The following is a 112,745-nucleotide window of genomic DNA, read 5'->3' as shown; positions in this document are numbered from 1 at the left end:
ACCAACACCGTGTATGGCGTGGGCAACCCGAACGCAGACATCATGGTCATCGGTGAAGCACCGGGCCAGCAGGAAGACCTGCAGGGCGAACCCTTTGTGGGGGCAGCGGGCCAGTTACTGGACAACATGCTCAAGGCCATTGGCGAAAAACGCGGCGAGCGCGTCTACATTGCCAACGTCCTCAAATGCCGCCCGCCCAACAACCGCAACCCGCAGCCGGATGAGGTGGCGCAATGCTCGCCCTATCTGCGTCGCCAGGTGGCGCTGGTCAAACCAAAAGTGATCTTTGCAGTGGGCCGCTTTGCCATCCAGACGCTTTTGCAAACCGATGCACCGGTCAGCGCCTTGCGCGGCAAGCTCCATCACTACCAGGGTGTGCCGGTGGTAGTCAGCTATCACCCGGCGTATCTGTTGCGCAATTTGCCGGATAAAGCCAAAGCCTGGCGTGATCTGCTGCTGCTGAAATCGGTGGAAAGCGAAGCCGGCGACAAACCGGGTTGAGATCCGGGCGCTCGCCGGTCGCCCTCCTCTCCACACTGACAATCAGCCTGCCGACTTCATCCCGTGCTGCTGTCGGAACGCCTCTGCATGCGCCCGCACTTGCGGCCAGAAGGCCAGAAAATCCCCTTCAAATTCGGCGTATTTCTCTAGTAGTTCATCACCGCCGCCACCCAACGCATTAGGTTGGCTGAGGCGGTGCGCCGCCATGCCGTTGATGGCACCCGCAATGGCCTCGGGTCGGCGGTAGGAGGTCAGCCAGTCGTTGCGCGTCATGTTGGGCAGGATCTGTGCCAGCCGTGCCGGCAGGAGATCGCCGTTTTGCGCAAACAACGCGTAGGTTTCACCGGCGAAATCAGGTAGCGCACCCCGGCCAAACTTCGCCCAGTGTGCAGCCAGAAAATGATCGTAGAACATGTCAACCATGATCCCCGAATACCGCCGCCGCGCGCCGCTCACTCTGGCCCGGCTGGCCAGAAACGCCGGGTGTGCATCGGTAAAGACGTCGATACTCCGATGCAGGATGACGCCCTCAGCCACTGCCGGCGGCAATACGCCGGGCATGGGGCCTTTGACAAAATCTCCCAACAAGGCACCGAGACGATAAGCCGGATCGGGGCCCGCCAGTAAAATATGGGCTAGATAATTCATAAAGTCGCACTTTTCATCTACAACTGCCAGATCAGGTCTAACCACAGGCATATCAAGCCGCTACGCCTGCACAACCCTTGTCCAACCCGCCGGTAGCAAAACCGACAATGAACCAGCATACCGCTCCTTTTACCGAAATACCCGCCAGCAACTGGCTGTTGCACCGTTTGCTGCGCGGCGTGATGCTGGCCGGCGTGGTGTTGATCGGGCCCGTTGTGATCTACCTGTTGATGGCACTGGTGTTGGGTCTCTTATCGGTGCACCGTGCTTACCAGCCGCATAAAGGGGACATCCTGATTTATCTGGAGACCAACGGCGTACATACGGACTTGTTGCTGCCGGCGCAGAATCGCCAGGTTGACTGGACGCGCCGGTTTGCCCCCACGCAGACCCGCAGCGGGCTAGCGCCGGTCGCCACGAGTGCCATCAGCATTGGCTGGGGCGACCGGGAGTTTTATCTCAATACCCCGAACTGGGCGGACCTCAATGCCACGACCGCTTTGTACGCGCTCAGCGGGCTGGATACCACGCTTTTACATGTTTCATGGGGCGCCATGCCCGCCAGCACCAGTCCGCAACGGGTTGCCCTGCGCCTGAGCCCGCAAAATTATCTACGCCTTGCCGCGTTTATCGAGCAAAGCATCCGGCGTAATGATCAGGGCAACGCCATCTGGTTACCGGGCAAGGGTTATGGCGGCGCTGACGCTTTTTATGAAGCCACAGGTCATTATTCGGTCATCCAGACCTGTAACGAATGGGTGCGGCAAGGGCTGGATGCCGCCGGCGTCCGGGTACCGTGGTGGTCACCTTTCGACAAAGCCCTGTTCTGGCAACTGCAACACTGAGTGATCAGGCCCACCCGCAACGTGATCTCCGCGAACTTTTTCGCTGGATCACGACCAGACATCATCAAATCAGACGCTGGTTCCTGATTTGCCAGAACAACGACACCACAAGGCCGCAGCGATGACATGGATGAGACGAACACTGGCGCTGGCGCTGACGGCGCTGACCGGCAACCCGCATCGTAATTTGCATTACGATCCGGCCAAATCACATCACACGCCCACCGGGTTCCGTAACCGCTACCCGCATGGCCGCCCTTCTGGCGAGGACTTGCGCCGCTGGCGGGCGGAGCGCAAGGCCAATAATCTGCCACCACCACCTGGTGCGGATTTGTCCGCAGTGGCGCCCAATCTGGATTTCATCCACCAGCGCCAGCAAGACCCCGCAGTGACCTGGATTGGCCATAACACGCTGCTACTGCAGGTGGCCGGGCTCAATATCCTCACGGACCCCGTCTTCAGCGAACGTTGTTCGCCGGTGCAGTTTGCCGGCCCCAGGCGCCACCAGCGTCCAGGCGTTGCGCTGGCCGAACTGCCACATATCGATATCGTGCTGATCTCGCATAACCATTACGATCACCTGGACCATGCCAGCGTATCCGGCCTTTATCGTCAGGCCGGTGGGCCACCCGTGTTTGCAGTGGCGCTGGGCATGGACATCTGGATGAAGCGCAAGTTTCCGCATCTGCCGGCCGATAAACTGATCACGCTGGACTGGTGGGAAAGCGCGCAAACCGGCGATGCCACGCTGACGTTTGTGCCGGTACAACACTGGAGTGCCCGTACGCCACTGGACCGCAACGCCACGCTCTGGGGTGCCTGGGTACTGGAAGTAAACCACTTCCGGTTCTTTTTCTCCGGCGATCTGGGTTATTCCAAAGACGTCGCCGATATCGCCGAGCGCTTTGATGGCTTTGATTTCGCCGCGATCGGCATTGGGGCGTACGAACCACGCTGGTTCATGCAGAACCAGCATGTGAATCCGGCTGAATCCGTGCAGATACACCGTGAATTACGATCACGGCAATCGATGGGCATACATTGGGGCACGTTTGAGCTGACGGATGAGGCACTAGACCAGCCACCGCAAGACCTGGATGCGGCCTGTGTTGAACAAGGGCTGGCACCGGGCGAGTTTTTTGTGCTGCGTCATGGGCAAACCCGTGTTCTGGCTCCGGGCGGTGGATTGGATTCAGCCATCTGATATGACAAATGAGTATTTTGTATCAGTCCTTGCAATCGGCCATAAAGTTTGTATCAGCGCGTCCTTTTTGTCTGGTTTGATACTTGAAGATACAAACCTGGCGTGTGCGCATTTGCAGCTTTGACATAATCGGTCGCCATGGACACTCAAACCCCTTCCCGCATCCTGGTGGTCGATGACGATCAGGAAATCCGTACCCTGCTGGCCGACTATCTGGACTCGCACGGCTTCAAAACCATCATGGCTGCTGATGGCGTTGCCATGCAGAAAGTCATGGAAACCAGCAAGGTAGATCTGGTCGTGCTCGACCTGACCTTGCCGGGTGAGGACGGCCTGACGTTATGCCGCAATCTGCGTGCCAATTCGGGCGTGCCCGTGATTATCCTGACCGCACGTGGTGATCCGGTTGATCGTATTCTGGGCCTTGAAATGGGCGCGGACGATTACCTGACCAAACCGTTCGAACCACGTGAACTGGTTGCGCGTGTGCGTACCGTGTTGCGCCGGACCTGGGCGCTCCCGCCCAATCTGGATGCGCCCGACGCGACCTCCATGAAATTTGCCGGCTGGACACTTGATCTGCGCGCACGCCACCTTGTCCGCACTGATGGCGTGCTGGTCATGTTGTCTGGCGGCGAGTTCCGTCTGTTGAAAATCCTGCTGGAACACCCGCAACGCGTCCTGAACCGCGATCAGATCCTGAATATGACGCAAGGGCGGGATGCAGATCCGTTCGAGCGTTCGATCGATCTGCAGATCAGTCGTCTGCGCCAGAAGCTGGGTGATGACGCCCGTGCGCCACAGTTGATCAAGACCGTGCGCAACGAAGGCTACGTGTTGTCGACCAGCGTGGCCGTTGAGCACTGACTAGCATGAGACTGCTGCAAGCCATTTTTGGCTCGATCACCAACCGCGTTTTCATGTTGCTGGCCACCGGCATTCTGGTCGCCATCTTTGTCACCGCGGCGCTGGCCATTCGCGAAGACCGCCAGACCATGCAATCCATGCGCAACGAGCACGAAGCCGAGCGTGTGGCGCAGTTTGTGCGGCTGATGGAGTCGGTACCTGACTCGGTGCGTCCGCAGATTGCGCAATCCGGTCCGCAAGTCGGTTTGCGCGCCTCGCTGACGCCCCCGCAGCCGTTGGTCAGCCATGAGGATAGCGATCTGATCTCCTTGCTGCGCTCACGCCTGCCCAAAGGGGTGTCTGTGCGCCAGGCGGGTGCCAGTGCTGACTGCGTACACCATGGCGAAGGCATGCCCTCAGGCGGCTTGTTTCCACGCGCACCAGGTCCTGGCATGTCTGCGGACCACGGTGGCTGTCACCTGCTGGATCTCACGCTTAGCGACGGTACACCGCTTCACCTTTCACTGGGTTGGTCTTTCGGCCCGCCGCCGCCACCACCAACAGGGCCGGGACATTTCAACTTCCCGTGGCATTGGCTCGTGTTTTTTGGCCTGATTGCGATTCTGGCCTACGTAGGGGCTCGCATGGCGGTCAAGCCCCTGCGCCGCCTGACCAACCTGACGCAAGAGCTGGGCCGCAATATTGACCGTCCGCCGCTGCCTGAAAAAGGTCCTGGTGAGATCCGGGATGCGATCGCCGCAGTGAATGGATTGCAAGCGCAAATCCGCAAACATATTGAACAGCGCATGTTCATGCTGTCGGCCATTGCACATGATTTGCAGACACCGCTGACCCGCATGCGACTGCGGCTGGAGAAAGTCTCTGACGACATCCTGCGTCGGCAATTGCTGGGCGATCTGGCGGCCATGCAGCAAATGGTGCGAGAAGGTCTGGAATTTGCACGCAGCATGAACTCGGTCGAACATTTCCAGAATGTGGATATCGATTCGCTGCTGGAAACCGTCTGTGTCGATGCCACGGATACCGGCCAGGATGTCAGTTATGACGGCCATACGGGCGTCACCATCCGTGCCAGTGTGAGCTCCATTCGGCGCTGTATCGGCAATTTGATCGAGAACGCGGTCAAGTATGGTGAGTCAGCGCGCGTTTACGCTAGCGTGACCGGCCGCCAACTGGAAATCCGGGTTGCTGATAAGGGGCCAGGTGTTCCGGCACAGTATCTGGAAAGCGTGTTTGACCCGTTCTTCCGCGTTGAAAACTCACGCTCTCGCGATACAGGCGGCGTGGGGTTGGGGCTGGCCATTGCGCGCAATATCGCACAAAAGCACGGCGGTCAGTTACGATTGGAAAACGGGTCTGTTGGCGCGGTAGCCATTCTGACTTTACCGGTGGAAAAAGGGCCGACCCGTTCAGCCCAGGCCCAGTAACGACACAATAACAAGCAGCGGCCCACGAGGGCGCTGCCAACGAAACCGCACGACACAAGGTGGATCCCTGCCGCGTACGGACACGCTCGTTTTCAATTTCCGTCTGAACCACTTTTCAGGGCTTCACATCGATGTACCAGCAAGAACTGGATCTTGCCCGCGCCCGCCGGCTTTCTGCTCAATACCCGGATCACTGTTTCTACCAGGGCAATGGCAGCCGGCTGGAAGTCGCCCTCACCTTCAGCGATGGCCCGGCCGCAACGACTGCACCCTTGCTGGATTTACTGCGTCTGCATCAGATTCCGGCCACGTTTTTCTGGCAAGGCAACCTGCTAGCCAGCAATCATCAGTTATTGCGACAAATTCTGGCCGATGGTCACACCGTGGGCAGTCACACCTGGGATCATGTACGCGCCAGCAGTTTGTCCGTCACGGATTTCTGGCAAGAACAAATACAGCGTACCGACCAGGAATTCCAGCGCCTTGCCCACCTGCGCCCACGCCTGTTCCGGCCGCCCTATGCTGAACTGACGGCAGAACAGTTGCGCATGCTGGTCCGTCACGATTTCCGGATCATGGGCTGGTCAATCGACCCGCGAAACTGGGAGAACCCGGACGCGCCAGGCCGTGTGGATCAAGTCATCGAAACCGTGCTTCGACAAGTCTACCCGCAGGCCATCATCATGCTGCATGAAGGCCCGGCCAATATGCATAATGTGGTTGAGATCGTAGAGCAGCTGGTACCAGCACTCAAATCACGCGGCTACCGTTTCGTGAATGCCGACCGTCTGGCCGGCGTTCGGCCCTACGCCTGAAACACATCCGTTCAGAAGGGTTGATCACCCAGGATGGTTGCACGGTGCATGATGCGCCGGGCTGGCAAATAGTCAGCCACCGCGTAGTGTTGGGTGATGCGGTTATCCCAAAACGCGACGTCCCCTTCTTGCCAGCGCCAGCGGATGGTGAACTCTGGCCGCGCGACATGCGCAAACAAGAACGCCAGCAAGGCATCACTTTCTCGCGGGTTGAGCTCGTTGATCCGGGTGGTAAACCCTTCATTCACAAACAGTGCCGGCTGCCCCGTCTGCGGGTGCGTGCGAATCACCGGGTGGCTGAGCGGTGGATGTTTGTCGCGGCTGGATTGCCAACGTGCCAGAGCCTCAGGCGTGGCGTCATGGCGGCTTTGCGGGAACGACTTCGCAAAATCGTGCGTGGCAGTCAACCCGGTCAACAGTTGTTGCAACACCGGCGAGAGCGCGGTGAAAGCCGCCGTTCCGCTGGCCCATAAGGTATCGCCGCCTGTAGCTGGCAGCTGTTTGGCAGCAAGGATGGCCCCTAACGGTGGCGTCTGTATAAACGTGACATCGGTATGCCAATTGTCATTATCCGGCAGGTTACCGTCATGGGTATCCAGCACCAGAATTTCTGGCGTCTCCGGCACATTCGGGTAAATGGGGTGAATGTGCAGATCGCCAAAATGCCGGGCAAAGTTGCGCTGCTGCACCGGGGTTAAGGGCTGATCACGAAAGAACAGAACTTGATGCTGCAATAACGCAGCCTGAATCGCCTCAAAGACGGGTTGATCCAGCGGCTCCGCCAGACTCACGCCTTCCACCACCGCTCCTAGCGCCGGGGACAAACGCGTCACCTTCAAATTGCTCATGGTTTTTTCCACATGTCCGATTTGGATTGAGAAGGGGTCTGGCTTAGTGCCGGGCGTTCATCCATGGCGTGAGCCGCCGTTGCATCGCCCGCAAACCCAGTTCCAGCGCAAAGGCAATCACAGCAATCACCACAATCCCCAACACGACCACATCGGTCACCAGAAACTGCGCGGCAGACTGCACCATGAAGCCAAGGCCGCGCGTGGCGGCAACCAGTTCTGCGGCCACCAGCGTGGACCAGCCGGTGCCAAGACCGATGCGCACACCAGTCAAGATGTCTGGCAAGGCACCGGGCAAAATCACGTAACGTACCAACTGCCAGCGATTGGCGCCCAGCGACTGCGCCGCGCGCACCCGCGCCGGGTCTGCCGAACGCACACCGGCGGCCGTAGCAATGGCGATCGGCGCAAAAATCGCCAGATAAATCAGCAGGACCTTGGAAAGCTCGCCGATACCAAACCAGATCACAATCAGCGGCAGATACGCCAGCGGCGGGACAGGTCGGTAAAACTCGATCAACGGGTCCAGCACGGCACTGATGCGGGGAGACAGGCCTATAGCAATGCCCACCGGAACCGCGAAGGCAATGGCCGCAAACAATGCCAGCACAATGCGAGTCAAGCTGGCCGCCAGATGCTGCCAGAGCGTGGCATCAGCAAAACCATGGCTTGTGACAATCCAGAACTGGTGCGCTACCGCGACTGGCGATGGCAAAAACAATGGCTGGATGACTCCGATCGTAGTAACGCTCCACCACAGGGCGAGCAGTACGGCCACCGTGGCCACGCTGATTTGCCACGCGGTCAACTGGCGTCTGGCTGGTGCAGCAGGATGGGGCAGATCAAATCCACGTTCGAGGAGTGGATCTTTGATTGTTTGTTCCATCATGCAAACTCCCTGCCCCGCTGGGCAAACACCTGGGCCAATACGTGTTCACGCGTGGCAATGAATGCCGGGTCTGATTTGATGGCTCTGGCTGACTCCCCTGCTATGTAACGACGGCTGAAATCCAGCGCAATACGCGACACAATCCGGCCCGGGCGCGGCGACATCAAAATCAGTTCACTGGCCAGAAAAACAGCTTCTTCGATGTCATGCGTAATCAGCAAAATACGCTTGCCCGTTTGCTGCCACAGTTTGAGCACCAGTTCCTGCATCTGCTCGCGGGTAAAGGCATCCAGCGCGGCAAACGGTTCGTCCATCAACAACAATTGCGGGTTGGCGGCAAGTGCACGTGCAAGACCAACGCGCTGGCGCATGCCACCCGACAATTGCCAGATGCGGTGACTGGCAAACCCATCCAGATCAACTTCTTTGAGCACTGCCAGCGCGCGCGCCTGCCGCTCTGCGGCGGGCACACCTTGCAACTTCAGCCCCAATGCCACGTTATCGATGACATTGAGCCAGGGCAGCAACGCGTTATCCTGAAACACCACGCCACGAGAGGCCGCCGGGCCATCCACTGGCTGGCCCTCAAACAGAACCCTTCCCTGGCTAGGTCGCAAGAACCCGGCAATCAGATTCAACAATGTGGTCTTGCCGCAACCGGACGGCCCGAGGGCCACCACGAGTTCCCCCGAATTGATCTGCAGCGAAACATCGCGCAGGGCGGCATCATGACCGGTATGACCTGGGTACTGGACGCTCACGCGTTCGACAATCAGGCTTGAAGCATCGGGGTGACTCATGGCGGGGCCTCCTGTTACGCAGTCAAACTATTTCGCGGCAGTCTGGGCATACTTGCCTTCAACAAACGGCGCGTAACTGGGTTGCACACTCTCAACTTTGCCCTGTTGCTTCAGGAAGCCCGAGGTCTCGGCAATGGCTTTGGCAATCTGCGGGCCCAGCAGCTTTGACTGCTCTGCCGCATCCGGATAACCGTTTCCCTCCAGCAAACCCGCGACTTCTTCCGGCTTGGCACCCGTCAAGCGCGATACTTTCTCAATATTGGATGCGTTAGCCAGCCAGGCTTTGGGATTGGTGTTGTAGTCGGCATAAGCCTTCAGCGTCGTGCGGGCAAATGCAGCGACAAAGTCCGGGTGTTTCTCGGCAAAGTCTTTGCGGACGATCCAGGCATCAAAGGTCGGCGCACCCCACTTGGCTACTTCAGTCGAACTCACCAATACCTTGCCTGACTCTTTGGCCTTGCCTAACGCCGGGTCCCAGACATAAGCGGCATCAATGTCGCCGCGCTGCCAGGCTGCGGTGATTTCGGTCGGGCGCAGGTTCAGAATCTGCACTTTGGTCGGGTCAATTTGCCAGTGCTTGAGCGCCGCCAACAGGCTGTAATGCGTGGTCGACACAAATGGCACAGCAATTTTTTTACCGATCAGGTCCTGCGGCTTGCTGATGTTGGAGCCATTGCGCACGACCAGCGCCTCGGCCGAACCAATCTGGATGGCGATCAGAAAGGTCTGCACCGGCAAGCCGCGGCTGGCCGCAGCAGCCAGCGGGCTGGAACCCACATACCCGACTTGCACATCCCCTGACGCTACGGCGGCAATCACCTCCGCGCCACTTTCAAACTTGCGCCAGTTGATCTTGCTGTTGGTGGCTTTTTCATACAGTCCGTCAGCCTGGGCCACTTTGGCGGGCTCAACGGTTGTCTGATAAGCCACGGTCACGTCTTCGGCCTGGGCTATGGCGGCAAAGCCAGCCAGCGCCAGGGTGGGAACCAGCCATTTCAGGGTGTGCAGCGTGCTCATTGATTTCTCCTTGTGTGTGTAGGTCTGCGACAACATGTGCAGAATCTAACAAAGGGCTTTATGCACAAGAAGGAATATGAAGCTATGTTTATATATTATTTTTAAATATAAAAACCAATCGTGATATGACATTTAGTTGCGGCAATAAAAAACGGCCTTCCCGTCGGGGAAAGCCGTTTCAGTTGATCCGGTGAGTTAACCGGTAGCGCGAGGCTTAGTTGGTTGCCGTCTTGCCATACTTGGGCGAGCGTGGACCATACAGCAAACCGTTAGGTTGGCCTGCCGACAGCAAACGCCAGCTGGTAATGCCCGCAATGGCGTGGCTCTTGTCACTCAGGTTGTTGATGAGCTGGTTGACCACCGCAGTCACCAGCATGCCGATCAAACCACCACCCGAGCTGTTCTGGTTTTCTGCACTCGATGCAAATGCATGGCCAGTCCAGAGCTCTTTGCCGGTACGCAGGTCGATCAGTCTGGCATTGGCTTCCACGTTCACCACGCTATCGACCACGCGGTAACTGGCGCCGTATTGCGATACGGTAATGTAAAGGCCCGCATCCGCACCGAAGATGCTGCGCAACTTGTCGACCGGCACCGCCTGGATTTCATCTGCGGTGGTCAGACCGTTCTGTTTGAAGGTCTCATCAGCAACGGCGACCGGCACCACGTAATAGCCGGACTCCGCCAGCGGCATGGTCACGAGCGACAGCAAGCTATACGAAGCCGTGATGTCTGGCGACTTGTTGACCGGTGGCAAAACCAGAATCGAAGCCGGATGGCTTTCTCGATAAGCCGTGTAATCCATGGCCGGGCCACGGTTGGCACAACCAGTTGCCAGAATGGCCAATGCGGCAACTGCCAGAATCAGGCGCAATTGTTTGAACATCATTTCTTGGCTACCTGTTGCTGTTGTTTAAAATTGCGCAACAGGAAATCCATGTACGCAGCAGATTCCGGATAAAGCTGTTTCTCGGTGGCAAACTCACGAACCACTTCGTCACTCTTGCCCTGATGGGCGTACAACAAACCCAGTTGCGCATGCAGTCCCGGCGGGCAGGCCTTACCCTTGCCTTGCATCTGCTGCAGATCAGCCTGCAGCAGATCAATTTGCTTTTGCTCGTCCAGATTTTCACCCTTGAACCAGGTGTACAGCGAGTCTTGATAATGGCCCCAGCCGTAAATTTGTTGTGGCTGATTGGCACAACCGGTCAATGCGGCGGCAAGCACAAGGCCAGCCCACCCCATCCGGGTACGGGAAACAAAATTCATGTTGATCTCTACAAAGAAGGTTTAGTGCGCAGCCGGTTGCCAGGCACCACTGTTGATGCCGCTCACAAGGTTGTCGACGGCCTGGCGGATAGCCAGATCCAGCACCTTGCCGTTCAGTGTCGAGTCATAACTGGCCGTCCCGCCAAAACCCAGCACTTCACGGTTATCCAGCGCGTACTCACCAGCGCCCTGCGCGGAATACACCACTTCAGATGTGCGGGTATTTACGATGTTGAGCGCAACTTTGGCGTACGCCACTTGTGACTTGCCCCGGCCAAGCAGACCGAAGAGCTGCATGTCACCGGTTTCTTTGCGACCAAACTCGGTCACATCACCCGTGACGACGTAATCGGCACCCTTCAGATCTTGCGCCTTGCCCTGAATGCTGGCTTCTTGCTTGATCTCGGCCATGTTGTCGCGATCAAGCACGTTGAAGCGGCCAGTCTGCTGCAGGTGGGTGATCAGGATGGTCTTGGCCTGGCTGCCCAGACGATCAACGTTGTCAGAGAAAATACCGCGCATGTAGCTGGAGCGGTTATCAAACTTGCCCACTGCGATGGGCGAACGCGCACCATGCCAGGCCACGCTGGCAGCGGCGGTTTGCGGCACCGCGATGGAGCGGGAAGATTCAGTCGCGCAGCCTGCCAGCAGGGCAGTAGCGATCAATGCGGGGATAACAATCTTGTGGTTCATAGTGCAGGGCCCAAAACAGAAACAGACAAAACCTGCTCACGCATCCATCAACAAGAGCAATACAGAATGCGCAGAGCCTGAAAAATCAGGTAAGCATGTGTGGAGCGCGAGTATGACAGTATTTCCTAATGTATCAAGTTCAAAATATTAGAGAACACTGTTTTTAGTCAGATAATTTGCATATGCGCCACAAATTTATGCGAATCACATGTTTTTGATTTGTAAGAATTTGCGGTAAGCAAATATCAGGCAGCGACCAGGATAGCAAAACAAAAGCCCGCACTGACGAAGCAGCGCGGGCTTTGGGTTAGTCGTTGTTGCAGCGAGATCAGCTCATGCCCGAGCCAGTTGAACAGCACGTTCAACTTTCTCGAATAACCCCATTCTGTTCAGGATCAGCGTAGCAATCAGGCCGCTGGCGGCGGCAAAAGTCAGCCATACACCAGGCATCGCCTTGTTGCCCGTGGCTTGAATCAGCCACGTCGATACCGCTGGCGTGAAACCGCCAAAGATCGCCGTGGCCAGGCTGTACGCCATGGAGAACCCGGTCGTGCGGACATGCACCGGCATGATCTCGATCAGCGATACCACCATCGCACCGTTGTAGCTGGCGTAAATGAATGACAACCACAGTTCTACCAGCAACAGATGGCCAAACGACGGTGCCGTCACCAGCCAGGCCAACGCCGGGTAGGCGGTCAAAAGGCTAAGCGTGGTGAATGTCAGCAACAACACGCGACGGCCAATACGATCAGATAGCGCACCCATCACCGGCAGCCAGAACAAATTAGAGACCCCCACGCACACGGTCACGATAAGCGCATCGGTATCAGACAGATGCAGTTCGTGTTTGCCAAAGGTCGGGGTGTACGCGGTGATCATGTAGAACGACACCGTTGTCATCACCACGAGCAATGTTCCCAGAATGACAATGCCCCAATTCTTGATGATGGAGTCCAGAATTTCTTTGGGTGAAGGACGATGTTTGCGCTTCTGGAATTCTTCCGTCTCTTGCAAAGAACGACGGATGATGAACAGGAACGGCACAATCAGGCAGCCGACAATGAACGGCACGCGCCAGCCCCATTCGTCCATTTGCCCGTGCGAGAGATTGGACGCCAGCAATACACCCAGTACCGCGGCGAAGACCACGGCCACTTGCTGACTGGCCGATTGCCAGCTCACGTAAAAACCCTTGTTGCCCGGGCTGGCGATTTCGGCCAGATAAACCGAGACCCCACCCAGTTCTACCCCGGCGGAGAAGCCCTGCAACAGGCGCCCAGCCACCACCAGTAAAGGTGCGGCCAGACCAATCGTGCTGTACCCCGGCACACAGGCAATCAGCAGCGTGCCACAGGCCATGAGTGCGAGCGTCACGATCAGCCCGGCGCGACGGCCATGCCTGTCGATATATGAGCCGAGCACGATGGCACCCAGCGGTCGCATCAGGAAGCCGGCACCAAACGTAACCAACGCCAGCATCAAAGAGAGAAACTCATTCCCACTCGGGAAAAACGTTTTGGCGATGGCGCTGGCGTAATAGCCGTACACCATGAAGTCGTACATCTCAAGGAAATTGCCGCTGACCACGCGAAACACGGCACTTGCCGGCGATTGAGCCGGTCGGGTATCAGAAGTCATTGCTACTGACCTTATACGTTGATGGTCTGACTGATTATCCAGTGCTTGTAGTCGTCACGCCGTAACTACTTTCTCCAATCCAGATTTGATAAAACACTGTCAACCATATCGTAGTTGTTTGTTTATTCTGTATTTTTTAAAAACCAACCCGGCCTCATCCCGGTGTCATCCCGACCGTTTGTCCATCTTTTTCATTTATACGTTGCACGTTTATATTGTGCGCAATATTATTTTGAGCAAGAACACTGCAACAGCAAATCAACGAAAACCAAGGAGCATCATCATGACCATTCTGTATCGCACCAAAGCAACCACCCACGGCGGCCGCAACGGCCATGTTGCAACTTCTGATGGCGTATTCACCGCTGATCTGGCTTTGCCACGTGAATTGGGCGGCAGTGGCAAAACCGGCACCAACCCCGAGCAACTGTTTGCATCCGGTTATGCCGCATGTTTTGAAAGCGCCATCCTGTATGTTGCGGGTCAGGCCAAGGTCAAGCTGGGCGAAACGCAAGTCGAAGCAGAAGTGGGCATTGGCCCGCGTGAAGACGGTGGTTTCAAGCTGGAAGTGGCACTCACCGCCACCATCAAGGGCGTGGACCAGGCCACGGCCGAAGAGATCGTCGCCAAAGCCCACCAGGTGTGCCCGTACTCCCACGCGACGCGCGGTAATATCAAGGTTGACGTCACCGCGGTCGCTGCCTGACCGCCGACTGCCGCCTGACGATGGCATGGGTTGCGGCTCATGCTATCGTTACGGCGCTTGTACCTTTACGGACCACCATGTCAGACCTGCTTAAACTTGATCACCAACTGTGTTTTCCGCTTTACGCTGCCAGCAACCTGATGACCCGGTTGTACCGGCCGCTGCTGGAAGACATGGATCTGACTTACCCGCAATATCTGGTGATGCTGGCCTTGTGGGAAACCACGCCACGCAGCGTGGGGGATCTGGGCAAGCAATTATTTCTGGATACCGGGACCCTCACGCCGCTACTCAAGCGCCTGCAAACGCGCGGGCTGATCAGCCGCCAGCGCGATCCGGGCGACGAGCGTCGCGTGGTGATTGATCTGACGGATGAAGGTCGTTCGCTGAAGGAAAAGGCCGAGCAAGTGCCGCGTGGCCTGCTGTGCGCCCTGCCCCTGCCGCTGGAAGACGTCGTCGACATTCGCGATCGTCTCTCCCACTTTTTGCATTTACTGAGCAGCGCTGACCCGCGCAATCAAGGTTAGACCCGCAATGACCCCCGCCGGATTTCCATTGCCTGCGCACGACGTGGCAGGCCTCCCGCTGGACCGGGGTACGCTAGTGCGTATTGTTTCGGTTCATTCGTTCATCAGCAGGTTGTCGCAAGAAGAAGCACGACGCCTGCAAAGCCTGGTCGGACAGCTTAGAAACATTGTCGCCTTCGACAAGTTTGGTTTTGCCTGGCTGTCATTTGACCCGCACCAGCCCCAATCTGACTTTTGCGTCTTTCCACAAGAACTGGCACTGCCCTGACCTGGCAAGGGCTCAACCGTAAATATGCAGTGAAATGACCTTGGGCTTGGGCGCGAAGTACCAGATTGCAGAGAGGATTTGCAATGCCAGCAAGATACCCCAGGCGGTCAGGTGCGCCACGGCCGGGTAATGACCGTTGATCACGGGCCAGAAATCCAGCACGGCACCCACCGCCACTTGCCCCAGAAAGATCAACACAAAAATCACAAGTGTCAGACTGGTATTCACCCGGCCAATCAAGTTAAGCGGGAAATGCTCAACCAGCACGGCATAACTCAGGATACCGCAGCCGCCAAACAGCCCGTAACCGGTCCACAAGACCCAGGCCGGCACTGGAATTTGCAGCATGATCAAGGCCTGGATCAAGACAAACACCAGCATGCCAAGGCCACTGAAAGTGCGTACGCTGACGCCGCGATGCTCCAGTGACCGAGCCAGAAAACCAAAGCCGACACTCCCGATCACCATGGCGATACCCAGTATCGAAATCACGCGGCCCGCATCTTGCGCAGACAAACCATTGACGTCACGCAGCCACGGCGCCACCCACAAGGATTGCATGGTGTAAAACACCGCCTGGGTGATGGAGGAAAACGCCGCAATGCGCCAGAACACGCTACTGCGCAACACTTGCCAGGTGCCCGCCAGTTGCGTGCGGAACTCGGTACGAGTGGAGACTTCCTTGCTGGATGGCACGGCAAACCAGATCGCCAGCGCAACCACTGCTGAAAACGCGGACAAACCAAAACACACACTGCGCCAGTCTGTTTTGCTCAATACCCATAGCAGGGGCGAACCCATGGCTACGCCACCCAGGCCACCCACGGCCATGGTCAAGCCGTTAACCAGCGGCAAGCGTTTGACCTCATACCATTGCGCCAACGCTTTGAAGGCCGCGCCAAGGCAAGCCGACAAGCCCACGCCAATCAGCAGACGCCCCACCATCAAACCTGTTTTGTCGTGTGACAAACCAAAAATGGCCGACCCGGTGGCCGCCACCAAAATCAAGATGGCCGTGACCCGGCGTGAACCAAAGCGGTCGAGCAAAATACCCACTGGCAGTTGTGCGCTGGCGAAGCCCAGAAAATACAAACTCGTCAGCAAACCCAGGTCGGCGCCAGACAGGCCCATTTCATGCGTCAGGTAGGGCGCAAAACCAAGATTCACGCCACGATAGACGTAAGACACAAAATAACCGAGGGCAAACAGCACAAATACGCGCAGAGCGGCAGACATGAAACAGATCCAGCAAACATTCATCAATGGATCGTATTGTCCCGTTTATCCGCCCGCAACGCGAACGAAAGCTTTCAACGCGCATTGTGAGTAAAATTTGCTGACATGAAACCCCGTATCCCGGCCCTCCCCGCCCTGCGCGCTCTGGAAACCGCCGCCCGATTGCACAGTTTTACCCGTGCCGCGCAAGAACTGAACGTGACGCATAGCGCAGTCAGCCATCACCTGCGCGCGCTGGAAGAAGAACTAGGCACGGTGCTGTTTAATCGATCGGGCCCGCGGATGATCCCGACCCCCGCTTGTGAGCGCCTGGCGGCGGCTGTACGTAAATCACTGGAAGACCTCGCGGAAGCGCTGGATCAGGCTCGGGCTCAAGGCGCCGGTGTGACCTACCTGCAGGTGAGTGTCATGGCCGATTTTGCCAGCGCCTGGTTGATACGTCGGTTAGCTGCATTTGCTGAGCAACATCCGGATATCGAATTGATGTTGCGGATTCACTACCAGCTGGAGCCGCCCGATCCGGACAGCGTGGATATCGGCATCTGGCATCGGCGTATTAACCGGAAGGGTTACCTGTGTCGCAAATTGCTGGATGACCGGGTGATTGCTGTGGCCAGCCCTGCACTCCTGGCCCGCTATCCCGGTTATACGCTAGCTGATGTTCCGCGCATGCCCATGTTGCGCTGGACCATGCGTTCATGGCGCGACTGGCTGACGGCGGCAGGTCTGCCGCCTGATGAACCCGAACGCGGACCGGTATTTGATGACCCCGGGATCATGCTGCAGGCCGCGGTGGCTGGCCAGGGATTAGCCACCGCCCGTTGGCGGATGGCACGGCACGACCTGGAGAATGGCAATCTGGTGCAGATTGGGGATATCTCTATCCCCGCCAGCATGGAATATTTTGTGGCCTGGCGTGAAAACCATGTGCGCGAAGCCGCCATCACCCGCTTTTACCACTGGCTGAATACCCAGCTGGAAAACGATGCGCCCGCGCCTGGCGCCCCACTTAACCCGGCAACGAATTGATGGTGACCCACGGCGCCGGCTTGGAGAACGGCGTATCGGTCAGCAGCGCTTCGACGGCATCCAGAAAATGCCGACTCTTGGCGGGCATCAGGCTGCGCGCCGGCAGCAAGGCATAAATACGCAGCGGGTTCGGTTCATAACCGGGCAGCAAGGGCACCAGCCGGCCTGCATCACATTCATCTTCGCAAAAACTGCGCGCGAGCACCGTTGCGCCAAGGCCTGATACCGCCGCACGCACACGCAACCAGGCATTGGCTGTGCGCAAGCGTGGGTGTAATGGCACGACCGTGGCGTCCTCCGCACTGGAAAACGTCCACTCATTTTCATAGGGCGCGGCAATCAGCGGCCAGTGCGCCAGATCAGCCGGCGTGCGTGGCAAGCCAAGCCGCGCCACCAGTTCAGGTGAAGCAAACAGGCTGCGGGAGGTATCAAACACGCGGCGCGCCACCTGGCGGGAATCGGGCAGCGGCAACGCAGTAACAACAAAGGCAATGTCGTAGCCATCGGCCAGCGGATCAACAATGCCGGAGACAACGTCTACCTCAATCGACAATTTGGGATGGCGCAGCATCATTTCAGTGATGACGTCACCCAGTTGCATGCTGCCAAATTCGTACGTGGCGGCGATACGTAACACGCCACTCAGCGATGCGTCACCGGCATCAACGTGATCAGCAATATCTTCCAGCCGCTCGAACAACGGGCCGATTTCCTGCATCAAGCGCTCACCGTCTTCGGTCAGGCGCATGCGGCGCGTACTGCGCTCCAGCAAACGTACACCCAGGCGTTGTTCCAGTCTGGCCACCGCCATGCTGACCGTTGACTTGGGCACATCCATGCGTTCAGCCGCCCGGGTAAACCCGCCAAGCCTGGCTACGCTCACAAAGCAATGCCAGTCATTCCAGTCATTTGTTCTCATGGTTGGACAATATATCCATTATTGGGTGGTTTATCCAGGACTAGGATGGGCCTTATTATTTGCCATAACAAACAATCCAGCCCTCAAGTACAACTGTAACGAACAATAACCGCTGGTATTCATGAGTTGATTACCCCGATGAACAACGTCGCTCACGTTGAGTGCAAACAGCAAATCAACCCACTGTTCCATCATCGGGACAACACGCTGGCATATCAAGAGTGCACCAGCGCAAAAAGATCAACGCGGATCGCCCAATCTGGTGCGGGTGGCCGCTCCCGCAATGCAAGGGGATACACGAAGCTTCAGCAAGCAAGGCCGATATCAAGAACAGCAAGCGCCTGAATAACAGCAGTACCCTGCGTTTCCAGCGCCCGCAATACCGCCTGACCTAAGCGTCTTCCCCCGGTGTTGCGGGACTTTTTTTGTCCTCCAGCAGGCCGCGTACCGCACCTGACCGATCCGCAACGTACTGCTCTACCTGATTAATCAGCCAGGCAGAAAAATCCTTTAACTTGCGCGTGCCATCGGTACGCCCTGGCCAGGCCAGCCAATAACCACGATTGGGGTACGGCACCACGATATCAGTCAGTTGCACCAGTTCGCCCCGCTGCAACATCCCCGCCACCAGAGACAAACGCGTCAGCGCGATGCCCTGCCCCAGCTTGATGGCCTCGATCAACAGGTTCGAGTCATTGCAATGCAGGCCATCAGGCTCGGCTGCGTTGATCCCCGCAGCCTGAAACCAGGGCCGCCAGTTTTCAACCGAGCGCAAGATATGACTGGACTGAACGGCCTGCGGTGTTTGAGGTAAAACCCCGCCATTGAATTGGGGTGCGGCCACCGCTACCAGATGATCCATAAACAGAAATTCCTGTTTAAGATCAGGCCATTGCCCATTACCCATGCGGATGGCCAGATCCACAAGACCACCACGCAGGTCATCAACCGCCAGATTGGCCCGCAAACGCACCCGGTATTCCGGAAACTGCGTCTGGAAATCTGGCAGCCGCGGCAATAACCAGTGCGATGCAAATGCCGGGATCACCGCAATCACCAGTTCATTGGGGCGGGGGCCGGCCAGCACCCATTGCGTGGCTTCATCAATCTCCGCCAACGCATTGCGAATCTGCATTGCATAGACGCGACCTTCGTCATTGAGTGTCAGCCGCTTGCCCTGACGATGAAACAGCGCCACCCCCAGGAAGTCTTCCAGTGCGCGCAACTGATGGCTGACCGCACCGTGCGTCACACACAATTCATCTGCCGCCTGGACGACAGACCCCAAGCGGGACACAGCTTCAAAGGCCCGCAACGCGGGCAACGGTGGTGATTGGGGCATGCAGGATCACATGTTAGTTTTGTTCACATAAACATCGAAAATATATCGGTTTTTATGACGATGTGCTGAAGATATAGTGATCTCACGACACCAACAGCGACCAGAAAGGCCAGACCATGTACAGCGATACCAGACTGATCCTGCAACACGGCGCACTGATGCAACTCACCCTGCGCAAGGGCTACCGCATGACCTGTGATGAGGGTGAGGCCTGGATTACTGTAAGTGGTATTTCACGCGACTTTGTACTGGCTAGCCATGAAACACTGGATTTACCACCTGGCCGCGCCTTAATTGAGGGCTACGGCACGCTACGGGTCATTCGCACCCGGCCACTGCCATTACACCTGACCTTGTGGAGCATCATGCAGTTATCGCGTCTGGCCCGACACTTGCGGCGGCGCGCGATTTGTTCAGCTACACCAGCCACACCGTATTAACCCGACAAGGATGCTTTCCGGATGCTCACGCTTTACATCGGCAACAAAAATTATTCTTCATGGTCGCTGCGCCCCTGGCTATTGCTCACGCATCTTGGCGTCGACTTTCTGGAAGTCCCCGTCCAGGTCCGTGGCCTCGGGCCAAACGATGCGCATCGGCCATATTCAGATAACGGCCTTGTACCCGCCCTGCACGATGATGACATCCATGTGTACGAAAGCCTGGCTATCTGCGAATACGTCGCAGAGCTTTACCCGCATGCATGGCCAGCCGACAAGCACGCCCGCGCTGTAGCGCGCAGCGTGGCCAGCGAAATGCACGCCGGCTTTGGCGCCCTGCGTAATGCAATGCCTTTGAACGTGCAGGCACGTGCCAAAGGGCGCCCTCTGCCGGCGCCAGTCCAGGCCGACGTCATCCGTATCTGCCAGATCTGGGAAGACTGCCAAACCCGTTTTGGTCACGGTAAAGGACCCTATCTGTTTGGTGATTTCAGCGTCGCCGATGCAATGTTCGCCCCTGTGGTATGGCGCTTCTTTTGCTACAACGTGGCATTACCGCCAGCCGCAGCAGCTTACCGCGACTTGATGCTGGACCACCCTGGCATGCAGGCGTGGGAACGGGCAGCGCTGGCAGAAACCATTCATGTCACCTCAAGCGACGCCGCCCTGGCGCAATGGGGCGGTCCGCGTGAAGGCAATTACCTGACGCTTGAGAGCCTGTGAGCATTTTCAGTAAACACCGGCTAAATCCACGGAATCACGATGCATCTGCGCATATGAAAGGATCGAAAAAATTTTCAGTTACCCCGTTGACATGAACTGCCGTTGCCCGGCACGATAAAAAACATGACTACATTCATCGCCCTGAATCGACGCAACAACGCGGCCGCCCGAGCCTCCTCGGCCGGCCGTGGCGCGTTGCCATGGGCGAGTCGGATAGCCAGAGCGGATTAGCACCGCCAGCGCCATCACCGACAAGACCAGATCAACGGGCCGCGAGCAAATCACTCGCGGCCCGTTTCTTTTTGTACTTTGCCCACGGAGAAGACAATGACCAGCCTGTACCGCAACACGTCGTACCTGATGTCGATTACCGAACGCCCGCCCGTGATGTTTGTGCGTGGTGCCGGGTCCTACCTGTACGACGAAGCGGGTCTGGCCTATCTGGACTGGATGCAAGGCTGGGCGGTTAATTGTCTGGGACACGCGCCTGACATTGTGGTGGCGGCGCTAGCGCGGCAAGCCAGCACGCTGATCACCGCCAGCCCGGCGTTTCATAACTTGCCGGCAATTGAACTGGCCACGCTCCTGACGCGGCACAGCGCGCTGGATCAGGTGTTCTTGTGCAACACCGGGGCAGAAGCCAATGAAGGCGCGATCAAGCTGGCGCGCAAGTGGGGGCAATTACACAAGAATGGCGCGTTTGAAGTCATCAGTTTCGACAAGGCATTTCATGGCCGCACCATTGCAATGATGTCGGCGTCTGGCAAACCCGGTTGGGATACCTATTTCCCGCCACAGGTGCCGGGTTTTCCAAAGGCCCAGCTCAATGATCTGGATAGCGTCAAGGCGCTGATCGGCCCGCAAACCGTAGCCATCATGCTCGAACCCATTCAGGGCGAAGGCGGCGTGAACCCGGCATCGCTGGCGTTTATGCGTGGCCTGCGGGCACTGTGTGATGAACACAAACTCTTGCTGATTCTGGATGAAATCCAGACCGGTTGCGGCCGTACCGGTACCCTCTTCGCCTACGAACAGTATGGGATCGAACCGGACATCATGACGCTGGGCAAAGGTCTGGGGGGCGGCGTCCCGATCGCTGCGCTACTGGCCAAACAACATTGCAGCGTGTTCCAGCCTGGTGATCAAGGTGGCACATTTGCCGGAAACCCGCTGACTGCGGCGGTCGGTACGGCTGTATTGAACGCCCTGCTGGCACCTGGTTTTCTGGAAAACGTCGAATTGCGGGGCCAGCAACTGCATGATGGACTCAGCCAGATCAGCCATGATCTGGCCCTGGGTGAAGTACGCGGCGCAGGTTTGTTACTGGCGCTGGAACTGGGTGCGCACATCGGGCCGCAAGTGGTTGATGCTGCCCGGCGCAACGGCTTGTTACTGAACGCGCCCCGCCCACACAGCCTGCGGTTCATGCCTGCGCTGAACAGCACCGAACGGGAAATCCGCGATGGCCTGAGGCTATTGCGGCAGACACTGGAACACGTGCTTTGCGGCCAGGCTACCGCGCAGGTTTAAATACGTATTGGTACAAGCCGGCAGCGATGGCAAAACGGCCGGACTTACACCAGATCGCGCAGCGCCAGTTCACTTTTGAGGTAAGCGTAAAAGACTGGCGCTGCGGCCAGCCCGGCAATGCCGAACATGGTTTCCAGCATCAGCATGGCCAGCAGCAACTCCCACGCGCTAGCATGGATACGACTACCCACGATGCGCGCGTTCAGGAAGTATTCCAGCTTGTGAATGACAATCAGGAACACGAGCGACGCCACTGCAATAGGTAGCGAATGCGACAAGCTAACCACAAAGATCACGGTATTGGAGATCAAATTGCCGATCACCGGCAACAACCCCACAATGAAGGCGACCAGCACCATGGTTTTGGTCAGGGGCAAATGCACACCGCACAGTGGCAACACCACCATCAAATACAGCGCAGTAAAAAAGGTGTTAAGCGCGGAGATCCGGATTTGCGCCACCACCACCTGGCGGAATGACCGCGTGAACATGCGCGTCCGGCAACGCAAGGCAGCGGCCAGCGGCTTGCAGCTTTCTTCCGGCATGATGTCGTGGATGGCGACCAGTGCGCCAATGACCAGACCAATCAACGCATGAACAAAAACTTTGCCCGCTTGCGCACCAAACAGCCGCATTTCAGTCGAATGGGTACGCAGCCATTCCACTGTCATCTGCCGCGCTTCTTCCGCGTTATTGGGTAAGTAAGACGCCAGGCTATCGGGCAAGGTGTCTGAGGCGTCATCCAGAATCTGCGCCATTTTCTGAAACAGCGCCGACAAGCCCGTTTCGCTGCGGACAAAGGCTGATGCGGCCAGGGACAACCCCACCATCGCCGCGACGATGATGGCCGCCAGCAGCAAAGCGGCCAGCAAGCGCCCGCGAGAGCCGTTGGCCAGGCGGGATACGACGGGCGCAAAGGCATGAATCAGGATGAAGGTAATCATGCCGGCAAACAAAGCCGGGATGAGGTTGAGCGCTAGCGAAGCGAAGAGAAATGCAGCAGCAATCAACAAGGAAGCAATATCAATCTTGCTGCCGTACGGCACTTTTACGGGCTCGGACATGGATGCGATGACTCGGTTTTATGGTCGATGCAGCAAAACAGGCGGCGTGCCGCAGGGTTCATCACTGTAACCTGATGTAGCTTTAATATGGAGCAAACGGTGCACGGATCAATAGGTGATCCACGCCGCATTGTGCAACACAGGAGCTTGCATGAAACAACTTAAACAACACCTGGCACTGATCACTGCGGCCATACTGCTGCCCACTCTGAGCTTTGCCGCCCTGCCCAATGGCACAACCGCGCCGGACTTTACCACGCAGGCCTCGCTGGGCGGCAAGGTGTACAACTACAACCTGGCTGACGCACTCAAGAAAGGCCCGGTCGTGCTTTACTTCTACCCGGCCGCCTTCACAACGGGCTGCACAATCGAAGCCCATGACTTTGCCGATGCGGTAGATCAATACAAATCGTTGGGTGCCACCGTCATTGGCGTATCGGCTGACAAGATTGAAACGCTGAACAAGTTCTCTGTCTCCGAATGCCGCAGCAAGTTTCCGGTAGCCAGTGATGCCGACCAGAAAATCATGAAGTCTTACGACGCGGTACTGGCGCTCAAAACCAGCTATGCCGACCGGGTCTCTTACGTGATCACGCCAGATGGCAAGATCATCTACTCCTATCAAGCGATGAACCCGGACAAACACGTCGCCAACACCATCAAGGCGCTGCAGGACTGGAAAGCCGGCAAACCGGTGAATGTGGAAAACTGAGCCGCCAGACAAGCCCAATAATGAAAAAGCCCCACCGGATCAGGGTGGGGCTTTTGTTTTAACGCTGTTGCGATCGATACACGCCTAGCTGTTTGCGCTGCTACCAGGGGCCGCGGGCACCGTACCCGTCGACTCCACCCAGCCACCACCCAGCACCTTGTACAAGGTCACCAGATTGTTCAGGCGCGACAAGCGCAGCGTGATCAGGTTTTGCTCAGCCGTGAACAACGAGCGCTGGGCATCCAGTGCCGCCAGATAGCTGTCCACGCCTTTCACAAAACGCAACCGGGAGAGTTCATACCGGTCGCTTTCCGACTGCACCAGCGCTTGTTGCGCAGTGATCTGCTGGTCTAGCAGATTACGTGCGGCCAATGCGTCAGAGACTTCACGGAAAGCCGACTGGATAGACTTCTCATACTGCGCGACAGCGATTTTCTCGCTGGTCTTGCTGATGTCCAGATTGGCGATATTGCGGCCGGCATCAAAGATCGGCAGCGTAATCGATGGCGCAAAACTCCATGCGGTCTGACCGGCCTTGAAGAGGTTGGAGAGTTCCGCACTGGACGTACCATAACTGCCTGTCAGCGTAATCCGCGGGAAGAAATTCGCGCGGGCGGCACCAATATCGGCATTGGCAGCTTTGAGCGTGTGCTCGGCCTGCAAGATGTCCGGCCGGCGTTCCAGCAGATCGCTCGGCACCCCGGCAGGCATGTCGGTCAGCAGGTTTTCCGTCCCCAGATCTTGTGCTGCAGGCAGGTCAGCCGGCAACGGCTCACCGACCAACAGCACCAGGGCGTTTTCAGCTTGCGCACGTTGCAACTGGGCTGCAGCGGTCGACGCCTGGGCAGTATTGACCTGTGTGCGCGCTGCGGCCAGTTCGATGGCAGATGAGGCACCGACATCGAAACGCTTCTGCGTCAGATCCAGCGTGTGCTGGTAAGAGGCCATCGTGTCTTGCGAGAGCTTGAGCTGTTCTTCAGCGGCCTGGAACGTCAAATACTGGCTGGCAACCTCCGCGACCAGTGCAATCTGCGATGCACGTTGCGCTTCAGTCGTCGCAAAATAGCTTTCCAGCGCTTCGTTCTTCAGGCTTTGCACACGACCAAACAAGTCCAGCTCATACGCCGTAAAGCCCAGATTGGCCGAATACGAACCGCCGGTGAATTGCGCACCGGTGCTGGAAAGATCAGCCGGCGTATGAGCACGCGTGCCCCCCGCTGCGGCATTCACGGTCGGGAACAGATCAGCGCGCTGCACCTGGTACTGTGCGCGGGCTTTCTCAACTTGCAGCGCGGCCACGCGGTAGTCACGGTTATTCACCAGCGCCAGTTCGATCAGCTTTTGCAGGCGGGCATCGGCAAAGAAGTTGCGCCAGCCAATATCGGCTGCCAGCGTTTGCTTGTCGCCGGCAGCGGCCGGAGCACTGGCAGTGCCGTAGTCGCCACCGCTCGGGAACGCACCGTTGACCGGTGCGGCCGGGCGCTGGTAGGTCGGCGCCATGGAGCACGCCGAGAGTGCAGCGGCCATGGCCGCGGCCAGCATCAGGTTTTTATATTGCTTAACCATTGTTGTTTTCCTCGGCAGGTGCATGACCATGCAGACTGCTGTTCGGGTGCAGCGGCGCGCGGTCCTTGACCTTGAACACCTTGTGCACCACCACAAAGAAGATCGGCACGAAGAAGATCGCCAGGACGGTCGCGGTGATCATGCCACCCGCCACGCCGGTACCGATGGCGTTCTGGCTACCGGAGCCCGCGCCATTGGCAATCACCAGCGGCAGCACACCCAGAATGAACGCAATGGACGTCATCAGGATCGGGCGCAGCCGCATGCGGATGGCTTCCAGCGTCGCTTCCACGAGGCTCATGCCGTTCTCATGCAGTTCCTTGGCAAATTCCACGATCAGAATCGCGTTCTTGGCCGACAGACCGATGGTCGTCAGCAGACCCACCTGGAAGTACACGTCGTTGGAAAGGCCGCGACCGGTTGCTGCCAGCAACGCACCCACCACACCTAACGGCACCACCAGCATGACGGAGAACGGGATGGACCAGCTTTCATACAACGCGGCCAGACACAGGAACACCACCAGGATAGAGATCGCGTACAGAGCCGGCGCTTGCGAACCAGAGCGCTTTTCTTCGTACGACAAACCGGTCCACTCATAGCCGATGCCCGGAGGCAGCTTGGCGATCATGTCTTCCATGGCTTTCATGGCCTGACCGGTGGACTTGCCCGGTGCTGGCGAACCCAGCAGTTCAACCGACGACACCCCGTTGTAGCGCTCAAGCTTCGGCGAACCGTATTCCCAGTGCGCAGAGGCGAAGGCTGAGAACGGCACCATCTGGCCCTTGGCATTGCGGACGTACCAGTTATCGATATCGGACGGCAGCATGCGATACGGTGCGTCAGCCTGCACATACACCTTCTTCACACGGCCCTTGTCGATAAAGTCGTTCACATAGCTCGAACCCCAGGCGGTCGACAGCGTCTTGTTGATGTCAGACAGCGACAAACCCAGCGCAGACGCTTTTTCTTTGTCGACTTCCACCTTGTACTGCGGCGTGTCATCCATGCCGTTGGGGCGTACTGCGACCACGTCGGTGCTCTTGGCGGCCATGCCCAGCAACATGTTGCGGGCTTCCATCAGCTTGGCGTGACCGACGTTACCGCGATCCTGCAACTGCAAGTCGAAACCGGTGGCGTTACCCAGCTCCAGCACCGCAGGCGGGGCAAAGGCAAACGCGACGGCTTCCTTGAACTGCGAGAACGCACCCATGGCACGACCGGCAATGGCTCCCACCTTCTGGGATGCGCTGCCGCGTTCCTTCCAGTCTTTCAGGCGGACAAACGCAAGACCCATGTTCTGGCCACGACCGGCAAAACTGAAGCCCGCCACCGAGAACACAGATTCGACATTGTCTTTTTCATCGACGAGGAAATGGTGTTCCATTTTCTCGATCGTCTTGATGGCCTGTTCTTGCGTGGCACCCACTGGCAACTGCACTTGCGTGAACAGAATGCCCTGATCTTCGTCCGGCAAGAACGAGGTCGGCAGACGCATCATCAAGAACACCATGATGCCGATAATGACCAGATAGATCGCCAGGAAACGGCCCGAGCGGCCCAGAATGCGGCGCACGGTGGATTGGTACTTGAGGTTGCCCGCATCAAACTTGCGGTTGAACCAGCCAAAGAAACCGGTATCGACCGCGTGATGGCCTTTCTCAATGGGTTTGAGAATGGTCGCGCACAGCGCCGGGGTCAGAATCAAGGCGACCAGCACCGACAGCACCATGGACGACACAATGGTGATGGAGAACTGACGGTAAATCGCACCGGTGGAGCCACCAAAGAACGCCATCGGCACAAACACGGCAGACAGCACCAGCGCAATACCAACCAGCGCGCCTGTGATCTGGCCCATGGATTTACGCGTGGCTTCCTTGGGCGAAAGACCTTCTTCGCTCATCACCCGTTCGACGTTTTCCACCACGACAATCGCATCGTCCACCAGCAAGCCGATGGCCAGCACCATACCGAACATCGTCAGCGTGTTGATGGAGAACCCGGCCGCAGCCAGCACGCCAAACGTACCCAGCAATACCACCGGCACCGCGATCGTCGGGATCAGCGTAGCGCGGAAGTTCTGCAAGAACAGATACATCACCAGGAACACCAGCACGATGGCTTCAGCCAGCGTCTTCACCACTTCTTCGATCGAAATCTTCACGAACGGGGTGGTGTCGTACGGGTAAACCACCTTGAGCGACTGCGGGAAATACTTTTGCAGATCGTCCACTTTGGCGCGCACGGCGTCAGCGGTTTGCAGCGCGTTGGCGCCGGTAGCCAGCTTGATCGCCAGACCGGAAGCCGGCTTGCCGTTGTAGCGGGTCAGGATCGAATAGTCTTCACCGCCCAGTTCCATACGCGCTACATCACGCAGACGCACTTGCGAGCCGTCTGTATTCACCTTCAACAGAATGTTGCCAAACTCATCTGCGGTTTGCAGACGGGTTTGTGCGGTGATCGTGGCATTCAGTTGCTGGCCCGGCACGGACGGCGCGCCGCCCAACTGACCGGCGGACACCTGTACGTTCTGGGCAGAAATGGCGTTGGAGACATCCAGCACTGTCAACTGGAAGCTGGCGAGCTTGTCCGGGTTCAGCCATATACGCATGGCGTATTGGGAGCCGAACACGGTGACGTCACCCACACCTTCCACGCGGCTGATCGGGTCTTTGACGTTGGCGTTGAGGTAATCGCCAAGGTCATTGCGCGTCATGCTGCCGTCGGTAGACACAAAGCCCAGCACCATCATGAAGTTCTTGGTGGCCTTGGCAACGCGAATACCTTGTTGCTGCACTTCTTGCGGCAACAGCGGGGTAGCCAGTTGCAGCTTGTTCTGCACCTGCACCTGGGCAATGTCCGGGTTGGTGCCATTCTTGAAGGTCAGCGTGATGGAAACGGCACCCGAGGAGTCACTGGTGGACGCCATGTATTCCAGGTTGTCGATCCCGTTCATCTGTTGTTCGATGACCTGGGTGACCGTGTCTTCCACGGTCTTGGCCGATGCACCCGGGTAGGTGGCGGTAATGGCCACCGAAGGCGGTGCAATGGGCGGGTATTGCGACACAGCCAGCGTGCGGATCGACAACAAGCCGGCCAGCATGATGACAATGGCAATCACCCACGCAAAAATCGGGCGATCAATAAAAAAACGAGCCATGAGGTCTCTCCCCCGTTACTTGGCAGCAGCGGGCGCAGAAGCGTTCGCGTCGACTGTCTTGACTGCCACACCGGGCTTGATCTTTTGCAGACCGGAGACGATCACCTTGTCGCCAGCTTGCAGACCCTTGGTCACGACCCATACATTGCCAATGGCGGTATCTGCCACGACCGGACGCACTTCAACCTTGCCTTCCTGGTTCACCAGCATGACGGTAGCGTCGCCGCTGGAGGTGCGTTGCACGCCCATCTGCGGCACGGTCAGCGCGTTATCCTGTACGGCTTGCGAGAGATGTGCACGCACGTACATACCCGGCAGCAGATCATGGTTCGGGTTCGGGAACTCAGCACGCAGCGTCACCATGCCGGTGGTCTGGTCAACGGTGATATCAGAGAACAGCAGCTTGCCGGCTTGCGGGTAAGTAGAGCCGTCTTCCAGCGTCAGTTTGACCGGCACGGCCCCATCCACGCCCTTGACCTTGCCAGCCTGCAGCGAACGGCGCAGACGCAGGACTTCAGTGCTCGATTGCGTCACATCCACGTAAATCGGATCCGTCTGGGTGACGGTGGCCATCAGCGTGGCATCGCCCTGCCCGACCAGCGCACCTTCGGTCACTTGCGCCTTGCCCACACGACCGGAAATCGGGGAGGTGACGGTGGTGTAGCCCAGATTCAGGCGCGCAGTTTGCTGCGTCGCTTTCGCGGAGGCCAGATCGGCTTCCGCCTGCTTCACGGCGATCTGCGCGTTGTCGTAATCCTGCTTGCTGACGGCCTGCACCGGCGCCAGTTCGCGATAGCGCGATTCTTGCAGTTTGTTTTGGGCCAGCGTGGCATCGGCCTTGGCGACAGCGGCCGTGGCGCTATCGTATGTGGCCTGCAGCGGTGCCGGATCAATACGGAACAGTACCTGCCCCGCTTTGACATCACTGCCTTCAACAAAGGTTTGCTTGAGTACAATGCCGGCGGCACGGGCGCGTACTTCGGCCACGCGGACCGGGTTAACGCGGCCTGGCAGCTCAACCGACAGCGGCAGGTTCTGGGCTGCAATGGTCACGACGCCCACTTCTGGCGTTTGACCTGCGCCCCCAGCACCTGCGGCAGGTTTGTCGCCGCATGCACTGAGGACCGACACGGCCGCCAGCGCGGCCAGAGTCGTTAGACGTAAAGGAAACCGGTTCGTGTTTGCACGCATGAGTGCCCCCGCAACATGGAAATGATTGTTTTGAAGAAAGACAGAAGACGGACCAGGCGCCGGCAGTCAGTAACAGTCATGCTGCCATGCACATGTGCAAAACCGCCCAGACCGGACGGTTTGCTGAAATCTTGAGTAAATCGTAACATACATACATTCGCGAATGTATGTATGCCGCATAAATTAATTGTTCGGTAAAGTGTACAACACTTGATAATTTCAATGCGAATCATTTCATTCGCATCAGAAACCACAAAACACCACTGACCACCCTCCACGCACAAGGTTCGGTATGGCGCGCAAAACCAAAGAAGAAGCGGCAGAAACCCGGGAACATCTGCTGGATACCGCAGAACGCATTTTCAGCGCCAAGGGAGTGTCACGCACCTCGCTGGCGGATATCGCCGATGCAGCCGGCCTGACGCGTGGCGCCATTTACTGGCACTTCGAAAACAAGGCAGACCTCTTCAACGCCATGGCAGACCGCATCTGCCTGCCGCTGGAACAAGCGCTGGAACCTGACGAAACCGGCCATTACAGCGAGCCACTGACCCAGTTGCGTGAGGCGCTGATCAAAACCCTGGCCGACACCGATACGGATGAACGCCAGCGCCGCGGCCTGGATGTACTGATGAACAAGTGCGAGTACACCGAGGATCTGCAAGCCGTGCTGGATCGCCGTCGTGAAGCCATGCTGAACGGTACGCAACGTCGCTGCTCACTGCTACGCCAGGCGATCGAACGCGGCCAACTACCGCCTGACCTGGATGTCGCGCGTGCTGATCGTTTGCTGATAGGCGCATTGTGCGGCTTGCTGAACAACTGGTTATTCATGCCTGACAGCTTTAGCCTGAGAGACGAAGCTGCGCCTCTGATCGACGCCCTGCTGGAAACCCTGCAACTGGGCCGTGCACTGCGGCAAAACCCGGCAGACTGAACCCGCTTGATACGTTGTTAGCGCTTGCCCCAGGCACGTTCAACTTTGGCCACGCGCGCTTCAAAGTGTGCATACCAATCGCGTTTGCCCTGCTCTTGTGCGACACGGTGCTCGCCGTGGGACCGCCAGTTCGCAATGGCCTCCTGGCTTTCCCAGTAAGAGATCGTGATGCCAAAACCACTGGCGTCACGCACGCTCTCTACCCCCAGATATCCGGGTTGCTGCTGCGCCAGCTCCAGCATGCGATCCGCCGTTGCTGCATAGCCTTCCGGATCTTGATCATTGCGCTGCGAGGTGAACATCACCGCGTAATACGGTGGCTGTGGCGTATGGGCAAAACCTGAATCAGACAAAGTATTCTCCAACCCTGCTTTGTAAAAGATCGGTGCGGTTACTGGTAAACCTGTTTGATACCCAACAGTTGGTCAACCGTCACAAACTGATAACCGGCTTTTTGCAGCCATGGGATCACGGCATCAACCGCAGCAACCGTCTGGTCGCGGTGACCACCGCCATCATGCATCAATATGATGGCCTCCTCATGAATATATTGCTGGATCCAGCGCTCAATGTGGTGAGTACCAAACAGCCAGCGGTTTTTGTTCCAGTCCTGCGTGTCAATGGACCAGAGGATGGTTTTGAGGCCGTGCTGATTCAGCGCCTTGATTTCCGAATCATCGATCTTGCCGTAGGGCGGGCGGAACAACAGCGGCCGCTTGCCGATCACGCGCTGGAAAATATCCTGCGTCAGACCAATCTGCTCGTCCCACCAGAAATCTTCAGCGGTGCCGGAGATATCGGGATGCGTGAACGTGTGATTGCCCAGCGTATGCCCTTCGGCCAAGGCCCGACGGGCCACCGTGTCATATTCCTGAACATGCTTGCCGATCCAGAAAAACGTGGCGTGCACGTGATATTTCTTAAGCACATCCAGCAACGCCGGTGTGTAGGGGCTGGGGCCATCGTCAAACGTCAGCGCCACCATGCGACGGTGTGTCGGCCCCTCCAGAAATGCCACGCCGGGGTTCAGTGCAGCATGCGCATTCATGTCCTCTAACGGGGCTTGATCCCAGTCATCAATAAACGGCGTGCGCACGTACTGCCGCGCCTTGGGCGTCGTCGCGGCGACCGTTGTGGCAGCGGGCAATGGCGGGGGCAACCAGTCCAGGATTTGCCAGGCCGCGATGGTTAGCACACATGAACAAACAGCAAGAATGGCGATACGTCGGGCCTTGCGCGGCATGGTTTCGTTTCCGGATTGCACTTTATAGACAGACTTGTTGTGCTTGCAGCATGCCCCAAACAAGCCGGCGCTGCCTTCATGCCAATGGCAATACGGCAAGCCCGGCAAACAGCCACCCGCGCCAAATCACATAAGATGTTTGCCTGACGTGCCGGCATCAGACCGGCCACAGCAGACAGAGGATGCGGTATGGCACTTCCTGGCGTTCGGCCCGCAACGGGCTGGCTGTTTGTCGCACCGTTTTGCGCGGTGTTTGCGGTGTTCATCTTGTGGCCGCTGGGTTATAACGCCTGGCTCGCCTTGCATGACTATTTCCTGCAAACCGGCCACACGCAGTGGAACGGCTTTGCCAATTTTGTGATGCTGACCTGGCCTGAGCGTGAGTTTGGCCCGGCGCTCAAGAACTCCCTCATTTTCCTGGTTCTGGTACCCATGCTGCAGATTGCCGGGCTGGGCCTGGCCTTGCTGCTGCACCGCCCGTTTCCCGGCGCCGGGCTGATCCGCGCTTTGTGCTATGTACCGGTCATTATTGCCATGTCGATTGCCGCAGTGGTGTGGCGGCAAGCCTTTGCAGCAGATGGGCTGGTTAACAGTTTTCTGGCCACGTTTGGCATCATTTCTGCGCAGAACCCGCCGTTGTGGTTCAGCCGGGAAAACCTGGCACTGTACCCGGTGATCCTGTTTGCCTTCTGGAAGAACCTCGGGTTTTACATGGTGTTGTATCTGGCTGGTTTGCAAAGCGTGCCGCGCGAACAACATGAGGCCGCCATTCTGGATGGCGCGAACCGTTTCGAGCGCCTGCGCCATGTCACGCTGCCGGCGCTACAGCCGGTGATTTTGCTTTGCACATTGCTCGCGACCATCTACGCCCTTAAAGCCATGCAAGAACCGCTTTACCTCACCCGCGGTAGCGCCCACACCACCACGGCGTTGCTGTATGTGTGGAACGCGGCGTTCTACGGCCACCAGTTTGGGTACGCGGCCGCAGCGGGTTTGATCGTGACGGTTATTTGCCTGATGCTGGCCCTGTTCCAGTTCAGGCTGCTGGGAGAACACGGCCGCCTGCGCCAGGGGAATGCAACATGAGCCAGCATCGTTCTTTGCATCCCGCGACCTTGCTGCTATTGGGTAGCCGCCACGTCGGTATTGTCTTGTTTACCGTATTTGCGCTGTTTCCGTTTGTGTGGGCGGCGTCAGTTGCGTTCTCGGCAGATACCACTTACATGTGGGTGTTTCCACAAGCGTTCATCCCGCACCGGCCAAGCCTGGACTGGCTAGTGCGGGTGTTTCATGAAATCCCGCTGATGATTTATCTGCGCAATTCATTATTGATTGCCACCTTCACTACACTCGGTGTGCTTTTGCTGGCAGTGCCTTGCGGTTACGCGCTGGCGCAGATTGATTTCCCCGGGCGCCGCGCCTTGTTTGCACTGATCATTCTGACCATGATGCTGCCAACAGAAACCATGATCATCCCCAATTTCCTGACCTGTATTCATCTGGGTTTGCTGGACACATGGACCGGTACCATCGTGCCCAATATTGCCAGTGCGCTCGGCGCGTTCATGATGCGGCAAGCCTTCTGTGACTTACCGCGCGAGACACTGGACGCCGCCCGGGTCGATGGCGCCAGTGAGTGGCAGGTGTTGTGGCGAATTGCGTTCCCCCTGGCGCTACCCATGGCAGGCGCACTGGCGACGCTGACGTTTGTCGCGGCATGGAACGACTATCTGTGGCCGCAGGTGATTCTGAACAGTCAGGACAAAGTGCCACTGGCAGTGGGCATCTTCCACGATCTGACCGGTGAGTTCTCTACCTCGACCAGTTTGCTGATGGCCGCCATCACGGTATCGGTCATCCCGGTGCTGATCGGTTTTGCGCTGACGCAGCGGTATTTCCTGTCGAGTTCACTGGTCGGTCGTCAGGCGATCTGACGCTCTGCCGCCCGACAGACCCACGGTCATAACGCCAGGTTGGCAGGCAGAAAAAGCGGACTATGCTAAGGCCACAGGCACCAGACCTGACACGATCCGGCTTGCCGCCTTTGCATCTTCCAGGAGACCCCTCATGCCCCGCCCCGCCCTTTTTGTTCTGGCCGCTGCCCTTGCATTCACCGCATCTGCCGCACTGGCCGCCAAACTGACTTACAGCGCCACGCTCAATGCCGCCAGCGAAGTGCCTCCGAAAGAAAGCGATGGCACTGGCATTGTTCAGGTGGAATACGACACCGACAGCAAAGTGATGAACTACACCGTTAACTACAGCGGCCTCACTGGCCCCGCAACCGCCGCGCATTTTCATGGCCCTGCTGCAGCGGGCGTGAACGCGCCACCCGTGGTGCCACTGAAAGGCGCCTTGCTGAGCCCCATTGAAGGGAGCGCCACATTGACAGACGAACAGGCCAAAGAGTTACAAGGCGGCCAGATCTATTTCAACATCCACACTGCGGCCAATCCAGGTGGCGAAATTCGCGGTCAGCTACAAGAACTGAGCAAGTAACAACACCATCAGGCAATACCAACAACATGGCCAGCCGGGTTGCCCGGGCTGGCCATGTTGTTATGTGCACCTGGTCGATCAACGTGTTTCTGCGGCCAATTGTCTGGGACGGATTTTGGATTTGATATACGCCTTGAGCGATTCATCTTCCCATGGCGGGGTATCGCCAAAGTGCTCGACCAGCACATCAATAAACGTTCGCAATTTGGCAGAGATAAACGTGCGGCTGGGGTACACGGCGTAGACCGACACCGGGGGACGCGGGTAATCCAGCAAGATCGGCACCAGCCGGCCGGCGTGGATGTGTTCCTGAATCAGAATGGTGGGTTGTACGGTAATGCCCAGACCTTGCAGCGCAGCCCGTACGGCCATTTCGCCATTGTTTACCCGCAGGCGCGGATTAATACTCACCGAGAACTTGCCATCCGGCCCGTCGAACACCCAGGCGGCACCATTGTTGGTGTAGGTGTAGGTAATACATTGGTGGTCGACCAGTTCAGAGGCATCGCGCGGCACGCCATGTTTGGCCAGATATGCCGGGGATGCCACAAACAGTAGATTGATCTGCGCCAGTCGGCGCGCCACCAGCGACGGGTTCGGCGAGGCCGAAATACGCACGGCCATGTCAAATCCTTCTTCCACCAGATCAATCACCCGATCAGAAAGATCCAGATCAACCCGCATGTGCGGATATCGCGCGTAATAATCCGCCAGTACCGGCGCCAGGTAATTGACGCTGAATACGGCTGGCGCGCTGATCTTGAGCGTACCGCGCGGGTTGACTGCACTCTGGCTCAAGAGCGACTCGGCATCCTCCAGATCGCTGATGGCGTGCTGACATCGTTCAAAATACATGGCGCCCGGGCCGGTCAGGCTGAGGCTGCGCGTAGTGCGGTTGAGCAAACGAACGCCAAGTCGCGTCTCAAGGTGCTTGATATGCTTGCTCACCATGGCGGTCGACAAGCCAGTGCGCTCTGACGCTGCAACAAAACTCCCCAGCGACGCCACCTGGCAAAACACTTTCATGCTCATCAGTGTATCCATATCCCTCCCTTATGCCGGCAATCCTGCTGGCACTGCAAACCACCTGCCATGTCCTGATCATTGTTAACCATCAGGAAACAATCAATCTACGTTTTAGATATTTATCTGGCGTTAGCCAGTGAATATGATGACGTCCATGGATGCCACAAGCACAAGTGGCACAAAAAAGCAGTGACTGCATCGGAGAACACATCATGGACAAGCTTGCCAATATCACTTTTGTTGTCGTTACCCTGGCTGGGGTGGTCGGTGCTGCGCAAGTCGCAGACGGCCTGACCCGGTTTACGGTCGGTGCACAAGCCGGCGAACACACAGTGAGCACCCTGACAGCGCACACGCCGGAAATGTAATCACTCCGGCTTGCAGCCTGGATCGGCCATACCCTGACCAGGGGCGGCGGTCCGCAAGAGGCAAAACCCGGCCGGTCGGCTCTCCTCGCTGACTGGCAAGCCCGCAAAAGGCCGCGCAAGCGGCCTTTTGTCTTTAGTGCGTCAGCCGCATGCAGGCACCTGGCCTTTCATGGCCAGCGGCAAACCCGCTGCCACCCAGACGACGTTGTCGCACACACGGGCCAGTGCCTGGTGTAGTCGCCCTGCTTCATCCACAAATGCCCGGGTCCCCGCGCCTAGCGGCACCACACCCAGGCCCACTTCATTACTGATCAGCAATAGCGTGCCACTCGCCTGAGTTACCGCATCCAGCAGACGACTGCGAGCTGCCTGCCATGCGGCGGGCAATACTGGCGCGGGTGCTTCGGCCCACTGCGCATCCGCTGTAAACAGGGCATGCGATAACCACAGCGTGAGGCAATCGACGATGACCGTCTGCCCGGCCACACAATGCTGTTCAATCCCCTCTGCCAGCACTTCGCGCGCTTCCACGGTCTGCCAGTGCGACGGGCGCTGCTGCCGATGATGTGCAATCCGGGCGGCCATTTCGTCGTCTGTGGCCGTTGCAGTAACCAGTACCGTAACGGGCTGGCCACTCGCGTGAGCCATCTGCTCTGCAAGACCACTTTTGCCGGAACGGGCGCCGCCCAGCAGCAATGTAGTTGTCATCAATTGTCCGGTTTTCAAGATGGGGTCGGTATCGCATCCGGCCACGTCAGCCAAAGCACTTCGCCATGCGGGACGGCCTGCCCAAGGCAGTCATCCCAAGGCAGGAAGCGCGACCACAGGGCCCTGATCACACCCGCGTGGGTGACGACGATCGCGACCTTTATCCCTTTTGCAGCGCATTCGTCTGCCCACTGCCAGACCCGCGCCTGCATGACCACCAGGCTTTCTCCACCGTGGGTTGCGTCATAACCGGTAGCAATCCAGTTATCCAGCGCGCCAGCCCCAATGTCTTGCCAGGATCGACCTTCCCATTGGCCAAAATCCAGTTCCTGCAACCGTGTATCTTTCATCGCCACCGGGCTGATGGCCTGCGCCAGTAACCAGCAGCGTGAAAGCGGGCTGCTATAAACCGGCACACCGTCAGGCAACTGAGCCTGTAAACATGCAATATCGCGTGCACACACGTCCTGCGCCAAAGGCAGATCAAGCCGTCCGTAACACAAGCCCGCCGCATCTTTCACTGGCAGGTGACGGATTAACGCAAGACGCATGCGCACCATGCCAGATAACACGCCAGTTCGGCCAGTTGCTGGGTCATGCCAAGCGTATCGCCGGTATAACCACCCAGCGTTTTACGCAGATACGCCGCCACACCATAACGCACCATGATGCCGGCAAGCAGCGCCGTGCCTATCCATAGCGGTGGCAACAACAGCAAGGGCACCACACCGAACACGATTGCGAGTAACAACCCGCTACCAGCAAGCCGCGTGGCGACGGGTTTGGCTTTGCCCGCCGGACGCACGTAATCCAGCGTAGCCAGCAAACTCACTGCCACCAGCCGGCTGAAACCATGGGCGGCGATCAGGGCCACGCCCAGTTGCGCGACTGGCAAAGCCGCGAGTGTTTCCAGTTTGAGCAACAGACCGGCAATCAAGGCGATTGCGCCAAAGCTGCCAATGCGTGAGTCATGCATGATCTCCAGCATGCGTTCACGGGTATAGCCCCCGCCAAACCCGTCTACTGCGTCCGCCAGACCATCTTCATGAAACGCCCCGGTTAACCAGATCGTTGCAATCATGCTCAGCACCAATGCAACCCGCATTGGTAACACCCAGTGAGTGAGCCAGAAAACCGCCGCGGCGATCACCCCGATCAGTACACCAACCAGTGGAAAATACCGCGCGGCGCGATCCAGATCGTCTGGCAAATAGCCGACCCAGGCGGGGATCGGAATGCGTGTGAAATAACCCAGCGCGCAGAAAAAGTGGCGGATCGGGTTATTCGCTGCGTTCACTGACACCTGCCTCGTCAAACGACGCCATCTGGTTCAACAGATCCACGGCCGAACGCACCAGCGGCAACGCCAGCGCCGCGCCACTACCCTCGCCAAGGCGCAGACCAAGGTCCAGCAAGGGCCGCCTGGCGCCCAGATGCAACAACAAGAGCCTGTGGCCTTGCTCGCCAGAGCAATGACTGAAAATACAGTAGCCCAACACGCCGGGCGCCAGTTTGCTGGCCACCAGCACGGCTGAGGTCACAATGAAGCCATCGACCAGAATGGCGATGCGGCGGCTGGCCGCGGCAAGGATCGCGCCGACCAGCATGGCAATCTCCAGCCCGCCGAGCGCGGCCAGGGCCTCGAGGGGTTCCAGTGCATCTGCATGCCGCGCGAGCACTTGTTCGAGCACGGCAATCTTGCGCGCCAGGCCTGCATCGTCCAGCCCGGTGCCACGACCGGCACAGGCAGACACCGGTTCACCCGTCAGACGTGCCATCAGCAACGCCGCAGCAGACGTATTACCAATACCCATCTCGCCCAGACCAATCAGCGTCACGCCCTCATCGGCCAGCGCATACACAATCTGCGCACCGGTTTCAATGGCCTGATGGACTTGCTCCGGCGTCATGGCCGGCGCTTCAAGACTATTGGCGGTGCCTTTGGCAACGGGGCGATCGATCAGCAATGGATGGGGCGCGAAGTCAGCATTGACGCCAGCGTTCACCACCTTGAGATCCATCTGGTGGCTACGGCATAGCACGCTGATCGCCGCACCACCCGCCAGGAAGTTCAACACCATTTGCGGGGTGACTTCTGCGGGATACGGACTCACGCCGGCGCGTGCCAGGCCATGGTCTGCGGCAAAAACCAACATGGCAGGTCTGGTGATTTGCGGATCAGGTCGCTGCTGGATGACACCCAACTGCACAGCCAGCGCCTCCAGTTGCCCAAGGCTGCCCAACGGTTTGGTTTTGCGGTCGAACCGGTGCTGCAACCGGGCAACGAGGCCACCATCAAGCGCCGGGATATCGAATGAGGGAAGAAGTTGTTTCATGGTTTTTGTCGTTATGTGGTGAGGGGAGCAAATGCGCCGCGAACCGGACTTTACTACACCAGCATAGTCCAGTGCCCGCAAAACAACGGCCCGGTCACTGGCGGGTTGATCGCCAATGAACCGGGCCGCTGCAGGGTGTGTACAGCCTGGTTAATGCTTAGAAACCGGCACCGTCATACGACAGATTTACAAAGTACGCGCGGCCTTCGGTGTTGTAGTTTTTCACCAGTTCGTAGGCACGATCAAACACGTTGTTTACACGCAGGCCGGCTTTCCAGTTCTTGGCCAGGGTGTAATCCAGACCAAGACCGTAGATCACGTAGCCACCCATTTCGTTGGCATCGGAGTTGGCTGCATCGTCAAAGCGCTGACCGGCGCCCTGGGCGTCCGCCACCCAGTGCCAGACACCCACAGTCTGGCCAATCGACGCAGTACCAAACAGCTTGGCACGGCGTGGCAGCAACAAGCCGGTGTCGTGGTCAAACGGGTTCTGGCGAGTCAGGCTACCAGAGAGATCCAGATTACCCAGCTTGCCTTGCGTGGTCAGCGTACCGCCGACGATCTTGCCTTCGTTGAGGTTTTCCGGAATGTAGTTGTTATTGGCATCCAGTACGATCAGATCCCGGATGCGGTTCTCAAAGCCCACCAGCGTGGTGCTCCAGCCACTGGCGTCCCAACGCAGACCGGCGTCGAACGAGCGCCCCTTCTCTGCCTTCAGGTTGGGGTTGGAACATACGTAGCCGCAGTCGTAGTACAGATCATTGAACGTCGGCGCGTGAAAGCTGGTGCCGGCGTTGGCGGTGAACTGCCAGGCTTTGCTGAAGCGATAGGCGTAACCCACGTTGCCGGTCGTCTCATGACCGAACTGCGAGTTATCTTCAACGCGCAGGTTGGCTTGCAAGTGATTGGCGCCGAAATCGTCTTGCCAGCCACCGATAACTGCCTTGTTGATACGACCATCGACGTCGTATTGCGCGGTGCTGGTCACGGTTTCGTTCAGATATTCTGCCGCCAGCAGCCACTTGCCATAGTCGCTGTCGATACGGTTGTCCCAGTTCACTTGCTTCTGACGGGTATCAAAGCGGCTGGTATAGGGCTCGAACGTGTTGTAGTCCCAGGAATCAGCATGCGACTGATCTTGCGACATACCTACCGTGAGCGTGCTTTGCCAGGACTGGGTGATCTGGTTGCGGCTGTACACAGAGATATTGCTCTGGGTTTCACGCGTCCACGGGTTGGCCGGGAAACCGCCCGCGTCATACGCGGCATCGCTTTGCACATACAAGCCACGGATGCCCAGTTCGTTGGCATCGCCAAAGAAGTGCGACAGATCAAAATTGGCGGAGGTCTGGTGATAACCATCGCGATCCGGCTCGTAGTAGAACGTGCTGGATGGCTTGGTCAGGTTGTAGCCTTCGCTTTCCTTGTGGCTAAAACCCACTGCAACGCGTGTGTCATCCTGCCCGGCAGACAGCCCCGTCGCAACGCTCCAGGTGCTGTCAGTACCATATTCCGTATTGGCCCACACGTGTGCTGTACCCTGGCCACGCTTGGTGAAAATCTGTACCACGCCGCCAACAGCATCAGAACCATACAGGCTGGAGGCCGGGCCACGCAGGATTTCCACGTGATCAATCGCAGAGACCGGGATCAGGTCAAAATTGGTACCGCCGTTGGTGGCCGTACCCATGCGCTGACCATCCACCAGAACCAGCGTCTGGTTGGCGTTGGCACCGCGGATATACAAACTGGCCGGCTGGCCCAGGCCGCCAGAGCGGGAGAACTGTACGCCAGGCACAGTCGCAAGGGCTTCGCCCAGCGTTTGCGCGCCGGTAGCCGCCAACTGGCTACCGGTCAGGACGGAAACATCGCTCGACAAGGTGTCCGGGTTGGTGGCAATACGCGTTGCGGTTACCACCATGGTGGGCTGAACGCTGGCGTTATCGGCATGCGCTACGGCGGCGCTGAGCGCCAGAACAAGCGGCGACAGCCGCAACACACAGAAACTGGATTTGGACATGGTGCCTTCCTGATGCCTGCCCCACGCAGGCTTGTAATGATTGTGTGGAAGACACGTGATGTCGCAGGCGCCGGTTCCCTGCCTTTGGGGCAAGCTGGCCGCATGCGATTTCCCGTCCGGACGCACCCCGCGCCTTCCGCCTTGTTGCGCACGTTGCGTGCACGTCTCGCAAGGCCGGTCTCCGGGCTTGTCGCTCCGACGTTCGCCTTCCCGACCCGATGAGGTCAGTGGCCTGGTTGAACGCGTTCATTGCGACTTACCGTTGCGGGGGCAGCTCAGGACTGGTTGTGCACCAAGGCACGACGCACCTGATTCCCTGTTTCACCTGCCAACCTGGCAGGCACCTTGCGAAGGCCGGAATTCTAACAGCATCAATTCCGGCCTGCGAGCACAAGGTTGTATATAGAAGAAGCGGCGCATTGCGCCGCTTCTATCTGGAGGATCAACCGATCAGGCGCGGTTTTCTTCCTGCTTGCCAACACCCAGTAAATCAAGCTGGTACCGTACAAAGCGGCTAACCGTGCGGGCCGTCCATCGGGCCAGCGCCAGCGTCAACAACAGCACGATGGCCCCAAATGCCAGCAAGAACAGACCAATCGGCAGCAATTTGTCACTGCCATCGCCGCCAGTATGCAAAACCCGCTTCACTACTTTCTCGCCCGCGTTATCGCTGTCTGCATCACCCTCATCGTCGTCATTTACTTCGACTTCTTTCTTGAGGCCATCCTTGACGATATGGACGTTCTCCGTCGTCACCACTTGCGACGGGCCACTTACGCCATCACGAATCCGGTTAGCTTCAGCACGGGCAATGGCAGCTTGTTCACGGGCTTTGGCGGCTTCAAGTTGCCCGGCGGCGCGGCCCTTGTCACCTTCATCTGCGGCGGCATCCAGCTCCGCCTGAGCGGCGGCCACATCCGCTGCAGCTGCCTTGATGTCGGCATCCACGGCGCTGGCGACGTGTTTTTTGCCCCGATGCGTGCTGATATGCACGTTGCCCTCACCACCATGGATATTGATTTCGGTCTCGCCGGTTTCTTTATTGGCGGTGATCTCGACCGAGTCTCCTTGCTGCTTGTGCTGTTCAATGGCGTCTTTGACCGCTTTGGCATCCTTGCCAACGATCTCTACGCCATTGTCGTTAATGGAGATTCGCGCAGTGCCCGACGCGGCGCCCTGTGCGTGCGAGTGCACCACACTGACTTCATCGCCGGCCGGCCAGTCGAAAGCCCACTGCGTGACACCAAGAATGGTGCAGATAACGCCCCCCAATAGCACGGCGCCCGACGTCATGAACCCTGCAGTCAGCAAAAGCAGCCAGATCAATAGTGGAATGGCGAGCACAAAATTGAGCGCACCCAGACCTGCATACGCCAATACAACCTGCCACAAGGTGCGAAATGACTTGCGATCTTCCCAGTTCTGCAGGCTGGTACGGGCGTGCAATTCTTTGGCAATGCGCTCCGGATCACCCAGCCTCTCGGCGATTTCTTCTTCGGTATGTCCTTCCGCCAGGCCATCACGGAAAAATTCCTCGTAATCGCCAACGATCTCGTCGACCTCTTTGGGCGGCAGATGCCCAAGGCCAGCCCGCAGTCGCAGCAAAAACGTTTTCTGATTCATTACCGCGCTCCCCCGGTATGTATTCCGTTCAATACGCCGTGCACTTCGGCCACAAACTCATCCCATTCCTGCCGCATTTCCTTGAGGCTGGCCAACCCCGTGTCGGTCAGGCGGTAGTATTTGCGCGACGGACCAGAGCTGGACTCGACCAGGTACGTCGAGACCCAGTTTTCGTCCTGCAGACGCCGCATTAACGGGTAGATGGTGCCATCGCTGATTTCCATGCTGGATGAAAGCTGGTTCACGATAGCCCAGGCGTAACTATCCCCTTGCGCCAGCACTGCCAGCACACACATGTCCAGCGCACCCTTTTTGAGTTGAGTCTTCATAGGCTGGTTGATCCCCCTGCGGCCAACGACGCCGCTTGCGTGGTTGCTTTATACGACAAGGTATCTTGCATTACAAGTATGGTGGTCTCCCGTGCCCTGTTTTGCAACAGCCCACTTGCTGCCGCGTTTCGGGTCACTTATAAAAAATCCACGACACTCAAGGAACAAGTCCATGAATATCCAGTTCTATCTGGGCCCGCTGGTCTCACTGATTGCGGGCATTCTTATCCTGATCATGCCGCGGCTGCTGAATCTGATCGTGGCGATCTATCTGATCGTGATCGGTGTGCTGGGTCTGTTTGGCGGGCATCTGCACTGATTTCACAAGCCGGGGGGAATACCGCATGGTTGCCAAACGCTTGCTGGTGCACGGTCGCGTGCAGGGAGTGGGGTTCCGTTTTGCCACATGTCTGGAGGCCAAACGGCTAGGCGTAAACGGCTGGGTGCGCAACCGGCATGATGGCACGGTGGAAATCCACGTTGAAGGCACTGAAGATCTGGTGGACGAACTCACCGACTGGGCGAGTCACGGCCCACCCACAGCCCACGTCACCCGTCTGGATATCACAGCCACAGCCTCAGAAAACAGTACCGGTTTTACCGAACGCGCTTGATCCGGTGTCTGCGTTTCAAACGGCCTTGCCCGTAAAATGCTGCAGCATGAATGAAAGGTAGTCCGCACAGGAGGACTCTCCTTCTGCAGGCGCCCACGGTGCTTTTTCGGCGGCAGAGATCGGCGTGTACGGGCCCTGTTTACTCTCAAAAAACACAGAGTTGGGCTCTAGCGCCACAAGGCTGTGGAATGTCCCGGCAGGGATGTTGATACCCACATTCTGACCACCCGGCACCAATTCGCACGCCTGAACAACCTTACCGGTTTTGTCAAAAACAAGGCAGCCCAGACGACCGCTCAAAGCAATGATCGATTCTTCCTTTGTCGCATCCAGGTGACAGTGCGGCTGGACATAAGTCCCCGGCTGCAGGGCGTTGAGCATGCGATGACACAGATCTTCATTGTGCTCATGGAAGTTGCGGTTTTTGCGCAAACGCGGCGCGGCAGCGGCTTCTACGCTCAATTGGGCCAGCATGTTCTGGTCGATCAACACGGCATCAGACATGGATTGGAAACTCCAGGCGAAAAAAAACCCGGGGACATTTAACCCCGGGTCCACCAACAACATCTACAAAGGAGAAACTATCAAGACGCAGCTGCTGCATCCCAACAGGCCTTCAAATTTATCGAAATCATTGGGGATTGTCAAACAATTCAAGGGTCTGGAATTACGATCTTGCAACCCCAGTTGTTACGTACAAAAGCGTATAATTTTAACTTTTTGCCAGACACCCTCATGACCCTGCCCGACCCCAGAATGTACCCACGCGTGAATGCCGCCAATCCGGTAATTCGCGCCCTGATGTCGCTCTTGACCGAACGCGAGGCAGATGCGGTCAAGGCTAAAAGAGAAACCCTTTACACGCTGGTGTGCGAATTGTTGCAAGCCAATGACCACGCGGCTTTGAACGCTGCGCTGACTCAAGCACCGTCGGAAAATGCTTACAGCATATTGTGGGACACCCTGCGCTCGGCCGCCGAAAAGCCAGATTCTTACAGCCAGCAATGGGCCGTGCCCTTTGCCATCCCCTTAATTCTGGTTGCCGGAGTCAAAGGACAAACCAATCTGCCCGGCCGTTTGGCTGATGTGGATGCCGTGCGCGAAATACTCAAAAAGCATGACATTTTCGCCACAGATGCAGATGTCTGGCTGTCGTCCCAACTGGCGCACCCAGAGCAAATGGCTCAGGTTAACCCCGCCCAGATCTCGCGCTGGCGCGATCAATTGCAATACGCCAGTGGCGGTTTGCCAGTGACGTTCCAGGACGCGCCGGTACCGCTCAAAGATGAAGGCGTGTTTGTTCGTTATCTGTTTGGCGTGGCCATCCAGCGCAAAGATGCGTTGCCAGCAGTGAAGATCGGTGGCCAGGTGGGCGCCTGGGGCGTGCCGCTGGCGCAAGAACTGGGCAAGCAGTTGCAAACCGGGGGCGTGACCCTGTTTACCATTCCGCGTGTGCCACAAACCTGGCTAGCCGCTCAGGAGAACGGTCGCGTAACCCAACTGGAGACCCAACTCCAGGTGGCCACCAGCAATGCACTGCGCAGCATCCGTACTGCCGGTCGCAGCCCGGTGATCACGCTGGCCGCGCATGAGTCTGGCGAAATCCGCATCACGTTCTGTGGGCTGGAAGACGGCGAACGCTGGGAAGGCTTTGTCTGGCCGCTGGCACCACTGGATCGCACCGAACAGGTGGTGGATTTTGTGCGTCAGTTGATGGTCGAATGCCAGGTCAACGATGTGCGCATCGTTGAAACGGTCCAGCCGGACCGGATCGGTGAACTGCCCTTTTTTGTGACGGCGCATATTGCGCCGGTGACGCAGCAATAAGCGTCCATAGCCACAGGATCACGTCATGAGCTATTTCAAATACCACGTTTTCTTCTGTACCAATCAACGCGGCCCGGGCGAAACCTCTTGCAACGATTGCGGAGCGGCCAATATGCAGGCCTATGCCAAAGACCGCGTCAAGGCGCTCAAACTCAATGGTCAGGGCAAGGTTCGCATCAACAAAGCGGGCTGTCTGGATCGCTGTGATGACGGTCCCGTCATGGTCATTTACCCGGAAGGCACCTGGTATCGTTATGTCGATGAAGAAGACATCAATGAGATCGTTGAATCCCATCTTGCGAATGGCAAGGTTGTGGAACGCCTGAAAATCTGAGGTTTAGTCTTCCAGGCCCATCTGTCTGCGGCCGATCCCGGTCAGCGCGTTCGCAGTCGCGCGGCCGGTGAAATCAACCTCAAAATGGTCCGCCGGAAAATCCGGCGGACTTTTTCCTGCCAGAAACGCTGGCAATTGCCGCGCCAGATAGGCGTCGTTCTTGGCGCAACCGGGCGTGGCGGCGATATACATCACGTTGCTCCAGCCTGATCCTTTGTGTTCGTCTTCTACCGCATGAATCACATCGCTGTGCCAGAACACCGTGTCACCGGGCTGCATGAGCGGAATGCTGGACAAAGCGGGCTGCAGCACACCGTGCCATTGGCTGGTCAGCGACAGTGCCCTGCCAGGCAACGCGCCACACAGATCATCGTCTGGCACATCGTCCTGCAACGCACGCAGCAAAACATAAACCATCGCATTGGATATGGGTATCAACTGCAGAGTGCCATCCCCTGGCCCTTGCGCGGTGAGCGCCGTCCAGCCTTGAAACGTGCGGAACATGGAACATACGGCGGGCGACGGGATCTCGTTGACTTGTGTGCGCCAGGCCGCATCAAACGGGTCATAGCGGCGCCAGTCGCCATTAAAGACATGCCGGTAGACTTGCCGGAACGCTTCATCCAGCCAGCGCTCGACCGACCCGCCATCACAGTGTGCCGACAACCCCAATGACGCCGACCCTGGCGGCCGCCGCCGCACCCTATCGGCATACACCGGCACCTGCTCGGGATCGAAATGCTGGCGACCTTCACTCTCGGTGAGCCATAAGCGGTTCAAGAATACGCGGGCATGCGTCAATGCTTCAGACTGGCGCGCCGCAACCTGCGGGCCGGACCAGTAAATGCCGTAGATTTGCGGTTTGCCAGATGCCAGCTCACCAAAGTATTTGTCTTCAGCCCGGTGCGCCAGTCGCGCTTCGAAGCCGTTGCTGTCAACGTATCGGGCCAGATCATCATTCCAGGCGCTGGCCTGGTCCGGGCTGAAAACGCGGCGGATGACACAGGCGCCCCGCGCCTTGATCTGCGCGACCCTGGCCGGGTCTACCGTGCCAGCAGCAATGTCGCTGAACGCCAGCTCAGGGATCACCGACTGCCCTCGCTCTCGCTCGGCGGTGATCGCGGCGACCTGGCGGCGCATTTCGCTTTCAACCTCCAGAAACACCGCGTGATATTGCGGCAGCTTCTGGCGTAACACGCGTTTCGCTTCGCGGATTGCAGCGGGCAAATCAGCGATATGTAATTCGGCCATGCTGATGTCTCCGGTACTGAAGATTCAGCATAGACCTGCAGAAAGCGAGTTTTCGATCCGATCAAGCCAGATCAAGCGCTGGCTACGCTGGCAACTCGCGTCGCCAGATCGACAGATCCACCGGCACGGCCAACCGGGCAGAGAGAAATGCCCGTACGGCAAAGTCATTGATCGCTGGCGCGGCGGGCTCTAACTGCACGGCGATATTGAGGCGTCCGTCCAGATAATGCAGGGTGATGTCCCACTGCTGCGCACCCAGCTCCGGCAACGCGCTGGTCAAGAGATCAAGCACCTGCTCTCGGGAGGGTAAGTCAGGCGCAGTCGATGCCACCGTTTCGCGCGGATCGATATGAATCTGCACATCCAGCACCGGGAAATGGGCCAGCACGGCCTGCCGCGCCCGCACGGCCACATGATGCCCTTCACTGACGCTAATGCGCGGTGCGACTTCCAGATGGGCGTCGACCAGCGCCATATCGCCCATCTTGCGCGTACGCAAATCGTGTACATCCAGCACACCCGGTGTAGACCGCAATGCGTCCTGAATCTTGCGAACGTCATCTACCGGCAGCGCGCGGTCCATCAGGTCGTTCAGTGCATCCCAACTGAAGGACCAGCCCATACGGCCGACGACAAACGCCACGATCAGCGCGGCCAACGGGTCCAGCACCGGAAAACCGGCCAGGTTACCCGCAACGCCAATCAACACCACGACGGATGACGCCGCGTCAGAGCGGGCGTGCCAGGCGTTGGCGATCAGCATGGATGAATTGACGCGCTTGGCTTCACGCAGCATGTAACGGAACAGCGATTCCTTGGCGACGATGGCAATCACCGCTACCCACAGCGCAGTGGCGTGCACACGGGCAATATTCTCGTGGTTCTGGATTTTGCCGACCGCGCCCCACAGCATCCCGGCCGCCACGATCAGCAGAATCACGCCCAGCGCCAGCGATGCCGCGTTCTCAAAGCGCGCATGACCGTACTGGTGATCTTCGTCCGCCGCTTTGTGGCTGTGCTTGTTGGCCAGCAACACCACAAAGTCCGCAATCAGGTCAGACAGCGAATGCAGACCATCTGCGATCAAACCTTGCGAGTGCGCGAAGACACCCATCACGATCTGCGCAGCTGACAGCACAATGTTGACCCACGCGCTCACCCAGGAGGTCCGTGCTGCCACAGCCTGCCGGGTGTTTTCGGTCAGGCGGGGGGTATCGGCGGGGTAATCCGGTCTTTGCAATCAAGACTCCGCGGGTGTTTCGGTTTTTTCTTCTTCGTCGTCGTCCGGCTCTGGCAACGCGATCAGGCCGGTGTGGAAACCGTACTCATACACTTCACCATAACGACCCCATTCAATGGCAACCTGCAACACGCGTTCCGCTTCTTCCTGATCCAGCGACTCGCGCAACAGTTTGAGGAAGGCCTGTTCTGGCAATTCGCCCGACTCGGTTTGCTCCAGACTGTGACGGATATGCGCAGCCAGCGGAACGTGCGTGAGCAGCTGCTGGCCAAAGATTTCCTGGCGCATGGTGTTTTCTGCCTGCACATAACGATGGCCCAGCGGCGTGATGGCGATATCGCCATGTGCCACTTGCGCCAGCCCCAAGAGCTGGAGCGCTTCGGCCAACGGCAGCAATTCGTCGTCGGTCAGTTCTGTTTCTTCACCCAGCGCCGGGAGGTCGGCACGGCCATTGAATGGCGGCTCGGACAAGAGTTCCAGCAGGCTTTCCATACGGCTGACGTCGGCTTCCGGCAGGCGGTAGGCCAGCGGCAATTCGTGCGTGTCCGTCGCGCGGCCAGCGCGGGCACGGGCTGTCATCAGCGCATAGACCTCATCGATCAGGCTGCGGACTTCGACGCTTTCCGGATTACGCGGGCGCGGCAAAGAAATGCGCAGCTCAGCGCGAACACGGCCCGGATCGCTGGCGAAAATCAACACACGATCAGCCATGAGCACGGCTTCTTCAATATTGTGCGACACCACCAGAATGCCTTTCATAGGCGTCTGTTTGCTTTCCCACAGTTCCAGCATGTCGTCGCGCAGTTGCTCACCGGTCAGCACGTCGAGCGCAGAGAACGCTTCATCCATCAGCAAGATATCGGGCTCGACCACCAGTGCACGGGCGATGCCGACGCGCTGGCGCATACCGCCGGACAATTCGCGCGGCAAGGCGCCGTTGAAACCGGAAAGGCCAATCAGTTCGATGGCTTCTTCAGCCCGCTTTTCACGCTCTTCCAGACCCACGCCGCGTGCTTCCAGACCCAGTTCCACGTTCTGCTGTACAGTCAGCCACGGGAACAACGCAAACGATTGAAACACCATCGACACGCCACGCGTCGGGCCGTACACCGGTTGGCCGCGGTAGTTCACATCGCCCTTGTCGGCAGAGATCAACCCTGCCATCAGACGCAACAGTGTCGATTTGCCCGAACCCGACTGGCCCAACAGTGCGACGATTTCCCCTTCATGCAGGGTGAAATCCACGTCCTCGAGCACAGCCCGTTGCGAGCCATCCGCAGAGCGGAAAGACTTGCCGACACCTTTCATTTCGATCAATGCATTTGCCATTTGTTTTCTCCTCTACGCCAGCCGTGCGGCGTGGGGTGTTGCAGCGATATTGTTGGTTTGGTTTGAAACCGGATGCCCGGCAAAGGCATCAGAAATGCATGCGTTCTTCGGCGATGCGATACAAGCGACGCCACAGGAAATGGTTCAGGCTCATCACGAAAATACACATCACACCAATCCCCAGGGCAATGCGCGGGAAGTCACCAATCGCCGTCATATGGGCGATGTAACTGCCCAGGCCATGCGCCTCCAGCGTGGTGTTACCCCAAGTGACATATTCAGCCACGATGCTGGCGTTCCACGATCCACCGCTGGCGGTAATGGCGCCGGTCACAAAGCTGGGAAACACCGCCGGCAACATGTAGCGTTTCCACTTCAGCCAGCCGGTCAGGCCCAGGTTGCGCGCGGCGTAGCGCAGTTCTGTCGGAATGCTGGAAGCGCCCGCAATCACGTTAAAGAGGATGTACCACTGCGTCCCCAGGATGATCAGCGGCGATAGCCAGATATCCGGATGCAGATGAAGTTTGACGATGATCACAACAGCCAGCGGAAACACCAGATTGGCCGGAAACGCCGCCAGAAACTGCGCAACCGCCTGCAGCCGATCAGCCCAGCGCGGATTCATGCCAATCCACACCCCGATGGGTACCCACACGAGCGCCGCCAGTGCAATCAGCACCATCACGCGAATCAACGTGTAAATACCCAGCAAGAACACATGACCCACTTCACCCAGGCCAACTTCGCTCAGGATGAAGTGCCCCAACCGGTAAATGGCGAACATGGTGAGCGCGGCAATCACCGCATCAAACACACGTTCCGCAGTCTGATTGCGGGCCGAAGTCCGCGCCATAATCGATGTGCCGTCGTACTTCTTGCGAAAGTACTTGAAACTGCGATCAATCAAGGCAAGCAACCAGCGTACCGAGCCTTGCATCCGGTCAGTCCGGCGCAGCCAGGTCAGCAACCATGATGATTGCGCAGTGCCACCGCTGCTTTCTTCAAAACGGAACTTGTCTGCCCAGGCCAGCAGCGGGCGGAAGAACAACTGGTCATATAACAAGATACCGATCAGCATGGCCAGAATGGCCCAGCCGATGGCGTGCAGATTCTGCGCCTGAATGGCTTCGGCAATATAAGAACCCATGCCCGGCAGTTTGATATCCTGGTTCGAAACCGAAATCGCCTCGGAGGCCACCACAAAGAACCAGCCGCCGGACATGGACATCATCATGTTCCACAACAAGCCAGGCATGGCAAACGGCAATTCAAGACGCCAGAACCGGTGCCAGCCGGACATCTGGAACACCCGTGCGGCTTCTTGCAGTTCAGTCGGTACGGTTTTGAGCGACTGGTACAGGCTGAACGCCATATTCCAGGCTTGCGACGTAAAAATGGCGAAAATAGCCGCGCACTCCACGCCAAGCAAATTGCCTGGAAACAGCGCGATAAAACCCGTCACGGTGATCGACAAAAAGCCCAGAATCGGGATGGACTGGAGGATGTCCAGCATCGGCACCAGGACTTTTTCTGCGGCGCGTACCTTGGCCGCCAATGCAGCAAAGACGCAGGCAAATACCAGCGATGCGCCCATGGCAATGAACATGCGCAAGATAGTGCGCAACAGGTAATACGGCAGGTATTCCGGGTTCAACGAGATCGGCAGCGGCTGGCCGACCTGATAAGGCGTGGCCATTTGCGAGGCGCCGTAGCCCAGCAATACCAAAGCGGACAGCACCAGCGGCAAAAGCGCCCAGTCCCAGCGATTGCCAGTTTCGACCACCTGGCGCGGCAGGTACTGAAAGCGGTTCAGATTCATCATTGTTATAAGCCTTGTCTTGATGCAGTCCGGCAAAGCCGGCCTTGTTACCTGTCGCCCCGGCGACGGCCGATCAACTCAAAAGATTGACAATCCAGTCCGGGTGCAACTGCCAGCCATTAAAACCTGCCAGCACAAAGAGTGTACCCACCGCCCCGAATGCCACACTGACCATCAGCATCCAGCGCAACCGTGTCAATGCCGTGATACCGGCCAGCGCCATGGCAATGCTGAGCAAGGCATCGGCAAGGTCAAACTGGTCGTCACGATAGTTCAGTTTGTTGTAGCCCGCATCCTGGCTTTCTGCGCTGGCCTTCAGTTGCGGCAACTCCGCCTGATAATGCACGACCTCTCCGGCAAGCTGCGCGTGCGCGGTGGAGGCTTTGGCGCTGGGCAAAAGGGCAGATAGTAGCAGATCAGTGTTTGCAAGAAGATGAAGCTTGAGTTTGGTCGCCTGGTACTGGTTCCAGGTGTCTACCGCCTGCATTTTTGAGAGTTGCATTGCCTGCACGATATTGTCGTCCTTGATTTTGGCAATACCCAGGATGACCGAAAACGCCAACACGGCCATACCAACCCACTGGTTGAGGTGTTTCTCACCCGTTTCTACCGATACGTCCAGATCCATCTTGTTGTCTCCCTGTTGCGCTCTCTACCGCTTGTTTGCGACCGGCAAATAACAAGCGTGTCGACACAACGGCCGGCCCTTGTTTCCGGTGGACACGTCAGCATGCGCTGATCCGCTTTTTTTGTGCACCGTGTCATCGGGCATGTTCGATAAGGCGTTAAACCGGTGCAATCCCCTTGGCTTCATTTTGACTGGAACGGTGCCCGGCTTTTGCCGGTGTGCCGTTTTCTTTTGGCCGCGCTTGCAGTCCTCCGCGCCAGTGCCGTGGACCCGGTTTAATATGCAGGCATGCAGGCATTTATCCGTTTTATCGCATGAGCGCCCGTCCTGGCCAACGTCGCTGGTGGGTGCTGCCGTTTGCCCTGTTGCTGGCTTTGCAAAGCTGGCTATGGCTGCATTTGCGGCGCGGCGCAGAATTACTGCTGGCCTGGCCCGTATGGCGTCGCTGGGGCGCTGGTGTCATGCGCTGGTTGCGCGCGCGCACACCGTTTCAGGCCATGTTGTGTTTTACCATTCCAGTCGCACTCACCAACCCGCCGCGACTGATCTGCGTGTATTTGCTGGCCAAGGGGCACTGGCTGGCCTCTGCGGCATTGTATGTCACGCTCAAATCACTCGAATTCGGTTCGGTGGCTGTCGTCGAACGGGCCTGCCGACCCGTATTGCGCACCGTGCGTATCTATCGGCGCGGTTACCTCTTTGTGGCACGATGGCGCCGCTGGGCCCGCCGTCAATTGCGGCCCTGGCGGCAGTGGTGGCGCGTCCATCGCGCCAGCCTGTTCCGCCATTTTCAATGATCTGCCTGACCAGGGAATCATGACAAAGTCCTCATTAGCCCGTATGACGGGCGTCTGCATGCTGATCACCCTACTGTTCACCGCTTGTTCGCATGAAGACCCGAACTCCCCCGTCTATAAGCGCAAACAGGTCTTCAAAGAGATGCTGAGAACCAGCCAAAGCATGCGTGACATGCTCAAAGGGGCCAAAACGTGGGACGCCAAAGCATTTCAGTTAAATGCCGACAAACTGCAACAACTCGCGCAACAGCCCTGGCCTTTGTTTGTCACGCCAGACCAGAATGACCACAGCAAGACCGATGCCAAAGCCAGCGTCTGGAGCCACCCGCAAGAGTTTCACGCCGCGCAGGACAAACTGCTCGATAGCGTGACCAAGCTCAAGGATGTCGCCGCCACGGGTGACGCTGACAAAATCCGTCCGCAGTTTTCTGCCATGGAAGACAGTTGCAGCGCCTGCCACAAGGCTTTTCGCGAATTCTGACACGCGTTTGCCCCAATCACCCAAGGGCGCTGCGGCGCCCTTTGTCGTCCGGATCACGCCTGCAACACCTCGTTACAGTCAGAACGCCACACCCTCGCCAGAATCTGCCGCGAAGTTTGCCCCGTTCAACAAAAACGAACACAGATTCGACCGAGATACAAATCATGAGCGAAGAAAAGAAAGACCCATGGCTGAATTATCTGGCCCTGACCACCGTCATTCTGGCCGTGTGTGCGACCCTCTCGACCTTCAAGGGCGGCGGTTACTCCACCCGCAGCGTCATCAGCCAGGCGCAGGCCTCTGACCAATGGGCCTACTATCAGGCCAAAGGCGTGAAGCTCAACCTGTATCAGGTGCAGCGCGACAACCTGGTCCTGCAGCACGATGCATTGCCCGCCGACAGCAAGGCCGCGACCGCCTACGCCAGCCGCATTGCGGATTACGACGCCAAGGTCAAGCAATACTCTGAAGAAAAAGACAACATTCAGGCCTCTGCCCGCGCACTGGAAGCCCAGCGTGATGATGCCCAGCGTCATGGCAAACCATTTGGCCTGGCGGTGATCTTCCTGCAGGTGGCCATCCTGGTGTCATCCATTGCCGGCTTGTTCAAGCGCAAGGCGCTTTGGCTCACCGCACTGCCCATCGGCTTGATTGGCGTGTTGTATTTTCTGGACGGGTTCTTCGTCCTGTTCTAAGCCGCAGGCACCCGCTTCAGGCACGGCTGTCGTTTCAAACGCAGTCGTGCTGCACTGCGCATAGGCAGCGCCGCCGGCCCTGCCTACACTTTTCTGATCATCCCGAAAACATCAGGACACCTCGCCTTATGCGCACGGCCAACCAGTGGTTCGATGCCTACAGCAGCGATCATCGCAATGCCACCAACCAGACGATTCACTGGATCTGTGTGCCAGTGATCTTGTGGTGCGTGATGATGTGGTTATGGCTGGTGCCCTCACCCACCGGGATTGACGGTTTCTGGGCTTTGCTCTCCGCCGCTGCGGCGTTGGGGTTTTATACCCAACTCTCGGCACGACTTGGTTTTGCCATGTTGCTGTGGCTCGCACTCAACGCGCTGGTTGCGCGCGCTGCGCTGGTTGCACTCGGTGGGCAAGCCGCATTCATGCTAGCGATGTCGCTGTTCATTCTGGCCTGGCTGGGCCAGTTTGTCGGGCATGCCATTGAAGGGCGACGCCCCTCTTTCTTTACCGATTTGTCCTATCTACTGATTGGCCCGGCATGGCTGATGGGCAAGGCATTGCGTCGCGCGGGCTGGCCCGTCGCCTGAGCGTATATCACCAGTCAACAAAATGGCCGCAACAAGCGGCCATTTTGTTGTGGCTCCTGCCCCGGTCAACCCGGGCCGATTTCACTGCGCAAATATCCCATTGCGGAATAAATACGCGCCACCGTTTCTGCATCAGCACCGTGGCGTAATCGCGGTGGTGTCAGGTCGCCCTCGGCACGGCCGTTGGCGTGTCCGTTGGGCTTGGTCTCTCTGGTTTGCAAGTGATCCCGCTCGTGCTCCAGCTCTTTGATCCAGGCCTTGATCTGCGTGCCGTGCCGGGTACGCATTTCATGCTGGAATTCGTCTGTGGACGGATCGTGCAACTCTTCATTGATTTCGATTTCCCAGACATCCAGCTGGTTGCGGACTTTATCCAGGTCTAGCAGTGTCATACTCATCACTGTACTCCTTGGCAAAAAACCGGGTGATCCTGCATGTTGTAACAGCATTGCGGCAGGCTGGCCGCCGGCGGAGGGATCATCCGCCAGAACTCATCTCATCGTTGACCATACGGCGGCATTCTTCCAGTTCACGCGACTCATCGCCAGATAGCTGGCCTGCATGCTGCTTGTGAAGGAGCGCCACCATGCGACGCAAGGCGGTGTCATGCGCAGAAAGCCGGTAGACCGCACCTTCGACGCTGTTACCACCAAATACTGTGGCCAGCCGCGACACCATGTGTGTCAGCGATCCGCCTTCGGCCAGCAATTCCACCGCCAGATCACTCCGCGCCCACAAAGGCGGCAATCCGGCATGGCGTAACGCCGCCTGCAGCGGCGCCAGTTGCTGAAAGGCATTGCGATCGGCTGACAGTTCTTCTTCCATGCGGTACTCCTGAAGCGGGCGGTGTGGCCGCCCTGGTCTACCTTTGCGGCAAACGGCGTCCTGCTCCAGTACAGCATGTCACGCCGACACTCCCCAAGGACGGGCGGACTGTCGGCGCGTGAGGTTCAGTCGGCCAGCAATGCTTCAAAGGCGTCAGCAATCCGGGCGACCTCGGTTTTGCCGACTTGCCAATGTGTGACCAGACGCATCAGCCCTTGTTCCGGCGGATTGGCTTTGATACCGCGCGCCTGCAAGCCAGCCATCAATGCATCCACACTGATGGACGCGCTCAGATGGAACCAGACCATATTGATATCCAGGGCATCCTGATTGATCTCGATCCCGCGAATTTCCGACAAATGCTGCGCCAGCAAACGCGCGTTTGCGTGATCTTCGGCCAGACGCTGCGACATCTCGTCAATGGCAATCAGCCCCGGTGCAGCCAGCACGCCGGCCTGACGCAAGCCACCGCCCATGAGCTTGCGCTTCTTGCGCGCGATCTCGATAAAATCACGCTCGCCGACCAACATCGAACCGACCGGTGCGGCCAGGCCTTTGGACAGACAGAACATCACGCTGTCAGCAAAGCGGGCGATCTCACGCGCTGGCACATCCAGCGCTGCGGCGGCGTTGAAAATGCGCGCACCATCAAGGTGAACCTTGAGCCCGGCTTCCTGCGCGACTTCCCATGCGGCGGCGCTATCGGCCACCGACACAACCTGACCGCTGGAATACGCGTTTTCCAGGCACAGCAAACGGGTGCGCGGCAGGTGGATATCACCCTCAGGACGAATACGGCGGCGGATTTCATTCGGTGCCAGCACTCCGCGTGGTGCGGGAATGGGCCGCAGATTCACGCCGGCAATCACCGAAGCGGCACCGACTTCATGCCACACAATATGGCTGTCCTCACCGGCGATGACTTCATCGCCTTGATCACAATGCGTGAACAGCGCCAGTTGATTACCAAACGTGCCAGACGGCACGAACAAGGCGGCGTCTTTGCCCAGCACGTCGGCCGCGCGTTTTTCCAGAGCAGCGACGGTTGGGTCGTCACCGTATACATCGTCGCCCACCACGGCGCTAGCCATCGCCTCGCGCATGGCGGGCGTAGGTTGGGTCACGGTATCGCTTCTTACATCAATCCATTGGGTCATGGGGGTTCCTTGCTGGCCGGGTCTGGCCGGAGATGGCGTGCGGGCGCACGCCAGACGTATTCCTGGGACAAGCTGCACGCTGGATCAGCGCGTTCTTGCCGCGTTTTACCATGATTGCGATAGCGCCGGAACCCACGCGGGCACGCCAGCACATAAAAAAACCCGATCGATTGATCGGGTTTTTCAGGCAACACTGCGCGCCGATGGAAATTACAGCACGGCTGGATCAATCTCGCCCACGTTGTTGAAGATATGGTCCGGCTTGTACGGGAAGGCCTTGATCGACTCTTTGGTGCTGACACCTGAGAGCACCAGCACGGTGGTCATGCCGGCTTCCATACCGCCGACAATATCAGTGTCCATGCGGTCACCAATCATCACGGCGTCATCCGGATGGACCCCCAGCTTGCGGGTGGCCAACGTCATCATCAGCGCATTAGGCTTGCCGACAATGTACGGCGTCTTGCCGGTCGCCGCGGCGATCGCAGCCAGGATGGTGCCGGCAGCGGGTTCATTGCCGCCTTCCACCGGGTCGATCATGTCCGGATTGGTACCGATAAACTTGGCACCACCATCAATCAGGCGCACGGCTTTTTTGAGTTGCTCGTAAGACAAACTGGTGGTTTTACCGACCACGACGTAATCCGGATTGGATTCAGAAATCGAGAACCCGACGTTATAGAGTTCGTTGATCAGACCACCGCCACCCACGACGTACACCGTCGCGTTTTCTTTCTGGTTTTTCAAGAACATGGCAGTCGCCATGGCGCTGGTGATGAAGTTGTCTTCTGTCAGGCCCTTGATACCCAGATGTTCCAGTTTCAGCTTCAGATCCAGCGGAGTTTGTTCCGCGTTGTTGGTCAAAAACAGGAACGGCACATTGCTTTTGAGCAAGCGCTGTACGAAATCGTTGGCGCCCGGGATCAAGGCTTTGCCCCGGTAAATCACGCCGTCCATATCTGAAATGATGCTTTTGGTCATGGCTTTGGTCTTTTGGATGATTCGGACTTCCGGATCATGCGGCCAGTGCCGCGAAAAGAGTTTGATCCGGATCGGCAACGCCATCAGCATGCCGTCAAACCGCCTCCTGCCGCAAGTTGCTCGCGGCAAAAGCGGCGCGCTGGCATCATGTCGGGCATGACCGAAACACAAGCCACTCCCCCTTTCGCCGGGCTCACGCCCGACTGTGTCCTTAACGCCATTGATGCCACTGGCTTGCGTACCGACGGCCGCCTGCTGGCGCTCAACAGCTACGAAAACCGCGTTTACCAGATCGGTATTGAAGACAGCACCCCCATCGTGGCCAAGTTCTATCGCCCCGCGCGCTGGCACGATGCCGCCATTGCTGAAGAACATGCCTACACGGCCGAGTTGGCCGCAGCAGAAATTCCGGTCGTGCCGCCACTGACGATCAACAACGCCACGTTGCACACTTTTGAAGGTTACCGTTTCGCCCTGTTTCCCCGCCGTGGCGGTCGTGCGCCAGAACTGGACAATCTGGATACGCTGGAATGGCTGGGCCGATTCATGGGTCGCATTCATAGCGTCGGAACCCGCGCGCCCTTCCAGCTGCGCCCGGCCATTAATCCGCAAACCTTTGGTGTCGAACCACGCCGCTTTTTGCTGGAAAACGGGTTTATCCCCGCAGACCTGCGTGAAGCCTGGGAAAGCGTGAGCGCGCAGGCACTGGAAGGCGTGCAACGCTGTTACGAGCGCGCGGGCGATGTCGGCAGCATCCGCCTGCATGGCGACTGCCACGCCGGCAACATTCTGTGGACCGATGACGGCCCGCACTTTGTTGATTTTGATGATTGCCGCAGCGGTCCTGCCATTCAGGATCTGTGGATGATGTTATCGGGCGAGCGCGCAGACATGACGGTACAACTGTCCGCCATCATGGAAGGCTACGAAGCCTTTGCAGATTTCAATGCGCGAGAACTGCATCTGGTTGAAGCCCTGCGCACGCTGCGCTTGCTGCATTACAGCGCCTGGCTGGCCCAGCGCTGGGAAGACCCGGCCTTTCCCGCCGCGTTCCCGTGGTTCAACACCCAGCGCTACTGGCAAGATCGCGTTCTGGAACTCAGGGAACAAGTAGCGCTCATGGACGAGCCTCCCCTGCCGTTACGCGGATTTTGAAGCGTTCTGCTTTATCAAGTCACGCATCCTGGCGTATCAATTTCTTATACACCGCATCGCACGTTCAGCTGTTTCCTGACAGCGACTAGCTGTCACCGGCCTATACCTTTTACGTCAGTTGTCGTAGGCAAAACACCTGATCCCGGTCAACTCCATGTGGGGGTCAGGGGTTAAATGGCGGGATTAGCGGGGATGAACGGTGTAGCAAGCTACATACACCTCTATCGACCGTATGACTAATAAGTCGCGCAATATATGCCACTTGCTTACAATACTTGGCATAAGCAATCAAATTCACTGACGCCTTTGGCGAAGGGCAAACCCACAAGATGGACCGGAACGCAGTACTGGCGCAAACCCGCAAGGAATTCCTCAAAGCTTTCGCTGAAGCTGTTGATGGCCTGACGCCGGTGACTATGCAACGACTGAACGAACTGGCCGATTCGGCCGGTACGGCGGCCGAACGGTTTACCCGGTTCGATGCACGCACTGCCTTGTTCAAGCGCGAGGCGGAAGTACGTCTGCAAATGAACCAGAAAATGGAAGCGCTGCTGAACCGCGCATTCCAGACAGCCTACAGCACGTTCCGCCCCTCCTTTGCCGATGCGTTTACCCAAACCACGCTCAGCCTGATCGATACGTCCACGCAAGATGAAGAAATGCGCATGGACAACATCATGCGGCGATATCGGAACTCTGCCGAACAACAACTGCGCGATCTGAATATCCGCATGGCCGTACTGTTCGGTCAGGAAGACATCAAAGAGCGCGAAAACCCGTTTCGCCCATATCTGTTTGTCCGTTGTATCACCCAGACGGTAGAAACGCTGCACATGGAAGCTGAAACGGCGAACGTGCTGACCGATCAGCTCGCCGGCGACCTGACTGAATGGGTAGTGCGGATTTACGAGACCTTGAACGAGAGTCTGGCCGATCAAGGTATCGCCAGTACGCTGCAACTTAAAATCCGCCGCTCCAAACCCGCCCCCTGGCAACAAGCCCAGCAGCAACCGGCGCCCGCGCAAATGCCGGAGCATGCAGACAGTGGCATGCATGAAGGCAATTACGTGGGTGAAATGCCTTTTAATCCGGCAGGACTGGGCATGCCGCCGGGGATGCCGGGAATGCCTGGGATGCCCGGCCAGATGCCTGGTTTCCCGCAAGGTATGCAGCCACCGGCAGCGGATCGTAGTGATCAGCTTTTGCAGTTTGTCCAGCATGCGCTGGGCATGGGCCCGGAACCGGCCGCCATGCAAGCACACGCAGCCCAGGGTGGCAGCATGATGCCCGGCGGCATGCCGCAGGGCATGGGTGCGGGCGCGGCCGGAGGACAAGCACCGGCCGGCTGGCCAGGTGGTTGGGGTTCACCCGCTGCGATGGGTGGCGAGGCGGGTGGCGGGCAATATCCTGCGGGCTCCCCATGGGGGGGCGGCGCGGGTGCAGGTGCAGGAGGTGCAGGTGCGCCCGCGCCGGCCCAGCGCCGCAGCTGGTTAAGCGCAACGCAAGGCGTAGGCGAAGCACTGCGTAACCTGTTTACCGGTAGTGGCCGTAGCAGCCAGGCGGCTGACGGCTATGCCGCTGAAGATCATCTGCAGTACCACGACGGCGATACAGCAACGGGTAGCGCGGCTGGCAATATGGCAGGCTGGGACGCCTTCCAGCACACGCCCTTGTCCGGCATGGTGGAAGAGTTGCAATACGCAGCCACGCCAACCGTTGAACAGATTGTCGATAACGGCCGCGTCCGTAACCTGATCCTGGAAGCCCGTTCACGCCTGGCCGACGTCGCTAAAGACAGTTCTGAACAGATGATCATCGACACGGTGGCCATGCTGTTCGAATTTATCCTCAGTGATACCGAGGTGCCCGCAGAAGTACGTGCGCAACTGGGTCGCCTGCAATTCCTGGTACTCAAGACCGCGTTGCTTGATCCGGAGTTTTTCACCCAGTCGCACCACCCTGCCCGCATGTTGGTGAACCGTATCGGTTCCATCTCGCTCGGCTTGCGTTCACTTGATCCCAGTGGCGAGCGGATCAGCGTTGAAATTCGTCAGATCATTGAAACCCTGCTGGCCGACAAGACAGAGGGCCTGGCGCTGTTTGGCGCGATGCTGGACGAGTTTGACGCCTTTATCGCCCGTGAACTGCGTAATGCCAATACGGCGGTGGGCAAGGCGGTCGAAGCCATCGAGACTGCGGAAAACCACACGGTGGAGTACGCACGCATTACCGGCATGCTGGGCGATGCGTTGGGTACATACCGGCTGGACGGCTTTTTGCAGGAGTTCCTGGTCAATGACTGGACGCACGCCATTGAACGCGTCAGTCGCGTCGATCCTGATCGGGCGCTGAGCTATCGTTTGCTTGTGCCAGACCTGATCTGGAGCATCGCGCCCAAGGTCACACCAAGCGAACGCAAAGAACTACTGGGCATGATTCCGGGCATTCTGGCGACCCTGCGTTCTGGCCTGGAAGAAACCGGCCTGGCGCGAGCAGAACAACAGAAGGTTCTGGCGTGGCTGGCTGAGTCGCACCGGCTGGCACTGTCGGCCAACCATGTGCCGGCCCCGGTGCCCCCTGTAGAAATGGTGCGCGAGAACTTCATGTCGTTCCTGACCGCAGAACCACCGGAAGAAACCGCAGCAACGCAAGCACCGGTATTTGATCGTCACATGGTGACCGAAGCCATCAACGAGCTGGATGTGGAACTGGACCTGATCGACCACATGCTGGAAACCGAGGACAAACCTCTGCCACCGGCCCCTGCGGAAGTCCAAACCACAGCCACAGCAGAAGAAATTGCTCAAGACAAGGCCATTGAGCAAGGTCTGCAGGGTGGTGTCACAGTGGAAGTGAATCTGGATGGCCATCCATCCCGCGCCCGCCTGAACTGGGTCAGCACAACCGCTACGACGCTTGTGTTGACGATTGAAGGCAACGACAAACCGTCAGTGGTGAGCGTCAAGATGTTCAAGCGTCTCCTGGCCGCAGGCCGCGCGCGCTTTCTGGAAACCACGCCGCTGTTCGAACGCGCAATCAACGCCCTGCTCACCTCTGCAGACAAACTTGATTCCGCACCGGGCAACCACCCGTTCAGTGGCAGCCAGGCGACAGTCTGATCCGGGTTGTCCGGGTATAAAAAAAGCCGGCACTCAGCCGGCTTTTTTATTGCGTGTGTGTTCAGACGCGCTTGATACCCATATTAAGCACCGCGATCGCCAGCGCACCTGCCACCAGGCCCCAGAACGCAGAGCCAATCCCGAACAGCGACGTACCACTGGCCGTGACCAGAAAGGTAATCAGCGCTGGCTCACGCAACTGATCTTCTTTCATGGCTGTAGCCAGGCTACCTGCAATCGTGCCGAACAAGGCAATCCCGGCGATTGCCATAACCAGCTCTTTGGGAAATGCAGCAAACAATGCGCCAATGGTGGCCCCGAACAACCCCGCCAGCAGATAAAACACCCCGGCAAATACCGCGGCCAGATAGCGCTGCGCCGGGTCTTCATGCGCATCTTTGCCCATACACAAGGCCGCTGAAATCGCCGCCAGATTCACCGCAAAACAGCCAAATGGTGCCAGCAACAGCGTAGTCAGACCCGTTCCCGTAATCAGGGGCGACACGGGGGTGTCATAGCCGTTGGCGCGCATGACGGCTACACCCGGGACATTTTGCGAAGCCATCGTGACAACAAACAGTGGAATACCTACGCCCACCAGCACCTGCCAGGAAAACGCTGGCGTAATCCAGACCGGTCTTGCCACTTGCAAATGGACACCGTCCAGGTGCAGTTGCCCTTGCATGGCGGCAATCGCCGCGCCAATGACCAAGACCAGCAAGACTGCATAACGCGGCCAGACGCGTTTGAGCACCAGCCAGCCGACAAACATGGTCAGCACCAGTCCAAAGTCTGTTTTCATGGCGACAAACACGTTCATGCCAAAGTGCACCAGTACGCCACCCATCATGGCCGCCGCCACGGGTAATGGCAGATGGTTCATGACTTTCTCGAACCAGCCTGTCAGCCCGCAGACCAGCATCAGCGCCCCGCAGAATACAAATGCCCCCAGGGCGTAGGGCAAGGGCACACCAGAGAGCGACGTCACCAGCAAAGCCGCGCCGGGTGTCGACCACGCGGTAACCACGGGCTTTTTGTAATACAAGCTAAATCCGATGCAGGTAATGCCCATGGCAAAACCCAACGCCGCAATCCATGACGACAGCTCGGCCTGATTCGCCCCGGCCGCCAGTGCAGCCTGAAAGACAATCGCGACCGAACTCGTAAACCCGACCAGTACGGTAACGAAACCAGCGGCGAGCGTAGACAAGGGAAACGGGCGCGGCAAAGACAGCGACATGACCAAACCTCTGGCGGGTTGAATATGTGTTCGATATTACGTTGCCATGACGTGGGGGTAACGGTACAGCTTGAAGAGAAAGTGGGCAAACAGCGCAGGCTGGTTAGAGCAGTCCGGGGTTTGCTGTACCTGTTTGCGGCCGAAGGCCGAATGGCGCAGCTGCCCGCATGGCGTGAGAAGCACAGGGAACTCGCGGAGCGAGCGCAGTCGCACGGGCTGTGTTTCTTTTGAGTTTGAATGTTTTCTTTGGCAATCCAAAGAGACGTGCCGTGTTTTGGGATCCCCCGCATCACAGCAAACGTGGCGAAGGCCAACAGGAATCATGGGTTTGCAGACAGCGCTCAGGTCGGCAAGGCCCGCTCTTTCAAAACACCTTGCGAAAGGTGATATTGATCCGCAAATTCCCCGTTTCCGGATGATATCCATCCGCGACCGGTAGCACGCCATGATAGGCAAAGCGTGATGGTCCGCCCCAAACCACAACATCGCCATGCTCCAGCCGGTAACGCGCAGGTCGGTCAGTGCGGGACAAGCCGCCAAACTGAAACACCGCAGGGAGCCCCAAAGAAACCGACACAATTGGCGCAGTACGGTCATTCTCGTCACGATCCTGATGCAAAGAGAGCCGCGAGCCCGGTACATACCGGTTGATCAGGCAAGCATCTGGATCAAAGTCAGGAAAACCCGCAGTTTCAGCGGCGCGACGGGCCAGGTCAGCAAAAGAATCCGGCAGGTCCGGCCATTGCCGACCTGTGCCGGGGTCGGTACTGGCATAACGGTAGCCACGCGCTTCAGACGTCCAGCCAACGCGTCCGCAATTGGTCATGGCGACAGACATCGTATAACCACCCGGCGTGACGAGATGCCGGAACGGCGCGATCTCAGCCACGCTGGCAACATCTCGCAGCAAGATCGTGGCCACGTCCCGTGCGAAGCCGCGCAGCAACCAGGCACCAGGCGCCAGTTGCTCGTTGCCTTGTGTCATACCGCTAAACAAATCGCCCATACTCACTTGGTGTTCTCCGCTTCCCGCTCCAGCAATGCGCGCTTGCGCTCAACACCCCAGCGGTATCCCGACAGACCGCCATCGTGGCGCACCACGCGGTGGCAAGGAATGGCTACCGCCAGTTTGTTGGCCGCGCAGGCCTGCGCGACCGCCCGCACTGCGCGCGGCTGGCCAATGCGTGCCGCGATATCGGCATAGCTCACCGTGCTGCCAGGCGGCACGGCACGCAGCGCTTGCCATACCCGTTGCTGGAATGCCGTGCCCCGGATATCCAGCGGCAACGCAAGACCGATGGCCGGGTCGTCAACAAAACCGATGACCTGCGCCATCCATTGCTCAAAATCCGCATCGGCACCGATCAGGCGGGCGTTGGGAAAGCGGTCTTGCAGATCCCGTACCAGCGTGTCAGGGTCGTCGCCCAACAAGATACTGCACACGCCCGTTTCGGTTGCCGCCACCAGGATGGCGCCCAATGCACACTGACCCACGCCAAAGCGGATCGCAACACCTTCCCCGCCGCGCTGGTAGCCTTTGGGCTTCATGCCCAGCATCTCGGTGGATTTCTCATAAAACCGGCCACTGGAACCAAAGCCTGCCTGATAAAGCGCGTCGGTAACGTGATCAGTGCGTTGTAACTCTGCACGCACCCGGTGAGCACGGTGAGCCTCACCATATTCGCGCGGCGTTACGCCAGTGATGGCTTTAAAGAGATGATGAAAGTAGTAACGGCTTAACCCGGCGGCATTAGCCAGCTCAGCCAATGTGGGCAGTGTCTCGGCGGATTCGATCATGCGGCAGGCGCGCGCGACTGCGTCAGCGTGCTGACTGGCCAGCGCATCTTGTTCCGGTTTGCAGCGCTTGCAGGCACGCAGACCAGCGGCCCTGGCATCGGCCTGGCTGGCATAAAAATGCACATGTTTACGCAAGGCATGCCGCGAGGGGCAGGACGGCCGGCAATAAATACCGGTCGTACTCACGCCATACCAGAACTGGCCATCAGCATGGCGATCACGGCGCTGGACCGCATCCCAGCGGGCCTCATCGGTGGTAAAGGCCGCATCACGGGCGGCAGCAGGCTTGGCAGACATGACAAGTTGGGCAGACATGATGGCTCCTGGTTCATTGACGCCTTCATGGTCGATCAATGCACTCCCGGTCGCACTCCGTGCCTTGCTTTCAAATTTCGGTAAAGCCCGGTCGGGCTGATCCGTCATTATGCGGGGTTTGCTACTGCCGTGGTGCAGGCTTATGCTTTGTGCATGAGGCAGCCCACGCTGATGCAGTTCAGCGGGTTGCTGATGATCCAGATTGAGGCAAGATCATGCGTGGTACAAGCATCGTACGGATTCTGGCGCTGGCGGCACTGGTCATCCTTGTTGGCCATTATTTTTTCCCGACCCAGTGGCTGCATGTCACTTACAACGGGCAGCCTGTTCATCTGGTCCCCGGTTGGGCCATGCTGGTCGGTAGTGTCTTGCTGGCGTTGCTGCTGGATGGCCTGCTGGTCACGCTCTTGATGCTGCTGGCGGGTTCTTCCATTTTGCTGCTCGGGCTGTTTTTGCTGCCCATGCTGGCGATCGGACTCATCGTCTGCATGATGTTGCCTTTGTTGCTGCCAGGCGCATTGCTGGGATTGTTTGTCGCCGTGATTGTGATGCGTAACCGCGCGCAACAACACCGCGCCTGAGTGGCAAGTCAGCGATCAACCCGCCTTGCTGGCCTGCGCGGCATGCACCCCGCCAGCCATGCGCATAAAGCTCACACCAGCCGCGCAAATGGCAAAAACGGCAGCAATGAGCAAACTACTGCGCGTGCCGTTCTGGCCAAATAACCCAAACATCAACGCAACCAGCGACGCCCCGACGGTCTGCCCTACCAGCCGCGCAGTCCCCAGCATGCCACTTGCACCCCCGCTACGATGGGCTGGCGCCGATGAGAGAATCGCGAAATTGTTGGGTGACTGAAAGAACCCGAAGCCGATGCCGCACAAAGTCATCCGCCAGATGATATCCAGGTGGGTCGGGTTGGCTGGCAACAGCCCCAGCAACAGCAAGCCGACCGAGAACACCGCCAGCCCGATCCCGCCCAACATACCGGGCGAATATTTTTTCTCTACCAGGCGGCCAGCCAGCGGTGCCGTCACCACAATGGCCAGCGGCCACGGCGTCAGCAGCAATCCGGTTTGCGTCGCCGAAAAATTGAGCGTCTCTTGCAGGTAAAACGGGAGTGCCACCATGGCCAGCATTTGCGCACTGAAAGAACAAATCGATGTGCAAATCGACAACGCAAACACCGGAATGCGCAGCAAATCTACTGGCAGCATGGGTGCAGCCAGGGTGAGTTGCCGGCGTACGAACACGTAACCGACCGCCAGCGACACCATCAGCATGGCCAATACCAGCGGGCGATTCGCGTTATGCCCCAGTCCATCAATGCTGAAAATCAGCAAACCAAAGGTGGCCGCGTTCAGCAATGCGCTCTTCAGATCAAAACCATGCGTGGCTTTGTGTGAGTTACCGGGCAATGCTTTCATGGCAATCACGAAAGCCAGCACACCCAGCGGCAAGTTGATGGCAAACAGCCACTGCCAACTGGCGACCGAGAGTATCCCCGCTGCAATGGTAGGGCCGGCCGCAGACGATAACGCCACGACCAGCGAATTGATCGCCATCCCGCGCCCAAGTTGCTGTTTGGGGTAAATCAGTCGTACCAGCGCGGTGTTCACACTCATCAGGGCCGACGCGCCAAAGCCTTGCAGAATACGGGCGATGGTCAGTGTCATCAGTGAATCAGACAGCGCGCACAACACCGAAGTCAGCGTGAATACCGCCAGACCAATCTGGTATATGCGCCGGTATCCGTAGATGTCTCCCAACGAAGCAAACGCCAGCAAAGAGACGGTTGTTGCCAACTGGTACGCATTCACCACCCAGATCGACGCAGCGGGGCTGGCGTTCAGATCATGGGCAATGGCGGGCAAGGCCACATTGGCAATCGCGCCATCGAGCACCGCCATGCTGATGGCCAGCGCAATGGTCAATATGGCCCAATAGCGCGCAGGGAGAGGCAAGCCGTTGTGTTCGGATGACATAGGGTTCCAGTGACGACCTGGCGCGCAGCGGCGCGCCATTTGATTTCATTGGCAATTAGTCTAGGAAAAACCCGATTTTATGTCGATAATATCAATCGACTCATTTGATATGATTTACGACTCAATCCATCATGGAATTACGCCAGCTCCGATACTTTGTAACTGTCGCCGAAGAACTGCATTTCGGCCGGGCTGCCGAACGACTGGGCATGACGCAACCGCCGCTCTCCCAGCAAATACAAGCACTCGAACACGGCCTGCATGTGCGCTTGTTCAACCGGACCAATCGCCGCGTAGAGCTGACCGAGGCCGGGCGCACGTTCCTGGAGCATGCGCGTCGCATCTTGCAGCAACTGGATCACGCCGTTGAACAAACCGTACGCGCGCACCGTGGCGAATCGGGTGAATTGCGCATGGGGCTGACGGCCTCAGCGCCATATACGGCTATTTTTGGTCGCGCCATTCACACCTTCCGGACGCGCCACCCGGCGGTGCAACTCACCTTGCGTGAAATGCCCACGCCAGACCAGATCAGCGCACTCCTGGAACGCTGGCTGGATCTGGCGGTGATCCGGCCCATTGCCCTGCCCGATTCGCTGGATGTCATTGAACTGATGCGTGAACCCCTGGTGGTCGCCATGCACACCAGCCACCCTGCCGCGCGCAGCAAGCCCACAGACAAGGTCTCCATGGCGCAGTTTGCCGACGACGACTTCGTCATGCTGCCGCGTGGTATCGGCATCACGATGGCCGATCAGGTCTGGAACTTGTGTCGCGATGCCGGATTTACGCCGCGTGTGGCGCAAGAAGTCCGTGAAACCTCGACGCAGGTAGCGCTAATTGCCGCCGGGTTTGGCGTCGCGATCCTGTCCGCGTTGCAGCAACGCATCCAGGTAGAAACCGTCACGTACCGCACGATTGCAGACCCCGCTGCACAAACGGCCGTCTGGCTGGCCTGGCGACGTGAAAGCCCGCCACCGCTGGTGCGAGCCATGCTTGAGATCGCACGTGCAGAGGTCCGTAAAGCCGGGAGCTGATCAGTTATCCAGGCCATTATGGCGAAAACGCTGTATATCCCGCGCAAGTCACGGGATAATTGCAAATCAACCTGCTGTTATTTAAAGGATTGCAATGGCCATTACCCTCAAGACACCCGAACAGATCGAAGCCATGCGCGTGGCCGGCCGCCTTGCGGCAGAGGTGCTGGAAATGATCAGCGAATACGTGCAACCGGGTGTCTCGACGGAAGAACTGGACCGTCGCTGCTTTGAGTACATCACCAAAGTGCAGAAAACCATTCCCGCCAACGTGGGTTATCACGGTTTTCCCAAGACTTTGTGTACCTCCGTCAACGGTGTGGTTTGCCATGGCATCCCCAGCCCGAAGGAAATCCTCAAAGAGGGCGATATCGTCAACATTGATGTCACTGTGATCAAAGATGGCTGGCACGGCGATACCAGCCGCATGTTTTACGCAGGTGCTCCATCTGAAGCCGCACAGCGCCTGGTTGATACGACGTTTGAGGCCATGATGGCCGGCATTGACGTGGTGCGCCCCGGGGCAACGCTGGGCGATGTGGGTCATGCCATCCAGACGCTGGCCGAAAGCCGCGGGTACTCGGTGGTGCGTGAATACTGTGGCCATGGCATTGGCCAGGTCTATCACGAAGAACCTCAAGTGCTGCATTACGGCCGCCCCGGAACGGGCTTGCGGCTGAAAAAAGGGATGACCTTTACGGTAGAACCCATGATCAACGCAGGCGAAGCTGGCGTGCGTTCGCTGGCTGATGGCTGGACGGTGGTGACGCGTGACGGCTCGCTCTCGGCCCAGTGGGAACACATGATTGCAGTAACGGATGACGGATTTGAAATCCTCACGCCGTGGCCAGAAAACTTTGTGCGCTAAAAACCGCACGCAGCGCCCGCATGGTCGGGCGTTGTTTTTTTGAACTATTTGATTTTAAGGACTGCCTGTGACCAGGAAGACCCCCTTCTCTGCGCTGCCGTTGTCTGCTGCGCAACTGGCCAACCTGGCCAGCCTTGATTACCAGGAAATGACCGAGATCCAGGCCCAAAGCCTGCCGCTCATTCTGGATCGCAAAGACGTCATTGCCCAAGCCAAAACCGGCAGTGGCAAAACTGCCGCATTTGGTCTGGGTTTGCTGCACAACCTGAACCCGACCCTGTTTGCCATTCAGGCCCTGGTGATCTGCCCCACGCGTGAACTGGCCGACCAGGTGGCCAAGTCACTGCGCCAACTGGCCCGGCACATGGACAACATCAAGATCCTGACGTTGTGTGGTGGTTCGCCCATGGGCCCGCAGATTGGCTCGCTGGAACATGGCGCCCATATCATCGTTGGCACCCCGGGGCGCCTGCACGATCACCTGGCGCGTGGCACGCTGGATTTGCGCCGCGTGAGCATGCTGGTGCTTGATGAAGCCGATCGCATGATTGATATGGGTTTTTACGACGAAGTCGTCAACATTGTCCGTCAGTGCCCCAAGCACCGGCAGACCATGTTGTTTTCGGCCACGTATACCGAAGATATCCGCAAGCAAAGTGCCGGCTTCCTGCGCCAGCCGGTGGAAATCAAGGTCGAATCTTTTCATGATGCCAACCGCATCGAACAACGTTTTTACGACGTCGAACACACCGCCCGAAACGAAGCCGCTGCGCAGATTATCGAGCACTTCCGTCCGGTCTCGACGCTGGCGTTCTGTAACACCAAAATCCATTGCCGTGAACTGACCCAGGCCCTGCGCGCACGCGGCCTTTCTGCCGCCGCGCTGTATGGCGATATGGAGCAGCGGGATCGCGACGAAATTCTGGTGCGCTTTGCCAACCGCAGTTGCTCTGTGCTGGTCGCCACCGATGTCGCCGCGCGCGGGCTGGATATTGCGTCGCTGGACATGGTGCTGAACGTGGATGTCTCTCGGGATGCAGAAGTCCACGTGCACCGCATTGGTCGTACCGGTCGCGGCAAGGAGCGTGGTCTGGCCGTCACGCTGGCCTCGTCGGATGAGAAAAAGTGGGTCCGCTTGATTGAGGAATACCAGCAAGGCGTGAAAGCCGTTTGGCATCACCTCAATGAAGCAGCACCAGCCGATGGCCGCACCCTGCAACCACCGATGTCGACACTGGAAATTTCCTCAGGCCGTAAAGACAAGCTGCGTCCTGGTGACGTGCTGGGCGCGCTGACCGGTGAAGCGGGTTTCAAGAGCGAGCAGATCGGCAAGATCAATGTGTTCGATTTTTCCACCTACGTGGCGGTAGAACACAATATTGCCTTCGAAGCACTCAAACGGCTGGGCAATACCAATATCAAGGGCAAGCGTTACAAGGTGAGGTTGCTGGACGAATAAACGAGGTGCGATACCGCGTCTTATTCCAGTGCCACCAGTAATCCAGGTAGCTCATTCATCTGGTGAAACGCCCTCGCCCCGTCAGGCACGCTATCCACCAGGCCATGCGGCTGGTAGTAAAGTGCCTGCATACCGGCCGCGACAGCCCCTGCTACACCCGTGGGGCTGTCTTCCACCACGACGCAGTGCCGTGGCGCCGCGCCGTAGTGCGCAGCGACGTGTAAAAACAGACCTGGATCAGGTTTCCAGACCCCTACGTCGTAGGCGCTAAAAAGGCGATCGCCAAACCAGGGGGCAAGACCCGTCACGGCAAGCGCATGCCGCATTTTGGGCAGCGGGCCATTAGAGACCAGGCAAAACGGCAAGTGTAAGTGGCTGATCATGTCCAGCACGCCGGGCATGGGCACCAGTTCTTCATCAAAAAGCTGCGCAACACGGGCCCGGTAGCGCGTTTCAAAGTCGTCTGCCAGCGGTTGACCAATACGACGCGCAAGGTCTGCGGCGATTGGTGCAAACTTGACGCCCCGGTAGCGGGACACCATGCCCTCCACGGTGTCATCGAGTTGTGGCAGCAACTCCAGAAAAGCCTGGTTGCACAGGCGTTCGCTGTCAACCAGCGTGCCGTCCAGGTCAAAACAAACCAGTTCTACCGCAGACATCCCGAATGACCCATGGCTTGAAACAGTCGCTCAGCATACCAGGGGCCATGGGTAATGACTAGGCAACAGGTTGCGCTGCAGCAACCACGATTTCTTCACCAAACAAGGTGTGAATTTCCGGCTGGACCAGCGCCAGCATGCTGAAGGCCGTGCCGGTTTCCATGAAGCGGTCTGCCGCAGCACGGCAGCAAGACTCGTCTTCCCAGACCAGACGATCAAAGAAATAACCGTCCCCTTCATATAGCTCATAGGCAACAAACCCAGCCTGGACGCGCAACCAGGCCAGCATGTCCTGCGTCAGGGCAAGAAAAACATCGTGCGCATTGGGATCTTTGAGGCGAGATTGAACCAACTGGACAAACATGAACGCTCCGGCAAAGTTTATTTCACAATGAATTACAGCTTACATATTAAACAAGAAATAAAAAATGTGCTGGTCATTATGTAACAGTACGCACGTCAACAGAGGCCGCTTCAATCGCACCGCACAATGACGTTAGCATGAGTTCGTCATTTGTCTGTGTGATGCAAATCCCAATAAAAAAAGCACGCGTCACGCGTGCTTTTTTTAGGTGTTGATACCCGTTACTTACTGGGCGGCAGACGCACGCGGCGCACGTGCGCTGGTGGGTGTGGCCAGATCCCACTTGCCATCGCTTCCCTTGCAATAGGACGGGTTCATGACGTCGTTTTGTACCTTGTTGGAGAACTTGAGACTGACCTGGCGGCAGTTCAAGCCATTGCGCTCGAATTCTCGCGTCGGCGTGATTTTGACACTGGTGACGTTCGAGCTTTGCGTATCTGCATTACTCCAGACCTCACTCTGGCCAATCTTGCTGTTTTCCAGCGCGTCTTCGATGTTTTTATCCAGACTGGCAATTTCATCAGGCTTGAGACGACTGAGCGGCGTATTGCTCATAAAACCAAGGCCAGCCGCATAGACCTGGCCCAGGAAGGTGGCACAGATCAACGCAGCGGTAATGGCATAACGGGTTTGCATCCTGTTCTTCCTTTGTGTTTTAGGATTCCGGCTATTCATCTTAGAGCGCAGGCTGCGTCCTTGCTGGCAAACGCGCTCTACCGGAAATCAAACCGAGAAATCTGCCGCGTAGTCGGCCTCGGTTCTGGCCTGCAACCGACCGGATCGGCACGCTTTCGAGAACACTTCATAGTCAATGTCGACCTGGTCAGCATACGCCATGGCGTATTTGGCCAATGCAGTGGGCATGCTGTCACTTTTACCCATGTAACCGCTGACCTCCGCCGCCATACCGCCGGCCCGGGCATGCGCGCGCGCCAGCGCCCAGCCGCAGGCACGTGCGTACCCTTTGAGCCGCTCCGTATCGTAGAGGTCGACCTGCGCCGAGACTTTCTGATCACGCAACTGGCGAAAATAAAAATGCCGGCCGGATGGGCCTGTCGACCAGCCCAGGAAAATATCGCTGGAAGCCTGCATCATCCGTTGGCCATCGACCACTCGCCGCCCTTGATGTTGCAAGGGCGACTTGCATTTCACGTAGGGAGCCAGGACGGAATCCCGGGCTTCCTTGATCTGCATGAAGAGCGGCTTGCCCTGGTCATCCATCAGCAAGGCGACAAGGCATCGCGTCCCCACACTGCCCACGCCAACCACTTTGAACGCCATATCGTGGAGAGAAAACCGTTCCAGCAGTTGACGGTGGCTCGGTGCAATCGTGCTGACATACTCCTTGTTCAGTTTCTTGATCAGCGCTTCCGGGCCGCCCAGCTGGACCCAATCGTCAACTTCGTCAAACAGCGTGGTGTTACTGTGAATATGGAACACTGCAGGAGGCGCATCGCGGATTTTCCACTGTCCGTTTTCCAGCACGCCCAGCTTGGGCAGAAGCTCCTCGCTGCTGCGACGGTCAGCCTTGGCGATACCATCCTTGACGAGTTTACGGCCTTCGGAAGTACGGGACTGCTCCAGCAAACGCTCAAACGTAATCTGTTCGTACCAGACTTCCAGTTCACCCATTTGCGAATATTCAGTCATGTACTGCTGATAGGTGCGCGCCGCCGTATAGGCCATTTCTTCTGCGGCCGGGTCACCATGCCCCAGATGCCGACCTGCCACGCCAAAGCTGGCGCACAGCCGTTTGAGATCCCATTCCCACGGGCCTGGGTGGGTTTCATCAAAGTCATTCACATCAAAAATCAGATTGCGTTCTGGCGTGGCAAAACCGCCAAAATTGGACAGATGACTGTCACCGCAAATCTGGAAATAAATACCTGAATCCGGCGTACCAGAAAGATCATGTGCCTGCAAAATGGCGCTGCCGCGGAAAAACGCAAATGGCGAGGTCAGCATGCGGGCGTATCGCAGTGGAATCAGCCGTGCCACACGGCCTTCGCTATTGGCCTGCAACAAGAGGATCGGATCTCGATCACATTTGCCCGTGTGATCATGGGCCCCGCGTTTGACGGCCTTGCGCGCCTGCAGGCCGCGATCAATACGCTCTTCCAGGGTGGCTTGTTTTTTTTGCATTGGAGACTCCCGTTATGTTCTGGTGTGATGAATCACGGCAGATAGTCACAGGATAGCCCGCCCCGCCCCGATTGCCTGTCAGGCAAGGGCGTAGACGGACAACAGGATGGATCAGTCAGGGAACAACATTGAAGCGGTCAGCCGTACACCCCAGCCAGGCGCACTGTCAGGGCGGCTAATCCAGTATTTGCCTTCCACACCCAGCATGGCTTTTTCGCTGCCCACCGAGAACATGTGTGATAACCCTGCACTGACAGGCACGGTCCAGACCTTGCCCAGCCAGTCATACGTGGTTTCAGAACCCAGTGACCAGATATAACCAGAGCGCTGGCTGAATGAGACAAAGGGCTGCACGGCAGAGGTACTGGCATTGCCATGCAGTGCGGGCACGGTGTACGACCAGATATGATTGGCCTCTACACCCCAGCTCCATTGCTCGTTCTGCATCATCATCACGCCGGATGGGCCAGCACCCCAGCGTGGCACGCCATTAGGGGAATTGAGTGTGCTTTCGCCCAGGAACGCCGTGCCACCGCCAAGAACCCAGGCACCGTCATTGATTTTGGCGGGTAACAGCAGCAGATTCTGTACATCCTGGCCGCTGCCGTAGGGATTGGAACCGGGTAACAAATCAGAGTGTGCACCGCTTAACAACGGTTGCGAGACAACGGACCACTGGTTGCTGACGGAGTAAGCCGACGGACCCAAACTGGCCCCTTTCATATCCCACGCATTGCCAGCGGTATTGATACCCAGGCGAGACGGCACGAGGGTATTCTCCGTTGTGCCTGATTGCACCGGAACGAAGTCCTCATCTGCCCAAGCCATGCTGGCAAGACAGGCAGCCAGCGCACATCCCGCTCCAAGCTTGCTCCAGCCCGTGTGCATAACCTTCTCCCGACCCGTTGCGCCACATTGGCGGCGGTGCCGTTTTTTTATCGATCTTGTATTTGTGCACGCTGAGCGGCTTGCGTAGCAGGCCCCAGCGCCTTGTTAATTGCTCACCCCTAACGTTAGACGGTTGTAAGTCTTTGTGTTAGGCAGACTGTTGGTGAAAGGATGCCGCCGGTCAGCCAATGGCGCAAAGCCGCGAAACTAGCCGGTTCACGCGCAACGCTGGCTACTTCTGTGCTTGTTTTAGCGTCGCGCAGACGCAACAAAGCCCGGCGGACCGGGCTTTGTATGTCATGCGCTGAAAGCAGGAAGCAGATTCAGGCCATGGCTGGCGTGCGCGGATTGCGCTGATGCAGCACAACAGTGAGCACTACCCCCGCCGCTGCCGCCAAGGCCGCAATGCAGAAAATAGCCGGATAACCGTAGCCGCTGATAATCAACCCGGCTACCGGACCAATCAGCCCCAGTGCCACATCAAGAAACACCGAATAGGCACCCAGTGCTGCACCGCGGCTAGCCGCCGGGACCAGCGAGACGGCCTCAACACCCAGAGCCGGGAACACCAGCGAGAAACCAATCCCCGTCAGGGCTGCGCCGACGAGTGCCATCGTCGGGGTTACTGCGTTCCACAACAGCGTGAGGCCAATGCACTCCACCACAAATGAAACGATCGCTACCTTGAAGCCACCGTAGCTATTGATGCTGCGGGCAAAGACCAACCGTGTGCCGACAAAGCAAATACCAAACATCGACAGCGTGAACGCCGCGTTGGGCCAATGTCGACTGGCGTAGAACAGCGTGACAAACGTGGCGATCGTACCGAAACCAGCAGAACCCAGCGCCAGACCTGTGCCATAGGCAAACACCTTGCCCAGCACGCTGCGGAATGGCAAACGCTCGCCATGGACAATCGGAGAGGCCTTGCGTGGCAATGCCAGCACCACACCCACCACGCCCAACAGCATCACCACAATGCCAATCGACGCAAACCCCAGATGCTGCGTCAGCAAAACGCCGACCGGAGCACCCACAGCCAGCGCGCCATAAGTGGCAACACCGTTCCAGGAAATCACCTTGGCGGTGTGTTGCGCACCAACGGTACCGATGCCCCAGGTAATCGCGCCAGTGCCGCAGCAGCTTTCTGCACAACCCAGCACCAGCCGGCCCACCAGCAGCAGTGTCAGGCTCAGCCATGGCGTGTGCGTTGTAAATGCAGCCGCCAGCATGAATATGCCGCTCACACCGGCAGCGGCCAGACCATACAACACAGTACGCTTGGCACCGATGGTGTCAGACATGCGCCCGGCATGTGGCCGACTGGCCAGCGTCGCCAGGTACTGCGCGCTGATGGCCAGACCGGCCAACACAGAGCCGTAGCCCAGATCGTTGTGCACGTAAGACGGCAGCACTGCCAGTGGGATACCAATGGTCAGATACGCCAGAAACGTAAACAGGACGATACTGACCACGCGCAGCGTGACGTTTTCGTCCTGATTTTCAGGGGTAACAGAGGAATTGCTGGATTCTGAAGACATGAGTTGCGGCCGGTCCGGTCAAACATTGTTATTGCGGTGGCACAAAACTGGACCGGTCGGTTTGATGCGGAGCAGCAAAATGTGCACAAACTGAATGATAGGCCCAAACCCGACCGAGCTGTATCATTCATGCCCGAAAATGACCGTTTTCTTATTTACAAACTGTACAAACTTACTCGCCTATGCTCTATCTGCTTGTTATCAACGTCGTCTGGGCCTTGTCTTTCAACCTGATCGGTATTTTTCTGGCCGGCCACGTTGACAGCGATTTTGCGGTCCTCACCCGCGTCGCAATCGCCGGCCTTGTGTTCCTGCCTTTCACGGCCTGGCGTGCTATCCCGGCCATGCGCAAACTGGGCACCATGGCCGCCGGCGCCTTGCAATTTGGCGTGACCTATTTGCTGCTGTACCGTTCTTTTCACTTTGTCAGCGTGGCAGAAGTTCTGCTGTTCACCATCTTCACGCCGATCTACATCACCCTGCTGGATGACCTTTACCAGCGGCGCTTTAACCGGCGCGCGTTTGGCGCAACGCTGCTGGCGGTGCTGGGCTCATTGATCATCCGTTACGATCACATCGATGCCAACGCGCTCACCGGCTTTTTGCTGCTGCAACTGGCCAACCTGACTTTTGCAGCAGGCCAGGTGGGCTACCGGCAATTGGTACGACGTTACCCGGTGAACCTGCCGGAGTATCGCTCATTTGGTTATTTCTTTGCCGGTGCGTTGATCGTCGCCCTGCCCTCGTTCCTCATCTTCGGCAACCCGGCCAAGCTACCGACACTCCCTGAACAGTTTGCAGTGCTCGCCTTTTTGGGCCTTGCTTCCTCTGCCCTCGGTTTTTATTGGTGGAACAAAGGCGCATGCATGGTCGATGCCGGTACGCTGGGCGCGATGAACAACATGCATATCCCGATCGGGCTACTGATTAACCTGGCGTTCTTTAACCAGCATGCGGATGTGTTGCGATTGGTGGCGGGCGGCGTGGTCATGCTGGGGGCGGTGTGGTTTTCGCGAGCCGGTCGCAGCGGCTGAATGCGTCACACCCAAAACAAAAAAGCCCCGGCACCGGGGCTTTTTTGTTTCGACCACCACAAGTCGTTACTTGGCCGATGCGGTCTGGTTTTGCGTCATCTGCGCGGTCGTCCAGCCACCGCCCAGTGCCTTGATCAACAGCACGTTGGCCGTAAAGCGGCGTTGCTGGACATCCAGCGCGCTGCGTTCGGCACTCAGTAAAGAGGCTTGCGTCGTCGCAACATTGACATAGGTTGCGGTGCCGGCTTTGTACTGGTTGAGCGCCAGATTGGCGGAGTCCTGCGCGGCCTTCACGGCCAGATCCTGGGTCTGGGCCTCATCTTGCAAAATGCGCAGGGCAGCCAGGTTGTCTTCCACCTCTTGCAAACCACCCAGAACAGTCTGGCGGTATTCGGCAACAGTGGCATCGTACTGGGCTTCGGCTTCTTGCTGTCCAGCCTTCAGCAGGCCGCCCTCAAACAACGGCTGGGTCAGGCCTGCACCCAGTGACCAGATCCGGTTAGGCAGGTCGAACAGATTGCCCCACTCATTGCCTTGATAGCCACCCGAGCCAGACAGTGTCAGCGCCGGGTACATCGCCGCAGTAGCGACACCGACGTTGGCATTGGCCTGTGCGACAGCGCGTTCTGCTGAGGCGATATCCGGGCGCCGTTGCAAAAGGTCAGACGGCACGCCGGCCGGGACATCCGGCAATGTAGCGGTCAGGGCAGATTGCTCTGGCAGGCTGAAGTTAGCCGGTGCCTTGCCGATCAGGATGGCAATGGCATGTTCAAGCTGGGCGCGTGAGACACCCAGATCCGTCAGCGATGCCTGCGCAGTCAACAGCTGAGTCTGCGCCTGGGCGACATCCGCACGGGTCACGATACCGGCCTTGTACTGGTTCTGCGTCAGCGTCAGCGATTTCTGGTAAGCATCAACAGTCTGGGTCAGCAATACCTTCTGGGCATCAATCACGCGCAGCTGGAAGTAGTCCTGGGCCAACGTGGCTTGCGCCGATAACAACGCTGCAGCCAGATTGGCTGCGACAGCTTGCGTGTTGGCATCCTGGGCTTCCACCTGGCGACGCACCTTCCCCCAGATATCCGGCTCCCAGCTGGCATTAAGGATTGCACCATAATTGTTCTTCACAGCACTGCGCTGTACGGTGGCTTGCGAGCCGCCGGTACCGCTCACCGTGCTGGTGTTGCTCTGACTGCGCGAAGCAGAGAGATCCAGCCCCAGGGTGGGCCAGTACGCGGCGCGGGCAACTTCGCCAGCGGCCCGGGCCTGGCGATATTGCGCTTCAAACTGTTTGACCGTCTGGTTGGTGACTTGTACCTGATCGATCAAACCATTGAGCGTGCTGTCGTTGTAGGCCTCCCACCACTTGCCGCGCGGGGCCAGGTCTTGCGGGTTGGCCTGTTTGAAGCCTTGGGCTTCCTTGAATGCCGTGCCGGCGTCGATCTGCGGCGCACCTTTATAATCAGGCCCCACCGCGCAACCAGAGAGCGAAGCCACCATGGCGAAGGTCATCAGGGTCAGTGTCAGATTGCGTTTCATTTAGCGGGCTCCTGCGCCACTTTGCGCGTCAAACGTCGTTTGAGCTTCGGTCCGGCCCAAACGGCGCAGACACCAAAAGCGGAAACGATCCAGGTACAAATACATGACAGGGGTGGTGTACAGCGTCAGCACCTGGCTGACCACAAGACCACCAACGATTGAAATCCCTAACGGCTGACGCAGTTCGGCGCCATCGCCCTGGCCCAGGGCCAGCGGGATGGCCCCGAGAATGGCCGCCATGGTGGTCATCATGATCGGCCGGAAGCGCAACAAGCAGGCGTGGTAGATCGCATCGCGCGATTTCATGCCCTGCTTGCGCTCTGCCTCCAGCGCAAAGTCGATCATCATGATGGCGTTTTTCTTGACGATACCAATCAACAAAAGCACGCCAATCAAGGCCACGATGGTGAACTGCGTCTTGAACAGCATGAGTGCCAGCAACGCCCCCACACCGGCCGAAGGCAGCGTGGAAAGAATCGTGATCGGGTGGACGTAGCTCTCATACAAAATACCCAGCACGATATAGACCGCGATGATGGCCGCCAGAATCAGCAAGGGCTGCGAATTCTGCGATTGCTGAAAGGCCGCCGCACTACCGGCAAAGCTGCCGTGAATCGACGTGGGGACACTCAGTCGGTTCATGGCGTCTTCAATGGCCGCCTGCGCTTCAGACAAAGACGTGCCCGGGTCCAGGTTGAACGAGATCGTCGCCGCGACAAACTCACCCTGATGGTTGACCGCCAATGGCGTAAACGTCGGGCCATAGGTGGCAATGGTCGAGAGAGGCACCTGCGCACCGGCAGACGTAATGATGTAGATGTTTTTAAGCGCTTCCGGGCTTTGCCAGTATTGCGGGGCGACTTCCATCACCACGTGATACTGGTTCAGCGGCTGGTAAATGGTGGAGACCTGTCGCTGGCCAAACGCGTCATTGAGCACCTGATCGACCTGAGTCACCGTCAAACCAAGGCGTGCCATTGCGTCGCGGTTCAAAGACAGCGTGGTCTGCAGGCCCTTGTCTTGCTGATCGGTGTTGACGTCTTTCAGGATGTCAACGTTAGCGAGTGCCGCCTGGATCTTGGGCTGCCATTCACGCAGTACGGCCAGATCATCAGCCTGCAAGGTGTACTGATACTGTGCATTGGAACTACGCCCACCCACGCGGATATCCTGAACCGATTGCAAAAACAGCTGTGCACCGGGCTCATTGGCCAGCTTGCCGCGCAGACGCGCAATGACCGCATCGGCGGATATCTTGCGTTCACTCAACGGCTTGAGTGAGACAAACATGAAACCGCTATTACGCTGGCCACCGCCGGTATAGGCGGTCACCACGTCCACCGCCGGATCGCTCTTCACAATCTCGACAAAATCAGACACTTTCTGGCGCATGGCCTGGAACGAAATGCTCTGATCCGCTTGTACATTACCAATGATGCGGCCCGTATCCTGCTGCGGAAAAAAGCCTTTGGGGATGACGATATACAGATAAATATTCAGGATGATCGTGATCAACAGGATGAGCATGGTCAGCGGGCCATGACGCAGCACCCACGCCAATGAACGGCTGTAGCCCTTTTGCATGCCGTTGAACACGGCTTCACTCCAGCGATACAAACGGCCATGTGTTTTGCGCTCAGGCCGCAACAGGCGCGAGCACATCATCGGTGTCGTGGTCAGCGAGACAATCAGCGACACCAGAATCGCCACCGATAGTGTCACCGCAAACTCGCGGAACAAGCGGCCGATAATCCCGCCCATCATCAGGATCGGGATAAACACAGCAACCAGCGAAATACTCATACTGATGACGGTAAAGCCCACCTCGCTGGCGCCCGCCATGGCTGCCTGGAACGGCTTCATACCTTCTTCGATATGCCTTGAGACGTTCTCCAGCACCACGATCGCGTCATCAACCACAAAGCCTGTGGCAATCGTCAACGCCATCAAAGAGAGGTTGTTCAGGCTGAAACCGCACAGATACATGGCGGCAAAGGTCGCAATCAGCGACACCGGCACCGCAACCGCCGGGATCAGCGTCGCCCGGCCATTACGCAGAAACAGGAACACCACCAGGATCACCAGGATGACCGAGATCACCAGCGTGCGTTCAACCTCATTGAGTGACGCGCGGATCGTTGGCGTACGGTCCAGTGCGACATCGACCTGAATCGCAGCGGGGATCTGCGCTTCCAGTCGTGGCAGCTCCTTGTAAACCCGATCCACTGTCTCGATGATGTTGGCGCCTGGCTGCCGCCGCAGAATCAACAGCACCGACGGTTTGCCATTCGCCGAACCGGCATTGCGTACATCCTGGACCGAGTCTTTGACCTCAGCCACATCAGACAACCGTACCGCATTGCCATTTTTGTAGCTGATGATCAGCGGCAAATATTCTTTGGCGGTTTTGGCTTGATCACTGGCGTAGATCTGCCAGTGACGATCACCGTCCTCGGCAAAACCCTTGGGCCGGTTGGCGTTGGCTGCCGCCAGCGTGGTCCGGACGGTTTCCAGCGACACCCCATACTGGTTCAGTTGGGTCGGATTGAGTTCTACGCGCACGGCCGGCAAAGAACTGCCCCCGACATCCACCTGCCCTACCCCGTCAATTTGCGAGAGCTTCTGCGCCAGAATGGTCGAGGCCGCGTCATACATCTGCCCCTGACTCATGGTTTTGGACGTCAGCGCCAGGATCATGATCGGCGCATCGGCCGGATTGACCTTGCGATAGGTCGGATTACTGGGCATGCCCGTGGGCAACAGGCTGCGCGCGGCATTGATGGCCGCTTGCACATCCCGCGCAGCGCCGTTGATATCGCGGTCCAGATCAAACTGCAAAGTAATGCGCGAGGAACCCAGCGAACTGGATGACGTCATTTCCGTCACGCCGGCAATGCGACCCAGCGCGCGTTCCAGCGGTGTGGCCACCGTGGCGGCCATGGTATCGGGTGAGGCACCCGGCAAGCTGGCTGAGACAGAGATCGTCGGGTAATCCACCTGCGGCAGCGGCGATACCGGCAACAACATGAACGAGACGATACCCGCCAGCGCAATGCCAAACGTCAACAGAGTGGTCGCGACGGGCCGCTTGATGAAAGTTGCAGAAAAGCTCATCAGCGCACGTCCGTCGAAGGCGTCGGCACCTGGCCATTACGGCGGGCCTTCCAGTCGCGGAAACGGCCACTGACACGATCAAACCACAGGTAAATCACCGGGGTGGTAAACAGTGTGAGCAACTGGCTGACCAGCAGACCGCCGACCATGGTCACGCCCAGCGGGTGACGCAATTCTGCACCCACGCCGGTACCCAGCATCAGCGGCAAGGCCCCCAGCAAAGCGGCCATGGTTGTCATCAGAATCGGACGGAATCGCAACAGACATGCCTGGTAAATGGCCTCACGCGGGGCCTTGCCTTCATCGCGCTCTGCCTGCAGGGCAAAGTCGATCATCATGATGGCGTTTTTCTTGACGATACCAATCAGCAGCACAATACCGATGATGGCAATGACTGAGAGGTCTGTGCGCGCCAGCAGCAGCGCCAGCAGCGCGCCGATCCCGGCCGATGGCAGTGTCGAGAGAATGGTGATCGGGTGAATGTAACTCTCGTAGAGCGCGCCCAGCACGATGTACATGGTCACGATGGCAGCCAGAATCAGCCACAACTCATTGGAGAGCGCCGCACGGAAGGCCAGCGCTGCGCCTTGATAGCTGGTGGCGATGGAAATCGGCATGCCGATTTCTTTCTCGGCCTGGTCGATCATCTGTACCGCCTCGCCCAACGATGCGCCCGAAGCGAGGTTAAATGACACGGTGGCGGACGGGAACTGCGCCAGATGGTTGATCACCAGCGGTGTGTTCTGCTCCACCACGCGCGCAACAGCCGACAATGGCACCTGCACATCGTTGGTACCCGCAACGTGCAAATCATTGAGTGATTGCGGGCCAATGGCCTGATCTGGCGACGCCTCCAGAATCACGCGGTACTGGTTGGCTTGCGTGTAGATGGTCGAGACCATGCGCTGGCCATAGGCGCTGTACAGCGCGTTATCAATCGCGGCGGGGGTAATGCCAAGGCGCCCGGCAGCATCGCGATCAATATCGACATAGGCTTGCAAACCTTTGTCCTGCATATCGCTGGCGACATCCGCCAGTTGCGGCAGTGCCGACAATTTGTCGACCAGCTTGGGCACCCAGGTAGAAAGCTCGTTGATATCCGCCGTTTGCAGCGTGAACTGGTATTGCGTGCGTGCCACGCGGTCTTCAATCGTCAAATCCTGCACGGGCTGCATGAAGAGCGAAATCCCCTGCACCTTGGCCACTTCTGGTTGCAGGCGACGAATAATCTCGCTGGCCGACGACGAGCGCTGATCATGCGGTTTGAGGTTGATCAGCATGCGGCCGCTGTTCAGCGTGGCGTTGGTGCCATCGACACCAATAAACGACGTCAGCGAATCCACATCCGGATCTTTCAGAATCACATCAGCCAGTTGTTGCTGCCGGGCCGACATGGCTTCAAACGAAACTGACTGCGACGCATCTGAAATACCCTGGATCACGCCAGTGTCTTGCACCGGGAAAAACCCCTTGGGGACGAACACATACAACAGGCCGGTCAGCACCACCGTACCGACAGCAACCGCCAGCGTCAGGCGCTGCCGATCCAGTACCCAGGTCAACCACCTGCCGTACTGCGCAATCACACGATCAAAAAACGCACCAACGCCGTGATAGAACCGGCCTTGTTTTTCTTCCGGTACGTGCTTGAGCAAACGCGCGCACATCATGGGCGTCAGCGTCAGCGATACCACGGCGGAGATCAGAATCGACACCGCCAGCGTAATGGCGAACTCCCGGAACAACCGGCCAACCACATCGCCCATGAACAACAGCGGAATCAATACCGCGATCAGCGAGAACGTCAGCGAGATAATCGTAAAGCCAATCTGCTCTGCGCCCTTGAGCGCAGCCGTCATGGGTTCCTCACCCTCTTCGATATACCGCGCAATGTTCTCGATCATGACAATGGCGTCGTCGACCACAAAACCCGTGGCAATGGTCAGCGCCATCAACGTCAGGTTGTTGATCGAGAACCCGCACATGTACATCACGCCAAACGTGCCGACCAGCGACAGCGGTACCGCCACACTGGGGATGACCGTCGCAGAGACATTGCGCAGGAATACAAAGATCACCAGCACCACGAGCACGATGGCCAGCAGCAATTCATAGACAGTGTCGGTGACCGAGGCGCGAATGGTGGTCGTGCGATCGGTCAGAATCTGTACCTCTACCGCGCCCGGCAACGTGGCCTGCAAGCTGGGCAACAGCTTTTTGATATTGTTGACGACCTGAATAACGTTGGCGCCTGGCTGACGCTGGATGTTCAACAAAATGGCCGGTTTGTCGTTGGCCCAGGCGGCAAGGCGCGAGTTCTCTGCGCCATCCACGATCGTCGCCACATCCGATAACCGGATCGCTGCCCCATTCTTGTAGGCCAACACAAGGCTGTTGTATTCGGCAGCGTTCTTCAGCTGGTCGTTTGCATCAATGGTGGAAGCACGCATCGGGCCATCAAAACTACCCTTGGCCTGATTGGTATTGGCATTGCTGATGGCAGTCCGCACGTCCTCAATATTGAGACCATACGACGCCAGTTGCCTAGGATTGGCCTGAATGCGTACAGCCGGGCGTTGGCCGCCAGACAAACTGACCAGACCGACGCCCGGAACTTGCGAGATTTTCTGTGCCAGACGGGTATCCACCAGGTCTTCGACCTTGGGTAGCGTCATGGTGCCGCTGGTAATCGCCAGCGTCATGATCGGCGTATCAGCCGGATTCACCTTGCTGTAGATCGGCGGCATGGGCAGATCAGTGGGCAGCAAGTTACTGGCGGCATTGATGGCGGCCTGGACTTCTTGCTCCGCGACGTCCAGCCCCAGCGAGAGATCAAACTGCAGCGTAATGACCGATGCACCACCTGAGTTCACGGAGGACATCTGGGAGAGGCCAGGCATCTGGCCAAACTGGCGTTCCAGCGGTGCGGTAATGGACGACGTCGTGACATCCGGGCTGGCCCCGGGATACAGCGTGACCACCTGGATGGTCGGGTAGTCGACCTCCGGCAAAGCGGAAATCGGCAAAAAGCGCATGGCCACAAGGCCGGCCAGCAAGATGGCAACCATCAACAAACTGGTGGCCACAGGGCGCAAGATAAACAAACGTGATGGATTCATACGGAATTCTCGAACAGGCCCAGGGGCAGCATGGCAAGCACAGCGAAGCCCGGATCACGCTGTGGGTACAGGTATCCGGGCATGGTCGTTACTCCTGACTCTGGCTTTGCTTGTGTCGCCAGGCGCCACTTGCACCGCTGGCACGTTTGCCGTGTGCCCAGCTGCCATTGCGGGCATGGGGCTTCATACTGGCCACACCGCTGGCATTGGGCGAGATCACCTCAACTTGCGAACCATCCTTGAGCTTGTCACCGCCATCAATCACCACCACCTCACCGGGCTTCAGGCCAGATTCGACGCCAACGTTTTCGCCGTCCACCGGACCCAGCTTGATCGGCCGTGCTTCTACCGCTTGATCCTGCCCCACCACAAACACAAACGTGCCGCTGGTACCGCGCTGTACCGCAGCGCTCGGGATCAGGGTGGCGTCATGCCGGGTTTCGACCAGCAAACGGGCGTTCACAAACTGATTGGGGAAGAGCGAACCATTTTCATTGGCAAACGAGGCCTTGAGTTTGAGCGTGCCCGTGGTGGTATCAATCTGGTTATCTACCGTGAGTAGCTTGCCGCTGGCCAGTTTGATTTGCTGGCCACGATCAAACGCATCCACTGCCAGCGTGTTGCCCTTGTTCAGTTGTGCCAGCACGCCCGGAAGCGTGGTTTCCGGAATCGTAAACAGTACGGAGATAGGCGTAACCTGGTTGATGATCACCAGGCCGTTGGTATCGGTGGCGTGAATCATGTTGCCTGGATCAACCTGCCGCAAACCAACGCGCCCCGGCGCCGGTGCGGTTACACGGGTGTAGGACAGCTGCAGTCTGGCGCTATCCACGGCAGCCTGATCGGCTTTTACTGTGCCCTGATACTGCTTGACCAGTGCAGTTTGCTGATCAACCTGTTGCTTGCTGATGGACTCTTGCGTCAGCAGCGTCTGATAACGGGTCAAATCCTGTTGCGCTCCCAACAACTGGGCCTGATCGCGCACCAGTTGACCCTCGGCCTGCGCGACGGCCACCGCAAACGGCGCGGGGTCAATCTGGGCCAGCACCTGCCCTTCTTTCACAACCTGGCCTTCGGTAAAGAACACCTTCTGCAACAGGCCATCCACACGGCTGTGCACGGTAACGTTATTGGCTGGTGTGACCGTACCCAGGCCAGTCAAGTAAACGTTCAGGTCGCCTGCGATCACCTTGCGTGCCTGCACCGGCATGGGCGCGCCACCGGGGCCCATGCCACCGCGGCGTCCACCACCGGCCTGCGCAGCCGCGCCGGGTTTGGCATGCATAATGAAATAACCGCCAGCAACAATCACGACGACACCTGCCAGGAGCCAGGGCCAGACGCGGCGGCGACGCGGAGTGGGATCATAAGAAACGGAAGCGGGCTGATGCGGGTCTGCAGACATGGGAAATCCAGTTTTTATCCGGTACGGCTGATCGGTCAGGTCTTGTCGGGCCACCGCCTGGGGCTGGAACACAGGCAACTGGCGGATGAATTTGCGCGGGCCGCTGTTTCAACGTCAGCATCTGTGCACGATCCCGTCACACCCCTCCTGCTCCAACGTAACAAACAGCCACGGCGGCAAGTCTGCCGGAAATTGACTTAAGCCAGGGTTAGCCAAAAGTAAAAAATGTGTAAAGGCGCTGGCGAGATGGCGTTCTTATTGTAGATGCGGGTTGGCAGCCCGTTGTTGCGCCGCACCAGCCCTGCCGGACGGGGAAATCGACAACTGTACATACGCATGGTTACAGGCGCTGGTCATCGCACTATCGGGTAAATACGTTGAACAGGCATAAAACAAGCGCTCATCCCAGGTTTTGCAAGGATATCGATCCATGCCCTTGACCCACCCGTTGCCTTCGCTGGCACTTGCCCTTGCGCTCATCAGCGGCCCGGTGCTGGCTGCCGATGCCGGCATCACGCTGTCGCAGCCCGATCTGGACTGGCTGCAACGGGTAACCTGGGGCGTGGATGCCGCCACCGTCGCCCGCTTTCATCAACTAGGCCGCAACGGCTACCTGGATGAACAACTGCACCCGCAAGGCGATGAGCGCCTTCCTGCCGCCGTCAAACAACAAATCGCCGTGCTGGATATCACCCGTCAAACGCCACTGAACTACGAAGCACAGTACCGCATGCTGAACGAGCAACAAAAGAATGCGGCAACGGACGATGACAAACAAACACTGCAAAAAGCGCGTAACGAGCTAGGTAACAGCACCCTCAACCAGGCCATGCAGCGCCATTTGCTGCGTGCGCTGTATTCACCCGATCAGTTGCAAGAGCGCATGACCTGGTTCTGGCTGAACCATTTCAGCGTGTTTGGTGGCAAAAACAATCTGCGCACGCTCATTCCGGATTACGAAGAAAGCGCCATCAGGCCGCATGCGTTGGGCCACTTTCGCGATCTGTTGACAGCGACCATGGAGAGTCCCGCCATGCTGGTGTATCTGGATAACGCCCAGAATGCTGTCGGCCGCATCAATGAAAACTACGCCCGCGAAATCATGGAACTTCACACCATGGGCGTGGGCAGCGGTTACAGCCAGCAAGATGTACAAGAACTGGCGCGCATCCTCACGGGCCTGGGGGTGAACTACAACGCTGACAACCCCCGGGTGAAGCCAGACTTGATGCCCTTGCTGGTGCGCGATGGCGCGTTTGAGTTCAACCCGCAGCGGCATGACTTCGGCAACAAGACATTCCTCGGACAGAACATTGCCGGCAGAGGCTTTGCCGAGATCAACCAGGTGGCCGCGCTTCTGGCCAGCCAGAGCGCCACCGCGCACTTTGTCAGCCGCCGGATCGCAACATACTTCATGGCACAAACGCCGCCAGAGAGCGTGGTCGATGACATGGCGCGGACCTGGCAACGTACCGATGGCGATATAGCCGCGGTACTCAAAACGTTGCTGACAAGCCGGAATTTCAACGCTTCTTTGGGTCAGCAATTCAAAGACCCGATGGCCTACACGCTGAGTGCCTTGCGCCTCGCGTATGACGGCCGCCAGATCACCAATCTGCGCCCTGAAATCAACTGGCTGTACGGCTTGGGCGAGCCCCTTTATGGCCGGCTCACGCCCGATGGCTACCCACTGACAGCAGAGGCCTGGTCCAGTTCTGGCCAGTTGGTCAAACGCTTTGAAATTGCCCGTGCCATTGGTTCTGGCAATGCCGGATTGTTTGACCTGCAGGATGGCACCAAAGGCAGCGGCTTTCCCATGCTGACCAATCGGCTGTACTACCAGGTGTTCGACCCCTACGTCACCGCCAATACGCGCAACGCGCTGTCTCAGGCTAACTCGCAGCAGGAATGGAACATGCTGCTGCTCTCGTCTCCGGAGTTCATGTATGACTGATCACCACGATGAGTTTCAGGCCGACCGCCGCCGTCTTTTGCAATGGCTGGGAGCCGGTGCGGCTGCCAGTACGCTGACCTGGTCAGGCAAGCTGTTTGCCGCAACCAGCAATACGGACACCCGCTTTTTGCTGGTGTTTTTACGCGGTGGCTATGACGCCACCAGTTTGCTGGTACCGGTGAGCAGCGCCGACTATTACAGCGTGCGCCCCAATATTGCCATCAGCAAAACCGACGCCCTGCCACTGAGCAACGATTGGGGCCTGCACCCGGCGTTGAAAGACTCGCTCTACCCGTTGTGGCAACGTTCAGAAATCGCCTTCGTGCCTTTTGCCGGGACGGATGATCTGACCCGCAGTCATTTCGAGACTCAAGACAGCATTGAACTGGGCCAGCCCACCAGCGGCCATCGCAATTACCAAAGTGGTTTCATGAACCGCCTGGCCCAGCAAATCCAGGGCGTGCCGGCTATCTCTTTCACCGGCACATTGCCCGTCTGTTGCGCCGGCCCGATCAGCATTCCCAATGTGGCTTTGCAAGACGCCAATCGCGCGCCGTTTGATGACCGGCAATCAAAACTCCTGGCGGCGATGTACGACAATCATCCGCTGGGCCCGCAAGTAAAAGAAGGGCTGGATCTGCGGCAGGGCGTCGCCAAAATGCTGCAAGACGAAATGACCGCCGCCAACCGTGGGGCCGTCTCTACACGTGGTTTTGAAGACCAGGCCCGCCGCATGGGCCGCTTGATGCGCGAGCAATATCGGCTAGGGTTTGTGGACGTCGGCGGCTGGGACACGCACGTGAATCAGGGCAATACCAACGGCGCACTCGCTGCCAATCTCAATAATCTGGGCAAGGGTCTGGCGGCATTCGCGCAGGAATCCGGCGATGCCTGGTCAAAAACCGTGGTGGTGGTGGTCTCTGAATTCGGCCGTACCTTCCGCGAGAATGGCAACAAAGGCACCGACCACGGCCATGGCAGCGTGTACTGGGTGCTGGGTGGCGGCATCCATGGCGGACAAATTGCGGGTGAGCAGCAGGAAGTTTCTATCCCCAAACTGTTCCAGAACCGTGACTGGCCAGTGCTGAACGACTACCGCGCCATGCTCGGCGGCATGTTCACGCATATGTACGGGTTTAACGGGCAGCAGGTGGAGGCGGTTTTTCCGGGCGTGAAGCCGGTGGATATAAAACTGGTGTGATTTTGGGACCCTCTCGGTCTGGCATCGGTCAGAAATGACTACGCTGTCCGGCGCCAACGAGGGTCCCGGTTTAAGCCACCCAAGCAAACCACCAGATCCCCAGGCTAAAATACAACCCTCCCCCGTGCCCCGGTGCAGCCAGAAAAATGAACAGCCCCCGCAAAGCCCCCACCTTCGAAACCATCAGCATCACCGGCCCGGCAGGTCAGCTGGAATGCCTGAAACTGGAATCTGCCCTGCCCGAAACCCGTGGCATTGCCCTGGTCGCCCACCCCAACCCACTCGAAGGCGGCACGTTCACCAACAAGATCGTTACCACCCTGGCCAAGACGCTCTCCCGCCTGGGTTACGTGGCCTACTGCCCTAACCTGCGCGGCGTGGGTCACTCTGAGGGTGAGCATGCTTACGGTAAAGAAGAACCCAACGACATGGCTGCCGTGCTGGCACATGCGCGGGCAGAAAACCCGGGCGTTGCCGGTCTTGTGTTGTCCGGGTTCTCTTTCGGCACCTATGTGCAATCGCAATTTCGCCAGCGCCTGACCGATGATGAAGTCCAGGGCATGATCCTGATTGGCCCTTCAGTCACGCGCCAGGCCTTCCCCGATGTGCCAGCCGACACCATCATCATTCATGGCGAACAGGACGAAGTCGTCGACCTGCACCGCGTGTTCGATTGGGCACGCCCGCAACAACTGCCGGTGATCGTCGTACCAGGTGTGGGGCATTTCTTTCATGGCCGGCTGACGCAACTGGCCGATCTGGTTGATCGTGAATGGCGCATCCGCTTGATGTGACGTCATCGCGGCCATGAACCTCGTCGCCGCCCACTTTCCGCAATCCTGGCTGGTCGCGGCCTGGCTGGTCGCGGGCGCGCTGCTCATCCGTTCCGCAGTGCGGGTTCCCTGGTTGAAACTGCCACAAGCCGAAATGACCTGCTGGTTTGGCGGGATTGTCGTCGTGCTGATGGCATGGCAGATGAAAGCCAGCCTGCAACCGGGGCTGGCTTTTCATTTGATCGGCGCAGCAGCGCTGACCCTGATTGCAGGGCCAGATCGTGCCCGGCTTGGGTTGGCTGTGGCACTGGCGGCAGACATTTACGACGGCCATGGCAACTGGGCCAGCCTGGGTTTGTCCTGGCTGATCGTCGCGGCCGTGCCCACCACGTTGACATGGCAGCTACTGCGCTTTGCCCAAAACAAAATGCCGCTCAACTACTTCACGTACATTTTCGTGAACAGTTTTGCCGCGGGTGCGCTGTCGATGTGGCTGGTAGGCCTGTTGACCTGCGGGTTACTCGCGCTGGCTGGCGTGTATGACTTTGGCTTTCTGGCCGATGAACAACTGCCGTATTACTTCTTGATGGGCTGGCCAGAAGCGTTTATCACCGGCATTGTCATGACCTTGCTGGTGGTGTATTTCCCGCAATGGGTCGCGACGTTTGATGATGGGTTGTACCTGAAAGACAAGTAAACGCTTCACCCCTCGCTCATTAATTTCTTCCAGCCCTCCAGCCCGATGCGCCGCATGGTTTCCATATTGCGCTCAAAGATGACCGAGGCATCCGGAAACGCCGCCACGGCGCGTTCAATGCTGGCTTCGCGAATCAAATGCAGAATCGGATACGGCGCGCGGTTGGTGTAGTTCTCAATGTCATCCGCGCCGGTGCCGGCAAACTGGTACTGCGGGTGAAAACTGGCCAGTTGATACTTGCCGCGAAAACCCATCATGTCCACCAACGCATCGGCCTGATGGATGAAATCGTTGAAATCCAGAAAGTCCGCAAACGCCTGCGGAAAGATCACCAGAGTGGTGTCCACGTCTGATGGATCAGCATCGTTGAGTTCCAGCAGTGCCAGCTCCAGATCGCCCTCCGCCGCATCAGCCGCAGTGGCTTCACTGATCACGTAGCGGATCTGCTGTTTGACATGCACGGCCTTGGCAAACGGGCACAGGTTCAGGCCGATGATGGCGCGTTCCAGCCAGCGGCGGGTGTCAGCAAGAATGATGTGGGAGTCGGTCATGGCGGGTGCTGTACAAGGAGTTGCAGCCCGCCATTTTAGCGCTTACCGCGCCCGATCAGGCCTTCTTTGCCGAAACCCACATGGTGACCGTGGCCAGCAGCACGATCTGGTCGTTGGTATCGAGCACTTCGACCTGCACAGGCAGGTTGATACCGGTACCCCAATCAGCTGGTGTATCCACAGTGGCAATGGCACGCAGGCTGGTTTCGGCTTTTTTGACGTACTCCACCGTCATGCCTTTGGGAATCCAGCGATGGCTGGATGGAATAGTCACGTCCGTCATGGTGCCCGCAGCCAGTTCTGCCATATTGCACATGGCAATGGCGTGAACGGTGCCAATGTGGTTCTGCACCTTGCGGCGCTTTGTGATGGACACCTGAGCCCGGCCGGCCTCTAGCACATCAAAGCGCGGGCTGATCGAGGCAAAGTAAGGCGCCTTGAAGCAAACCAGCCGGGAAAACAACCATTTGCCCGCTGGCAGGCCAGAGAATTTTTGCCACATGTTCAGAAGTGCATTGGGGCGAGCCATGTTCGTGCCTTGTTGTTGATCTCATGTATGGGCGCAGCATTTCACACATCGGTGCGGCTCACCAATTGGGGTGCGGCCTTAGCCTGGCGTTTGAATTTGGTCGGTTTGCGTTTGCAGCGCCTGATTGATTTGGCACACTGACGTTTTGATCTGCTCGATGTATTGCCGCCGCCATGGACCAGCTAGAACACCTCACCCGCCTGATCAAGAACGCCAACCACATCGCCGTGCTTTCCGGCGCGGGGATGAGCACTGAATCAGGCATTCCGGATTTTCGTTCCGCTAATGGTTTGTTCACACAGAACCGCAGCTTTGCTGAAGTGGTGTCGATTGATTACTTTCTGGATTGCCCGGATGGCTTCTGGGATGCATTCCGGGACATCTTCAAACTCAAGCTGGCAGGCCAGTATGAACCGAACGCCGGCCACCGTTTTCTGGCCTGGTTAGAGCAACAAGGCAAGCGCATCAGCGTGCTGACCCAGAATATCGACGGCCTGCATCACAAGGCAGGCAGCGCTGAAGTACTGGAAATGCACGGCAGCCTGATGGGCGCCAGTTGCCTCTCTTGCGGCACGCAACATGATCTGGCCTGGGTGCAGCAACATGCGGTGCCGTTGTGCCGCAATTGCCAACAGGTGATCAAGCCGGACGTAGTGTTGTATGGCGAGGCCGTGCCATTGATCGAGCGTGCTTTTGATCTGGCCGTGAATGCCGATCTGGTGCTGGTCATGGGCTCATCACTGGAAGTCGGCCCGGTGAACATGATCCCGGTTGAGGCGGCACGGTTCAACGTACCGTGCGCACTGATCAACCTCTCTGATACCCGGCTGGACCGGTTCTTTGAGGTCATCATCCGCGCGCCCATCGGGGAGACTTGCACTGCGTTGCAGAACCGACTGACTACGGCGTGACAATCTAGCCCGGTGGCACCATATCCGCCAGCAAATGCACGGTGACTCCGGGCAGATGCTGGCGTAACGCAACTTGCACGCGCAGCACATGCGATAGCCCGATCACCACCGCCAGGCGCCCTGGCTGTGCGGCCACTTCGGCAACCCGCGCCACGATGGCCTGATTGATGCGCAAAGCCCGCTGCTGATAAAACTGGGCCAGTGGCGCAAATGCACCCGTGCACCAGTCGTAAAACGTAATCCATTGCCCGGCAATCTGTAGCGCCTGCGGGCTGTTCATGGCGAACAGGTCATTGCCTTCCAGAAATGGCGCCAACGCGGTGTTGTACCGTGTATAAAACGCCTGACCAGCAGGTGGTAGATCTGCCCCACCCAATCGTTCTGACAAGCTTTGCGCTTTGCTGCTCAGCCAGGATGGCCGCAACAGCGTGTTCATCTCCCTCGCCCAGCCAGTCAAAACCATGTGCGATGGCGGCGTAGCCCTGGGCCAGCATGGCCATTTCCGGCGCGTAACGGCCAGGATATGCATCAGGGTTGGCCAGATCAGCCGGGCGGATTTCCAGCAGTACACGCGCGGGCTGCAACTGCTGCAATACACCGGTCAGTTGCTGCACCATCACGTTGTGCGTGTCGGATAGATGGTTGGTGCCTATCAGAAAAACCTGCATGCTGCCCCCTGACCAGAATCAATGTGTCAGTCTGGCAGAAAGCGTTGTCCGCACGCAGCGTCGCAATACCATCAGGCCGTAGCGCGCAATAAATCCAGCAGAGGGCCTTCTGTCAGCAAAGGTGCCAGCGGTACATCGCACGGGCCGGATACGGTAGCCAGCGATATTCTTCAATTTCAGCGGTCAGGTGCAAAGACCCGGTGATTTCACCGACAAAAGCGTCTGCCCGCACACGCCGGCCAGCCTCGTTGGCGGCAGCCGCTTCAAATCGCCCCAGCGGCTGCAAACTGGCTACATCAACGTTGCATTGCAGCTCTTCAAAGATTTCCCGTGTCAGGCATTGCACGGCGGTTTCACCCGTTTCGGGTTTGCCGCCAGGCAGCATGAAACGCTGTGTGCCACGCTTGCGCACGCACAGCATCAGACCATCGCGGATAACGGCAATGATGGCCACGTGGATCACATCAGACATACCAGAACACCTGCAAACACAAGACCGGCAGGATAACGCGCGGGCGGGCAATCAGTCATTCGCATCCATCGTGCCCTGCCCCGGCACGCCAGACAATCCGCGCAAGAATGCCTTGCGCACATCGCTTAAATGTCGGCGCATGGCGGTGCGCGCAGCGGTGCTGTCGCGCTGGATAATGGCATCCAGAATGCGCCGGTGATCCTGGCTTGTATCTTCAAACAAACGCTGCGTGACGAAGTGATCTTCAAAGCGCGCAAACACCGGGCTGGCACGCTGATCCCATAATTGGGCGATCAAATGCACCAGGGCCTGGTTACCGCTCATCTCTGCAATCTTCATGTGAAACCGACGATCGGCAGGCTGGATGTGGTGTAAACGCCGGTGCTCGTCGGCAATTTCGCCCAGCATGGCTTCCAGAATATCGATGTCGGGTTGCGTCGCGCGTTTGGCGGCCAGCGCAGCGGTTTCGCATTCCACCAGAATGCGCGCTTCCAGCAACTCCAGCGGGCCGACATCCGGCCAGCCATTTTGTTGTGATGCATCATCCGTCGCAGCCGGTGCAGCGGTAGCGGGTTTATCCAGCACCGTGACGCCGTTGCCCACCTTGACCGACACCCGTCCTTCCACTTCCAGCGCGATCAACGCTTCACGTACGGATGCGCGGCTCACGCCGAGTTGTTCTGCCAGTTCGCGCTCTGCAGGCAGCAAACTGCCCGGCGGAAACTGGCCGCTCTCGATATGCCGCAGGATCAATTGAGCAATTTGCCGATACAGCCGTCTGGATTCAATCTGCGGCAGCCGGTTTGTCATAGTCCACCCCTGTGTCTGGCTTTTTCTGCCATTAAATCATTGCGATGCAACACGATGTAGCCAAGAAATTTTCACTACAAACCGCTTGACATGCGGTCGGTCTCATACCAATCTTTGGCTCAATGGTCAGACCAATAGACCTTCGGACCAAGTATACAACGGATGTAGTCAATTTATCGCCGACAGGCAAATACGCTGACTGGAGATACACCGTGATACCGCAATATCCAGGTGCCAAAGCATGAGTAGCCAGACCGACCGCCGCCTGTTGCTGATCGGCCAGGCAGACAATTGCCTGATCGTCTGTGCGCCGCTGGCTGCAGGTGACACTGTGTTGGTCGAAGGTGTCGCCGTCACATTGCCGAACGCCATTGCCATTGGTCACAAGCTGGCACGTACCGCCATTGCCACGGGCGAGAAAGTGCTGCGCTACGGCGCCATTATCGGCAGCGCCACCCAGCCAATTGCCCAGGGCGAACATATTCACACGCACAACCTCGCCAGCGATTACCTGCCCACCTACACGCTTGAGGAAGGTCAGAGTTATGTCCACCAACACTGAACTCATCGCCCCTTTGCAAGGCTGGTTGCGCAGCGATGGTCGCAAGGGCATTCGCAACGTGGTGGCCGTGGCTTACCTGGTGGAGTGCGCGCATTTTGTCGCCAGTGAGATCACCCAGCATTTTCGCGGGCAGCCGGTGCATCTGATTGGTTTTCCGGGCTGTTACCCCAATGCCTACGCCGACAAAGTCATGCGCCAGCTGGCTACGCACCCCAATGTCGGCGCAGTGCTGCTGGTGTCTTTGGGCTGTGAGAGCTTTGACAAGCGTGGTCTGGAAGCCCATATCGCGGAGACGGATCGCCCCGTCCATACGCTCACTATTCAGGACAAAGGCGGCACCCGCAGCACCATTGCCCAGGGCGTGGAATGGGTGCAATGGGCCGTTGAGCAACTGGCAGAACAACCCCGTGTGCCGATGCAATGGGATGAACTGGTCGTCGCCACCATTTGCGGTGGTTCTGACGGCACCAGCGGCATTACCGCCAACCCGGCAGTGGGCCGCGCGTTTGACCAGCTGATTGATGAAGGTGCGGCCTGTATTTTTGAAGAAACCGGCGAGCTGGTTGGCTGTGAATTTCACATGAAGCGCCGCGCCGCCACGCCGGAACTGGGCGATGAAATTGTCCGTACCGTGGCCAAGGCTGCACGCTATTACGCCACCCTGGGCCACGGTAGTTTTGCGCCCGGCAATGCCGACGGTGGCCTGACCACGCAGGAAGAAAAATCCCTCGGTGCGTATGCCAAGAGTGGTGACTCCCAGATTGTCGGACTGATCAAACCAGGCGATGTGCCGCCCACCGGCGGCCTGTATTTGCTGGACGTGGTGCCCGATGGCGAAGTGCGCTTTGGCTTTCCGAATATCTCTGACAACGCGGAGATCGTCGAACTGATGGCTTGTGGTGCGCACATCACCCTCTTTACCACCGGACGCGGTTCAGTAGTCGGTTCTGCCATTGCCCCGGTGATCAAGATTTGCGCCAACCCGCAGACCTATGCGCGCCTCGCCGAGGATATGGACGTCAATGCCGGCCGCTTGCTGAACGGTGAGGCGACGCTGGATGAATTGGGTGCCGAGATCGTGACTCTGGTCCATGAAGTCGCCAACGGCGCACCGAGTAAATCTGAAGCTTTGGGGCATCAGGAATTCATCCTGACCTACAAGCAATTTGAACCGCTGGGGCCGGCTTGCCTGCCCCTGCGTTCGGTTTAACAGAGAGCCCGACATGACACAAAGACTTGCCGGAAAAACAGCCTTCATTACCGCCGCAGGCCAGGGCATGGGCCGTGCTGCGGCGCTGGCGTTTGCCGAAGAAGGTGCGCAGGTGTGGGCGACGGATATCAACGCTGACGCGCTCTCCACGCTGGATCACCCACGCATCCGTACCCGTGTGCTGGACGTGCGTAATAGCGCAGAAGTGGCGCTGGCGGCGGCGGATATCGGCGCCATCAGTGTGTTGTTCAACTGCGCCGGCTTTGTCCACAACGGCAACATCCTGCAATGCAGTGAGGACGATTGGGATTTCAGTGTCGATCTGAACCTGAGTAGCATGTTTCGCGTCACCCGCGCGTTCTTGCCGGCCATGCTGGAACACGGCGGTGGTTCGATTATCAACATGGCGTCGATGGCATCCAGCCTGAAAGGGTTTCCCAACCGCTTTGTCTACGGCACCACCAAGGCAGGCGTGATCGGTTTTACCAAGGCGGTGGCCGCCGACTTTGTCAAACAGGGTATTCGTAGCAACTGTATTTGTCCTGGTACGGTGGATACCCCTTCCCTGCGCGGACGCATTGCCAGCGCGGCAGACCCGGTGCAGGCAGAAAAAGATTTCATTGCCCGCCAGCCTATGGGCCGGCTGGCAACGGTGGACGATATCTCGCCCTTGCTGGTCTATCTGGCCAGCGATGAATCGAAGTTTGTCACCGGCGCGGCGCTGTCGGTCGACGGCGGCGTCACCATCTGACAACGGGACATCCAATGGCTTCTGTAACACTGCATCAGGTCAAAAAAAGCTACGGCGAGACGGCCATCATCCACGGCGTGGATCTGGCCATTGCGGATGGCGAATTCGTTGTGCTGGTCGGGCCGTCCGGCTGTGGCAAGTCCACGCTGTTGCGCATGCTGGCCGGGCTGGAAGAAATCTCCGGCGGGCAGATCCGCATTGGCAACCGCGTGGTCAACGGCTTGCCGCCACGTGATCGCGATATCGCCATGGTGTTCCAGAATTACGCGCTCTATCCGCACATGACGGTTGGCGAAAACATGACCTTTGCGCTGCGCCTCAAGAAGCAACCCGAGGACGAAATCAAGCACCGGCTGGATCAGGCCGCGACCATGTTGGGGCTATCTCATTTGCTGGAACGCTTTCCCCGTCAGTTATCCGGCGGGCAGCGCCAGCGCGTGGCCATGGGTCGGGCGATTGTGCGTGATCCGCAGGTGTTTTTGTTTGATGAGCCGCTCTCCAATCTGGATGCAAAACTCCGCGTGCAAATGCGGGCAGACATCAAGGCACTCCATCAGCAACTCAAAACCACGTCCGTGTATGTCACCCACGATCAGATCGAAGCCATGACCATGGCCGACCGCATTGTGGTGCTGCATGACGGGCTGATTGAGCAAGTCGGCACGCCGCTGGAGTTGTACGACAATCCGGCCAACAAGTTTGTCGCGGGGTTCATCGGGTCTCCGTCCATGAACTTCTTGCCCGGCACTTTGCGCCATGCTGCGGGCAGCACGGTGATTGATCTGGAAGACGGCCAGTACTGGCCAGTCAGCACTCAGGAAGTCGGCGCGGCCGGGCAAAAAGTGTGGCTCGGCCTGCGGCCAGAACATTTGCAGGTGGTGGACGGGCATGGCCTGAACGCCACGATTCGTGTGGTCGAGCCCACCGGCGCAGACACGCACCTGATCATGAAACTGGGCCAGACCGAACTGTGTGCCACGGTGCGAGATCGTATCCACGTGCAGTCCGGCCAGACCTTGCAAGTGATGCCGCTGCCGGGCAAGGCCTACCTGTTTGATCACGCAACTGACGCTCGCATTGCGTTGACAGCCGATGCCCCAACACCGGAGGTGGTGCAATGAAAGTCACCGACCGGCGCGTGCTGGGGCGCAGCGGCATTGAAGTCACCGCTTTTGGCCTGGGTGGCGCACCGCTGGCCGGGTTGTATCACGACGTCAGCGAAGCAGACGCCCGCGCTGCCATTGAGGGCGCGTGGGATGCCGGCTTGCGGTACTTCGACACCGCACCCTACTACGGCTACACGAAGTCGGAACACCGTTTTGGCAACGCGTTGCGGCAACGGGTGCGCGGCGAGTTCGTGTTATCGACCAAAGTCGGCCGTTTGCTCAAGCCAGGCAACCCGCAAAGCGACGAAAACGGCTGGGTGAACCCGCTGCCGTTTGAACCGCATTACGACTACAGCTACAGCGGCATCATGCGCTCGTATGAAGACAGCCAGCAGCGGCTGGGCATGGCGCAAATCGACATCCTGTTGGTGCACGACATCGGCCGCACCACGCATCACGATCAACACGACCATTACTTCAACCAGTTGACTGCCGGTGGTGGTTTGCAAGCGCTGGATGAACTGCGCAGCAGCGGGCAGATCCGCGCCGTCGGGCTGGGGGTGAACGAGTGGGAAATCGTCCATGACGTGATGCAGGTGTTTGATCTGGATTGCTGCCTGCTGGCCGGCCGCTATACCTTGCTGGAACAACAGACCCTCTCGCCCTTTCTGGACAACTGCGTCGCGCGCGGTGTGGGGATCATCCTGGGTGGGCCGTTCAACTCTGGCGTGCTGACCGGCAACCGCAAATACAACTACGCCGATGCCCCGGCACGGGTGCTGGAGCGTGTCGCCGCGCTACAAGCGGTGTGCGATGAATTTGGCGTTGCACTCCCCGCCGCTGCCTTGCAGTTCCCGCTGGCGCATCCGGCCGTCGCTACCTGTATTCCTGGCGGCAAAACGCTGGCCCAACTGCAGCAAAACTGCAGCTGGTTTGAACACGCCATCCCCGCTGCTTTATGGCAAACGCTCAAACACCGCGGCTTGTTGCATGAAGCCGCCCCGGTGCCCGGCGGAGCATGACCATGCGCGTCGATGCCCATCAGCATTTCTGGGATTTGTCGCTGGCCGGTTATGACTGGCCCACGCCGGATCTGACTGCCATCTACCGTAGTTTCCGGCCGCTGGATCTGCAGCCGTTGCTGGCCGCTAACGGCATTGATGGCACGGTGCTGGTGCAAACGCGGCCATCGATTGTCGAGAACTTCTACCTGACCGATCTCGCCGCACGGCATCCGTTCATTCTGGGGGTGGTCGGTTGGGTGGATCTGGCTGAGCGTGAGGCCGCCATCCGCATTGCCAAGTGGGCAGAGCAAGACAAGTTCAAAGGCGTGCGGCCCATGTTGCAAGGGCTGGATGATGACCGCTGGATACTCCAGCCCAAACTGGAGCCCGCCATCCGCGCATTGATTGAACACGGTCTGACCTTTGATGCGCTCATCCTGCCCAGGCACTTGCCGCATCTGGCCGTCTTTGCGCGGCGGTATCCAGAGTTGCCCATCGTCATTGATCACGCGGCCAAGCCGGACATTGCGAACCAACACATTGACCCCTGGCGTGAGGACGTGGCCGCGCTGGCCGACTTGCCCAACGTGCATTGCAAACTCTCAGGCCTGGTGACCGAGGCTGCCACAGACTGGCATACCGATCACCTGCGCCCGTACTGCGAACATCTGCTGTCCACCTTTGGCCCACAGCGGCTGATCTGGGGCAGCGATTGGCCGGTGTTGCGGCTGGCAGGCGATTACGCCCGCTGGTGCAGCACCACGGATGAATTGCTCGCCACGCTTTTACCCGACCAGCGCGCAGCCATCCTGGGCGATAACGCCGTCGCCTTCTACCGGCTTGGCACCACCACGCCGGACACCACAAAAGCATGAAGTGCTTGAGGAGCCTCTGAACCAGCCCCCTGCGGGCCGTATGAATATGCTTGAAGCGATCTGCCGCGTTGCAAATCCTCGCCGTAGCCGAACTACGGCTGCGGTTTGTGCCTTGCATCTCATCTTCAATCACATCCGTACAGCATTCGAAAAGACTGGTCCAAAGGCTCCATAACGACTCTGGAGGCCTGAGATGAAGAACCAACCGTTTGTTGCATCGCTGACGCTGTTATCGACCCTGGCCGCAACACTGGTCATGCCCACCGCCTGGGCTGGCCCGTATGACGGCTATACCCTGCGCGTGAAGCTGATTGGCGGCGAGCAGTACGAACCGCTGTATTCGGTGATTCCGGAATGGGAAAAGAAAACCGGCGCCAAAGTGCAGATTGTTTCGAGCAAAAGCCACTTTGAACTGGATCGCGAACTCAAGCAGGACATCGCGTCCGGCAAGATCGACTACTGTCTGTTCTCTAACCACACCAACTTCGCGGCCCAATACGTCACGATCACGCGTGACCTCAAACCGCTGGTTCCCGCTGATTTTGTGAGCAAGTTCTCGCCGCGGGTAATCCAGCAATCCACCATCAAGGGCAAGTTGCTGGAAATCCCGCGTCACTCTGACATCAGCGAGCTGTATTACAACAAGAAAGCGTACGACGACCCTGCCAACAAGGCCGCCTACAAAGCCAAATTCGGCAAGGACCTGGCCCCGCCGCAAACCTGGGATGACGTGGCCCAGCAGGCCAAATTCTTTGCCAAGCCGCCCAATTTTTATGGCACCCAGTTTGCCGGCAAGGACGAAGCCATTACCGGCCGTTTTTATGAAATGCTGGTCGCCAACGGCGGGCAATTGTTCGACAAGAACTTCAAACCCACTTTCAACAGCCCGGCCGGGGTGAAATCGCTCAACTGGTTTGTCGACCTGTACAAGTCTGGCGCGGTGCCCAAAGGCGCACCCAACTATGTGTGGGATGACCTGGGCAACGGTTTTGCCAGCGGCACCGTGGCGCTGGATCTGGACTGGGGCGGTTGGGCCAGCTTCTTCAACGATCCCAAGAGCAGCAAGGTGGCGGGCAATGTGGGGATTATCCGCGCGCCCAAGGGTAGCTCTGGCAAACGCACCGGCTGGTCTGGTTCGCACTCGTTCTCGATCACCCAGTCTTGCGACAACCCCAAGGCAGCAGCGGACTTCCTGATGTTCATCACCGGCTTTGACGCGCAAATGCTGGAAGCCCGTCGCGGCCTGATGCCGACCCGGCTGGATGCCCAGCAAGCCGCCCTGGCGGAGTTCAAAGCCAAGAACGAAACCTATCTGACCGACGTGTTCAACACCTTTGCCGCTGGCATGCGCGAAGACTCGTTCACCCCGCCGCTGATCCCGGAATGGGTTGAGGTGTCCAACAGCATCTGGCCGGAACTGCAAAAGGCGATTGTCGGCGACAAGACCAGCAAGCAAGCACTGGACGATGCCGCGAAGAAGGTCGAAGCGTTGATGGATGACGCGGGGTATTACAAGTAAGACGTCTCTGCAAACCGGGATATGTAGGGTGGATTCGCGAAGCAATCCACCGTAGCGCAGGTGGATTGTCGCTGCGCTCCGAATCCACCCTACAAGCCTTACGAGATGACGACACGGACTCAACCATGAAACTGTTGCGAAAACTGCCACCAGAAGCACGCCTGTTGTTGCCGGCGTTTGTGGTCATCCTGCTGGTGGTGGCGGTACCACTGCTGTTCTCGCTCTACACCAGTTTCACCAGCTACCGGCTGGTGCGGCCAGAAACGATCTGGAATGTGGTCTGGTTCAAGAACTACCTCAAACTGTTTGGCAACAGCGATTTCTGGTGGGCGTTTGGCCGCACCGTGCTGTTCCTGACAGTAGTACTGAATCTGGAAATGCTGTTTGGCCTGGCGCTGGCCTTGTTGGTCAACCAGGTCACGCGCGGGCAACGCATGCTGCGCACCATCATGATGTTCCCGATGATGTTTTCACCCGTGCTGGTGGGCTTTCAGTTCAAGTTCATGTTCAACGACAACATCGGCATCGTGAACCACATTTTGCAGAACTGGTTCGGCGTGACGGAGGCCATTCCGTGGCTGGTGGAAAGCCATCTGGCGTTCTTCTCGCTGGCCTGTGCTGAAATCTGGAACTCCACCGCCGTGTTCGCCATCTTGCTGCTGGCCGGGCTGATGGCCATGCCGCAAGACCCGCTGGAAGCCGCGCGGGTGGATGGCTGCACGCCGTTGCAGGCCTTTCGCCATGTCACGCTGCCCTTTCTGATGCCGTTTGTGTACATCGCCATGACCATCCGTTCGCTGGATGTCGGGCGCGCATTCGATATCGTCAAGATCATGACCAATGGCGGCCCCGCTGGCCGCACCGAGTTGATCTGGACCCTCTCCGCCCGCGCAGGTTATGAAGATGCGCGCATGGGTTACGCCAACGCCATGTCTTATGTGGCCGTCTTGTTGTCGATTGCCTTTACCGTGCATTTCTTTCGCAAGCTCAATGCCTCACGGCAGTTCCTGAACGAAGTGGATGCCTGACATGACCCAGTCCGCCCTCATCATCGACCGTAACCCGGCACTGGCCCGCACGCTGGAAACATCTCCACCCGGCGGCGCCTTGCCTGAGCTATCCGGGCTGGATGACGAACCCGTGAAAGAACCCTGGCTGCCCGCCGCACTGCTGATGCGCTGGGGCGTGCGCGCCTGTGTGTTCATCGCCATGTGTTTGATCATGCTGCCCGGTCTGTGGGTGATGCTGAACGCATTCCGCACCAACGTCGCCATCCTGGCGCGGGACAGCATCTTTGCCGCCACCAGCTACACACTGGACAACTTTCGCGACGTGTTCGGGATGGGCGATACGGCGGGGATTCCGGTCAAGGCCTACTTTGTGAACTCGCTGGTGATCTCGGTGACCAGTACAGTGATTGCTATCGCGATCGGGCTGGCCGGCGGTTACGCCTTTGCCCGCTACAAATTCCGCTTCAAGAAAACGCTGTTTGTAGGGCTAATGCTCAGCCGCGCCGTGCCAGGCATCGCGCTCTCCCTCCCCGTGTTCATCATCTGGTCCTGGCTGGGGCTGATTGATACCAAGGTCGGCACCATCATCGTCTACGTGGCGATGAACGTACCGTTCTCGGTCTGGCTGATTGACGGGTTCTTCCGGCAGATTCCCAAAGAACTGGCCGAAGCCGCCGAAATTGACGGCTGCACCCGTTGGCAAGCGTTCTGGCAGGTCGAGTTCCCCATGGCCAAATCCGGCATTGCCTCCGCCGCCATTTTTGCCTTTTTAACCGCGTGGAACGAGTTCGCCCTGGCATCGCAACTCACCCGTAGCACCGACACCAAAACCTTGCCCGTGGGCCTGATGGACTTTACGGCGCAATTCACCATCAACTGGGCCGGCATGTGTGCGCTGGCGGTGATCATCATCATTCCCGCGCTGATCCTGACCTTTATCGTGCAAAAGCACCTGATTGCCGGGCTGACTTTTGGTGGCGTAAAGGGCTAAACGTATGCAACGAATGGGCATGGTCATTGGCATCCGGCCAGAGCGGATTACCGAATACAAAGCGCTGCATGCGGCTTGCTGGCCAGAAATCCTGGCCGGGTTGGCCGCGGCCAATGTGAAAAACTACAGCATCTTTTTGCGTGAACCCGAGAACCTTTTGTTTGGTTACTGGGAATACCACGGCACCGACTTTGCGGCAGATATGCAGTCCATTTCTGATCAGGCAGTGACCCACCGCTGGTGGGCGCTGTGCTCGCCCTGCCAAGTCCCGCTGGAAAGTCGCGGTGCGGGGGAGCATTGGACGGGGATGGAGCTGGTGTTTCATATGGATTGATGGCGGCGCAGGGTGGATTCGGAGCGTCAGTGACAATCCGCCGTCGCTACGGCGGATTGTCACTCGCCTACGTTTGCCAAGTGCGAAGGTTTCTTTTCTGGCTGACATTGCAGCTGGATTCCCACCAAGGGGGCCGCCGAGGTCGGGAATGACGAAGTGGTATGCATAGATTGGAGCATTCTTGCACGCAGATGGGCTGCGGGGCTGGGGCGGCTTTTGACTTGCCTCCCCTCCGGCAGCGCCGAGCATCGCAGTGAGGACCGGGGTTTCGGCGTAAGGGTGTTTGAGCGCAGCGAGTTCCCTGGAGCCAGCCGGCACTCACGAGAAGCGTAGGGAACCCGAAGGGCGCTGTCGCAGGGGTCGCCTTTCTTTGGTTACTTTCTTTGGCGAAGCAAAGAAAGTGACGTGGTCCGGGCACCCCCGGTATGTAAACACCGCGCCGTCAGGCGCTAAACCAAAAGCGCTCGATCAACTGCTATGTCCAAAATCACCGCCCTCCACATCTACCTCATCAACCTCCCCCCCAAAACAGTCCGAACCGACGCCATCCAGTCCTTCGTCACGCAAGAAACCCCCATTGTCCGCATCATCTGCGACGACGGCACTGAAGGCATCGGCTACAGCTACACCATCGGCACCGGTGGCTCCTCCGTCATCGCCCTCCTCCGCGACCACCTCGCGCCGCAACTGATCGGTCGTGACCCAGCCTGTGTTGAGGCGATCTGGCGCGACTTGCTGTTCCACACCCACGCCACCGCAGTCGGCGCCATCACCAGCCTGGCGCTCGCCGCGATCGACACCGCTCTGTGGGACTGGCGGGCCAAACGCGCCAGCCTGCCACTGTGGCAATTGCTGGGCGGCGCGCAAGAACAAGTCCCGGTGTACACCACGGAAGGTGGCTGGCTGCAGTTGCCACAATCGGCGCTGGTTGAGCAAACCCTGGCCGCCCAGGTTGCGGGTTTCAAAGGGGCCAAACTCAAAGTGGGCAAACCGCGTGCGGCAGAAGACGTGCGCCGGCTGCAAGCGGTGCGTGATGCAGTGGGCGATGAGTTTGAACTGATGGTCGATGCCAATCAGGCATTCAGCGTTTCTGAAGCGCTACGCCGGGCCGATGCGCTGGCACCACTCAACCTGGCCTGGCTGGAAGAACCCGTGCCTGCGGATAACCTGGCGGGGCACGCGCAACTGGCTGCGCACAGCCGCATCCCGATTGCAGTGGGTGAATCGCTCTATAGCCCGGGCCAGTTTGCAGATTACGTGCAACAGCAAGCGTGTTCGATCATCCAGGTCGATGTTGCACGCGTGGGTGGCATTACACCCTGGCTGAAAGTGGCACAAATGGCGGCTTGCCATAACCTGGCGGTTTGCCCGCACTTTTTGATGGAATTACACGTGAGCTTGTGTTCTGCCATGCCCAATGCCACCTGGCTGGAATACATTCCGCAACTGGACGACATCACCACCCACCCGATTCAGATTACCGACGGCATGGCCACGCCGCCCGCTGACGCGGGACTGGGGATTGCCTGGAACTGGAGCGCGCTGGAACAACGCAGCCTTGTCCGCCACCACATCTCTTGACCCTTTGCTGGAAAACACTTTATGAAACTGTTGCGATACGGCCCGCTGGGCCATGAAAAACCCGCCGCGCTGGATGCCCATGGCCAGATCCGTGATCTTTCCATGCTGCTACCTGATCTCACCGGCCAGCAACTGGACCCCATCACCCTCAACGCGCTGGACGCCATTGACCTCACACGCTTGCCGGCAGTGGATAGCAAAGTGCGTATTGGCTGCCCGGTCGCAGGCGTTGGCAAGATCATTTGTGTCGGGCTCAATTACGCAGATCACGCCCGCGAATCTGGCCTGGAACCGCCACCCGAGCCCGTGCTGTTCATGAAGCCAGCCAGTTCTATCGTCGGCCCGAATGACAACGTGGTGATCCCGCGCGGTTCGGTCAAAACCGACTGGGAGGTGGAACTGGGCGTGGTGATCGGCACAACAGCAAGTTATGTCGATGAAGCCGAGGCGCTCAATCACGTTGCGGGTTATGTGGTGATCAATGACGTGTCAGAGCGGGAGTTCCAGCTAGAGCGCGCTGGTCAGTGGGACAAGGGCAAAGGTTGCGATACCTTCTCCCCGATCGGGCCGTGGCTGGTCACGCGTGATGAAGTGGCAGACCCGCACCAGCTGAATTTGTGGTTAGAGGTCAACGGTCGCCGCGTGCAAGACAGCAGTACCGCGCAGTTTATTTTCGGCATCCCCAAGCTGGTGTCGTACATCAGCCAGTTCATGACACTCCACCCTGGCGACATCATCAGCACTGGCACCCCACCGGGGGTCGGTTTGGGCCAGAAGCCATCGCCCTGGTATCTGAAAGCGGGCGACACCATGCGGTTGGGCATAGCGGGGCTGGGCGAGCAACAACAAACGCTGGTGGCATGGTCGCGGGCAGACTGACTGCCCTGAGCGCAGGTCAGCCGGTATACTGCTGACCCGCCAGGCCGGCTATGATCGGAACTGATTCACCCGCCCTTGACCCGACCGACCTGACATCGACCATGAACTGGACACAACTCCTCGACATCAGCCTGCATTTTGATCAGCACCTGGGTGGGCTGATTCTGCAATACGGCGCTGCGGTGTATGCCCTGTTGTTTGCCATTGTGTTCTGTGAAATCGCGTTCTTGCCGCTGTTCTTTTTGCCTGGCAATCCAATGATCATGCTGTGCGGCGCGTTCTGCGCGCGTGGGCTACTGAGTGTACTGGTGATGATCCCGCTGTTGTTTGCCGCTGTGGTGCTGGGCAGCCTGGTGAATTACCGCATTGGCCGAAAACTTGGATATACCTTGCTGGCCAAAGATCACGCGTGGCTAGACCGCTCTGCCTTGCAAAAAGCACATGCTTTCTACGAAGCCCGCGGCGGCGCGACATTTTTGATCTCACCTTTTCTGGGCATGATCCGCACACTGGCTCCCTTTGTGGCGGGCATGAGCGCCATGACGCCGCGCCGTTTTGTGTCGTACGTGGCAGGTGGTGGTGCATTGTGGAGTGGCAGCCTTGTGACCGCCGGCTATTTCTTTGGCAATGCGCCATTCTTGCGCGATCACATGGGCACGCTGACTCTTCTCGGTGTGGTACTGGGGCTGAGTATCCTGATTGTCAGCAGCGGCTGGCGTTTGATCAAAACCCATTTGCCTTGAGACTTTCGCAATAAAAAAAGCCCGCTCAGGCGGGCTTTTTTTATTGGCTGCGATTTATTCGACGCATTCAGTTGCAGGCACCAGTTGCGGTGCAATGTGCGGGTGTACCGGCGCACGCCGCAGTGTAAAGAACGCCACCAGCCCGGCTGACAGGGTCAAACCAGCCAGCACCCAGGTCACCAGATGGAACGCCTCCCCATACAAACGCAGCCAGTTGTTGTGCGTCACCTGCGGCAAGATCTGGCTAGCGCCGGCCAAGTCGCCTGTGGCAAGCGCATTGCCCAGATCGACCACCGGCAAGGCGCTGCCCACATGCTGCGTGATCACGACTTGCAACAGGGCAGCCAGCACAGCGGCAACCACAGCCAGTGCGATCGATTCACTGGCCAGACGTACCGTAGCAAAAAAACCCGCCGCCATGCCCGCCCGCTCTTTGGGCACAACGCTAATGGCCAGATCATCCATCAAGCCCCAAGGCAGGCTGGCGCCCAAACCGATCAGCAACAACGGCAGGACAAAATCTGCATGCGCCGCACCCGGTGCAATTTGCCCGAGCCAGACAAGGCCCGCAGCAGAGCACGTAAATCCGATCAGGCACAGCGTACTGGCAGCCACCCACCGCGTGGCCAGCGCACCCAGCAAGGGCACGATCAGCATCGGCGCAGAGAGCGGCACCATCATCAAACCGGCTGTGACCGGGTTGTAGCCTTCAATGCCGATGAAACGCACCGGCAACATCACCAAAGGCACCACAAAACTGAATGCCGTGCCCGAAGGCAGCGCCTGCGCGCCAATGAAACGGGCATTGCGAAACAAGGATAGATCCAGCATCGAGCGCGGATGCGTACGTTCTACCTGGATAAACACGGCCAGCGCTGTCACGGCCCCGCCCAGCATCAACAGGGTTGGCCAGCTCGCCCAGCCGCTTTGCGGGCCTTGCAAAATACCCAGTGTCAGCAATAGCAGCGTGGCGGTAAAGGTCACCGTACCCCACACATCCACACCCTTGGCATTGGGATCACGGGATTCTGGCATGCGCGGCACGCCAAACAGCAGCACCAGGACGGATATCACCACGCAAGTCAGAAAGATCGCCCGCCAGCCCAAACTATCAATCAAGAACCCTGCCCACAGCGGCCCCACCGCCAGCCCGGCACCGAAGCTGGTGCCCAGCAGTGAATACGCATGCGTGCGCGCTGGCCCGTCAAACACATGGGCGAGCGACGCCGAACCGCCAGCCATGGCCATGGCAGCGGCCACACCCTGCAAGGCACGCAGCACGTTTAACGCAAACAGACTGGGCACAAACACCTGGCCAAGCGAGATCAAGCCAAACGCAATCACGCCCAAAGTAAACATGCGCTTGCGACCAAAGCGGTCCGCCAGCGCACCCGCGGCCATCACGGCACTACCAAAGGCCAGAATGAAGATATTGACGACCCAGGCCAGCGATAATGCGCTACCTCCCAGATCATGACTGATTGCTGGCAGCGCAATGCCGGGCGCGGTAAACGCCAGTGGCATCATCATGCCGGCAAGGCAAACTGCGGCCAGCACCAGCCATTTGCCACGTGGCTGAGCTTGTGTCGGGTTTTCCATGGAGTCTCCGGGAATGCGTAAAGATGGCGTCGGACCATTTGTAAGCCAGGGTTGAAAGGCTGATCCGGCGCCGCCATAATTTTGTAGTGATCGACACAAATATAATTGCGGCATACAAATGCGGCTGTCAATCATTTTATGTATTGATCAATACAAAATTCAGGACCAACGGATATGGCAGAAAGAGGCCGCCCCCGCTGCTTTGATCGTGAAGCAGCGCTCTATAAGGCAATGGAAGTGTTCTGGCGTAACGGCTATGAAGGCGCGTCGCTGGCGCAATTGACCGAGGCCATGGGCATCAACTCACCCAGCCTGTACGCCACGTTTGGCTCAAAAGAAGCACTGTATAAAGAGGCGGTCGAGCAGTACGACGCCAATGAAGGGGCTGAAATCAACGCCAGCCTGAGTGCAGAGACGGACATCCGCACGGCGCTTTACAACGTGATGCGCATTACCGCTGAGTACTTCTCTGATCCGGATAAACCGGCTGGCTGCATGGTGTTGTTGTCGGCGCTGAACTGCACACCGGAGAACGCCAGCGTAGCCCGGCATATGTGCGATCTGCGCAAACGCTCTACCAACATCCTGCGCCAGCGTCTGTTACGGGCGCAAAAAGCCGGAGAGATCGCCGCCACAGCCAATATTGAACAATTGACCGCGTTTATTACCAGCGTGCGCCAGGGGATGTCGATCCAGGCGCGGGATGGCGCGGATCGTGACGCGCTGATGGGGATTGCAAACGCCACGCTGACTGCGTGGGACGCGCTCTGTAGCACGCCAGCCACGCCAGCCTGAGGAACGCAACGGCGGTCTCGGGATCAGTGCAGAATCTGCTGGCGCATGCCGATGTCGGTCACCATGCCGTCATCATTCATACGGACAAACATGCCCAAAAGACGCTCGGCATCGGCCTGAAGCGAGGAATCCATGCGGGCCAGATCGCCCTGATGCAGCCAGCGAATACCAAACGCGGCATCTTCACGTGCCTGTTGGACCAGGTGTTCAATGATGGCAGCCGGCACACGCAGTACTTGCTTGTGAATGGCGGCAGAGTCGGTCATACGAAAGCGGGTACGGGTTTGCATGGCGGGTTCCTCGTGTAGAACAATCGTTCTATACATTCTTAACCAGCATTTCCCCATGCCGCAAGCATTATTTACGTAAATCCCGCTTATTTTTCTAACATCATGATTAAAAAGAATATTTATTTTTAATCATCATCACAAAAACCCACATCTGCCACAAAATTCTGGCACCAATAACTGAGGGATCATTTGTCAATCAGCCGAACCCTCGTTCTACGATTGTACTGGTGATACACGGGGTTTGGTGCAGCGCGGTCCGCATGGGCACCGGCTCGAAATCAGCTCAATCGACTGGGGGTAGCGACCCGGATTGCGATGCAGTCCGCCGCTTGAATAGCATTCGCCACGCTCGCAAAACCCAGCCTGGCGCGAGATAAACCTTGTGACCGGGGATAGCCACCGTGACTTGCGTACCTGCGCCTGGCTGGGTTTCGATAAACAGTACACCACCTAATTTTTGTGCACGCTCTCGCATGCCCGGAATCCCCCAGTGGCCTTCGCGCTGGTCTTGTAACAGTTCAAAGTCGGGGATACCACGCCCGCCATCGCGCACTTCACAAATCAAAAAGCTCCGGCTGTATTCCAGCTGAACTTCAATAAACTGCGCCCCCGCGTGGCGCGCCGCGTTGACCAGGGCTTCGCGCACAATGGCAAAGATTTCTGCCGCTGCGCCCTCACGCAAGGGGCGACGTTCAGTGCCACAAGAGACAAAAATATCAATGCCATACTGGCGCGTCAGGTGCGTCGCCAGTTCTTTCAGCGCGTGCGAGAGTTCATATTTCAGTTCGCTACCGCTGCGCAGGTCTCGGACCTGATCACGCCCCTGACTCAACAGTTGTTCGGCATGATTGAGCGAGTCTTCGATCATGGCCTCGCCGCGCTCGAAATCCGTCCGCATGTAGCGCGTGGCCGTGTTGACGCTCAGGATCAGTCCCTGCACACCTTGCAGCAGTGTGTCGTGCAGCGCACGGGCAATCCGTTCGCGCTCTTGTACCCGTTCATGAATACGCTCACGCATGCGGGCAGTCAGGTAACGCACTCGCCACAGGTAAAGCAACCCAGCCAGCAGTAACAAACCCAACGCCATCAGTACAATAAACCAGCGGCTTTGCACAAAGGTGGGCGGAATATAGAAGTCGATGCTGGCCCCTGCGATGTTCCAGACATCATCTTCATTGGCGGCGATCACGGTAAACCGGTAGTTACCTGGCGCCAGGTTGGTATAAAAAGCCTCCCGCCGGTTGCCCGCGTCCTGCCAGGTGGCATCAACACCCGTGAGCTGGTATTTGAAATGCATGCGCTGCGGGAGCGTGAGGCCCAGCGCAGTAAAACTGATTTGCACATTGCGGGTATTGCGCGGCAGCGAGACATTGTCGTCATCGCGGTAGACCACATCGTCGGCTTTCAGACCGGTAACAAGTACGGGCGGCATGGTGTTGTTGCGGCGGATATGTGCCGGGTCCAGCCAGCCCACGCTGTCATCTGTGGCATACCAGATGCGGCCATCGGAGGCTTCAATCAGCGAGGACACCGGGCGCAACTGCGCCGGCACGCCCACGAGGCCATTGCGGTAATCAAAACGCTCTGCGGGGACTTCAGTGAGCCCGGCCCGCAGCACTTGTTGTATCACCGCGGCGTCGATCCGGTTCAAGCCATCTACGCCGTACAGCCAGAGTTCGCCATTAGCACGCTGCACGATGCCGGACACACCCGCAAAGTTGTGTCCATCGGCATCGCGCAATGGCACGAATGTGCGCCCGGACAAACGGGCCACGCCGGTCTCTCCGCCGGCCCAGAGCACACCGTTACGCTCATACAGACTCAGCACATTGCCCAGGCTGAGGCCATCGCGCGACTCATAGTTCACGACCTTGTCGCCATCGACCATGGTGATACGGCTTTCACTAAAGCCCAACCACAGGCGGTGACGTGAATCCAGCAGCATGGAGGTCGGTGATAAATCCGGGATATCCAGCCGCCCGGCACGACGGCGCCATTCACCATCTTGCAGCAGGAACAACCCGAGCCGCGTAATCGACACCCACACGCCGTCATTGTTACCGGCCGGCGCCATCGCCATGATGGGTTTGCCCGTCATGTCTTTGGGCAAGGCCCAGAACTGCATTTCGTCGCCACGTTTGCGCCAGACACCCGTTTCTGAGCCAAACCAGACCACGTCATTGGCCGCACGCACGCTGGCTGTGATACTGGAAAGCCCTGAATAACTGAAATGCCCTTGTGGATCGAGCTCCATCAAGGAGGTGTCATGATCGCTCGTCACCCAGACCCGGCCGTTCTCCCCCGCCGTCAGCCCCGTCTGTGTGGTTCCGGGTGGCAGGATGACCTGCGTGAGCGTGCTCAGATACAAGCGATCCAGACCGCCCGTGGTGCCCACCCAGATATTGCCTTCGCGATCTTCCAGCAAGTTGCTCAGTACGTGCTCGCCACTCAAGCCATTCTGCACCGTGATCCGCGCCAGAGAATGCATGGAGTTCGGGCTATCCACGAGTTCAACTGAACCAATGCGGTTGAGTAGCATTTGTCCGTTATGCTGAAAATCCACGGTCAGCGGCCCGCTATTACTCCCTGCCGGTAATACGGGCTCGAACTGGC

112 protein-coding genes and 1 riboswitch (2 of these 113 only partly in view) are annotated in these 112,745 nt (G+C 58.2%); of the genes, 53 read left to right on the top strand and 59 right to left on the bottom strand.

Going from position 1 to position 112,745, the window contains the following annotated elements:
• Window positions 1-501, top strand: the 3' portion of a protein-coding gene (locus IEX44_RS12195; protein WP_188693878.1) for a uracil-DNA glycosylase. The gene continues 423 nt to the left of window position 1, outside the view; the window shows 501 of its 924 coding nt (coding positions 424-924); its start codon lies beyond the left edge, outside the window; its stop codon occupies window positions 499-501.
• A 42-nt stretch (window positions 502-543) separates the two neighbouring features.
• On the opposite strand, the gene IEX44_RS12190 is transcribed toward IEX44_RS12195, so the two are convergent.
• On the bottom strand, window positions 544-1,149 hold the full coding sequence (locus tag IEX44_RS12190) for an acyl carrier protein phosphodiesterase (RefSeq protein WP_188693875.1): 606 nt from the start codon (window positions 1,147-1,149) through the stop codon (window positions 544-546).
• Window positions 1,150-1,256: 107 nt separating this feature from the next.
• On the opposite strand from IEX44_RS12190, the gene IEX44_RS12185 reads away from it, so the two are divergent.
• The 5 genes from IEX44_RS12185 (at window position 1,257) to IEX44_RS12165 (ending at window position 6,307) form a co-directional block, all read left to right on the top strand.
• Window positions 1,257-1,994, top strand: a complete 738-nt coding sequence (locus IEX44_RS12185) for a TIGR02117 family protein (RefSeq protein WP_188693870.1) — start codon at window positions 1,257-1,259, stop codon at window positions 1,992-1,994.
• 130 nt (window positions 1,995-2,124) lie between these two features.
• Window positions 2,125-3,198 (top strand): MBL fold metallo-hydrolase, encoded by a 1,074-nt coding sequence (locus IEX44_RS12180; RefSeq protein WP_188693869.1) that lies wholly within the window; start codon window positions 2,125-2,127, stop codon window positions 3,196-3,198.
• A gap of 138 nt (window positions 3,199-3,336) precedes the next feature.
• Window positions 3,337-4,065, top strand: coding sequence for a response regulator (locus tag IEX44_RS12175; RefSeq protein WP_188693866.1), 729 nt, complete (start codon window positions 3,337-3,339; stop codon window positions 4,063-4,065).
• Window positions 4,066-4,070: 5 nt separating this feature from the next.
• Window positions 4,071-5,492, top strand: coding sequence for a sensor histidine kinase (locus IEX44_RS12170; protein WP_188693863.1), 1,422 nt, complete (start codon window positions 4,071-4,073; stop codon window positions 5,490-5,492).
• Between the two features lie 131 nt (window positions 5,493-5,623).
• On the top strand, window positions 5,624-6,307 hold the full coding sequence (locus IEX44_RS12165) for a polysaccharide deacetylase family protein (RefSeq protein WP_188693860.1): 684 nt from the start codon (window positions 5,624-5,626) through the stop codon (window positions 6,305-6,307).
• An 11-nt stretch (window positions 6,308-6,318) separates the two neighbouring features.
• Here IEX44_RS12165 and tauD read toward each other — a convergent pair whose 3' ends face one another.
• From tauD to IEX44_RS12125, 8 genes are all read right to left on the bottom strand, one after another.
• Window positions 6,319-7,155, bottom strand: a complete 837-nt coding sequence (gene tauD, locus IEX44_RS12160) for a taurine dioxygenase (protein ID WP_188693857.1) — start codon at window positions 7,153-7,155, stop codon at window positions 6,319-6,321.
• 43 nt (window positions 7,156-7,198) lie between these two features.
• On the bottom strand, window positions 7,199-8,044 hold the full coding sequence (gene tauC / locus IEX44_RS12155; RefSeq protein WP_229679012.1) for a taurine ABC transporter permease TauC: 846 nt from the start codon (window positions 8,042-8,044) through the stop codon (window positions 7,199-7,201).
• On the bottom strand, window positions 8,041-8,844 hold the full coding sequence (gene tauB / locus IEX44_RS12150; RefSeq protein ID WP_188693854.1) for a taurine ABC transporter ATP-binding subunit: 804 nt from the start codon (window positions 8,842-8,844) through the stop codon (window positions 8,041-8,043). The genes tauC and tauB overlap by 4 nt, the downstream gene beginning before the upstream one ends.
• Window positions 8,845-8,871: 27 nt before the next feature.
• Entirely contained in the window at window positions 8,872-9,861 is a 990-nt protein-coding gene (gene tauA / locus IEX44_RS12145) for a taurine ABC transporter substrate-binding protein (protein ID WP_188693851.1), read from the bottom strand.
• Between the two features lie 214 nt (window positions 9,862-10,075).
• On the bottom strand, window positions 10,076-10,747 hold the full coding sequence (locus IEX44_RS12140) for a DUF799 domain-containing protein (RefSeq protein WP_188694035.1): 672 nt from the start codon (window positions 10,745-10,747) through the stop codon (window positions 10,076-10,078).
• The gene (locus IEX44_RS12135; RefSeq protein WP_188693848.1) at window positions 10,747-11,130 is read right to left on the bottom strand and encodes a DUF4810 domain-containing protein; all 384 of its coding nucleotides are present in this window, start codon (window positions 11,128-11,130) and stop codon (window positions 10,747-10,749) included. Before IEX44_RS12135 ends, IEX44_RS12140 begins: the two co-directional genes overlap by 1 nt.
• 21 nt (window positions 11,131-11,151) lie before the next feature.
• Window positions 11,152-11,823, bottom strand: a complete 672-nt coding sequence (locus IEX44_RS12130; protein WP_188693845.1) for a CsgG/HfaB family protein — start codon at window positions 11,821-11,823, stop codon at window positions 11,152-11,154.
• A 333-nt stretch (window positions 11,824-12,156) separates the two neighbouring features.
• Window positions 12,157-13,464: an MFS transporter gene (locus tag IEX44_RS12125; protein WP_188693843.1), complete on the bottom strand. Its 1,308-nt coding sequence runs from the start codon at window positions 13,462-13,464 to the stop codon at window positions 12,157-12,159.
• Between the two features lie 283 nt (window positions 13,465-13,747).
• Between IEX44_RS12125 and IEX44_RS12120 the strand changes: the two genes are divergently transcribed.
• The 3 genes from IEX44_RS12120 to IEX44_RS12110 all read left to right on the top strand — a co-directional run bounded on the left by IEX44_RS12120 (window position 13,748) and on the right by IEX44_RS12110 (window position 14,965).
• On the top strand, window positions 13,748-14,170 hold the full coding sequence (locus IEX44_RS12120; RefSeq protein ID WP_188693840.1) for an organic hydroperoxide resistance protein: 423 nt from the start codon (window positions 13,748-13,750) through the stop codon (window positions 14,168-14,170).
• A 77-nt stretch (window positions 14,171-14,247) separates the two neighbouring features.
• The gene (locus IEX44_RS12115; protein WP_188693837.1) at window positions 14,248-14,697 is read left to right on the top strand and encodes a MarR family winged helix-turn-helix transcriptional regulator; all 450 of its coding nucleotides are present in this window, start codon (window positions 14,248-14,250) and stop codon (window positions 14,695-14,697) included.
• Window positions 14,698-14,704: 7 nt separating this feature from the next.
• Window positions 14,705-14,965, top strand: coding sequence for a hypothetical protein (locus tag IEX44_RS12110; RefSeq protein WP_188693834.1), 261 nt, complete (start codon window positions 14,705-14,707; stop codon window positions 14,963-14,965).
• Between the two features lie 12 nt (window positions 14,966-14,977).
• Here the strand turns inward: IEX44_RS12110 and IEX44_RS12105 are convergent, their stop codons facing one another.
• On the bottom strand, window positions 14,978-16,201 hold the full coding sequence (locus IEX44_RS12105; protein WP_188693831.1) for an MFS transporter: 1,224 nt from the start codon (window positions 16,199-16,201) through the stop codon (window positions 14,978-14,980).
• Window positions 16,202-16,306: 105 nt separating this feature from the next.
• Between IEX44_RS12105 and IEX44_RS12100 the strand changes: the two genes are divergently transcribed.
• Window positions 16,307-17,230, top strand: a complete 924-nt coding sequence (locus tag IEX44_RS12100) for a LysR substrate-binding domain-containing protein (protein ID WP_188693828.1) — start codon at window positions 16,307-16,309, stop codon at window positions 17,228-17,230.
• Here IEX44_RS12100 and IEX44_RS12095 read toward each other — a convergent pair.
• A complete protein-coding gene (locus IEX44_RS12095) occupies window positions 17,211-18,149 on the bottom strand; it encodes a LysR family transcriptional regulator (RefSeq protein ID WP_188693825.1) in 939 nt (312 codons plus the stop codon). The two genes, IEX44_RS12100 and IEX44_RS12095, sit on opposite strands and share 20 nt — an antisense overlap.
• A gap of 391 nt (window positions 18,150-18,540) precedes the next feature.
• A complete protein-coding gene (locus IEX44_RS12090) occupies window positions 18,541-19,491 on the bottom strand; it encodes a LysR substrate-binding domain-containing protein (protein ID WP_188693821.1) in 951 nt (316 codons plus the stop codon).
• A gap of 116 nt (window positions 19,492-19,607) precedes the next feature.
• On the opposite strand from IEX44_RS12090, the gene IEX44_RS12085 reads away from it, so the two are divergent.
• The 3 genes from IEX44_RS12085 to IEX44_RS12075 all read left to right on the top strand — a co-directional run bounded on the left by IEX44_RS12085 (window position 19,608) and on the right by IEX44_RS12075 (window position 22,184).
• Window positions 19,608-19,931, top strand: coding sequence for a DUF2917 domain-containing protein (locus tag IEX44_RS12085; protein WP_188693818.1), 324 nt, complete (start codon window positions 19,608-19,610; stop codon window positions 19,929-19,931).
• Between the two features lie 21 nt (window positions 19,932-19,952).
• Window positions 19,953-20,654, top strand: a complete 702-nt coding sequence (locus IEX44_RS12080) for a glutathione S-transferase family protein (protein ID WP_188693816.1) — start codon at window positions 19,953-19,955, stop codon at window positions 20,652-20,654.
• 327 nt (window positions 20,655-20,981) lie between these two features.
• Window positions 20,982-22,184, top strand: coding sequence for an acetylornithine transaminase (locus IEX44_RS12075; RefSeq protein ID WP_188693813.1), 1,203 nt, complete (start codon window positions 20,982-20,984; stop codon window positions 22,182-22,184).
• A 44-nt stretch (window positions 22,185-22,228) separates the two neighbouring features.
• On the opposite strand, the gene IEX44_RS12070 is transcribed toward IEX44_RS12075, so the two are convergent.
• Complete coding sequence (locus tag IEX44_RS12070; RefSeq protein ID WP_188693810.1) at window positions 22,229-23,248, bottom strand: AI-2E family transporter; 1,020 nt, start codon at window positions 23,246-23,248, stop codon at window positions 22,229-22,231.
• Between the two features lie 151 nt (window positions 23,249-23,399).
• Here IEX44_RS12070 and IEX44_RS12065 point away from each other — a divergent pair, with 151 nt between their 5' ends.
• A complete protein-coding gene (locus IEX44_RS12065) occupies window positions 23,400-23,960 on the top strand; it encodes a peroxiredoxin (protein WP_188693808.1) in 561 nt (186 codons plus the stop codon).
• Window positions 23,961-24,044: 84 nt separating this feature from the next.
• On the opposite strand, the gene IEX44_RS12060 is transcribed toward IEX44_RS12065, so the two are convergent.
• From IEX44_RS12060 to IEX44_RS12050, 3 genes are read right to left on the bottom strand one after another with little or no spacing between them, the layout of a single operon-like run.
• A complete protein-coding gene (locus tag IEX44_RS12060; RefSeq protein WP_188693806.1) occupies window positions 24,045-25,526 on the bottom strand; it encodes an efflux transporter outer membrane subunit in 1,482 nt (493 codons plus the stop codon).
• Entirely contained in the window at window positions 25,519-28,689 is a 3,171-nt protein-coding gene (locus tag IEX44_RS12055) for an efflux RND transporter permease subunit (protein WP_188693803.1), read from the bottom strand. The genes IEX44_RS12060 and IEX44_RS12055 overlap by 8 nt, the downstream gene beginning before the upstream one ends.
• A gap of 15 nt (window positions 28,690-28,704) precedes the next feature.
• Window positions 28,705-29,880, bottom strand: coding sequence for an efflux RND transporter periplasmic adaptor subunit (locus IEX44_RS12050; protein ID WP_188693800.1), 1,176 nt, complete (start codon window positions 29,878-29,880; stop codon window positions 28,705-28,707).
• A gap of 292 nt (window positions 29,881-30,172) precedes the next feature.
• On the opposite strand from IEX44_RS12050, the gene IEX44_RS12045 reads away from it, so the two are divergent.
• On the top strand, window positions 30,173-30,817 hold the full coding sequence (locus IEX44_RS12045) for a TetR family transcriptional regulator (protein ID WP_188693797.1): 645 nt from the start codon (window positions 30,173-30,175) through the stop codon (window positions 30,815-30,817).
• Window positions 30,818-30,834: 17 nt separating this feature from the next.
• On the opposite strand, the gene IEX44_RS12040 is transcribed toward IEX44_RS12045, so the two are convergent.
• Window positions 30,835-31,170 (bottom strand): antibiotic biosynthesis monooxygenase family protein, encoded by a 336-nt coding sequence (locus tag IEX44_RS12040; RefSeq protein ID WP_229679010.1) that lies wholly within the window; start codon window positions 31,168-31,170, stop codon window positions 30,835-30,837.
• Between the two features lie 38 nt (window positions 31,171-31,208).
• Window positions 31,209-32,060, bottom strand: a complete 852-nt coding sequence (locus IEX44_RS12035; RefSeq protein WP_188693794.1) for a polysaccharide deacetylase family protein — start codon at window positions 32,058-32,060, stop codon at window positions 31,209-31,211.
• 189 nt (window positions 32,061-32,249) lie between these two features.
• Here IEX44_RS12035 and IEX44_RS12030 point away from each other — a divergent pair, with 189 nt between their 5' ends.
• The 3 genes from IEX44_RS12030 to IEX44_RS12020 all read left to right on the top strand — a co-directional run bounded on the left by IEX44_RS12030 (window position 32,250) and on the right by IEX44_RS12020 (window position 34,559).
• Window positions 32,250-33,146 (top strand): carbohydrate ABC transporter permease, encoded by an 897-nt coding sequence (locus IEX44_RS12030; protein WP_188693792.1) that lies wholly within the window; start codon window positions 32,250-32,252, stop codon window positions 33,144-33,146.
• Window positions 33,143-33,994, top strand: a complete 852-nt coding sequence (locus IEX44_RS12025) for a carbohydrate ABC transporter permease (protein WP_188693789.1) — start codon at window positions 33,143-33,145, stop codon at window positions 33,992-33,994. Before IEX44_RS12030 ends, IEX44_RS12025 begins: the two co-directional genes overlap by 4 nt.
• 133 nt (window positions 33,995-34,127) lie before the next feature.
• Window positions 34,128-34,559, top strand: a complete 432-nt coding sequence (locus IEX44_RS12020; RefSeq protein ID WP_188693786.1) for a CHRD domain-containing protein — start codon at window positions 34,128-34,130, stop codon at window positions 34,557-34,559.
• A gap of 78 nt (window positions 34,560-34,637) precedes the next feature.
• Here IEX44_RS12020 and IEX44_RS12015 read toward each other — a convergent pair whose 3' ends face one another.
• Window positions 34,638-35,603 carry a LysR family transcriptional regulator gene (locus IEX44_RS12015; protein WP_188693783.1) on the bottom strand — a complete coding sequence of 322 codons (966 nt, stop codon included), beginning with the start codon at window positions 35,601-35,603 and terminating at the stop codon, window positions 34,638-34,640.
• Between the two features lie 194 nt (window positions 35,604-35,797).
• Between IEX44_RS12015 and IEX44_RS12010 the strand changes: the two genes are divergently transcribed.
• A complete protein-coding gene (locus tag IEX44_RS12010; RefSeq protein ID WP_188693780.1) occupies window positions 35,798-35,953 on the top strand; it encodes a hypothetical protein in 156 nt (51 codons plus the stop codon).
• A 141-nt stretch (window positions 35,954-36,094) separates the two neighbouring features.
• On the opposite strand, the gene cobU is transcribed toward IEX44_RS12010, so the two are convergent.
• The 7 genes from cobU to IEX44_RS11975 form a co-directional block, all read right to left on the bottom strand.
• Window positions 36,095-36,661, bottom strand: a complete 567-nt coding sequence (gene cobU, locus IEX44_RS12005; protein ID WP_188693777.1) for a bifunctional adenosylcobinamide kinase/adenosylcobinamide-phosphate guanylyltransferase — start codon at window positions 36,659-36,661, stop codon at window positions 36,095-36,097.
• A 14-nt stretch (window positions 36,662-36,675) separates the two neighbouring features.
• Window positions 36,676-37,212: a histidine phosphatase family protein gene (locus tag IEX44_RS12000; protein ID WP_188693774.1), complete on the bottom strand. Its 537-nt coding sequence runs from the start codon at window positions 37,210-37,212 to the stop codon at window positions 36,676-36,678.
• Window positions 37,197-37,958: an adenosylcobinamide-GDP ribazoletransferase gene (locus IEX44_RS11995; RefSeq protein ID WP_188693771.1), complete on the bottom strand. Its 762-nt coding sequence runs from the start codon at window positions 37,956-37,958 to the stop codon at window positions 37,197-37,199. The genes IEX44_RS12000 and IEX44_RS11995 overlap by 16 nt, the downstream gene beginning before the upstream one ends.
• A complete protein-coding gene (cobT, locus tag IEX44_RS11990) occupies window positions 37,942-38,997 on the bottom strand; it encodes a nicotinate-nucleotide--dimethylbenzimidazole phosphoribosyltransferase (RefSeq protein WP_188693768.1) in 1,056 nt (351 codons plus the stop codon). The genes IEX44_RS11995 and cobT overlap by 17 nt, the downstream gene beginning before the upstream one ends.
• 157 nt (window positions 38,998-39,154) lie before the next feature.
• The gene (locus IEX44_RS11985) at window positions 39,155-41,017 is read right to left on the bottom strand and encodes a TonB-dependent receptor domain-containing protein (RefSeq protein WP_188693766.1); all 1,863 of its coding nucleotides are present in this window, start codon (window positions 41,015-41,017) and stop codon (window positions 39,155-39,157) included.
• A 155-nt stretch (window positions 41,018-41,172) separates the two neighbouring features.
• Window positions 41,173-41,380: riboswitch (cobalamin riboswitch) on the bottom strand.
• A gap of 87 nt (window positions 41,381-41,467) precedes the next feature.
• Window positions 41,468-42,640, bottom strand: coding sequence for a DUF1700 domain-containing protein (locus IEX44_RS11980; RefSeq protein ID WP_188693763.1), 1,173 nt, complete (start codon window positions 42,638-42,640; stop codon window positions 41,468-41,470).
• Window positions 42,640-42,969, bottom strand: coding sequence for a PadR family transcriptional regulator (locus tag IEX44_RS11975; protein ID WP_188693760.1), 330 nt, complete (start codon window positions 42,967-42,969; stop codon window positions 42,640-42,642). The genes IEX44_RS11980 and IEX44_RS11975 overlap by 1 nt, the downstream gene beginning before the upstream one ends.
• A 172-nt stretch (window positions 42,970-43,141) precedes the next feature.
• Here IEX44_RS11975 and IEX44_RS11970 point away from each other — a divergent pair, with 172 nt between their 5' ends.
• Together IEX44_RS11970 and IEX44_RS11965 are read left to right on the top strand one after the other, a co-directional pair.
• On the top strand, window positions 43,142-43,288 hold the full coding sequence (locus tag IEX44_RS11970) for a DUF3096 domain-containing protein (RefSeq protein WP_188693757.1): 147 nt from the start codon (window positions 43,142-43,144) through the stop codon (window positions 43,286-43,288).
• 25 nt (window positions 43,289-43,313) lie between these two features.
• Entirely contained in the window at window positions 43,314-43,583 is a 270-nt protein-coding gene (locus tag IEX44_RS11965) for an acylphosphatase (protein WP_188693755.1), read from the top strand.
• Between the two features lie 15 nt (window positions 43,584-43,598).
• Here the strand turns inward: IEX44_RS11965 and IEX44_RS11960 are convergent, their stop codons facing one another.
• On the bottom strand, window positions 43,599-44,087 hold the full coding sequence (locus IEX44_RS11960; RefSeq protein ID WP_188693752.1) for a WbuC family cupin fold metalloprotein: 489 nt from the start codon (window positions 44,085-44,087) through the stop codon (window positions 43,599-43,601).
• A 231-nt stretch (window positions 44,088-44,318) separates the two neighbouring features.
• Here IEX44_RS11960 and IEX44_RS11955 point away from each other — a divergent pair, with 231 nt between their 5' ends.
• Both IEX44_RS11955 and IEX44_RS11950 read left to right on the top strand, forming a co-directional pair.
• The gene (locus IEX44_RS11955; RefSeq protein WP_188693749.1) at window positions 44,319-45,410 is read left to right on the top strand and encodes a hypothetical protein; all 1,092 of its coding nucleotides are present in this window, start codon (window positions 44,319-44,321) and stop codon (window positions 45,408-45,410) included.
• Window positions 45,411-45,435: 25 nt separating this feature from the next.
• Window positions 45,436-45,744, top strand: a complete 309-nt coding sequence (locus tag IEX44_RS11950; RefSeq protein WP_188693746.1) for a (2Fe-2S) ferredoxin domain-containing protein — start codon at window positions 45,436-45,438, stop codon at window positions 45,742-45,744.
• 3 nt (window positions 45,745-45,747) lie between these two features.
• On the opposite strand, the gene IEX44_RS11945 is transcribed toward IEX44_RS11950, so the two are convergent.
• The 5 genes from IEX44_RS11945 to IEX44_RS11925 all read right to left on the bottom strand — a co-directional run bounded on the left by IEX44_RS11945 (window position 45,748) and on the right by IEX44_RS11925 (window position 52,011).
• The gene (locus tag IEX44_RS11945; protein ID WP_188693744.1) at window positions 45,748-46,995 is read right to left on the bottom strand and encodes a DUF1479 domain-containing protein; all 1,248 of its coding nucleotides are present in this window, start codon (window positions 46,993-46,995) and stop codon (window positions 45,748-45,750) included.
• 82 nt (window positions 46,996-47,077) lie between these two features.
• Entirely contained in the window at window positions 47,078-48,235 is a 1,158-nt protein-coding gene (locus tag IEX44_RS11940; protein WP_229679008.1) for a cation diffusion facilitator family transporter, read from the bottom strand.
• Window positions 48,236-49,564 (bottom strand): ABC transporter ATP-binding protein, encoded by a 1,329-nt coding sequence (locus tag IEX44_RS11935; RefSeq protein WP_188693741.1) that lies wholly within the window; start codon window positions 49,562-49,564, stop codon window positions 48,236-48,238.
• A gap of 88 nt (window positions 49,565-49,652) precedes the next feature.
• The gene (locus IEX44_RS11930) at window positions 49,653-51,386 is read right to left on the bottom strand and encodes an ABC transporter permease (RefSeq protein ID WP_229679006.1); all 1,734 of its coding nucleotides are present in this window, start codon (window positions 51,384-51,386) and stop codon (window positions 49,653-49,655) included.
• A gap of 70 nt (window positions 51,387-51,456) precedes the next feature.
• The gene (locus tag IEX44_RS11925) at window positions 51,457-52,011 is read right to left on the bottom strand and encodes a DUF4337 domain-containing protein (protein ID WP_188693736.1); all 555 of its coding nucleotides are present in this window, start codon (window positions 52,009-52,011) and stop codon (window positions 51,457-51,459) included.
• 314 nt (window positions 52,012-52,325) lie between these two features.
• On the opposite strand from IEX44_RS11925, the gene IEX44_RS11920 reads away from it, so the two are divergent.
• The 4 genes from IEX44_RS11920 (at window position 52,326) to IEX44_RS11905 (ending at window position 54,574) form a co-directional block, all read left to right on the top strand.
• Window positions 52,326-52,808 (top strand): hypothetical protein, encoded by a 483-nt coding sequence (locus IEX44_RS11920; protein ID WP_188693733.1) that lies wholly within the window; start codon window positions 52,326-52,328, stop codon window positions 52,806-52,808.
• Window positions 52,809-52,866: 58 nt separating this feature from the next.
• On the top strand, window positions 52,867-53,289 hold the full coding sequence (locus IEX44_RS11915; RefSeq protein WP_188693730.1) for a c-type cytochrome: 423 nt from the start codon (window positions 52,867-52,869) through the stop codon (window positions 53,287-53,289).
• 164 nt (window positions 53,290-53,453) lie between these two features.
• On the top strand, window positions 53,454-53,984 hold the full coding sequence (locus IEX44_RS11910) for a DUF4337 domain-containing protein (protein ID WP_188693727.1): 531 nt from the start codon (window positions 53,454-53,456) through the stop codon (window positions 53,982-53,984).
• 128 nt (window positions 53,985-54,112) lie between these two features.
• Window positions 54,113-54,574 carry an Mpo1 family 2-hydroxy fatty acid dioxygenase gene (locus IEX44_RS11905; RefSeq protein ID WP_188693724.1) on the top strand — a complete coding sequence of 154 codons (462 nt, stop codon included), beginning with the start codon at window positions 54,113-54,115 and terminating at the stop codon, window positions 54,572-54,574.
• A gap of 65 nt (window positions 54,575-54,639) precedes the next feature.
• On the opposite strand, the gene IEX44_RS11900 is transcribed toward IEX44_RS11905, so the two are convergent.
• The 4 genes from IEX44_RS11900 to IEX44_RS11885 form a co-directional block, all read right to left on the bottom strand.
• On the bottom strand, window positions 54,640-54,972 hold the full coding sequence (locus IEX44_RS11900) for a hypothetical protein (RefSeq protein WP_188693721.1): 333 nt from the start codon (window positions 54,970-54,972) through the stop codon (window positions 54,640-54,642).
• 79 nt (window positions 54,973-55,051) lie between these two features.
• Window positions 55,052-55,399 carry a hypothetical protein gene (locus tag IEX44_RS11895; protein ID WP_188693718.1) on the bottom strand — a complete coding sequence of 116 codons (348 nt, stop codon included), beginning with the start codon at window positions 55,397-55,399 and terminating at the stop codon, window positions 55,052-55,054.
• 125 nt (window positions 55,400-55,524) lie between these two features.
• Window positions 55,525-56,556: a low-specificity L-threonine aldolase gene (ltaE, locus tag IEX44_RS11890; RefSeq protein WP_188693715.1), complete on the bottom strand. Its 1,032-nt coding sequence runs from the start codon at window positions 56,554-56,556 to the stop codon at window positions 55,525-55,527.
• Between the two features lie 210 nt (window positions 56,557-56,766).
• Window positions 56,767-57,537: an HAD-IIA family hydrolase gene (locus IEX44_RS11885; protein WP_188693712.1), complete on the bottom strand. Its 771-nt coding sequence runs from the start codon at window positions 57,535-57,537 to the stop codon at window positions 56,767-56,769.
• A 156-nt stretch (window positions 57,538-57,693) separates the two neighbouring features.
• On the opposite strand from IEX44_RS11885, the gene IEX44_RS11880 reads away from it, so the two are divergent.
• The gene (locus IEX44_RS11880; RefSeq protein ID WP_188693708.1) at window positions 57,694-58,692 is read left to right on the top strand and encodes a serine/threonine protein kinase; all 999 of its coding nucleotides are present in this window, start codon (window positions 57,694-57,696) and stop codon (window positions 58,690-58,692) included.
• A 329-nt stretch (window positions 58,693-59,021) separates the two neighbouring features.
• Window positions 59,022-61,811, top strand: coding sequence for a DUF1631 family protein (locus tag IEX44_RS11875; RefSeq protein ID WP_188693704.1), 2,790 nt, complete (start codon window positions 59,022-59,024; stop codon window positions 61,809-61,811).
• A 61-nt stretch (window positions 61,812-61,872) separates the two neighbouring features.
• Here IEX44_RS11875 and IEX44_RS11870 read toward each other — a convergent pair whose 3' ends face one another.
• The 3 genes from IEX44_RS11870 to ada form a co-directional block, all read right to left on the bottom strand.
• A complete protein-coding gene (locus IEX44_RS11870; protein ID WP_188693701.1) occupies window positions 61,873-63,051 on the bottom strand; it encodes a benzoate/H(+) symporter BenE family transporter in 1,179 nt (392 codons plus the stop codon).
• Between the two features lie 364 nt (window positions 63,052-63,415).
• A complete protein-coding gene (gene alkB, locus IEX44_RS11865) occupies window positions 63,416-64,057 on the bottom strand; it encodes a DNA oxidative demethylase AlkB (protein WP_188694025.1) in 642 nt (213 codons plus the stop codon).
• 2 nt (window positions 64,058-64,059) lie between these two features.
• Window positions 64,060-65,163: a bifunctional DNA-binding transcriptional regulator/O6-methylguanine-DNA methyltransferase Ada gene (ada, locus tag IEX44_RS11860; RefSeq protein WP_188693698.1), complete on the bottom strand. Its 1,104-nt coding sequence runs from the start codon at window positions 65,161-65,163 to the stop codon at window positions 64,060-64,062.
• Window positions 65,164-65,378: 215 nt separating this feature from the next.
• Between ada and IEX44_RS11855 the strand changes: the two genes are divergently transcribed.
• Window positions 65,379-65,744, top strand: a complete 366-nt coding sequence (locus IEX44_RS11855; protein WP_188693693.1) for a hypothetical protein — start codon at window positions 65,379-65,381, stop codon at window positions 65,742-65,744.
• A 15-nt stretch (window positions 65,745-65,759) separates the two neighbouring features.
• Here the strand turns inward: IEX44_RS11855 and IEX44_RS11850 are convergent, their stop codons facing one another.
• Complete coding sequence (locus IEX44_RS11850; RefSeq protein WP_188693692.1) at window positions 65,760-67,148, bottom strand: MFS transporter; 1,389 nt, start codon at window positions 67,146-67,148, stop codon at window positions 65,760-65,762.
• Between the two features lie 131 nt (window positions 67,149-67,279).
• Between IEX44_RS11850 and IEX44_RS11845 the strand changes: the two genes are divergently transcribed.
• The 3 genes from IEX44_RS11845 (at window position 67,280) to dbpA (ending at window position 70,512) form a co-directional block, all read left to right on the top strand.
• Window positions 67,280-68,185 carry a LysR family transcriptional regulator gene (locus IEX44_RS11845; protein ID WP_188693689.1) on the top strand — a complete coding sequence of 302 codons (906 nt, stop codon included), beginning with the start codon at window positions 67,280-67,282 and terminating at the stop codon, window positions 68,183-68,185.
• A 94-nt stretch (window positions 68,186-68,279) separates the two neighbouring features.
• Window positions 68,280-69,053: a type I methionyl aminopeptidase gene (gene map, locus IEX44_RS11840; protein ID WP_188693686.1), complete on the top strand. Its 774-nt coding sequence runs from the start codon at window positions 68,280-68,282 to the stop codon at window positions 69,051-69,053.
• Between the two features lie 67 nt (window positions 69,054-69,120).
• Complete coding sequence (gene dbpA, locus IEX44_RS11835; protein ID WP_188693684.1) at window positions 69,121-70,512, top strand: ATP-dependent RNA helicase DbpA; 1,392 nt, start codon at window positions 69,121-69,123, stop codon at window positions 70,510-70,512.
• A gap of 20 nt (window positions 70,513-70,532) precedes the next feature.
• Here the strand turns inward: dbpA and IEX44_RS11830 are convergent, their stop codons facing one another.
• The 6 genes from IEX44_RS11830 to IEX44_RS11805 all read right to left on the bottom strand — a co-directional run bounded on the left by IEX44_RS11830 (window position 70,533) and on the right by IEX44_RS11805 (window position 76,106).
• The gene (locus IEX44_RS11830) at window positions 70,533-71,171 is read right to left on the bottom strand and encodes an HAD-IA family hydrolase (RefSeq protein WP_188693681.1); all 639 of its coding nucleotides are present in this window, start codon (window positions 71,169-71,171) and stop codon (window positions 70,533-70,535) included.
• A 58-nt stretch (window positions 71,172-71,229) separates the two neighbouring features.
• Window positions 71,230-71,535: a hypothetical protein gene (locus tag IEX44_RS11825; RefSeq protein ID WP_188693678.1), complete on the bottom strand. Its 306-nt coding sequence runs from the start codon at window positions 71,533-71,535 to the stop codon at window positions 71,230-71,232.
• A gap of 225 nt (window positions 71,536-71,760) precedes the next feature.
• Window positions 71,761-72,171 carry a hypothetical protein gene (locus IEX44_RS11820; RefSeq protein ID WP_188693674.1) on the bottom strand — a complete coding sequence of 137 codons (411 nt, stop codon included), beginning with the start codon at window positions 72,169-72,171 and terminating at the stop codon, window positions 71,761-71,763.
• 87 nt (window positions 72,172-72,258) lie between these two features.
• Window positions 72,259-73,677 (bottom strand): DUF2252 domain-containing protein, encoded by a 1,419-nt coding sequence (locus IEX44_RS11815; protein ID WP_188693671.1) that lies wholly within the window; start codon window positions 73,675-73,677, stop codon window positions 72,259-72,261.
• Between the two features lie 111 nt (window positions 73,678-73,788).
• Window positions 73,789-74,445 (bottom strand): hypothetical protein, encoded by a 657-nt coding sequence (locus IEX44_RS11810; protein WP_188693669.1) that lies wholly within the window; start codon window positions 74,443-74,445, stop codon window positions 73,789-73,791.
• Between the two features lie 443 nt (window positions 74,446-74,888).
• Complete coding sequence (locus IEX44_RS11805) at window positions 74,889-76,106, bottom strand: MFS transporter (protein WP_188693665.1); 1,218 nt, start codon at window positions 76,104-76,106, stop codon at window positions 74,889-74,891.
• A 182-nt stretch (window positions 76,107-76,288) separates the two neighbouring features.
• Here IEX44_RS11805 and IEX44_RS11800 point away from each other — a divergent pair, with 182 nt between their 5' ends.
• A complete protein-coding gene (locus IEX44_RS11800; protein WP_188693663.1) occupies window positions 76,289-77,140 on the top strand; it encodes a DMT family transporter in 852 nt (283 codons plus the stop codon).
• A 66-nt stretch (window positions 77,141-77,206) separates the two neighbouring features.
• On the opposite strand, the gene IEX44_RS11795 is transcribed toward IEX44_RS11800, so the two are convergent.
• The 4 genes from IEX44_RS11795 to IEX44_RS11780 all read right to left on the bottom strand — a co-directional run bounded on the left by IEX44_RS11795 (window position 77,207) and on the right by IEX44_RS11780 (window position 86,317).
• Window positions 77,207-78,679, bottom strand: coding sequence for an efflux transporter outer membrane subunit (locus IEX44_RS11795; protein WP_188693660.1), 1,473 nt, complete (start codon window positions 78,677-78,679; stop codon window positions 77,207-77,209).
• Window positions 78,680-81,793: a multidrug efflux RND transporter permease subunit gene (locus IEX44_RS11790; protein ID WP_188693656.1), complete on the bottom strand. Its 3,114-nt coding sequence runs from the start codon at window positions 81,791-81,793 to the stop codon at window positions 78,680-78,682.
• Complete coding sequence (locus tag IEX44_RS11785) at window positions 81,793-84,912, bottom strand: MdtB/MuxB family multidrug efflux RND transporter permease subunit (protein ID WP_188693653.1); 3,120 nt, start codon at window positions 84,910-84,912, stop codon at window positions 81,793-81,795. The genes IEX44_RS11790 and IEX44_RS11785 overlap by 1 nt, the downstream gene beginning before the upstream one ends.
• 88 nt (window positions 84,913-85,000) lie before the next feature.
• Entirely contained in the window at window positions 85,001-86,317 is a 1,317-nt protein-coding gene (locus IEX44_RS11780) for an MdtA/MuxA family multidrug efflux RND transporter periplasmic adaptor subunit (protein ID WP_188693650.1), read from the bottom strand.
• 430 nt (window positions 86,318-86,747) lie between these two features.
• On the opposite strand from IEX44_RS11780, the gene IEX44_RS11775 reads away from it, so the two are divergent.
• The 4 genes from IEX44_RS11775 (at window position 86,748) to IEX44_RS11760 (ending at window position 90,942) form a co-directional block, all read left to right on the top strand.
• Window positions 86,748-88,271 carry a DUF1800 domain-containing protein gene (locus IEX44_RS11775; RefSeq protein ID WP_188693648.1) on the top strand — a complete coding sequence of 508 codons (1,524 nt, stop codon included), beginning with the start codon at window positions 86,748-86,750 and terminating at the stop codon, window positions 88,269-88,271.
• Window positions 88,264-89,472, top strand: coding sequence for a DUF1501 domain-containing protein (locus tag IEX44_RS11770; RefSeq protein WP_188693645.1), 1,209 nt, complete (start codon window positions 88,264-88,266; stop codon window positions 89,470-89,472). Before IEX44_RS11775 ends, IEX44_RS11770 begins: the two co-directional genes overlap by 8 nt.
• 146 nt (window positions 89,473-89,618) lie before the next feature.
• Entirely contained in the window at window positions 89,619-90,266 is a 648-nt protein-coding gene (locus IEX44_RS11765; protein ID WP_188693643.1) for an alpha/beta hydrolase, read from the top strand.
• Window positions 90,267-90,279: 13 nt separating this feature from the next.
• A complete protein-coding gene (locus IEX44_RS11760) occupies window positions 90,280-90,942 on the top strand; it encodes an energy-coupling factor ABC transporter permease (RefSeq protein WP_188693641.1) in 663 nt (220 codons plus the stop codon).
• A gap of 5 nt (window positions 90,943-90,947) precedes the next feature.
• On the opposite strand, the gene IEX44_RS11755 is transcribed toward IEX44_RS11760, so the two are convergent.
• Complete coding sequence (locus IEX44_RS11755) at window positions 90,948-91,493, bottom strand: DUF1415 domain-containing protein (RefSeq protein WP_188693638.1); 546 nt, start codon at window positions 91,491-91,493, stop codon at window positions 90,948-90,950.
• Between the two features lie 55 nt (window positions 91,494-91,548).
• Complete coding sequence (locus IEX44_RS11750) at window positions 91,549-92,022, bottom strand: hotdog fold domain-containing protein (RefSeq protein WP_188693633.1); 474 nt, start codon at window positions 92,020-92,022, stop codon at window positions 91,549-91,551.
• A 173-nt stretch (window positions 92,023-92,195) separates the two neighbouring features.
• Between IEX44_RS11750 and IEX44_RS11745 the strand changes: the two genes are divergently transcribed.
• Window positions 92,196-92,933: an NAD-dependent protein deacylase gene (locus IEX44_RS11745; protein WP_188693630.1), complete on the top strand. Its 738-nt coding sequence runs from the start codon at window positions 92,196-92,198 to the stop codon at window positions 92,931-92,933.
• Window positions 92,934-92,937: 4 nt separating this feature from the next.
• On the opposite strand, the gene IEX44_RS11740 is transcribed toward IEX44_RS11745, so the two are convergent.
• From IEX44_RS11740 to IEX44_RS11725, 4 genes are all read right to left on the bottom strand, one after another.
• Window positions 92,938-93,213, bottom strand: coding sequence for a hypothetical protein (locus tag IEX44_RS11740; protein WP_188693627.1), 276 nt, complete (start codon window positions 93,211-93,213; stop codon window positions 92,938-92,940).
• A gap of 10 nt (window positions 93,214-93,223) precedes the next feature.
• The gene (locus tag IEX44_RS11735) at window positions 93,224-93,601 is read right to left on the bottom strand and encodes a hypothetical protein (protein WP_188693622.1); all 378 of its coding nucleotides are present in this window, start codon (window positions 93,599-93,601) and stop codon (window positions 93,224-93,226) included.
• 112 nt (window positions 93,602-93,713) lie between these two features.
• Complete coding sequence (locus tag IEX44_RS11730) at window positions 93,714-94,073, bottom strand: NUDIX hydrolase (protein WP_229679004.1); 360 nt, start codon at window positions 94,071-94,073, stop codon at window positions 93,714-93,716.
• Between the two features lie 51 nt (window positions 94,074-94,124).
• A complete protein-coding gene (locus IEX44_RS11725; RefSeq protein WP_188693618.1) occupies window positions 94,125-94,883 on the bottom strand; it encodes a FadR/GntR family transcriptional regulator in 759 nt (252 codons plus the stop codon).
• 241 nt (window positions 94,884-95,124) lie between these two features.
• Between IEX44_RS11725 and IEX44_RS11720 the strand changes: the two genes are divergently transcribed.
• The 13 genes from IEX44_RS11720 to IEX44_RS11660 all read left to right on the top strand — a co-directional run bounded on the left by IEX44_RS11720 (window position 95,125) and on the right by IEX44_RS11660 (window position 107,448).
• A complete protein-coding gene (locus tag IEX44_RS11720; protein ID WP_188693616.1) occupies window positions 95,125-95,445 on the top strand; it encodes a UxaA family hydrolase in 321 nt (106 codons plus the stop codon).
• Complete coding sequence (locus IEX44_RS11715) at window positions 95,429-96,655, top strand: UxaA family hydrolase (RefSeq protein WP_188693613.1); 1,227 nt, start codon at window positions 95,429-95,431, stop codon at window positions 96,653-96,655. The genes IEX44_RS11720 and IEX44_RS11715 overlap by 17 nt, the downstream gene beginning before the upstream one ends.
• Window positions 96,656-96,668: 13 nt before the next feature.
• The gene (locus IEX44_RS11710; protein WP_188693611.1) at window positions 96,669-97,406 is read left to right on the top strand and encodes an SDR family oxidoreductase; all 738 of its coding nucleotides are present in this window, start codon (window positions 96,669-96,671) and stop codon (window positions 97,404-97,406) included.
• A 14-nt stretch (window positions 97,407-97,420) separates the two neighbouring features.
• Complete coding sequence (locus IEX44_RS11705; RefSeq protein ID WP_188693606.1) at window positions 97,421-98,527, top strand: ABC transporter ATP-binding protein; 1,107 nt, start codon at window positions 97,421-97,423, stop codon at window positions 98,525-98,527.
• Window positions 98,524-99,534, top strand: coding sequence for an aldo/keto reductase (locus tag IEX44_RS11700; protein ID WP_188693603.1), 1,011 nt, complete (start codon window positions 98,524-98,526; stop codon window positions 99,532-99,534). Before IEX44_RS11705 ends, IEX44_RS11700 begins: the two co-directional genes overlap by 4 nt.
• A gap of 2 nt (window positions 99,535-99,536) precedes the next feature.
• On the top strand, window positions 99,537-100,391 hold the full coding sequence (locus tag IEX44_RS11695; RefSeq protein WP_188694023.1) for an amidohydrolase family protein: 855 nt from the start codon (window positions 99,537-99,539) through the stop codon (window positions 100,389-100,391).
• Between the two features lie 193 nt (window positions 100,392-100,584).
• Window positions 100,585-101,910, top strand: coding sequence for an ABC transporter substrate-binding protein (locus IEX44_RS11690; RefSeq protein WP_188693601.1), 1,326 nt, complete (start codon window positions 100,585-100,587; stop codon window positions 101,908-101,910).
• A 125-nt stretch (window positions 101,911-102,035) separates the two neighbouring features.
• Window positions 102,036-102,938 carry a carbohydrate ABC transporter permease gene (locus IEX44_RS11685; RefSeq protein ID WP_188693598.1) on the top strand — a complete coding sequence of 301 codons (903 nt, stop codon included), beginning with the start codon at window positions 102,036-102,038 and terminating at the stop codon, window positions 102,936-102,938.
• Window position 102,939: 1 nt separating this feature from the next.
• Window positions 102,940-103,911 carry a carbohydrate ABC transporter permease gene (locus tag IEX44_RS11680; RefSeq protein WP_229679002.1) on the top strand — a complete coding sequence of 324 codons (972 nt, stop codon included), beginning with the start codon at window positions 102,940-102,942 and terminating at the stop codon, window positions 103,909-103,911.
• A 4-nt stretch (window positions 103,912-103,915) separates the two neighbouring features.
• On the top strand, window positions 103,916-104,245 hold the full coding sequence (locus IEX44_RS11675; protein ID WP_188693595.1) for an L-rhamnose mutarotase: 330 nt from the start codon (window positions 103,916-103,918) through the stop codon (window positions 104,243-104,245).
• Between the two features lie 477 nt (window positions 104,246-104,722).
• The gene (locus tag IEX44_RS11670) at window positions 104,723-105,826 is read left to right on the top strand and encodes a mandelate racemase/muconate lactonizing enzyme family protein (protein WP_188693592.1); all 1,104 of its coding nucleotides are present in this window, start codon (window positions 104,723-104,725) and stop codon (window positions 105,824-105,826) included.
• 21 nt (window positions 105,827-105,847) lie between these two features.
• Window positions 105,848-106,705: a fumarylacetoacetate hydrolase family protein gene (locus tag IEX44_RS11665; protein WP_188693589.1), complete on the top strand. Its 858-nt coding sequence runs from the start codon at window positions 105,848-105,850 to the stop codon at window positions 106,703-106,705.
• A gap of 50 nt (window positions 106,706-106,755) precedes the next feature.
• Window positions 106,756-107,448 carry a VTT domain-containing protein gene (locus tag IEX44_RS11660; protein ID WP_229679000.1) on the top strand — a complete coding sequence of 231 codons (693 nt, stop codon included), beginning with the start codon at window positions 106,756-106,758 and terminating at the stop codon, window positions 107,446-107,448.
• Between the two features lie 54 nt (window positions 107,449-107,502).
• Here the strand turns inward: IEX44_RS11660 and IEX44_RS11655 are convergent, their stop codons facing one another.
• Window positions 107,503-109,047 carry an MFS transporter gene (locus IEX44_RS11655; protein ID WP_188693583.1) on the bottom strand — a complete coding sequence of 515 codons (1,545 nt, stop codon included), beginning with the start codon at window positions 109,045-109,047 and terminating at the stop codon, window positions 107,503-107,505.
• A 174-nt stretch (window positions 109,048-109,221) separates the two neighbouring features.
• Between IEX44_RS11655 and IEX44_RS11650 the strand changes: the two genes are divergently transcribed.
• Complete coding sequence (locus tag IEX44_RS11650; RefSeq protein ID WP_188693580.1) at window positions 109,222-109,842, top strand: TetR/AcrR family transcriptional regulator; 621 nt, start codon at window positions 109,222-109,224, stop codon at window positions 109,840-109,842.
• Window positions 109,843-109,865: 23 nt separating this feature from the next.
• Here IEX44_RS11650 and IEX44_RS11645 read toward each other — a convergent pair whose 3' ends face one another.
• Window positions 109,866-110,132 (bottom strand): hypothetical protein, encoded by a 267-nt coding sequence (locus IEX44_RS11645; protein WP_184097189.1) that lies wholly within the window; start codon window positions 110,130-110,132, stop codon window positions 109,866-109,868.
• Between the two features lie 283 nt (window positions 110,133-110,415).
• On the bottom strand, window positions 110,416-112,745 hold the 3' portion of the coding sequence (locus tag IEX44_RS11640) for a sensor histidine kinase (RefSeq protein WP_188693577.1). The gene runs 685 nt beyond the window's last position; the window shows 2,330 of its 3,015 coding nt (coding positions 686-3,015); its start codon lies off the right edge, out of view; the stop codon is at window positions 110,416-110,418.

It is taken from the genome of Silvimonas amylolytica, assembly GCF_014645555.1.
Classification (GTDB): Bacteria; Pseudomonadota; Gammaproteobacteria; order Burkholderiales; family Chitinibacteraceae; genus Silvimonas; species Silvimonas amylolytica.
Note: the sequence above shows the minus strand (reverse complement) of the source record. Positions and strands in the feature narration are given on the sequence as shown.

What these genes read in the sequence shown, in the direction of transcription:
- IEX44_RS12190 (WP_188693875.1), bottom strand. Translation starts at nt 1,149, where the DNA reads ATGAATTATCTAGCCCATATTTTACTGGCGGGCCCCGATCCGGCTTAT.
- IEX44_RS12185 (WP_188693870.1), top strand. Translation starts at nt 1,257, where the DNA reads ATGAACCAGCATACCGCTCCTTTTACCGAAATACCCGCCAGCAACTGG.
- IEX44_RS12180 (WP_188693869.1), top strand. Translation starts at nt 2,125, where the DNA reads ATGAGACGAACACTGGCGCTGGCGCTGACGGCGCTGACCGGCAACCCG.
- IEX44_RS12175 (WP_188693866.1), top strand. Translation starts at nt 3,337, where the DNA reads ATGGACACTCAAACCCCTTCCCGCATCCTGGTGGTCGATGACGATCAG.
- IEX44_RS12170 (WP_188693863.1), top strand. Translation starts at nt 4,071, where the DNA reads ATGAGACTGCTGCAAGCCATTTTTGGCTCGATCACCAACCGCGTTTTC.
- IEX44_RS12165 (WP_188693860.1), top strand. Translation starts at nt 5,624, where the DNA reads ATGTACCAGCAAGAACTGGATCTTGCCCGCGCCCGCCGGCTTTCTGCT.
- tauD (WP_188693857.1), bottom strand. Translation starts at nt 7,155, where the DNA reads ATGAGCAATTTGAAGGTGACGCGTTTGTCCCCGGCGCTAGGAGCGGTG.
- tauC (WP_229679012.1), bottom strand. Translation starts at nt 8,044, where the DNA reads ATGATGGAACAAACAATCAAAGATCCACTCCTCGAACGTGGATTTGAT.
- tauB (WP_188693854.1), bottom strand. Translation starts at nt 8,844, where the DNA reads ATGAGTCACCCCGATGCTTCAAGCCTGATTGTCGAACGCGTGAGCGTC.
- tauA (WP_188693851.1), bottom strand. Translation starts at nt 9,861, where the DNA reads ATGAGCACGCTGCACACCCTGAAATGGCTGGTTCCCACCCTGGCGCTG.
- IEX44_RS12140 (WP_188694035.1), bottom strand. Translation starts at nt 10,747, where the DNA reads ATGTTCAAACAATTGCGCCTGATTCTGGCAGTTGCCGCATTGGCCATT.
- IEX44_RS12135 (WP_188693848.1), bottom strand. Translation starts at nt 11,130, where the DNA reads ATGAATTTTGTTTCCCGTACCCGGATGGGGTGGGCTGGCCTTGTGCTT.
- IEX44_RS12130 (WP_188693845.1), bottom strand. Translation starts at nt 11,823, where the DNA reads ATGAACCACAAGATTGTTATCCCCGCATTGATCGCTACTGCCCTGCTG.
- IEX44_RS12125 (WP_188693843.1), bottom strand. Translation starts at nt 13,464, where the DNA reads ATGACTTCTGATACCCGACCGGCTCAATCGCCGGCAAGTGCCGTGTTT.
- IEX44_RS12120 (WP_188693840.1), top strand. Translation starts at nt 13,748, where the DNA reads ATGACCATTCTGTATCGCACCAAAGCAACCACCCACGGCGGCCGCAAC.
- IEX44_RS12115 (WP_188693837.1), top strand. Translation starts at nt 14,248, where the DNA reads ATGTCAGACCTGCTTAAACTTGATCACCAACTGTGTTTTCCGCTTTAC.
- IEX44_RS12110 (WP_188693834.1), top strand. Translation starts at nt 14,705, where the DNA reads ATGACCCCCGCCGGATTTCCATTGCCTGCGCACGACGTGGCAGGCCTC.
- IEX44_RS12105 (WP_188693831.1), bottom strand. Translation starts at nt 16,201, where the DNA reads ATGTCTGCCGCTCTGCGCGTATTTGTGCTGTTTGCCCTCGGTTATTTT.
- IEX44_RS12100 (WP_188693828.1), top strand. Translation starts at nt 16,307, where the DNA reads ATGAAACCCCGTATCCCGGCCCTCCCCGCCCTGCGCGCTCTGGAAACC.
- IEX44_RS12095 (WP_188693825.1), bottom strand. Translation starts at nt 18,149, where the DNA reads ATGAGAACAAATGACTGGAATGACTGGCATTGCTTTGTGAGCGTAGCC.
- IEX44_RS12090 (WP_188693821.1), bottom strand. Translation starts at nt 19,491, where the DNA reads ATGCCCCAATCACCACCGTTGCCCGCGTTGCGGGCCTTTGAAGCTGTG.
- IEX44_RS12085 (WP_188693818.1), top strand. Translation starts at nt 19,608, where the DNA reads ATGTACAGCGATACCAGACTGATCCTGCAACACGGCGCACTGATGCAA.
- IEX44_RS12080 (WP_188693816.1), top strand. Translation starts at nt 19,953, where the DNA reads ATGCTCACGCTTTACATCGGCAACAAAAATTATTCTTCATGGTCGCTG.
- IEX44_RS12075 (WP_188693813.1), top strand. Translation starts at nt 20,982, where the DNA reads ATGACCAGCCTGTACCGCAACACGTCGTACCTGATGTCGATTACCGAA.
- IEX44_RS12070 (WP_188693810.1), bottom strand. Translation starts at nt 23,248, where the DNA reads ATGTCCGAGCCCGTAAAAGTGCCGTACGGCAGCAAGATTGATATTGCT.
- IEX44_RS12065 (WP_188693808.1), top strand. Translation starts at nt 23,400, where the DNA reads ATGAAACAACTTAAACAACACCTGGCACTGATCACTGCGGCCATACTG.
- IEX44_RS12060 (WP_188693806.1), bottom strand. Translation starts at nt 25,526, where the DNA reads ATGGTTAAGCAATATAAAAACCTGATGCTGGCCGCGGCCATGGCCGCT.
- IEX44_RS12055 (WP_188693803.1), bottom strand. Translation starts at nt 28,689, where the DNA reads ATGGCTCGTTTTTTTATTGATCGCCCGATTTTTGCGTGGGTGATTGCC.
- IEX44_RS12050 (WP_188693800.1), bottom strand. Translation starts at nt 29,880, where the DNA reads ATGCGTGCAAACACGAACCGGTTTCCTTTACGTCTAACGACTCTGGCC.
- IEX44_RS12045 (WP_188693797.1), top strand. Translation starts at nt 30,173, where the DNA reads ATGGCGCGCAAAACCAAAGAAGAAGCGGCAGAAACCCGGGAACATCTG.
- IEX44_RS12035 (WP_188693794.1), bottom strand. Translation starts at nt 32,060, where the DNA reads ATGCCGCGCAAGGCCCGACGTATCGCCATTCTTGCTGTTTGTTCATGT.
- IEX44_RS12030 (WP_188693792.1), top strand. Translation starts at nt 32,250, where the DNA reads ATGGCACTTCCTGGCGTTCGGCCCGCAACGGGCTGGCTGTTTGTCGCA.
- IEX44_RS12025 (WP_188693789.1), top strand. Translation starts at nt 33,143, where the DNA reads ATGAGCCAGCATCGTTCTTTGCATCCCGCGACCTTGCTGCTATTGGGT.
- IEX44_RS12020 (WP_188693786.1), top strand. Translation starts at nt 34,128, where the DNA reads ATGCCCCGCCCCGCCCTTTTTGTTCTGGCCGCTGCCCTTGCATTCACC.
- IEX44_RS12015 (WP_188693783.1), bottom strand. Translation starts at nt 35,603, where the DNA reads ATGGATACACTGATGAGCATGAAAGTGTTTTGCCAGGTGGCGTCGCTG.
- IEX44_RS12010 (WP_188693780.1), top strand. Translation starts at nt 35,798, where the DNA reads ATGGACAAGCTTGCCAATATCACTTTTGTTGTCGTTACCCTGGCTGGG.
- cobU (WP_188693777.1), bottom strand. Translation starts at nt 36,661, where the DNA reads ATGACAACTACATTGCTGCTGGGCGGCGCCCGTTCCGGCAAAAGTGGT.
- IEX44_RS12000 (WP_188693774.1), bottom strand. Translation starts at nt 37,212, where the DNA reads ATGCGTCTTGCGTTAATCCGTCACCTGCCAGTGAAAGATGCGGCGGGC.
- cobT (WP_188693768.1), bottom strand. Translation starts at nt 38,997, where the DNA reads ATGAAACAACTTCTTCCCTCATTCGATATCCCGGCGCTTGATGGTGGC.
- IEX44_RS11985 (WP_188693766.1), bottom strand. Translation starts at nt 41,017, where the DNA reads ATGTCCAAATCCAGTTTCTGTGTGTTGCGGCTGTCGCCGCTTGTTCTG.
- IEX44_RS11980 (WP_188693763.1), bottom strand. Translation starts at nt 42,640, where the DNA reads ATGAATCAGAAAACGTTTTTGCTGCGACTGCGGGCTGGCCTTGGGCAT.
- IEX44_RS11975 (WP_188693760.1), bottom strand. Translation starts at nt 42,969, where the DNA reads ATGAAGACTCAACTCAAAAAGGGTGCGCTGGACATGTGTGTGCTGGCA.
- IEX44_RS11970 (WP_188693757.1), top strand. Translation starts at nt 43,142, where the DNA reads ATGAATATCCAGTTCTATCTGGGCCCGCTGGTCTCACTGATTGCGGGC.
- IEX44_RS11965 (WP_188693755.1), top strand. Translation starts at nt 43,314, where the DNA reads ATGGTTGCCAAACGCTTGCTGGTGCACGGTCGCGTGCAGGGAGTGGGG.
- IEX44_RS11960 (WP_188693752.1), bottom strand. Translation starts at nt 44,087, where the DNA reads ATGTCTGATGCCGTGTTGATCGACCAGAACATGCTGGCCCAATTGAGC.
- IEX44_RS11955 (WP_188693749.1), top strand. Translation starts at nt 44,319, where the DNA reads ATGACCCTGCCCGACCCCAGAATGTACCCACGCGTGAATGCCGCCAAT.
- IEX44_RS11950 (WP_188693746.1), top strand. Translation starts at nt 45,436, where the DNA reads ATGAGCTATTTCAAATACCACGTTTTCTTCTGTACCAATCAACGCGGC.
- IEX44_RS11945 (WP_188693744.1), bottom strand. Translation starts at nt 46,995, where the DNA reads ATGGCCGAATTACATATCGCTGATTTGCCCGCTGCAATCCGCGAAGCG.
- IEX44_RS11935 (WP_188693741.1), bottom strand. Translation starts at nt 49,564, where the DNA reads ATGGCAAATGCATTGATCGAAATGAAAGGTGTCGGCAAGTCTTTCCGC.
- IEX44_RS11930 (WP_229679006.1), bottom strand. Translation starts at nt 51,386, where the DNA reads ATGATGAATCTGAACCGCTTTCAGTACCTGCCGCGCCAGGTGGTCGAA.
- IEX44_RS11925 (WP_188693736.1), bottom strand. Translation starts at nt 52,011, where the DNA reads ATGGATCTGGACGTATCGGTAGAAACGGGTGAGAAACACCTCAACCAG.
- IEX44_RS11920 (WP_188693733.1), top strand. Translation starts at nt 52,326, where the DNA reads ATGAGCGCCCGTCCTGGCCAACGTCGCTGGTGGGTGCTGCCGTTTGCC.
- IEX44_RS11915 (WP_188693730.1), top strand. Translation starts at nt 52,867, where the DNA reads ATGCTGATCACCCTACTGTTCACCGCTTGTTCGCATGAAGACCCGAAC.
- IEX44_RS11910 (WP_188693727.1), top strand. Translation starts at nt 53,454, where the DNA reads ATGAGCGAAGAAAAGAAAGACCCATGGCTGAATTATCTGGCCCTGACC.
- IEX44_RS11905 (WP_188693724.1), top strand. Translation starts at nt 54,113, where the DNA reads ATGCGCACGGCCAACCAGTGGTTCGATGCCTACAGCAGCGATCATCGC.
- IEX44_RS11900 (WP_188693721.1), bottom strand. Translation starts at nt 54,972, where the DNA reads ATGAGTATGACACTGCTAGACCTGGATAAAGTCCGCAACCAGCTGGAT.
- IEX44_RS11895 (WP_188693718.1), bottom strand. Translation starts at nt 55,399, where the DNA reads ATGGAAGAAGAACTGTCAGCCGATCGCAATGCCTTTCAGCAACTGGCG.
- ltaE (WP_188693715.1), bottom strand. Translation starts at nt 56,556, where the DNA reads ATGACCCAATGGATTGATGTAAGAAGCGATACCGTGACCCAACCTACG.
- IEX44_RS11885 (WP_188693712.1), bottom strand. Translation starts at nt 57,537, where the DNA reads ATGACCAAAAGCATCATTTCAGATATGGACGGCGTGATTTACCGGGGC.
- IEX44_RS11880 (WP_188693708.1), top strand. Translation starts at nt 57,694, where the DNA reads ATGACCGAAACACAAGCCACTCCCCCTTTCGCCGGGCTCACGCCCGAC.
- IEX44_RS11875 (WP_188693704.1), top strand. Translation starts at nt 59,022, where the DNA reads ATGGACCGGAACGCAGTACTGGCGCAAACCCGCAAGGAATTCCTCAAA.
- IEX44_RS11870 (WP_188693701.1), bottom strand. Translation starts at nt 63,051, where the DNA reads ATGTCGCTGTCTTTGCCGCGCCCGTTTCCCTTGTCTACGCTCGCCGCT.
- alkB (WP_188694025.1), bottom strand. Translation starts at nt 64,057, where the DNA reads ATGGGCGATTTGTTTAGCGGTATGACACAAGGCAACGAGCAACTGGCG.
- ada (WP_188693698.1), bottom strand. Translation starts at nt 65,163, where the DNA reads ATGTCTGCCCAACTTGTCATGTCTGCCAAGCCTGCTGCCGCCCGTGAT.
- IEX44_RS11855 (WP_188693693.1), top strand. Translation starts at nt 65,379, where the DNA reads ATGCGTGGTACAAGCATCGTACGGATTCTGGCGCTGGCGGCACTGGTC.
- IEX44_RS11850 (WP_188693692.1), bottom strand. Translation starts at nt 67,148, where the DNA reads ATGTCATCCGAACACAACGGCTTGCCTCTCCCTGCGCGCTATTGGGCC.
- IEX44_RS11845 (WP_188693689.1), top strand. Translation starts at nt 67,280, where the DNA reads ATGGAATTACGCCAGCTCCGATACTTTGTAACTGTCGCCGAAGAACTG.
- map (WP_188693686.1), top strand. Translation starts at nt 68,280, where the DNA reads ATGGCCATTACCCTCAAGACACCCGAACAGATCGAAGCCATGCGCGTG.
- IEX44_RS11830 (WP_188693681.1), bottom strand. Translation starts at nt 71,171, where the DNA reads ATGTCTGCGGTAGAACTGGTTTGTTTTGACCTGGACGGCACGCTGGTT.
- IEX44_RS11825 (WP_188693678.1), bottom strand. Translation starts at nt 71,535, where the DNA reads ATGTTTGTCCAGTTGGTTCAATCTCGCCTCAAAGATCCCAATGCGCAC.
- IEX44_RS11820 (WP_188693674.1), bottom strand. Translation starts at nt 72,171, where the DNA reads ATGCAAACCCGTTATGCCATTACCGCTGCGTTGATCTGTGCCACCTTC.
- IEX44_RS11815 (WP_188693671.1), bottom strand. Translation starts at nt 73,677, where the DNA reads ATGCAAAAAAAACAAGCCACCCTGGAAGAGCGTATTGATCGCGGCCTG.
- IEX44_RS11805 (WP_188693665.1), bottom strand. Translation starts at nt 76,106, where the DNA reads ATGTCTTCAGAATCCAGCAATTCCTCTGTTACCCCTGAAAATCAGGAC.
- IEX44_RS11800 (WP_188693663.1), top strand. Translation starts at nt 76,289, where the DNA reads ATGCTCTATCTGCTTGTTATCAACGTCGTCTGGGCCTTGTCTTTCAAC.
- IEX44_RS11795 (WP_188693660.1), bottom strand. Translation starts at nt 78,679, where the DNA reads ATGAAACGCAATCTGACACTGACCCTGATGACCTTCGCCATGGTGGCT.
- IEX44_RS11790 (WP_188693656.1), bottom strand. Translation starts at nt 81,793, where the DNA reads ATGAGCTTTTCTGCAACTTTCATCAAGCGGCCCGTCGCGACCACTCTG.
- IEX44_RS11785 (WP_188693653.1), bottom strand. Translation starts at nt 84,912, where the DNA reads ATGAATCCATCACGTTTGTTTATCTTGCGCCCTGTGGCCACCAGTTTG.
- IEX44_RS11780 (WP_188693650.1), bottom strand. Translation starts at nt 86,317, where the DNA reads ATGTCTGCAGACCCGCATCAGCCCGCTTCCGTTTCTTATGATCCCACT.
- IEX44_RS11775 (WP_188693648.1), top strand. Translation starts at nt 86,748, where the DNA reads ATGCCCTTGACCCACCCGTTGCCTTCGCTGGCACTTGCCCTTGCGCTC.
- IEX44_RS11770 (WP_188693645.1), top strand. Translation starts at nt 88,264, where the DNA reads ATGACTGATCACCACGATGAGTTTCAGGCCGACCGCCGCCGTCTTTTG.
- IEX44_RS11765 (WP_188693643.1), top strand. Translation starts at nt 89,619, where the DNA reads ATGAACAGCCCCCGCAAAGCCCCCACCTTCGAAACCATCAGCATCACC.
- IEX44_RS11760 (WP_188693641.1), top strand. Translation starts at nt 90,280, where the DNA reads ATGAACCTCGTCGCCGCCCACTTTCCGCAATCCTGGCTGGTCGCGGCC.
- IEX44_RS11755 (WP_188693638.1), bottom strand. Translation starts at nt 91,493, where the DNA reads ATGACCGACTCCCACATCATTCTTGCTGACACCCGCCGCTGGCTGGAA.
- IEX44_RS11750 (WP_188693633.1), bottom strand. Translation starts at nt 92,022, where the DNA reads ATGGCTCGCCCCAATGCACTTCTGAACATGTGGCAAAAATTCTCTGGC.
- IEX44_RS11745 (WP_188693630.1), top strand. Translation starts at nt 92,196, where the DNA reads ATGGACCAGCTAGAACACCTCACCCGCCTGATCAAGAACGCCAACCAC.
- IEX44_RS11740 (WP_188693627.1), bottom strand. Translation starts at nt 93,213, where the DNA reads ATGAACAGCCCGCAGGCGCTACAGATTGCCGGGCAATGGATTACGTTT.
- IEX44_RS11735 (WP_188693622.1), bottom strand. Translation starts at nt 93,601, where the DNA reads ATGCAGGTTTTTCTGATAGGCACCAACCATCTATCCGACACGCACAAC.
- IEX44_RS11730 (WP_229679004.1), bottom strand. Translation starts at nt 94,073, where the DNA reads ATGTCTGATGTGATCCACGTGGCCATCATTGCCGTTATCCGCGATGGT.
- IEX44_RS11725 (WP_188693618.1), bottom strand. Translation starts at nt 94,883, where the DNA reads ATGACAAACCGGCTGCCGCAGATTGAATCCAGACGGCTGTATCGGCAA.
- IEX44_RS11720 (WP_188693616.1), top strand. Translation starts at nt 95,125, where the DNA reads ATGAGTAGCCAGACCGACCGCCGCCTGTTGCTGATCGGCCAGGCAGAC.
- IEX44_RS11715 (WP_188693613.1), top strand. Translation starts at nt 95,429, where the DNA reads ATGTCCACCAACACTGAACTCATCGCCCCTTTGCAAGGCTGGTTGCGC.
- IEX44_RS11710 (WP_188693611.1), top strand. Translation starts at nt 96,669, where the DNA reads ATGACACAAAGACTTGCCGGAAAAACAGCCTTCATTACCGCCGCAGGC.
- IEX44_RS11705 (WP_188693606.1), top strand. Translation starts at nt 97,421, where the DNA reads ATGGCTTCTGTAACACTGCATCAGGTCAAAAAAAGCTACGGCGAGACG.
- IEX44_RS11700 (WP_188693603.1), top strand. Translation starts at nt 98,524, where the DNA reads ATGAAAGTCACCGACCGGCGCGTGCTGGGGCGCAGCGGCATTGAAGTC.
- IEX44_RS11695 (WP_188694023.1), top strand. Translation starts at nt 99,537, where the DNA reads ATGCGCGTCGATGCCCATCAGCATTTCTGGGATTTGTCGCTGGCCGGT.
- IEX44_RS11690 (WP_188693601.1), top strand. Translation starts at nt 100,585, where the DNA reads ATGAAGAACCAACCGTTTGTTGCATCGCTGACGCTGTTATCGACCCTG.
- IEX44_RS11685 (WP_188693598.1), top strand. Translation starts at nt 102,036, where the DNA reads ATGAAACTGTTGCGAAAACTGCCACCAGAAGCACGCCTGTTGTTGCCG.
- IEX44_RS11680 (WP_229679002.1), top strand. Translation starts at nt 102,940, where the DNA reads ATGACCCAGTCCGCCCTCATCATCGACCGTAACCCGGCACTGGCCCGC.
- IEX44_RS11675 (WP_188693595.1), top strand. Translation starts at nt 103,916, where the DNA reads ATGCAACGAATGGGCATGGTCATTGGCATCCGGCCAGAGCGGATTACC.
- IEX44_RS11670 (WP_188693592.1), top strand. Translation starts at nt 104,723, where the DNA reads ATGTCCAAAATCACCGCCCTCCACATCTACCTCATCAACCTCCCCCCC.
- IEX44_RS11665 (WP_188693589.1), top strand. Translation starts at nt 105,848, where the DNA reads ATGAAACTGTTGCGATACGGCCCGCTGGGCCATGAAAAACCCGCCGCG.
- IEX44_RS11660 (WP_229679000.1), top strand. Translation starts at nt 106,756, where the DNA reads ATGATCGGAACTGATTCACCCGCCCTTGACCCGACCGACCTGACATCG.
- IEX44_RS11655 (WP_188693583.1), bottom strand. Translation starts at nt 109,047, where the DNA reads ATGGAAAACCCGACACAAGCTCAGCCACGTGGCAAATGGCTGGTGCTG.
- IEX44_RS11650 (WP_188693580.1), top strand. Translation starts at nt 109,222, where the DNA reads ATGGCAGAAAGAGGCCGCCCCCGCTGCTTTGATCGTGAAGCAGCGCTC.
- IEX44_RS11645 (WP_184097189.1), bottom strand. Translation starts at nt 110,132, where the DNA reads ATGCAAACCCGTACCCGCTTTCGTATGACCGACTCTGCCGCCATTCAC.